121 protein-coding genes and 3 tRNA genes (1 of these 124 only partly in view) are annotated in these 106375 nt (G+C 69.6%); 70 read left to right on the forward strand and 54 right to left on the reverse strand.

Annotation, left to right across the window (positions count from 1 at the left end):
- Nucleotides 1-20 precede the first annotated feature (20 nt).
- From ABSL23_RS11975 to ABSL23_RS12010, 8 genes are all read left to right on the forward strand, one after another.
- Nucleotides 21-1397, forward strand: coding sequence for a CoA-binding protein (locus ABSL23_RS11975; RefSeq protein WP_353633885.1), 1377 nt, complete (start codon nucleotides 21-23; stop codon nucleotides 1395-1397).
- Nucleotides 1390-2091 carry an acetate--CoA ligase family protein gene (locus tag ABSL23_RS11980; RefSeq protein ID WP_353633886.1) on the forward strand — a complete coding sequence of 234 codons (702 nt, stop codon included), beginning with the start codon at nucleotides 1390-1392 and terminating at the stop codon, nucleotides 2089-2091. The genes ABSL23_RS11975 and ABSL23_RS11980 overlap by 8 nt, the downstream gene beginning before the upstream one ends.
- A 1-nt stretch (nucleotide 2092) precedes the next feature.
- A complete protein-coding gene (locus ABSL23_RS11985; protein ID WP_353635381.1) occupies nucleotides 2093-2500 on the forward strand; it encodes a thioesterase family protein in 408 nt (135 codons plus the stop codon).
- Between the two features lie 53 nt (nucleotides 2501-2553).
- Nucleotides 2554-2736 carry a hypothetical protein gene (locus ABSL23_RS11990; protein WP_059056865.1) on the forward strand — a complete coding sequence of 61 codons (183 nt, stop codon included), beginning with the start codon at nucleotides 2554-2556 and terminating at the stop codon, nucleotides 2734-2736.
- A gap of 65 nt (nucleotides 2737-2801) precedes the next feature.
- Nucleotides 2802-3881, forward strand: coding sequence for a cupin domain-containing protein (locus ABSL23_RS11995; protein WP_179204558.1), 1080 nt, complete (start codon nucleotides 2802-2804; stop codon nucleotides 3879-3881).
- 205 nt (nucleotides 3882-4086) lie between these two features.
- Complete coding sequence (locus ABSL23_RS12000) at nucleotides 4087-5271, forward strand: ABC transporter substrate-binding protein (RefSeq protein WP_059056866.1); 1185 nt, start codon at nucleotides 4087-4089, stop codon at nucleotides 5269-5271.
- 39 nt (nucleotides 5272-5310) lie between these two features.
- The gene (locus ABSL23_RS12005; protein ID WP_059056868.1) at nucleotides 5311-6192 is read left to right on the forward strand and encodes a branched-chain amino acid ABC transporter permease; all 882 of its coding nucleotides are present in this window, start codon (nucleotides 5311-5313) and stop codon (nucleotides 6190-6192) included.
- Nucleotides 6192-7289 (forward strand): branched-chain amino acid ABC transporter permease, encoded by a 1098-nt coding sequence (locus ABSL23_RS12010; protein ID WP_353633887.1) that lies wholly within the window; start codon nucleotides 6192-6194, stop codon nucleotides 7287-7289. The genes ABSL23_RS12005 and ABSL23_RS12010 overlap by 1 nt, the downstream gene beginning before the upstream one ends.
- Before the next feature lie 143 nt (nucleotides 7290-7432).
- On the opposite strand, the gene ABSL23_RS12015 is transcribed toward ABSL23_RS12010, so the two are convergent.
- A complete protein-coding gene (locus ABSL23_RS12015; RefSeq protein ID WP_353635382.1) occupies nucleotides 7433-8131 on the reverse strand; it encodes an ABC transporter ATP-binding protein in 699 nt (232 codons plus the stop codon).
- A gap of 86 nt (nucleotides 8132-8217) precedes the next feature.
- Nucleotides 8218-9093 (reverse strand): fumarylacetoacetate hydrolase family protein, encoded by an 876-nt coding sequence (locus ABSL23_RS12020; protein WP_353633888.1) that lies wholly within the window; start codon nucleotides 9091-9093, stop codon nucleotides 8218-8220.
- A 129-nt stretch (nucleotides 9094-9222) separates the two neighbouring features.
- Here ABSL23_RS12020 and ABSL23_RS12025 point away from each other — a divergent pair, with 129 nt between their 5' ends.
- Nucleotides 9223-10578 carry a methyl-accepting chemotaxis protein gene (locus ABSL23_RS12025; RefSeq protein WP_353633889.1) on the forward strand — a complete coding sequence of 452 codons (1356 nt, stop codon included), beginning with the start codon at nucleotides 9223-9225 and terminating at the stop codon, nucleotides 10576-10578.
- Between the two features lie 29 nt (nucleotides 10579-10607).
- Here ABSL23_RS12025 and ABSL23_RS12030 read toward each other — a convergent pair whose 3' ends face one another.
- A complete protein-coding gene (locus ABSL23_RS12030; protein ID WP_353633890.1) occupies nucleotides 10608-11072 on the reverse strand; it encodes a pyridoxamine 5'-phosphate oxidase family protein in 465 nt (154 codons plus the stop codon).
- A gap of 144 nt (nucleotides 11073-11216) precedes the next feature.
- On the opposite strand from ABSL23_RS12030, the gene ABSL23_RS12035 reads away from it, so the two are divergent.
- On the forward strand, nucleotides 11217-12455 hold the full coding sequence (locus tag ABSL23_RS12035; protein WP_353633891.1) for an FAD-dependent monooxygenase: 1239 nt from the start codon (nucleotides 11217-11219) through the stop codon (nucleotides 12453-12455).
- Between the two features lie 726 nt (nucleotides 12456-13181).
- Here ABSL23_RS12035 and rdfA read toward each other — a convergent pair.
- Together rdfA and ABSL23_RS12045 are read right to left on the reverse strand one after the other, a co-directional pair.
- Complete coding sequence (gene rdfA, locus ABSL23_RS12040; protein WP_353633892.1) at nucleotides 13182-13799, reverse strand: rod-determining factor RdfA; 618 nt, start codon at nucleotides 13797-13799, stop codon at nucleotides 13182-13184.
- A gap of 75 nt (nucleotides 13800-13874) precedes the next feature.
- Nucleotides 13875-14663: an SDR family oxidoreductase gene (locus ABSL23_RS12045; protein ID WP_353633893.1), complete on the reverse strand. Its 789-nt coding sequence runs from the start codon at nucleotides 14661-14663 to the stop codon at nucleotides 13875-13877.
- 114 nt (nucleotides 14664-14777) lie between these two features.
- On the opposite strand from ABSL23_RS12045, the gene ABSL23_RS12050 reads away from it, so the two are divergent.
- The gene (locus ABSL23_RS12050; protein ID WP_353633894.1) at nucleotides 14778-15938 is read left to right on the forward strand and encodes an acyl-CoA dehydrogenase family protein; all 1161 of its coding nucleotides are present in this window, start codon (nucleotides 14778-14780) and stop codon (nucleotides 15936-15938) included.
- 480 nt (nucleotides 15939-16418) lie between these two features.
- A complete protein-coding gene (locus ABSL23_RS12055) occupies nucleotides 16419-16967 on the forward strand; it encodes a DoxX family protein (RefSeq protein ID WP_059056885.1) in 549 nt (182 codons plus the stop codon).
- A gap of 19 nt (nucleotides 16968-16986) precedes the next feature.
- On the opposite strand, the gene ABSL23_RS12060 is transcribed toward ABSL23_RS12055, so the two are convergent.
- Genes ABSL23_RS12060 through acs form a run of 5 tightly spaced genes read right to left on the reverse strand, consistent with a single transcriptional unit; the run spans nucleotide 16987 to nucleotide 21814 of the window.
- Nucleotides 16987-17202: a hypothetical protein gene (locus ABSL23_RS12060; RefSeq protein ID WP_353633895.1), complete on the reverse strand. Its 216-nt coding sequence runs from the start codon at nucleotides 17200-17202 to the stop codon at nucleotides 16987-16989.
- Nucleotides 17199-17666: a universal stress protein gene (locus ABSL23_RS12065; RefSeq protein WP_059056889.1), complete on the reverse strand. Its 468-nt coding sequence runs from the start codon at nucleotides 17664-17666 to the stop codon at nucleotides 17199-17201. Before ABSL23_RS12065 ends, ABSL23_RS12060 begins: the two co-directional genes overlap by 4 nt.
- Nucleotides 17667-19361 (reverse strand): cation acetate symporter, encoded by a 1695-nt coding sequence (locus ABSL23_RS12070; RefSeq protein WP_353633896.1) that lies wholly within the window; start codon nucleotides 19359-19361, stop codon nucleotides 17667-17669.
- Nucleotides 19358-19765 (reverse strand): DUF4212 domain-containing protein, encoded by a 408-nt coding sequence (locus tag ABSL23_RS12075; RefSeq protein WP_059056891.1) that lies wholly within the window; start codon nucleotides 19763-19765, stop codon nucleotides 19358-19360. Before ABSL23_RS12075 ends, ABSL23_RS12070 begins: the two co-directional genes overlap by 4 nt.
- Nucleotides 19766-19825: 60 nt before the next feature.
- Nucleotides 19826-21814 carry an acetate--CoA ligase gene (acs, locus tag ABSL23_RS12080; protein WP_353633897.1) on the reverse strand — a complete coding sequence of 663 codons (1989 nt, stop codon included), beginning with the start codon at nucleotides 21812-21814 and terminating at the stop codon, nucleotides 19826-19828.
- A gap of 99 nt (nucleotides 21815-21913) precedes the next feature.
- Here acs and ABSL23_RS12085 point away from each other — a divergent pair, with 99 nt between their 5' ends.
- Both ABSL23_RS12085 and ABSL23_RS12090 read left to right on the forward strand, forming a co-directional pair.
- Complete coding sequence (locus ABSL23_RS12085) at nucleotides 21914-22591, forward strand: bacterio-opsin activator domain-containing protein (RefSeq protein ID WP_353633898.1); 678 nt, start codon at nucleotides 21914-21916, stop codon at nucleotides 22589-22591.
- Between the two features lie 104 nt (nucleotides 22592-22695).
- Nucleotides 22696-22863 (forward strand): hypothetical protein, encoded by a 168-nt coding sequence (locus ABSL23_RS12090; protein WP_353633899.1) that lies wholly within the window; start codon nucleotides 22696-22698, stop codon nucleotides 22861-22863.
- A 52-nt stretch (nucleotides 22864-22915) separates the two neighbouring features.
- Here ABSL23_RS12090 and ABSL23_RS12095 read toward each other — a convergent pair whose 3' ends face one another.
- Nucleotides 22916-24028 (reverse strand): alanine--glyoxylate aminotransferase family protein, encoded by a 1113-nt coding sequence (locus tag ABSL23_RS12095; RefSeq protein WP_353633900.1) that lies wholly within the window; start codon nucleotides 24026-24028, stop codon nucleotides 22916-22918.
- Between the two features lie 211 nt (nucleotides 24029-24239).
- Here ABSL23_RS12095 and ABSL23_RS12100 point away from each other — a divergent pair, with 211 nt between their 5' ends.
- Entirely contained in the window at nucleotides 24240-24800 is a 561-nt protein-coding gene (locus ABSL23_RS12100; protein WP_353633901.1) for a GNAT family N-acetyltransferase, read from the forward strand.
- Here ABSL23_RS12100 and ABSL23_RS12105 read toward each other — a convergent pair.
- From ABSL23_RS12105 to ABSL23_RS12115, 3 genes are read right to left on the reverse strand one after another with little or no spacing between them, the layout of a single operon-like run.
- A complete protein-coding gene (locus tag ABSL23_RS12105) occupies nucleotides 24797-25060 on the reverse strand; it encodes a hypothetical protein (protein ID WP_082687195.1) in 264 nt (87 codons plus the stop codon). The genes ABSL23_RS12100 and ABSL23_RS12105 overlap by 4 nt on opposite strands.
- The gene (locus ABSL23_RS12110) at nucleotides 25057-26058 is read right to left on the reverse strand and encodes a hypothetical protein (RefSeq protein ID WP_353633902.1); all 1002 of its coding nucleotides are present in this window, start codon (nucleotides 26056-26058) and stop codon (nucleotides 25057-25059) included. The genes ABSL23_RS12105 and ABSL23_RS12110 overlap by 4 nt, the downstream gene beginning before the upstream one ends.
- 42 nt (nucleotides 26059-26100) lie before the next feature.
- Nucleotides 26101-26478: a putative zinc-binding protein gene (locus tag ABSL23_RS12115; protein ID WP_353633903.1), complete on the reverse strand. Its 378-nt coding sequence runs from the start codon at nucleotides 26476-26478 to the stop codon at nucleotides 26101-26103.
- Between the two features lie 172 nt (nucleotides 26479-26650).
- Between ABSL23_RS12115 and ABSL23_RS12120 the strand changes: the two genes are divergently transcribed.
- Together ABSL23_RS12120 and ABSL23_RS12125 are read left to right on the forward strand one after the other, a co-directional pair.
- Entirely contained in the window at nucleotides 26651-26773 is a 123-nt protein-coding gene (locus ABSL23_RS12120; RefSeq protein ID WP_256943824.1) for a hypothetical protein, read from the forward strand.
- A 157-nt stretch (nucleotides 26774-26930) separates the two neighbouring features.
- Nucleotides 26931-27272: a hypothetical protein gene (locus ABSL23_RS12125; RefSeq protein ID WP_082687257.1), complete on the forward strand. Its 342-nt coding sequence runs from the start codon at nucleotides 26931-26933 to the stop codon at nucleotides 27270-27272.
- Here the strand turns inward: ABSL23_RS12125 and ABSL23_RS12130 are convergent.
- Entirely contained in the window at nucleotides 27269-28981 is a 1713-nt protein-coding gene (locus tag ABSL23_RS12130; RefSeq protein ID WP_353633904.1) for a hypothetical protein, read from the reverse strand. The two genes, ABSL23_RS12125 and ABSL23_RS12130, sit on opposite strands and share 4 nt — an antisense overlap.
- Before the next feature lie 66 nt (nucleotides 28982-29047).
- Entirely contained in the window at nucleotides 29048-29866 is an 819-nt protein-coding gene (locus tag ABSL23_RS12135) for a hypothetical protein (protein ID WP_353633905.1), read from the reverse strand.
- Between the two features lie 154 nt (nucleotides 29867-30020).
- Between ABSL23_RS12135 and ABSL23_RS12140 the strand changes: the two genes are divergently transcribed.
- Nucleotides 30021-30221 carry a hypothetical protein gene (locus ABSL23_RS12140; protein ID WP_059056912.1) on the forward strand — a complete coding sequence of 67 codons (201 nt, stop codon included), beginning with the start codon at nucleotides 30021-30023 and terminating at the stop codon, nucleotides 30219-30221.
- A 70-nt stretch (nucleotides 30222-30291) separates the two neighbouring features.
- On the opposite strand, the gene ABSL23_RS12145 is transcribed toward ABSL23_RS12140, so the two are convergent.
- Together ABSL23_RS12145 and ABSL23_RS12150 are read right to left on the reverse strand one after the other, a co-directional pair.
- On the reverse strand, nucleotides 30292-30918 hold the full coding sequence (locus ABSL23_RS12145; RefSeq protein ID WP_353633906.1) for a class II aldolase/adducin family protein: 627 nt from the start codon (nucleotides 30916-30918) through the stop codon (nucleotides 30292-30294).
- Complete coding sequence (locus tag ABSL23_RS12150; RefSeq protein WP_353633907.1) at nucleotides 30918-31616, reverse strand: HAD family hydrolase; 699 nt, start codon at nucleotides 31614-31616, stop codon at nucleotides 30918-30920. The genes ABSL23_RS12145 and ABSL23_RS12150 overlap by 1 nt, the downstream gene beginning before the upstream one ends.
- A 107-nt stretch (nucleotides 31617-31723) precedes the next feature.
- Here ABSL23_RS12150 and ABSL23_RS12155 point away from each other — a divergent pair, with 107 nt between their 5' ends.
- Nucleotides 31724-32347, forward strand: coding sequence for a sensor domain-containing protein (locus ABSL23_RS12155; protein WP_353633908.1), 624 nt, complete (start codon nucleotides 31724-31726; stop codon nucleotides 32345-32347).
- Between the two features lie 159 nt (nucleotides 32348-32506).
- Here ABSL23_RS12155 and ABSL23_RS12160 read toward each other — a convergent pair.
- Nucleotides 32507-32581 (reverse strand) — tRNA-Glu (locus tag ABSL23_RS12160).
- A gap of 56 nt (nucleotides 32582-32637) precedes the next feature.
- On the reverse strand, nucleotides 32638-34605 hold the full coding sequence (locus tag ABSL23_RS12165) for a 3-hydroxyacyl-CoA dehydrogenase/enoyl-CoA hydratase family protein (RefSeq protein WP_353633909.1): 1968 nt from the start codon (nucleotides 34603-34605) through the stop codon (nucleotides 32638-32640).
- 153 nt (nucleotides 34606-34758) lie between these two features.
- Between ABSL23_RS12165 and ABSL23_RS12170 the strand changes: the two genes are divergently transcribed.
- Together ABSL23_RS12170 and ABSL23_RS12175 are read left to right on the forward strand one after the other, a co-directional pair.
- Nucleotides 34759-35184, forward strand: coding sequence for a hypothetical protein (locus ABSL23_RS12170; protein ID WP_059056917.1), 426 nt, complete (start codon nucleotides 34759-34761; stop codon nucleotides 35182-35184).
- Between the two features lie 25 nt (nucleotides 35185-35209).
- Nucleotides 35210-35785: a DNA-3-methyladenine glycosylase gene (locus ABSL23_RS12175; RefSeq protein ID WP_353633910.1), complete on the forward strand. Its 576-nt coding sequence runs from the start codon at nucleotides 35210-35212 to the stop codon at nucleotides 35783-35785.
- On the opposite strand, the gene ABSL23_RS12180 is transcribed toward ABSL23_RS12175, so the two are convergent.
- The 3 genes from ABSL23_RS12180 to ABSL23_RS12190 form a co-directional block, all read right to left on the reverse strand.
- The gene (locus tag ABSL23_RS12180; protein WP_353633911.1) at nucleotides 35786-36874 is read right to left on the reverse strand and encodes a putative sulfate/molybdate transporter; all 1089 of its coding nucleotides are present in this window, start codon (nucleotides 36872-36874) and stop codon (nucleotides 35786-35788) included.
- A gap of 85 nt (nucleotides 36875-36959) precedes the next feature.
- Nucleotides 36960-38276 (reverse strand): RimK/LysX family protein, encoded by a 1317-nt coding sequence (locus ABSL23_RS12185; protein WP_353633912.1) that lies wholly within the window; start codon nucleotides 38274-38276, stop codon nucleotides 36960-36962.
- 57 nt (nucleotides 38277-38333) lie between these two features.
- Nucleotides 38334-38969, reverse strand: a complete 636-nt coding sequence (locus ABSL23_RS12190; protein WP_353633913.1) for an IS6 family transposase — start codon at nucleotides 38967-38969, stop codon at nucleotides 38334-38336.
- A 97-nt stretch (nucleotides 38970-39066) separates the two neighbouring features.
- Here ABSL23_RS12190 and ABSL23_RS12195 point away from each other — a divergent pair, with 97 nt between their 5' ends.
- The 6 genes from ABSL23_RS12195 (at nucleotide 39067) to ABSL23_RS12220 (ending at nucleotide 44827) form a co-directional block, all read left to right on the forward strand.
- Nucleotides 39067-40086 (forward strand): succinylglutamate desuccinylase/aspartoacylase family protein, encoded by a 1020-nt coding sequence (locus ABSL23_RS12195; RefSeq protein WP_353633914.1) that lies wholly within the window; start codon nucleotides 39067-39069, stop codon nucleotides 40084-40086.
- 166 nt (nucleotides 40087-40252) lie between these two features.
- On the forward strand, nucleotides 40253-41215 hold the full coding sequence (locus ABSL23_RS12200; RefSeq protein WP_059056922.1) for a hypothetical protein: 963 nt from the start codon (nucleotides 40253-40255) through the stop codon (nucleotides 41213-41215).
- A gap of 149 nt (nucleotides 41216-41364) precedes the next feature.
- On the forward strand, nucleotides 41365-41757 hold the full coding sequence (sdhC, locus tag ABSL23_RS12205) for a succinate dehydrogenase, cytochrome b556 subunit (protein ID WP_059056923.1): 393 nt from the start codon (nucleotides 41365-41367) through the stop codon (nucleotides 41755-41757).
- 2 nt (nucleotides 41758-41759) lie between these two features.
- Complete coding sequence (locus ABSL23_RS12210) at nucleotides 41760-42122, forward strand: succinate dehydrogenase hydrophobic membrane anchor subunit (protein ID WP_059056924.1); 363 nt, start codon at nucleotides 41760-41762, stop codon at nucleotides 42120-42122.
- Between the two features lies 1 nt (nucleotide 42123).
- Nucleotides 42124-42993: a succinate dehydrogenase/fumarate reductase iron-sulfur subunit gene (locus ABSL23_RS12215; RefSeq protein ID WP_059056925.1), complete on the forward strand. Its 870-nt coding sequence runs from the start codon at nucleotides 42124-42126 to the stop codon at nucleotides 42991-42993.
- A gap of 1 nt (nucleotide 42994) precedes the next feature.
- Nucleotides 42995-44827 carry an FAD-binding protein gene (locus ABSL23_RS12220; protein WP_353633915.1) on the forward strand — a complete coding sequence of 611 codons (1833 nt, stop codon included), beginning with the start codon at nucleotides 42995-42997 and terminating at the stop codon, nucleotides 44825-44827.
- A 60-nt stretch (nucleotides 44828-44887) separates the two neighbouring features.
- Here the strand turns inward: ABSL23_RS12220 and ABSL23_RS12225 are convergent, their stop codons facing one another.
- From ABSL23_RS12225 to ABSL23_RS12235, 3 genes are all read right to left on the reverse strand, one after another.
- Nucleotides 44888-45331 (reverse strand): hypothetical protein, encoded by a 444-nt coding sequence (locus ABSL23_RS12225; protein WP_353633916.1) that lies wholly within the window; start codon nucleotides 45329-45331, stop codon nucleotides 44888-44890.
- Nucleotides 45332-45398: 67 nt separating this feature from the next.
- On the reverse strand, nucleotides 45399-45593 hold the full coding sequence (locus tag ABSL23_RS12230) for a XapX domain-containing protein (protein WP_353633917.1): 195 nt from the start codon (nucleotides 45591-45593) through the stop codon (nucleotides 45399-45401).
- Nucleotides 45594-45638: 45 nt separating this feature from the next.
- Nucleotides 45639-46094, reverse strand: a complete 456-nt coding sequence (locus ABSL23_RS12235; RefSeq protein WP_353633918.1) for a ferritin-like domain-containing protein — start codon at nucleotides 46092-46094, stop codon at nucleotides 45639-45641.
- 155 nt (nucleotides 46095-46249) lie between these two features.
- Between ABSL23_RS12235 and ABSL23_RS12240 the strand changes: the two genes are divergently transcribed.
- The 3 genes from ABSL23_RS12240 to ABSL23_RS12250 all read left to right on the forward strand — a co-directional run bounded on the left by ABSL23_RS12240 (nucleotide 46250) and on the right by ABSL23_RS12250 (nucleotide 48894).
- Complete coding sequence (locus ABSL23_RS12240; RefSeq protein WP_353633919.1) at nucleotides 46250-47125, forward strand: mechanosensitive ion channel domain-containing protein; 876 nt, start codon at nucleotides 46250-46252, stop codon at nucleotides 47123-47125.
- Between the two features lie 157 nt (nucleotides 47126-47282).
- Entirely contained in the window at nucleotides 47283-48209 is a 927-nt protein-coding gene (locus tag ABSL23_RS12245; protein WP_353633920.1) for a YegS/Rv2252/BmrU family lipid kinase, read from the forward strand.
- Nucleotides 48210-48243: 34 nt separating this feature from the next.
- A complete protein-coding gene (locus ABSL23_RS12250) occupies nucleotides 48244-48894 on the forward strand; it encodes a PHP-associated domain-containing protein (RefSeq protein WP_353633921.1) in 651 nt (216 codons plus the stop codon).
- On the opposite strand, the gene ABSL23_RS12255 is transcribed toward ABSL23_RS12250, so the two are convergent.
- Nucleotides 48864-49253, reverse strand: coding sequence for a hypothetical protein (locus tag ABSL23_RS12255; RefSeq protein WP_353633922.1), 390 nt, complete (start codon nucleotides 49251-49253; stop codon nucleotides 48864-48866). The genes ABSL23_RS12250 and ABSL23_RS12255 overlap by 31 nt on opposite strands.
- Before the next feature lie 102 nt (nucleotides 49254-49355).
- Nucleotides 49356-49712: a hypothetical protein gene (locus tag ABSL23_RS12260; protein ID WP_353633923.1), complete on the reverse strand. Its 357-nt coding sequence runs from the start codon at nucleotides 49710-49712 to the stop codon at nucleotides 49356-49358.
- Between the two features lie 354 nt (nucleotides 49713-50066).
- Between ABSL23_RS12260 and ABSL23_RS12265 the strand changes: the two genes are divergently transcribed.
- The 6 genes from ABSL23_RS12265 (at nucleotide 50067) to ABSL23_RS12290 (ending at nucleotide 54143) form a co-directional block, all read left to right on the forward strand.
- A complete protein-coding gene (locus ABSL23_RS12265; RefSeq protein ID WP_353633924.1) occupies nucleotides 50067-50729 on the forward strand; it encodes a helix-turn-helix domain-containing protein in 663 nt (220 codons plus the stop codon).
- Between the two features lie 76 nt (nucleotides 50730-50805).
- On the forward strand, nucleotides 50806-51801 hold the full coding sequence (locus ABSL23_RS12270) for a potassium channel family protein (protein WP_353633925.1): 996 nt from the start codon (nucleotides 50806-50808) through the stop codon (nucleotides 51799-51801).
- Nucleotides 51798-52352 carry a YetF domain-containing protein gene (locus ABSL23_RS12275; RefSeq protein WP_353633926.1) on the forward strand — a complete coding sequence of 185 codons (555 nt, stop codon included), beginning with the start codon at nucleotides 51798-51800 and terminating at the stop codon, nucleotides 52350-52352. The genes ABSL23_RS12270 and ABSL23_RS12275 overlap by 4 nt, the downstream gene beginning before the upstream one ends.
- 117 nt (nucleotides 52353-52469) lie before the next feature.
- Nucleotides 52470-52811: a hypothetical protein gene (locus ABSL23_RS12280; RefSeq protein ID WP_353633927.1), complete on the forward strand. Its 342-nt coding sequence runs from the start codon at nucleotides 52470-52472 to the stop codon at nucleotides 52809-52811.
- Nucleotides 52812-52947: 136 nt separating this feature from the next.
- Nucleotides 52948-53532 (forward strand): hypothetical protein, encoded by a 585-nt coding sequence (locus tag ABSL23_RS12285; RefSeq protein WP_353633928.1) that lies wholly within the window; start codon nucleotides 52948-52950, stop codon nucleotides 53530-53532.
- Entirely contained in the window at nucleotides 53529-54143 is a 615-nt protein-coding gene (locus tag ABSL23_RS12290) for a hypothetical protein (protein ID WP_353633929.1), read from the forward strand. Before ABSL23_RS12285 ends, ABSL23_RS12290 begins: the two co-directional genes overlap by 4 nt.
- On the opposite strand, the gene purD is transcribed toward ABSL23_RS12290, so the two are convergent.
- Nucleotides 54144-55430, reverse strand: a complete 1287-nt coding sequence (purD, locus tag ABSL23_RS12295) for a phosphoribosylamine--glycine ligase (RefSeq protein ID WP_353633930.1) — start codon at nucleotides 55428-55430, stop codon at nucleotides 54144-54146.
- Between the two features lie 122 nt (nucleotides 55431-55552).
- On the opposite strand from purD, the gene ABSL23_RS12300 reads away from it, so the two are divergent.
- Nucleotides 55553-57718, forward strand: a complete 2166-nt coding sequence (locus tag ABSL23_RS12300) for a thioredoxin domain-containing protein (protein ID WP_353633931.1) — start codon at nucleotides 55553-55555, stop codon at nucleotides 57716-57718.
- Here the strand turns inward: ABSL23_RS12300 and ABSL23_RS12305 are convergent.
- Nucleotides 57715-58077, reverse strand: a complete 363-nt coding sequence (locus tag ABSL23_RS12305) for a thioredoxin family protein (protein WP_353633932.1) — start codon at nucleotides 58075-58077, stop codon at nucleotides 57715-57717. The two genes, ABSL23_RS12300 and ABSL23_RS12305, sit on opposite strands and share 4 nt — an antisense overlap.
- A 90-nt stretch (nucleotides 58078-58167) precedes the next feature.
- On the opposite strand from ABSL23_RS12305, the gene ABSL23_RS12310 reads away from it, so the two are divergent.
- The 3 genes from ABSL23_RS12310 to ABSL23_RS12320 all read left to right on the forward strand — a co-directional run bounded on the left by ABSL23_RS12310 (nucleotide 58168) and on the right by ABSL23_RS12320 (nucleotide 61409).
- A complete protein-coding gene (locus ABSL23_RS12310) occupies nucleotides 58168-58911 on the forward strand; it encodes an ABC transporter ATP-binding protein (RefSeq protein ID WP_353633933.1) in 744 nt (247 codons plus the stop codon).
- Nucleotides 58911-60335 carry a hypothetical protein gene (locus ABSL23_RS12315; protein ID WP_353633934.1) on the forward strand — a complete coding sequence of 475 codons (1425 nt, stop codon included), beginning with the start codon at nucleotides 58911-58913 and terminating at the stop codon, nucleotides 60333-60335. Before ABSL23_RS12310 ends, ABSL23_RS12315 begins: the two co-directional genes overlap by 1 nt.
- Before the next feature lie 72 nt (nucleotides 60336-60407).
- Nucleotides 60408-61409, forward strand: a complete 1002-nt coding sequence (locus tag ABSL23_RS12320) for a PLP-dependent cysteine synthase family protein (RefSeq protein WP_353633935.1) — start codon at nucleotides 60408-60410, stop codon at nucleotides 61407-61409.
- On the opposite strand, the gene ABSL23_RS12325 is transcribed toward ABSL23_RS12320, so the two are convergent.
- The 5 genes from ABSL23_RS12325 to ABSL23_RS12345 form a co-directional block, all read right to left on the reverse strand.
- Complete coding sequence (locus ABSL23_RS12325; protein WP_353633936.1) at nucleotides 61410-61862, reverse strand: DUF5804 family protein; 453 nt, start codon at nucleotides 61860-61862, stop codon at nucleotides 61410-61412. It lies immediately after the preceding gene.
- On the reverse strand, nucleotides 61859-63037 hold the full coding sequence (locus ABSL23_RS12330; protein ID WP_353633937.1) for a tRNA sulfurtransferase: 1179 nt from the start codon (nucleotides 63035-63037) through the stop codon (nucleotides 61859-61861). Before ABSL23_RS12330 ends, ABSL23_RS12325 begins: the two co-directional genes overlap by 4 nt.
- Nucleotides 63038-63219: 182 nt before the next feature.
- The gene (locus ABSL23_RS12335) at nucleotides 63220-63486 is read right to left on the reverse strand and encodes an elongation factor 1-beta (RefSeq protein ID WP_059056937.1); all 267 of its coding nucleotides are present in this window, start codon (nucleotides 63484-63486) and stop codon (nucleotides 63220-63222) included.
- 2 nt (nucleotides 63487-63488) lie between these two features.
- Nucleotides 63489-63674, reverse strand: a complete 186-nt coding sequence (locus ABSL23_RS12340) for an HVO_2753 family zinc finger protein (protein ID WP_059056938.1) — start codon at nucleotides 63672-63674, stop codon at nucleotides 63489-63491.
- A 59-nt stretch (nucleotides 63675-63733) separates the two neighbouring features.
- A complete protein-coding gene (locus ABSL23_RS12345; RefSeq protein ID WP_353633938.1) occupies nucleotides 63734-64303 on the reverse strand; it encodes a DUF2391 family protein in 570 nt (189 codons plus the stop codon).
- A gap of 98 nt (nucleotides 64304-64401) precedes the next feature.
- On the opposite strand from ABSL23_RS12345, the gene ABSL23_RS12350 reads away from it, so the two are divergent.
- From ABSL23_RS12350 to ABSL23_RS12370, 5 genes are all read left to right on the forward strand, one after another.
- Nucleotides 64402-65235 (forward strand): NOP5/NOP56 family protein, encoded by an 834-nt coding sequence (locus ABSL23_RS12350; protein ID WP_059056941.1) that lies wholly within the window; start codon nucleotides 64402-64404, stop codon nucleotides 65233-65235.
- Nucleotides 65232-65861 (forward strand): fibrillarin-like rRNA/tRNA 2'-O-methyltransferase, encoded by a 630-nt coding sequence (locus tag ABSL23_RS12355; protein ID WP_353633939.1) that lies wholly within the window; start codon nucleotides 65232-65234, stop codon nucleotides 65859-65861. Before ABSL23_RS12350 ends, ABSL23_RS12355 begins: the two co-directional genes overlap by 4 nt.
- A gap of 84 nt (nucleotides 65862-65945) precedes the next feature.
- On the forward strand, nucleotides 65946-67055 hold the full coding sequence (locus tag ABSL23_RS12360) for a glutamate--cysteine ligase (protein WP_353633940.1): 1110 nt from the start codon (nucleotides 65946-65948) through the stop codon (nucleotides 67053-67055).
- 75 nt (nucleotides 67056-67130) lie between these two features.
- Nucleotides 67131-67631 carry a winged helix-turn-helix domain-containing protein gene (locus ABSL23_RS12365; protein ID WP_059056944.1) on the forward strand — a complete coding sequence of 167 codons (501 nt, stop codon included), beginning with the start codon at nucleotides 67131-67133 and terminating at the stop codon, nucleotides 67629-67631.
- Between the two features lie 39 nt (nucleotides 67632-67670).
- Nucleotides 67671-68147 (forward strand): phosphopantetheine adenylyltransferase, encoded by a 477-nt coding sequence (locus ABSL23_RS12370; RefSeq protein ID WP_353633941.1) that lies wholly within the window; start codon nucleotides 67671-67673, stop codon nucleotides 68145-68147.
- Between the two features lie 4 nt (nucleotides 68148-68151).
- Here the strand turns inward: ABSL23_RS12370 and ABSL23_RS12375 are convergent, their stop codons facing one another.
- The gene (locus ABSL23_RS12375; RefSeq protein WP_059056946.1) at nucleotides 68152-68460 is read right to left on the reverse strand and encodes a hypothetical protein; all 309 of its coding nucleotides are present in this window, start codon (nucleotides 68458-68460) and stop codon (nucleotides 68152-68154) included.
- A 119-nt stretch (nucleotides 68461-68579) separates the two neighbouring features.
- Here ABSL23_RS12375 and ABSL23_RS12380 point away from each other — a divergent pair, with 119 nt between their 5' ends.
- The 11 genes from ABSL23_RS12380 (at nucleotide 68580) to ABSL23_RS12430 (ending at nucleotide 76843) form a co-directional block, all read left to right on the forward strand.
- Entirely contained in the window at nucleotides 68580-68990 is a 411-nt protein-coding gene (locus tag ABSL23_RS12380) for a hypothetical protein (RefSeq protein ID WP_353633942.1), read from the forward strand.
- A gap of 39 nt (nucleotides 68991-69029) precedes the next feature.
- A tRNA-Leu gene (locus ABSL23_RS12385) sits at nucleotides 69030-69113 on the forward strand.
- A gap of 485 nt (nucleotides 69114-69598) precedes the next feature.
- A complete protein-coding gene (locus tag ABSL23_RS12390; protein ID WP_353633943.1) occupies nucleotides 69599-69748 on the forward strand; it encodes a hypothetical protein in 150 nt (49 codons plus the stop codon).
- A gap of 85 nt (nucleotides 69749-69833) precedes the next feature.
- A complete protein-coding gene (locus ABSL23_RS12395; protein WP_353633944.1) occupies nucleotides 69834-70430 on the forward strand; it encodes a TetR/AcrR family transcriptional regulator in 597 nt (198 codons plus the stop codon).
- Entirely contained in the window at nucleotides 70430-71902 is a 1473-nt protein-coding gene (locus ABSL23_RS12400; protein WP_353633945.1) for an MATE family efflux transporter, read from the forward strand. The genes ABSL23_RS12395 and ABSL23_RS12400 overlap by 1 nt, the downstream gene beginning before the upstream one ends.
- A 40-nt stretch (nucleotides 71903-71942) precedes the next feature.
- On the forward strand, nucleotides 71943-72551 hold the full coding sequence (locus ABSL23_RS12405; RefSeq protein WP_353633946.1) for a hypothetical protein: 609 nt from the start codon (nucleotides 71943-71945) through the stop codon (nucleotides 72549-72551).
- Nucleotides 72548-73903, forward strand: coding sequence for a hypothetical protein (locus ABSL23_RS12410; protein ID WP_353633947.1), 1356 nt, complete (start codon nucleotides 72548-72550; stop codon nucleotides 73901-73903). The genes ABSL23_RS12405 and ABSL23_RS12410 overlap by 4 nt, the downstream gene beginning before the upstream one ends.
- Nucleotides 73904-74000: 97 nt before the next feature.
- Complete coding sequence (locus ABSL23_RS12415) at nucleotides 74001-74636, forward strand: IS6 family transposase (protein ID WP_353633913.1); 636 nt, start codon at nucleotides 74001-74003, stop codon at nucleotides 74634-74636.
- A gap of 56 nt (nucleotides 74637-74692) precedes the next feature.
- Nucleotides 74693-75505 (forward strand): diadenylate cyclase DacZ, encoded by an 813-nt coding sequence (dacZ, locus tag ABSL23_RS12420; RefSeq protein WP_353633948.1) that lies wholly within the window; start codon nucleotides 74693-74695, stop codon nucleotides 75503-75505.
- Between the two features lies 1 nt (nucleotide 75506).
- Nucleotides 75507-76283, forward strand: coding sequence for a mechanosensitive ion channel domain-containing protein (locus ABSL23_RS12425; protein WP_353633949.1), 777 nt, complete (start codon nucleotides 75507-75509; stop codon nucleotides 76281-76283).
- Nucleotides 76280-76843: a hypothetical protein gene (locus ABSL23_RS12430; protein ID WP_353633950.1), complete on the forward strand. Its 564-nt coding sequence runs from the start codon at nucleotides 76280-76282 to the stop codon at nucleotides 76841-76843. Before ABSL23_RS12425 ends, ABSL23_RS12430 begins: the two co-directional genes overlap by 4 nt.
- Here ABSL23_RS12430 and ABSL23_RS12435 read toward each other — a convergent pair.
- Nucleotides 76840-77355 carry an acyltransferase gene (locus ABSL23_RS12435; protein ID WP_353633951.1) on the reverse strand — a complete coding sequence of 172 codons (516 nt, stop codon included), beginning with the start codon at nucleotides 77353-77355 and terminating at the stop codon, nucleotides 76840-76842. The two genes, ABSL23_RS12430 and ABSL23_RS12435, sit on opposite strands and share 4 nt — an antisense overlap.
- An 88-nt stretch (nucleotides 77356-77443) precedes the next feature.
- Here ABSL23_RS12435 and ABSL23_RS12440 point away from each other — a divergent pair, with 88 nt between their 5' ends.
- Nucleotides 77444-77656, forward strand: a complete 213-nt coding sequence (locus ABSL23_RS12440; RefSeq protein WP_059056955.1) for a helix-turn-helix domain-containing protein — start codon at nucleotides 77444-77446, stop codon at nucleotides 77654-77656.
- On the opposite strand, the gene ABSL23_RS12445 is transcribed toward ABSL23_RS12440, so the two are convergent.
- Entirely contained in the window at nucleotides 77653-77820 is a 168-nt protein-coding gene (locus tag ABSL23_RS12445) for an HEWD family protein (protein ID WP_169793400.1), read from the reverse strand. The two genes, ABSL23_RS12440 and ABSL23_RS12445, sit on opposite strands and share 4 nt — an antisense overlap.
- Before the next feature lie 102 nt (nucleotides 77821-77922).
- Between ABSL23_RS12445 and ABSL23_RS12450 the strand changes: the two genes are divergently transcribed.
- Together ABSL23_RS12450 and ABSL23_RS12455 are read left to right on the forward strand one after the other, a co-directional pair.
- Nucleotides 77923-78888 (forward strand): Gfo/Idh/MocA family oxidoreductase, encoded by a 966-nt coding sequence (locus tag ABSL23_RS12450; RefSeq protein WP_353633952.1) that lies wholly within the window; start codon nucleotides 77923-77925, stop codon nucleotides 78886-78888.
- Nucleotides 78889-79010: 122 nt separating this feature from the next.
- Nucleotides 79011-79202 carry a hypothetical protein gene (locus tag ABSL23_RS12455; RefSeq protein ID WP_353633953.1) on the forward strand — a complete coding sequence of 64 codons (192 nt, stop codon included), beginning with the start codon at nucleotides 79011-79013 and terminating at the stop codon, nucleotides 79200-79202.
- 27 nt (nucleotides 79203-79229) lie between these two features.
- Here ABSL23_RS12455 and ABSL23_RS12460 read toward each other — a convergent pair whose 3' ends face one another.
- Nucleotides 79230-81626, reverse strand: a complete 2397-nt coding sequence (locus ABSL23_RS12460; protein ID WP_353633954.1) for an ATP-dependent DNA helicase — start codon at nucleotides 81624-81626, stop codon at nucleotides 79230-79232.
- Between the two features lie 94 nt (nucleotides 81627-81720).
- Between ABSL23_RS12460 and ABSL23_RS12465 the strand changes: the two genes are divergently transcribed.
- Genes ABSL23_RS12465 through ABSL23_RS12475 form a run of 3 tightly spaced genes read left to right on the forward strand, consistent with a single transcriptional unit; the run spans nucleotide 81721 to nucleotide 87479 of the window.
- Entirely contained in the window at nucleotides 81721-84996 is a 3276-nt protein-coding gene (locus ABSL23_RS12465; RefSeq protein ID WP_353633955.1) for a PAS domain S-box protein, read from the forward strand.
- Nucleotides 84989-85441: a response regulator gene (locus ABSL23_RS12470; RefSeq protein ID WP_353633956.1), complete on the forward strand. Its 453-nt coding sequence runs from the start codon at nucleotides 84989-84991 to the stop codon at nucleotides 85439-85441. Before ABSL23_RS12465 ends, ABSL23_RS12470 begins: the two co-directional genes overlap by 8 nt.
- 1 nt (nucleotide 85442) lies before the next feature.
- Nucleotides 85443-87479, forward strand: a complete 2037-nt coding sequence (locus tag ABSL23_RS12475) for a bacterio-opsin activator domain-containing protein (protein WP_353633957.1) — start codon at nucleotides 85443-85445, stop codon at nucleotides 87477-87479.
- On the opposite strand, the gene ABSL23_RS12480 is transcribed toward ABSL23_RS12475, so the two are convergent.
- Nucleotides 87476-88471, reverse strand: coding sequence for a DUF5784 family protein (locus ABSL23_RS12480; RefSeq protein WP_353633958.1), 996 nt, complete (start codon nucleotides 88469-88471; stop codon nucleotides 87476-87478). The genes ABSL23_RS12475 and ABSL23_RS12480 overlap by 4 nt on opposite strands.
- Before the next feature lie 55 nt (nucleotides 88472-88526).
- The gene (locus ABSL23_RS12485) at nucleotides 88527-88760 is read right to left on the reverse strand and encodes a hypothetical protein (protein WP_059056963.1); all 234 of its coding nucleotides are present in this window, start codon (nucleotides 88758-88760) and stop codon (nucleotides 88527-88529) included.
- Nucleotides 88761-88869: 109 nt separating this feature from the next.
- Between ABSL23_RS12485 and ABSL23_RS12490 the strand changes: the two genes are divergently transcribed.
- A complete protein-coding gene (locus ABSL23_RS12490; protein WP_059056964.1) occupies nucleotides 88870-89103 on the forward strand; it encodes a DUF2249 domain-containing protein in 234 nt (77 codons plus the stop codon).
- Between the two features lie 206 nt (nucleotides 89104-89309).
- Here the strand turns inward: ABSL23_RS12490 and ABSL23_RS12495 are convergent, their stop codons facing one another.
- The 3 genes from ABSL23_RS12495 to ABSL23_RS12505 all read right to left on the reverse strand — a co-directional run bounded on the left by ABSL23_RS12495 (nucleotide 89310) and on the right by ABSL23_RS12505 (nucleotide 91764).
- Entirely contained in the window at nucleotides 89310-89786 is a 477-nt protein-coding gene (locus ABSL23_RS12495; RefSeq protein ID WP_353633959.1) for a GNAT family N-acetyltransferase, read from the reverse strand.
- 37 nt (nucleotides 89787-89823) lie between these two features.
- Nucleotides 89824-91020, reverse strand: a complete 1197-nt coding sequence (pgk, locus tag ABSL23_RS12500) for a phosphoglycerate kinase (RefSeq protein ID WP_353633960.1) — start codon at nucleotides 91018-91020, stop codon at nucleotides 89824-89826.
- 198 nt (nucleotides 91021-91218) lie between these two features.
- Complete coding sequence (locus tag ABSL23_RS12505; RefSeq protein WP_353633961.1) at nucleotides 91219-91764, reverse strand: CBS domain-containing protein; 546 nt, start codon at nucleotides 91762-91764, stop codon at nucleotides 91219-91221.
- A gap of 252 nt (nucleotides 91765-92016) precedes the next feature.
- Here ABSL23_RS12505 and udk point away from each other — a divergent pair, with 252 nt between their 5' ends.
- Complete coding sequence (gene udk / locus ABSL23_RS12510; protein ID WP_353633962.1) at nucleotides 92017-92751, forward strand: uridine kinase; 735 nt, start codon at nucleotides 92017-92019, stop codon at nucleotides 92749-92751.
- Between the two features lie 64 nt (nucleotides 92752-92815).
- Here udk and ABSL23_RS12515 read toward each other — a convergent pair whose 3' ends face one another.
- Both ABSL23_RS12515 and ABSL23_RS12520 read right to left on the reverse strand, forming a co-directional pair.
- Nucleotides 92816-93142 (reverse strand): DUF5785 family protein, encoded by a 327-nt coding sequence (locus ABSL23_RS12515; RefSeq protein ID WP_082687196.1) that lies wholly within the window; start codon nucleotides 93140-93142, stop codon nucleotides 92816-92818.
- A 90-nt stretch (nucleotides 93143-93232) separates the two neighbouring features.
- Nucleotides 93233-93314, reverse strand: a tRNA-Ser gene (locus ABSL23_RS12520).
- Between the two features lie 397 nt (nucleotides 93315-93711).
- Here ABSL23_RS12520 and ABSL23_RS12525 point away from each other — a divergent pair.
- Nucleotides 93712-94896, forward strand: a complete 1185-nt coding sequence (locus ABSL23_RS12525) for an orc1/cdc6 family replication initiation protein (protein WP_059056969.1) — start codon at nucleotides 93712-93714, stop codon at nucleotides 94894-94896.
- 310 nt (nucleotides 94897-95206) lie between these two features.
- On the opposite strand, the gene ABSL23_RS12530 is transcribed toward ABSL23_RS12525, so the two are convergent.
- The 4 genes from ABSL23_RS12530 to aroC all read right to left on the reverse strand — a co-directional run bounded on the left by ABSL23_RS12530 (nucleotide 95207) and on the right by aroC (nucleotide 98367).
- Entirely contained in the window at nucleotides 95207-95971 is a 765-nt protein-coding gene (locus tag ABSL23_RS12530; protein ID WP_353633963.1) for a DUF2064 domain-containing protein, read from the reverse strand.
- Nucleotides 95972-96059: 88 nt separating this feature from the next.
- Nucleotides 96060-96692 carry a uracil-DNA glycosylase family protein gene (locus ABSL23_RS12535; protein WP_353633964.1) on the reverse strand — a complete coding sequence of 211 codons (633 nt, stop codon included), beginning with the start codon at nucleotides 96690-96692 and terminating at the stop codon, nucleotides 96060-96062.
- A gap of 54 nt (nucleotides 96693-96746) precedes the next feature.
- Complete coding sequence (locus ABSL23_RS12540; protein ID WP_353633965.1) at nucleotides 96747-97091, reverse strand: hypothetical protein; 345 nt, start codon at nucleotides 97089-97091, stop codon at nucleotides 96747-96749.
- Between the two features lie 124 nt (nucleotides 97092-97215).
- The gene (aroC, locus tag ABSL23_RS12545; protein ID WP_353633966.1) at nucleotides 97216-98367 is read right to left on the reverse strand and encodes a chorismate synthase; all 1152 of its coding nucleotides are present in this window, start codon (nucleotides 98365-98367) and stop codon (nucleotides 97216-97218) included.
- 132 nt (nucleotides 98368-98499) lie between these two features.
- On the opposite strand from aroC, the gene ABSL23_RS12550 reads away from it, so the two are divergent.
- The 3 genes from ABSL23_RS12550 (at nucleotide 98500) to ABSL23_RS12560 (ending at nucleotide 100602) form a co-directional block, all read left to right on the forward strand.
- The gene (locus ABSL23_RS12550) at nucleotides 98500-98979 is read left to right on the forward strand and encodes a metal-dependent transcriptional regulator (protein WP_353633967.1); all 480 of its coding nucleotides are present in this window, start codon (nucleotides 98500-98502) and stop codon (nucleotides 98977-98979) included.
- On the forward strand, nucleotides 98979-99476 hold the full coding sequence (locus ABSL23_RS12555) for a molybdopterin-dependent oxidoreductase (protein ID WP_353633968.1): 498 nt from the start codon (nucleotides 98979-98981) through the stop codon (nucleotides 99474-99476). The genes ABSL23_RS12550 and ABSL23_RS12555 overlap by 1 nt, the downstream gene beginning before the upstream one ends.
- Nucleotides 99477-99537: 61 nt before the next feature.
- Nucleotides 99538-100602: a DUF2249 domain-containing protein gene (locus tag ABSL23_RS12560; RefSeq protein WP_353633969.1), complete on the forward strand. Its 1065-nt coding sequence runs from the start codon at nucleotides 99538-99540 to the stop codon at nucleotides 100600-100602.
- A 9-nt stretch (nucleotides 100603-100611) separates the two neighbouring features.
- Here ABSL23_RS12560 and aroA read toward each other — a convergent pair whose 3' ends face one another.
- Nucleotides 100612-101895 carry a 3-phosphoshikimate 1-carboxyvinyltransferase gene (gene aroA, locus ABSL23_RS12565; RefSeq protein ID WP_353633970.1) on the reverse strand — a complete coding sequence of 428 codons (1284 nt, stop codon included), beginning with the start codon at nucleotides 101893-101895 and terminating at the stop codon, nucleotides 100612-100614.
- 342 nt (nucleotides 101896-102237) lie between these two features.
- On the opposite strand from aroA, the gene ABSL23_RS12570 reads away from it, so the two are divergent.
- Both ABSL23_RS12570 and ABSL23_RS12575 read left to right on the forward strand, forming a co-directional pair.
- Nucleotides 102238-102825, forward strand: a complete 588-nt coding sequence (locus ABSL23_RS12570; RefSeq protein WP_353633971.1) for a universal stress protein — start codon at nucleotides 102238-102240, stop codon at nucleotides 102823-102825.
- Nucleotides 102826-103099: 274 nt separating this feature from the next.
- Complete coding sequence (locus ABSL23_RS12575; protein WP_353633972.1) at nucleotides 103100-104275, forward strand: Xaa-Pro peptidase family protein; 1176 nt, start codon at nucleotides 103100-103102, stop codon at nucleotides 104273-104275.
- Nucleotide 104276: 1 nt separating this feature from the next.
- On the opposite strand, the gene ABSL23_RS12580 is transcribed toward ABSL23_RS12575, so the two are convergent.
- The 3 genes in view from ABSL23_RS12580 to ABSL23_RS12590 are tightly spaced (at most 54 nt apart) and all read right to left on the reverse strand, a layout consistent with a single transcriptional unit that may run on beyond the window.
- Complete coding sequence (locus ABSL23_RS12580) at nucleotides 104277-105236, reverse strand: PAS domain-containing protein (RefSeq protein ID WP_353633973.1); 960 nt, start codon at nucleotides 105234-105236, stop codon at nucleotides 104277-104279.
- A 36-nt stretch (nucleotides 105237-105272) separates the two neighbouring features.
- A complete protein-coding gene (locus ABSL23_RS12585) occupies nucleotides 105273-105857 on the reverse strand; it encodes a HalX domain-containing protein (RefSeq protein ID WP_353633974.1) in 585 nt (194 codons plus the stop codon).
- 54 nt (nucleotides 105858-105911) lie between these two features.
- Nucleotides 105912-106375: the 3' portion of an ATP-binding protein gene (locus ABSL23_RS12590; RefSeq protein ID WP_353633975.1), read on the reverse strand. Its footprint extends 904 nt past the window's final position; only the last 464 of its 1368 coding nucleotides appear in the window; its start codon lies beyond the right edge, outside the window — the gene reads right to left on this strand; the stop codon is at nucleotides 105912-105914.

Genomic DNA, 106375 nt, shown 5'->3' on the forward strand with positions numbered 1-106375 from the left:
CATTCGGTGTAGTGTGGGGCGTGAACTTACAGCGCCTGTTCCGTCCCGAGCGCATCGCGGTCGTCGGGGCGTCCGACACCGAGGGGAAGCTCGGCTACGAGGCGATGGCGAACGCCGTCGAGTTCGACGGTCGCGTCTACCCAGTGAACCCGTCCGGCGAGGGCGAGGTGTTCGGCGAGCCATTCGTGGAGTCCGTTACCGACATCGAGGAAACCATCGACCTCGCGCTGCTGGCGGTGCCCGCGCACGTCGTCCCGGACGTCGTCGCGGAGTGCGGCGAGGCCGGCGTCGGCGGCGCGGTCATCTACGCCGGCGGCTTCGCGGAAGCCGGTGGCGAGGGCGAGGAACTCCAGGAGGCGGTCGTCGCGGCCGCCGACGAACACGACGTCGCCCTGCTCGGCCCGAACACGAGCGGGTTCGTCGCGCCCGCGAGCAATCTGCTGGCGTCGTTCGCGGGCGGCGTCGAGCGCCTGCGGCCGGGCGGCGTGACGATTCTCGCGCAGAGCGGCGGGGTCGCCCACCAGCTCGCGTTCAGCGCGCACCGCGAGGGCCGCGGCATCGCGACGATGGTGGGGCTCGGGAACCGCGCGAACGTCGGCTTCGAGGAGGCCATCCCGTACTTCGACTCGGACCCGAACACGGACGCCATCGTCCTCCACGTCGAAGGCACCGACGACGGCCGCGCGCTCCTCGAAGCGTGCCGCGACTCGGACACGCCTGTGATCGCGTACAAGGTCGGGCAGGCCGACGTCGGGGACTTCGCGGAGTCCCACACGGGCGCGCTCACGGGCGACCACGCACTCTACACTGCGGGGTTCGCGCAGTACGGCGTCCCGACGGTCGAGTCCACGACGGAGCTGTTCGACGCCGGGCAGGCGCTGGCGAACTCCCCGGAGCCCGAGGGCGCGAACGTCGGAGTCGTCACTGCACAGGCCGGCCCGGGCATCATCATCGCGGACCGCCTGCAGCGAGCGGGCGCGACGCTCCCGGACCTCGCGGCGGACACCCAAGACGAGGTCGGCGAGATTCTCCCCGGTATCACGTACGCGGAGAACCCCGTGGACACGGGCCGCCCGATGCCGGAGTTCGGGGACGTGGTCGAAGCGGTCGCGGAGGACCACAACGTGGACGTGGTGCTCGTCTACGAGCTGTTCGAGGAGGCGCTGGGCTTCCCGCAGGAGACGCTGGACGGCCTCGCCGAGCGCGTCGAGAAGCCCGTGCTGTTCGCGACCGAGGGGCCGGCCGAGTCGATGGCCGACGACCTCGACGCGCTCCGGGAGGCCGACGTACCCGTGTTCACGTCGCCGGAGCGCGGGGCGGACGCGGCTGCGGCGCTCGCACGGTACGCGACGCTGGACGACGCCGCCGCGGACGAGGAGGTGAGCGCCGATGTCTGAGGACCCCATCGCGGCCGCGCAGGCGGACGGCCGCACGACGCTGACAGAGGCGGAGGCGAAGTCGCTGCTCACGGACGCGGGCATCGAGACGCCCGCGTTCTCCGTCGCCGCGGACGCCGAGGCGGCTGTGGCGGCCGCCGAGGAAATCGGCCTCCCGGTGGTCGTAAAGGTGTCCTCGCCGGCGGTCACGCACAAGAGCGAGTGGGCGGACGGCGCGGGCGTCGCGGTCGGCTTGGATTCGCCGGACGCGGTGCGGGAGGCCGCGGAGGCAATCTTCGACGCGGCGGACGCGCGCGGCATCGACGCGGACGTGCTCGTCGAGGAGGCGCGGGACGTGGACGCCGGCACCGAGGTCATCGTCGGAGGCCTCCGCGACCCGTCGTTCGGCCCGGTCGTGCTGACGGGACTGGGTGGCATCTTCACGGAAGTCTACGAGGACACCAGCCACCGCATCGTGCCCATCGACGCCGCGGAGGCCCGCGAGGCCATCGAGGAACTGACCGCCATCGAACTCTTGGAGGGGTACCGCGGCCGCGAGCCCGCGGACGTGGACGCGCTCGCGGAGGTCGTCGCGGCGGTCGGCGACCTCGTGGCCGAACACGAGGCCATCTCGGAAGTGGACGTGAACCCGGTGCTGGCGACGGAGGGCGGCGCGGTGGCGCTGGACGCGCTCGTCGTGCTGGGGGGTGACTGAGATGGCGGGCTACGAGCGCGAGTGGACGGTGCGGTTCTCGGACACGGACCCGTTCGGCATCGCGCACTACCCGCGTATCGTGGACGCGCTCCACGAGACCTCCGACATGTTCATGGAGGAACTGGGCTTCCCGTTCTGGGAGATTTCACAGGAGCACGGCTTCGGCCTGCCGCTCGTGGAGATGAACTTCGAGTTCGAGAACCCCGTGGAGGCCGGCGACGAGGTAACCATCGAACTCACGCCCGACCCGGGGACGCGGAGCGTGCGCTTCGAGTACGAGGCGCGCTGCGGCGGCGACGTGGCGTTCTCGGGGCACGAGCAGCGCGTCTGCGCGCACCACGGCGGCGGCGGGTCGATGGAGATTCCCGACGACTTGCGCGCGGCGTTCGATCAGTACGCCGAGGACTGAGAAGCGCTTCCGCCGACGGTACGCTTTTGCTGTTCGGTGCGCGACGTACTGGCATGGCCGAGTTCACGAACCCGTACGCGGAGGCCGACCCGTTCGTGGAAGCGCACTTCGACTGCCTGAACTGCGGCGGGAAGCTCTGGGAGTACGCGATTCAGCGGGCGATGGTCTGCGAGGACTGCCGGGCGCTGTTCCGCTCGGAGGACGTCTACGCCGACCAGGTCGCGGAGACGGCCTAACACGTTCGTCGCCGCTGGGCGCCGCGTCCAATACACTTATGAGATTTCTGTGCTAGTGTAACACTATGGCAACGGAAGACCCGGAGGACCTCTTAGAGATGAGTGCGGACACGAGGGGCCTCCTCGACGAGCACGACCTCGTGCCGCTGTGGGAGGTCGAAGACGAGATGGGGAGCCTCGTGGACGACATCGGCGCGAACATCTGGAAGTGGGAGGACATCCAGGCCGCCATCGACGGTATCGAGGCGGACGTGCCCATCGAGGACCTGCCGCCGGGCTTCCAGCGGCGGGTCGCCGTCCCAATCAACGCGCCCCACGCGATTTCGAACACCATCTACGTGGGCGTGCAGACGGTCTCGCCCGGCGAGACGGCGCCCGCGCACCGGCACGCCTCCAGCGCGCTCCGGTTCACCATCGACGGCCACGAGGACATGAAGACGGTCGTGGCCGGCGAGGAGTTCCCGATGCGGGACCACGACCTCATCACGACGCCGCAGTGGGAGTGGCACGACCACGTCAACGACTCCGACGAGACGGCGGCGTGGCTGGACATCCTCGATTTGCCGCTGTTCCTGGACACGCTGAACAACTCCCACGTCTTCGAGAACCACGAGCTGGAGCGCCAGCCGGTGACGAAGACGCAGGGCTACTGGGACTCCCAGTACGGCCGCGGCCGCCCGACCAACGGGGACGACGACGATTCCATCCCCGGTCCCTTCGAGGGCGACCGCGCGGCGACGCCGCCGTACCGCTTCGGCTGGGCGGAGATGGTGGAGGCGCTGCGCCAGCACGCGGACAACGACGACCCGGACCCCTACGACGGACACAGCATGGCGTACGTCAACCCGGCGACGGGCGAGCCGCCGGTGACGCCGACGATGTCGTTCCGCGCGCAGTTGCTCCAGGAGGCGACTGACGACCACTTCCACAACTCCACGGAGGTGTACTTCGTCATCGAGGGCGAGGGGGTCACCCACGTCGGCGACGAGGCCCTGGAGTGGGGCGAGAAGGACATCTTCGTGGTTCCCCCGGACGAGATTCACCACCACGAGCCCGAGGGCGAGGAGGCCATCCTGCTTGGCATCACCGACGAGCCGGTGCTGCGCGCGCTGAACTTCTACGCGGAAGCCGAGCCCTCCTCGTAACCGCAGCGGCAGTCGTATTCGTTTCCTTCCACGCTCCATCGTCGGGAAAGAGTGGCGTATCAGCCGACAAGTATCAGGACCTATAGGTTTACCGCATGTTTTATAATGTAAGTGGTGTAGGTGTGCGTATAGCATGGTGGATAGTGACAGGTCACACAGCAGGCGCACGTATCTCAAAACACTCGGTGCGGCGGGCACCGTCGGCATGTCCGGGCTCGCCGGCTGCACCCTCCTCGGCGGTGGCGGCGGGGGCGGCAGCGAGACGGTCACCATAGCGGCGACGGTGCCCGAGTCCGGGCAGTTCTCCTCGCTGGGCGAAGCCGTCAAGCGCGGCTACGAACTCGGCGTCGCCCGCATGGACGAGCAACTCGACGCGGACGTCGAGCTCATCATGCGGGACGACGAGAGCGACCCCGAACTCGTCCGGCAGAACCTCACCCAGATTACGAGCAACAACCAGGTGGACATGATCTGGGGGAGCTTCTCCAGCCTCCTCGTGACCGCGGGGTCGGCGTACGCGGAGAGCCAGGGCATCCCGTTCGTCGGCGCGTTCTTCGCCTACGAGGGCCCACACCGCAGCGAGGGCTACGAGTGGACGTACTCGCCGTTCCCGAAGTCCCGGGACGTCGCTCGCTCGACGCGCGGGCTGCTCGAACTCATCCCCGAGGGCGAGCGCCCGACCAACGTCGGCCTCTGGGAGCCCAACAGCGGCTGGGGCGAAGAGCAGGCCGACTACTGGGAGGAGACGCTCACGGACGCCGGCTACGACGTCGTGATGCGGGAGACGTTCTCGCTGGGCAACCAGGACTTCTCGACACTCATCTCCCAGTCCGAGAGCGCGAACGTCGAGGCGCTGCTCTCGACGCCGACGCCGCCCGGCGGCATCACCGCCGTCAACCAGATGCGGGAGAACAACTGGTCGCCGGACCTGCTGAAGTTCGTCCGCGCCGCGGACCCGACCGCGTGGTGGACCGGGCTCGAGGAGTCGGGCGCGTACGCCTGCATGTGTCCGGGCTGGGTGCCCGGCCTCACCGGCGGTGGCAACGAGGCGATGTGGTCGGCCTACGAGTCCGAGTACGGCCTCGACGACGGCGAACTCATCCGAACGCCCGTCGGCGGCGCGTACAACGTCGCCCAGACCGCGCTGCAGGCGATTCAGGGCGCCGAGTCCACGGACCCCGGGGCGCTCCAGGAGACGTTCCGCTCGGAGACGTTCGAGACCGTCATCGGGTCGTTCGGCTTCGAGGACAACGGGCTGCCCGCGGAGGGCGACCTCACCGCGCCGACCGGCCAGTGGTGGGAGGGCAACCAGCACACCGTCTACCCGGACACGGACGGGCGCGGCGCCATCGACTTCCAGTACCCGATTCCGGCGTGGAGCGAGCGGTAATCGCCCAGTATCCCACTCTCCCCGTACACACACTCACACATGGTAACGACCGATTTACTCGTTCAGTCGCTGCTCAACGGCCTCCTCCTCGGCGGAATCTACGCCGTCGCCGCGCTCGGGCTGTCGCTCGTGTTCGGCATCATGGACATCGTGAACCTCGCGCACGGCCACATGCTGATGGTCGGCGCGTACGTCGCCATCATCCTGTTCACGTCGCTGGGGCTCACGCCAATCGTCGGCATGGTCGTCGCGTTCGTCGTGTTGTTCGTCCTCGGGATGGCGCTCCAGCGCGTCGTCCTCGAACGCGTCGTCGGGGAAGGCATGGAACAACCAATCATCGTCCTGTTCGGGCTCGCGTTGATGCTCCAGAGCATCGGCCGCATCGCGTTCGGCGGGAACGCCCAGTCGACGGACATCGGCATCCCCGGGGACGCAATCGCGGTCGGCGCGGCGACGCTGTCGTTCCCGCGCGTGGTCACCTTCGTCTTCTCCATCGTGCTCATCCTCGGCACGTGGGCGTTCCTGAAGTACACGACCACCGGGCTCGCCATCCGCGCGACCGCGCAGAACAGCTCCGCCGCCCAGTACATGGGCGTCGACACGGACAACATCTACGTGCTCACGCTCGGCATCGGCACCGGGCTGGCGGGCGCCGCGGGCGCGCTCCTCTCGATGCTGTTCCCGTTCACGCCGTTCGTCGGCTGGACGTACCTCCTGAAGGCGTTCGCCGTGGTCGTCCTCGGCGGCGTCGGCAGCGTCGCCGGCACGCTCGTCGGCGGCCTCGTGCTCGGCGTCTCCGAGAACGTCGGCGTCCTCTACCTGGGCGGCGGCTTCCGGGACATCATCAGCTTCGGCATCTTCGTGCTGGTGTTGCTCGTGCGGCCGCACGGCCTGTTCGGCAGCTCCGGGGGTGGTGAGTGATGGTGTCGCTCACGAACCCCTTCGAGGAGCTGTTCGCCGACCGCCGCAGAGTCGCCGTCGCCGTCGTCGGCGTGCTCGCGCTCGCCGCGGTCCCCTACTCGACGACGGCGTTCGTCACGGACATCATCTTCACCGGGCTCGTCTTCGTGATGCTGGGCGTGTCGTGGAACCTCGTCGCGGGGTACGCCGGTCAGATTAGCCTCGGCCACCACGCGTTCTTCGGGCTGGGCGCGTTCGTCTCCGCGTGGCTGACCACGCCGACGCGCGCCGGCCTCCCCGAGTCGATTCAGTCACCGGCGCTGCTGGCTATCCTCGTCGGCGCGCTCGTCGCGGGCCTGCTGGCGCTCGTGCTCGGACCGCTGCTGTTCCGGCTGACCGGCCACTACTTCGCCATCGGCACGCTGGCGGTCGCCGCCATCATCCAACTGGTGTTGCTCGACCAGCGCCAGTTCAGCGGCGGGTCGTCGGGGTACCTGGTGGAGACCAGCCTCGAACCGGAGACGGTCTACCTGTTGATGCTGCTCGCGACCGTCGCGGCCATCCTCCTCACGTACGCCATCGTGAACAGCCGCTCCGGGCTCGGGATGCGCGCCGTCCACGACGACGAGGACGCCGCCAGCAGCCTCGGCGTCAACCCCCTGCGGTACAAGCTCATGTCGTTCGCCGTCGCCTCCGGGATGGCGGGGCTCGCGGGCGGGTTCTTCGCGCAGTTCTCGGGGTACATCAACGCGGACTCGACGCTGGGCGTCACCTACATGGTGGACACGCTCGTCGTGGTCGTCCTCGGCGGCATGGGGACGATGGCGGGGCCGCTGCTCGGCGCCGGCCTGTTCCTGACGCTGGACACGGTGCTCCGGCAGACGGCCGGCGAGTTCGCGACGACCATCGAGGGCGCGCTCATCATCGTCTTCGTCATCTTCGTGCCGGGCGGCCTCTACAAGCTCCTCTCGGAGCACTCGGTCGCGGACGTCCGGCGCGCGGTCACGGACCTCCGGAACGACGTCTCGGAGTTCCGCCGCGAGGTGCGCGAGGACGGCCTCCGCGAGGCGGTGTCGCGGCGGTTCGGCGACGACCGCAACCACGGCTCCGGGGAGTAATCGCACCTACTCGCCGCACCCGCTTCTGACCGCACCCGCTCGCTACACCTTCTTCTCGACCAACTGCCACGCGAACAGCGCCGAGCGGGTCGCTTCGCTGTCCGTTCGAACGGACAAGAGAGAATCGCGGCCGCGAGCCGCCGTCAGCCGCCGAGGTACGACGCCGCGACGCGGTCGTCGGTCGCCAGCTCCTCCGCGCTCCCCGAGAGATTCATCCGGCCGGATTCGAGGACGTAGCCGCGGTCGGCGATGCGGAGCGCGTTGTTCACGTCCTGTTCGACGAGCAGCACCGTCGTCCCCTCCTCGTTGATGCGCTCGATGGCGTCGAAGACGTCCTCGACGAGCACGGGCGCGAGCCCGAGGCTGGCCTCGTCGAGCAGGATGAGGTCCGGGTCGCTCATCAGCCCGCGGCCGATGGCCAGCATCTGCTGCTCGCCGCCCGACAGCGTCCCCGCCTTCTGTCCCTTCCGCTCTTCGAGGCGCGGGAATATCTCGTAGACGCGGTCGAGGCGCTCGCGCATCCCGTCACGGTTCGTGTACGCGCCCAAGCGGAGGTTCTCGCGGACGGTGCTGTCCGAGAAAATCTCGCGGCCCTCGGGGATGTGCGTGACGCCCTTGGGCACCACCTCGTCCTGCTGGAGGTGGCCGATGGACTCGCCCTTGAACGAGATGTCGCCCGCGCTGGGCGTGAGCGGGCCGCAGATGGTCTTCAGCACGGTCGTCTTCCCGGCGCCGTTCGCGCCCAGCAGCGCGACAGTCTCGCCCTCGGTCACGGAGAAGCTGACGTCCCAGACGACCTGCACGTCACCGTACGCGACGTCGATGCCGTCCACTTCGAGCAGGGTCATGCCCCACCGTACACGAGTCCTCCATAAAAGATTATCTCCGTCCGCGACCGGCCGTCGCGCGGCGGGCAGCGCCGCGGCGACTACTCCTGGCCGCCCTTCGTCACGTGGACGTCCTCGAAGCGCACGTCGCGCTCGGTGACGTCGACGACCATCCGGCCGACGTCCTCGATTTCGGCGTCGATGGTGTCGCCGTCAGAGAGCTCGCTGACGCCCTCGGGCGTGCCGGTGGTGATGACGTCGCCGGCCTCGATGGTCGCGCCCAGCGACGCGTACTCGACGATGTCCGCGCACGTGTACACCATGTCGCCGGTGTTCTCGTACTGCTTGCGGTCGCCGTTCAGCTCCAGTTCCATCTGGAGGTCCTGCGGGTCCTCGATCTCGTCGGCGGTGACGACCGCAGGCCCGATGACGGTGAACGTGTCGTAGGACTTCCGGTTCGAGCGGTCCTGGTCGCCGCGCACGGAGATGTCCAGCAGAATCGTGTACCCGAAGATGTGGTCCCACGCCTCGTCGGCGTCCACGTCTTTGACGTCGTCGCCCATCACGAACGCCAGTTCGATTTCGTGGTCGACGCGGCGGTCCGAGAACGGCAGTTCGACGCCGTGGTCGGGGCCGACGACGCTGGACGGCGCCTTCAGGAAGTAGCCCTTGTCCTCGATGCTGAACCACTCCTCGGTGGTGATGTCGCGGTCCGCCAGCGCCTCCTCGATGTGGTTCTCGTAGTTCAGCGGCGCCGCGATGACCTTCCCGGGGCGCTCGACGGGGGAGCCGAGTTCGACCTCCTCGCGGTCGTAGTCCGGCTCGGCGTCGGCGTACTCGCTGGCGTCGTAGTCGCCGTTGATGTACTCGACGAGCGGGTCGTCGGCGTCGATGTCGAGGCGGTCGGTGAGGTCGACGACGCCGTCGTCGTCGGTGAGCAAGCCCAGTCGGTCCTCGTTGAAGCGAACGAATCGCATGTGTCCTGATGGGGCGAGCACCCTCATAAATCATCGCGTTCGCCCAGCGCGCAGTCCGGGGCTGCCAGTTTCGCTGTCGATAATCGCGGTGAACGCTTATTACACATCATCACAGAGGAGTGACTAATCATGGCCTCACGACAGCGCGAACACGACGCGTCCGCCTCGCTGTACGACCCGCCGGACGACGCCAGCGAAGTCGAGCGGCTGCGCGACGAGCGGGACTTCTGGAAGCACCTCTTCGAGGACCTGACCGAGCGGTTCCCCGAGCCCGCGCTGGTCGTGGACGACGACGGCCGGGTCGCGCACTGGAACCGCGAGCAGGAGGACATCCAGAACACGCCCGCCGACGAGGTCCTCGGGGAGGTCGCTCACGACGTCATCGGCACCGACGACGTCACGGACACGCTCGCCGAGGAGGTCGTGCGCACCGAGGAAATCGTCAACGAGGACCGCGTGCGCTCCGGGACGAACGACGACGGCAGCCAGTGGCACGTCAGCGCCGCCGCGCTGCCGCTGTACGACCCCGACGGCGAGGTCGTCGGCTCCTTCGAGATGGTGTCTCGCGTGACCGACCTCGTGGAACAGCGCCGCGCCGTCGAGGACGCCCAAGAGCGAATCACCTCGGAGGTCGATTCGACGGTCGAGGAACTGCTGGACTCCTCGGAGGCGGTCGCACAGAACAGCCAGTTCATCGAGGAGACCGCCCGCGAGCAGGTGGAGTCGCTGGCGGAGGTCCGCAACGAGGTGGAGTCGCTGTCAGCGACCGTCGAGGAAATCGCCTCCCAGACGGACGAGGTCGACGAGCGCGCCGCGAACGTCGCGGAGAACGCGGCAGCCTCCGTGGACGCCACCGACGAGGCGCAGGCGCTCCTCGACGACGTCGAGGAGGCCGCGACGGACCTCGACGAGACGGCCGTCGAGTTGGACTCGCAGGTCGAGGAAATCGAGTCCGTGGTGGACGTCATCAGCGACATCGTCTCCCAGATTAATCTGCTCGCGCTGAACGCGAACATCGAGGCCGCGCGCACGAGCGGGAACAACGACGGGTTCGCGGTGGTCGCGGACGAAATCAAGGAGCTGGCCGACCAGTCGAAGGCCGAGGTGGACGCCATCGAGTCCACCATCGAGCGCGTGACCGACATCGTCGAGGAGACCACCGAGGGCGTCGAGCGCACGACGGAGGGCATCGAGGCGACCGTCGAGCGCGTGGAGACGATTCGCGAGCGACAGAGCGACATCCACACCGCCGCCGAGGAGACCGCCACGGGGATGGCCGAAATCGCGGAGGCGACCGACGAGCAGGCGGTCAGCGCCGAGGAGGTCACGACGATGCTCAACGACGCGCTGGACAGCCTCGGGGAGGTCGTGGACGAAATCGGGGAGCTGGCCGACGAGAACGACGAGCAGACGCAGTTGGCGCGCAGCGTCCGCGAGCGCGTCCACGACGTGGAAGCCGAACTGGACGCGACAATCGAGGACTAACGCCGAACTGGACGCGAAAAACCGCGGGGTCAGTCGTCGTGGCCCTGTCCCTTCTGGCCGGTCAGTTCCTCGGGGACGAGCCGGTAGCGCGGCTGGTCGGTAATCGGCTCGCCGTGGGGGAACAGGCTCGCGAACTGCGCGTTCTCGAACATCGTCTCGGTGACGTCGTCGGTGTCGTCGTCGGACACTTCCTCTAGGGGCCCGCGCGCGACGACGCTGCGCCAGTGGTGTTCGTCCTCGAAGTTGTACGTCGAGAACGTCGCGCGCTCAGTGGTGGCGGCGTAGTCGAGCTTCTCGCTGTCCTCCCCGAACTGGAGGAGGATGAAGTAGAGGTCGTCACCGTCCCACCCGAACGAGACGGGCATCCCGTAGGCGACGTTCTCGCTGGCCAGCGAGAGCACGCCGATGCCGCGCTGGCGGAGGAACTCGTCTCGCTCTGTCTCGTCCATGGCGACGCCCCGCAGGGTTCGTTCGCCGGTATCTGGTGCCTCCATGCGAACACGTTAGTCTACGGGCACAAAGAATCCCTGTGCGAATATGTTCGGGTTCTCCCCAGAGAGTCGATGGCTGTTCACTATTGGGTCGTCTCATCGAGCGGGGAAACATCTATACGCCAGTTCCACGTGGGTTGTAACACGATGAGCGGCTCAGAAGCTCAAGCAGACGTGCCCGTCGTCGTCGCCGGTGCGGGGCCGACCGGCATGACGGCCGCGCTCGCGTTGCACGCCCGAGGCGTCGACGTCACCATCCTCGAAGCCGACCCGAAGGACCGAGAGCGGCCCGGCAGCCGGGCCATCTACGTCCACAAGGACACGCTCCGCACGCTGGAGAACGCGTCCCCGGGGCTCGGCCACCGCCTCGTCGACAACGGGATGATCTGGTCGACGCGGCGGACGCTGTTCCGCGGGACGGAAGTGTTCGAGCGGACGTACTCGACGCCCGGCGGCGACGGCGATCTCCCGCACTTCACCAGCCTCCCGCAGGTCTGGACGGAGGAGTACATGCTCGACGCCGTCGAGGACGCCGGCATCGACGTCGTCTGGGGCGACGGCGTCGAGACCGTGGACGCCAGCGAGGACGTCGTGCGCGTGGAGACAGAGAGCGGCGAGGAGTATCACGCCGAGTACGTCGTCGGCGCGGACGGCGCCGGCTCGACGGTCCGCAAGGAGATCGGCGGCGAGTTCGACGGCACCGAGTCGGCGAACTCCTTCATCATCGCGGACATCGCGGAGTTCGAGGACGAGGACGAGCAGTTGTTCAAGGAGCGGGTGTTCCACTACGACCACCCGCGCGTGGACGGCCGGAACGTCCTGCTCGTGCCGTTCCAGGGCGGCTGGCGCGTGGACATCCAGTGCAAGGACAGCGACGACCCCCAGCGGCTCACCGAGGACGACGCCATCAGCGAGCTCGTCGCGGAGACGCTCGGGGAGGACTACCGCGACCGCGTGGAGTGGGTCTCCCAGTACAAGTTCAAGCAGGTCATCGCCGACCGGATGGTCGACGACCACGACCGCGTGCTGCTCGCGGGGGAGTCCGGCCACCTGTTCGCGCCGTTCGGCGCGCGCGGGATGAACTCCGGGGTGGCGGATGCCGAGGCCGCCGCCAGCGCCATCGCGGTCGCGCTGAACGCGGAGGTCGAGTCCGCGCGCGCCGCCGAGATCACGCAGTACGGCATCACGCGCCTCAAGGCCGCCGAGTACAACAAGAGCGCCGCCGGGCAGGCGCTGGAGTACCTGCAGGGCGACAGCTACGTCACGCGAGCGAAGAAGTACCTCGCGGCGAAGGCGGCGCCGTACTACGAGCCCGCCGGCGAGTGGCTCGACGACGCGCCGTACGGCCCCCACGGCGGGCCGCCGGTGACCATCGGGCAGTACTAGTCGAACCGACGCCGACGGCCACCACGCGCTCTCCCTCCGCGTAATCGTACGCCTGACGTCTTCTTCGTCGCTGTTCGCTGTAACTGAACGAATCTCGATTGTCGTGCCGGCGCCGGCCGGGCGACGAGACGGATACCCCAGATGAATCGCCGTACTCGCCGAGAGCAATCGGTAGCGGCTCAGTGAGGGTCGAGCCGAGCGCTTCAGTCGTCGTGCGAAGTCGATAATCATTTATCAGCCAGTTCGTTTCGTTCGCTCACGGAGAACGGAGTAGTAGCTGACTGTTTGTATCACGTGGTCAGATATAGCGGAATACTAGCTAACGAATTCAGCAAATTACCGTTCATTCGTGTACCAATTCTCCTGCTCCGTCGCCAAGCCCGGAACGCGGGGTGACTGCTCGCTCGTGAGACCGAACAACCGAAGCCTCGACCTTCGCGTGTATGGGACTCACTACCGCGGAACAGGCGCGAAAGATACGCCCCGGATGGAATCGAATAGAAAGACGAACTCGGTTCGTAGTTGTTCGCTATCACCGAACAGAAGTGGCTGTAACGCGAGAGAGTGAATTTGCCGCACAGTCTCAACTGAGACGATACACTAAGCCCGGAGTGTAATTCGACCGGCGGGCTGACGCGTGACGGGCGAAGTTCTGGCCTCGACCCGAAGGGGATAGCGGACGAGACAGCCGCAAGTGAAAATAACAACAGTAACAGTGTTATTTCTTCAGTCGTCGCAGTCACAGCCACCCGCGGTGAGTAGCTCCGAGACACCGTACTGGGACTGGCACTCGGTGCAGAGGATTTGGACGTCGACCATCACGCGGAACTCGCCGAGCGTCAGGCGGGACGTGTTCCGGAGGCCGTCGAGTTTCGTTTCGGTCACCGAGACCAGCCGCCCGCGGAGCTTCTGGACGGCGTCCGCGACGGTTTCCAGGCGGTCGCCGGTGTCGCGCTCGTACTCCGCGCCGCGGTAGTCCTTGAGGTAACTGCGCACCGCCTGATAGGTCACGAGGTCGCCGGTGAGGTCGTCGACGTCGATCCCCTCGCGTTCGAGGCGGCGCCGGAGCTGGGTCTGCTCGGCGGCACCGGTGTCGTCGCCAGTCAGCGAGCGAACGACGTCCGCCACCTCGGCCTCGGAGGGACGCATGCCGGCGTCGTAGAGGCGTTCCCGGACGAGTTCGCGATTGAACGTCGTCGCGAGGTCCCGTAGACTCCAGTGGTCGTCGCCCGTTGCCGTCCAGCGCGCCTCCAGCTCGGCGCCGACCCCGTCGAGGTCGTATTCGTCGAGGAGCCGCGCGACCTTGCTACGGCGGCCCGCGGTGTCGTGCTCTGCGTCGCCCATACCTGCGGTAGGAAACCCCGGACGGTTATACTTACGCCTGCGAGCCGGCCCCGACTTGTTCGGGCGGCGACCCCCTCAGAGGTTCGAGCCCGTGGAGCCGCCGTCGATCGGCACCGCGGCGCCGTTGACGTAGCCGGACTTCGGCGAGCTCAGGAACGCGACCGTGTTGCCGAGTTCCATCGGGTCACCGATGCGTTCGAGGGGGTTGTCCGCCCAGTCGGCCAGCCCTTCCTCGTAGCTGTCGTAGTCGCCGCGCTCGACCGCCTGGTCGACGAGTTCGCGGATGCGCGAGGTCTCGTGCGAGCCGGGAAGGACGGCGTTCGCGCGGACCTCTGGGGCGAACTCCTTCGAGAGCGTCTTTTCGAGGCCGATGACGCCCATACGGACGGAGTTCGACAGCACGAGGTCGTCGATGGCCTCCTTGACGCTGCGGGAGGTGATGGTGACGATGGTGCCGCCGTCGCCCTCGGTCAGGTACGGTTCGGCCTCGCGGGCGAGCCGGACGACGCTCATCACGAGCAGTTCGTACGCCTCGTACCAGTCCTCGTCGTCGGTGTCGAGGAACGCGCCCGACGGCGGGCCGCCGGCGCTGGTCACGAGGTGGTCGATGGTGCCGAACTCCTCGACGGTCGTCTCCACGAGCGCCTCGATGTCGTCTGCGTCCGTGAGGTCGCCGGGCTGGGCGACGACGTCGCCCTCCGCAACCTCGGCGATTTCGTCGCGCGCGTCCGCGAGTCGGTCCTCGTCGCGGCCGTTGACGACCACGTTCACGCCCTCGCGGGCGAGCGCCTTCGCGGAGGCCTTGCCGAGTCCACTCGAAGAGGCTGTCACGAGCGCCGCGTTGCCGTCGATTTCTAGGTCCATACGTCGTCCATCTGGAGCGGCGTCGGAAAGCGTTTTCCTACAGGCAAGCACCGACCCGGGAGGGCCGGCGTCCCAGTGGGGGGTTATTTGTCGGTGGAGTCGGTACCCCGGCGTATGCTGGACTACTTCGGCCTGGAAGCGGACCTCGGCGAGGAGGAGCGACTGCTCGTGGCGTCGGCGCGCGAGTTCGTCGACGGCGAAGTCGAGGACGTCGGCCAGCACTGGATCGACGGCACCTTCCCGACAGAGCTCATCCCGAAGATGGGCGAGATGGGGTTCTACGCGCCGAACCTCGACGGCTACGGCCTGCCGAACGTCAGCGAGAAGGCGTACGGCCTGCTGATGCAGGAGCTGGAGGCCTGCGACTCGGGACTGCGCTCGATGGCGAGCGTGCAGGGCGCGCTCGTGATGTACCCGATTCACGCGTTCGGCAGCGACGAGCAGAAGGAGGAGTGGCTGCCGAAACTCGGCACGGGCGAGGCCGTCGGCTGCTTCGGCCTCACTGAGCCCGAGCACGGCTCGAACCCCTCCGCGATGGAGACGCGCGCGGAGCGCGAGGGGGACGAGTACGTCTTGAACGGCTCGAAGACGTGGATTACGAACTCCCCGATTGCGGACGTCGCGGTCGTCTGGGCGAAAGACCACAGCGAAGACGGCGACCCCGTCCGGGGGTTCCTCGTGGAGACCGACCGGGACGGCGTCACGACGAACGAGATAGACGACAAGCTCAGCCTCCGCGCGTCCGTCACGGGCGAAATCAGCCTCCAGAACGTCCGAATCCCGAAGGAGAACCGGCTCCCGGGCGTGGAGGGGATGAAGGGGCCGCTGTCGTGTCTCACGCAGGCGCGGTTCGGCATCGCGTGGGGGGCGGTGGGGGCGGCCCGGGACTGCTTCGAGACCGCCCGCGAGTACGCCACCGAGCGCGAGCAGTTCGGGAAGCCAATCGGCGGCTTCCAGCTCCAGCAGGAGAAGCTCGCGGAGATGGCGACCCAGATTACGCTCGCACAGCTGCTCGCGCACCGCCTCGCGGACCTCAAGGAGCGCGGCGAGATGCGCCCCCAGCACGTCTCGATGGCCAAGCGCAACAACGTCCGGATGGCCCGCGAGCAGTCCCGGGTCGCCCGAGAGATGCTCGGCGGCAACGGCATCACCACCGACTACTCGCCGATGCGCCACCTGACCAACATGGAGACCGTCTACACGTACGAGGGCACGCACGACATCCACACGCTGATTCTCGGCGAAGACCTCACGGGCATCCCCGCGTACGAATGACGTAATTCTGGTGTTTCTCCGTTACTATATTTTATTCTATATATAGAAAGCGACGCGTTTCCGGGAGTTCATCGCGCCCGACGAGACCGACAGCCACAGATTTGGCCGCAACAGTTCAGCCGCGCGAATTGTACAATAGGTACCTGAGAAAGCTATTGCACTAATAAATACCCTCTACACGCCATTTCTATTTTCGGGAGCGTGGAAGTGAGCAGGTGCATTGGCGACGGGGACCGATAGCTGATAGCGGTAGCGAAGTGGCGTGAGACGAGCGAGTCTGCTCTGCACGCCGAATAACTACCATTTAGATAGGTAGTAAAGTAGAATGTTAATTCGTGCTGTGTGGTCGTGTTCCGTGAACGGACAGACGCGAACGGGTCCCTTGCTCCCTCGCAACCCCAATCTCGGCGTGAGAACTTCTATACCCCCGAGAACCAGCCATCGTTTTAATGAGGGTGGGTAGTGTGGCGGTCAGTAGGTATGTCCACCCAAGAACACCGCCTCGAAAGCACCGTCGCCGGCTTCACCGCAGTCGGGAAACTCCACTCGCTGAGCGTCTGGTTCATCCTCGCGTTGCGCCTGATGATGGGCGTCGCGTTCCTCTGGAGCGGCGCCGACAAGGTACTGTCCGGTAGTTTCAGCGCCGCCGGCTACCTCGTGAACGTCACGCCAGCCAGCCCGGCCTCAGAGCTGTTCGTCACGATGGGCGAGACCGCGTGGTTCGTCGACTTCGTGAACGTCGCCGTCCCGTGGGGCGAGGTCCTCATCGGCCTCGGCCTGCTCGTCGGCTGTCTCACGCGCCTCGCGGCGTTCTGGGGCGCGTTCATGATGCTGCTGTTCTACCTCGGGAACTGGGAGGTCAGCCACGGCTACATCAACGGCGACTTCGCGTACATGCTCGTGTTCCTCTCCGTGGCGGCGTTCGGCGCCGGCCGCATCCTCGGGCTGGACTCGTACATCGAGCAGTACGACGTCGGCGGCGAGGCGCTCGTCGAGCGCTACCCGTGGACGCGGTACTTCCTCGGCTAGAAAGAGCGGTTCGAGACCGCTACTGCGACTCTTTTGCGTGCTGCAGCGAGAAGACGAACCCGTAGTAGGCGACGACGCCGCTCGCGAGCGCGCCGTAGTACACCAGCTGTGGCGCGCCGAGCGCCTCGAACAGCAGCGTGACGACGATGACCCACGCGAACGCGAACGCGAGGTCGAACAGCATCCCGTCGTGGTGTTCGACGACGTGGTCGCGGACAGCGTCGAGCAGGCTCACGATTCGTCTTCCCCGTGGGCGTCGACGACCAACACCGGCAGCCGGGTGCGCCGGAGGACCTTCTCGGCGACACTGCCGAGCACGACCCGGGAGAGCCCGGAGCGGCCGTGGCTCCCCATCACGACGAGGTCGATGTCGTTGTCCTCGACGAACTTCCGGATGGCGCGTGCGGGCTCGCCGGCGGTGACGTGCTCCTCGACGGAGACGCCGTGTTCGGCGGCGACCTCGGCGACGTAGCCGGTGGCGTCGTCGGCTTCGGCTTTCACTTCGGGCATCTCGTCGAGTTTCCCGCGACGGATGCGTTCGACCTGTTCGGTGCCCAGCGCGAGGTTCGTCGCGTCGACGTCGAAGACGAACAACGCGTGGACGGTGGCGTCGTACTTCGCCGCGAGGTCGACCGCCTGGTCGACCGCCGCGCGCGACGTTTCGCTGCCGTCGGTCGGAACGAGGATGTTGTCGTACATTTAGTCGTCAGAGCTCACGACGTCTTCTGCGCTCTCCTGTTGGCTCATCGGCTCGGGGCTGTGGCACTGCCGGACGAGCTGCTTCGTTTCGAGGTCGGGCTCGGCGGTCACCATCGAGACGACGATGGTCACCGCGAACACGACCGGGACCGCGACGAGCGCGGAGCCGATGGCGGGCAGCCACTGCGCGAGCGTCGCGGAGACGATGCCGTCCGCGCCCGCGGCGCCGCTGAGCAGGCCGTAGTTCGGCCCGACCTCGTTTATCATCGGCACGATCCAGATGACGAGGCCGGTGGTCATGCCGGCGAGTGCGCCCTGACGGTTCGTGTTCTCCCACCAGAGCCCGAGGAAGAACATCGGGAACAGCACGGCGCCGGCCAGCGAGAACGCGTACGACACGAGCGCCGCGATAGGCGCGGCGGGGTCGAGCGCGGCCAGCGTCGTGATGACGCCGAGCGCGACGATGCTCAGCCGGCCGACCAGCACCTGCTGGCGCTGGGTCGCGTCCTCGTTGATGAGGTTCTTGTAGATGTCGTGGGAGATGGCCGACGACCCGGTGATGAACAGGCCGGCGGTGGTCGCGATGGCGGCCGCGATGCCGCCCGCGGCGACGAGGCCGACGAACCACGTCGGGAGGTTCGACAGCTGTGCGGCGAGCACGACGATGACGTCGCCCGCCGCGGTCGTCATGCCGGGGTCGCCGTAGACGGGACCGATGTTGTTCGCGTAGAGGTCGGTGCCGAACGCCGCGAACGCGGGCGACGCGAGGTACAGCAGGAGGATGAAGCCCAGCCCCCAGACCGTCGACCAGCGCGCGGTGCGCTCGCTCTCGACGGTGTAGAACCGCACGAGCACGTGCGGCAGGCCACACGTCCCCACGACGAGCGAGAACGCGGTGGCGATCCAGAGGTAGTAGCTCTCGTTGACGAACGGCTCGCTGAACTCCCTGCCGAGTTCCGCGAACAGCGCGCCGTACTCGACCTGCGGGAGAATCGTCGAGTAGCCGTTCGCGAACCCGACGACGTACAGGCCCGCGAGGAACGCGACGATGAGGATGACGTACTGGACGGCCATGTTCTTCGTCGCGCCGAGCATCCCCGACAGCGTCAGGTAGCCGACCGTGATGGTCATCATCAGCACGACCATCGACTGGTAGCCGGTGAGCCCGAGGATGCCGATGTCGCCGAAGATGTAGAGGCCGACCAGCCCCATGCCGCGGGCCTGTCCGATGGCGTACACGAACGCGATGAGGAAGGTAGTGAGCGCGGCGATGGCGCGGGCGGTGTCGGAGTTGAATCGGTCGCCGACGAAGTCGGGCGCCGTGTACTTCCCGAACCGCCGCATCTGCGCGGCCATGAAGATTAGCAGCACGAAGTAGCCGGTCGACCAGCCGACGATGAACGCCAGCCCGTAGAAGCCGGAGGTGGCGATGAGCGCGGCCATGCCGAGGTACGACGCGGCGGACATCCAGTTCGCGCCGATGGCCATGCCGTTCTCGACGTTCCCGATGGAGCGCCCGGCGACCCACATGCCCTCGGTGTCGGCGACCTTGAACACGAAGCCGATGACGAGGAACAACAGCAGCATCGCCGTCACGAGCACGGCGGGCAGCGCCTTGAACGAGACGTTCAGCCCCTCCGGGAGGAGGCCGGACTGGGCGACGGCGCTGTTCACGTACGGGAGCAGGGCGCTCATTCCGAGACCCCTCCGTCAGTCGCGTGGTCGATGCCGTACTTGTCGTCCAGGGCGTCGCGCTTTCGCGCGTACCAGAACGCCAGAATCAGCGCGCCGCCGGGCGCGCCGATGGAGACGAGGAAGTAGTGCAGCGGGAAGCCGATGACGGGCATCGTCGTCGTCATCACGTCCGGGGCGACCGCGGTCAGCGTCACCGGACCGAAGACGACGACCGCCCAGATGGCGAACCCCGTCCAGATGATGCGGAGGTGGTCCCGCATGAACGGCGTGCTCGGCCGCAGCAGGTTCACCTCCGAGGTGAGGTAGTCGGTGCTGTCCCCGGCTTGCGCGGCGCCGGCGACGGCGCCGCCGTCAGGTTCGGCGGGCGGTTCGTCCGTCGAATCGTGGGTGTCGTTGTCTGTCATAGTTAGTGGTCTGTGGTGTCGTTCCGTGGTGTGGCTGTGAAAAATCGGAGCGTGGCGTGGTTAGTCGTTCGAGACCTTCGATTGGATGTCCTCGACGACCTCCGGGTTCCGCAGCGTGGAGGTGTTGCCGAGGGTCTCGCCGTTGGCGATGTCTTCGAGGAGGCGGCGCATGATCTTCCCCGAGCGCGTCTTCGGGAGCTCGGTCGTGAACACGACTTCCTCCGGGCGCGCGATGGGGCCGATGGCGTCCTCGACACCGGCAATGATGCGCTCGCGGAGGTCCTCGTCTCCGTCGTAGCCGTCCTCGGTGATGACGTACGCGTAGACGGCTTCGCCTTTCAGCTCGTGGTCGCCGCCGACGACGGCGGCTTCCGCGACGCCCTCGACGCCGACGATGGCGGACTCGATTTCCATCGTACCGAGGCGGTGGCCGGAGACGTTGATGACGTCGTCCACGCGCCCCAGCAGCGTGACGTAGCCGTCCTCGTCCACGGTCGCGCCGTCCTCCGTGAAGTACGCCCAGTCGTACTCGGAGAGGTCCGGGTAGAGGGGGCGCTGCTCGGCGAACCAGCCGTCGTCCTCGACCATCGACAGCGGCATCCCCGGCCACGGGCTCGTGACGACGAGGTAGCCGGTCTCGCCCGGTTCCACGGGCTCGCCGTCGCCGTCCACGACCTTCGCGTCGATGCCCGGGAGCGGGCGGCCCGCAGAGCCCGGCTTCATGTCGTCGACGCCCGGGAGCGTAGTGACCATCATGCCGCCGGTCTCGGTCTGCCACCACGTGTCCACGACGGGGCACTCGCCGTTCCCGATGTGCTCGTGGTACCACTTCCACGCGCGCGGATTGATGGGTTCACCGACCGTCCCCAGCAGGCGCAGGCTGGAGAGGTCGTGGCTCGCGGGGTGTTCTTCCCCCCACTTCATGAACGCGCGAATCGCGGTCGGCGCGGTGTAGAAGACGTCCACCGCGTTGCGCTCGATGAGCTCCCAGACGCGGTCCTTCTCGGGGTGGTCGGGCGTCCCCTCGTAGAGCATCGTCGTCGAGCCGAGCGCGAGCGGGCCGTAGACGGTGTAGGAGTGGCCGGTAATCCAGCCGATGTCCGCCGAGCACCAGTGCGTGTCCTCCGGGCGGATGTCCAGCACGGCGTGGCTCGTCCACGCCGCGTGCGCGAGGTAGCCCCCCGTCGTGTGGCGGACGCCGGTGGGTTCGCCCGTGGTGCCGGACGTGTAGATGAGGAACAGCTGGTCGGTCGCGTCCCGCGGCACGGGCTCGACGGTCTCGCCGCGGTGGGCGGTGACGAGGTCGTCGTAGTCGTACTCGTCGGCGGCCAGCGGCGCGTCGTCGGCCGCGTCGGACGACTCGCCCCCGTCGCGGACGCCGAGGCGGTCCACGACGACGGTCGCCTCGATGCCGTCGTCGAGTGCGATGGCGGCGTTGTCGGCCTTGTTCTTCTGGTGGACGGGCGCGCCGCGGCGGTAGTAGCCGTCGCAGGTGACCAGATATTCGGAGTCGGCGTCGTCCATGCGCATCGCGAGCGCGTCCGCGGAGAACCCCGCGAACACGACGGAGTGCGGTGCGCCGATGCGCGCGCACGCCAGCATCGCGATGGGTAGTTCGGGGACGACGGGCATGTAGAGGGTGACGACGTCCTCCTCCTCGACGCCCAACTCCCGGAGCGCCGCGGCGAACTCGTTGACCTCCCGGTAGAGGTCCAGATACGAGTACGACCGGAACTCGCCGAGCCGCCCCTCCCACGTCAACGCCACCTGGTTCTTGCGCTCGTCGAGGTGGCGGTCCACGCAGTTGTAGCTCGCGTTCAGCGTCCCGCCGTCGAACCACCGGAACGGCGGGCCGTCCCCGCCGAGGACGGCGTCGTAGTCGTCGCTCCAGTCGAGGAGGTCGGCGGCACGCGACCAGCAGTCGGGCCACTCCCGCGCGAACTGCTCGCGGAGGTCGGGGTCGGTGACGTTCGCCTGCTCGGCGAACGACGCCGGCGGCTCGATGGCGTCACCGGTGACCGCGTGGTGCCACGACTCGTCGCCCGGCATCGGTTGGAACCTACGGCCTAGCGCGAATAAACGTTCGCCCTGCAGCAAGCCCGCGGGAGCGGCCTGTACACTTACCACGCCGGCGGCCGCAGGGCGCGTATGAGCATCGTCGCGGAAGTCACGGTGCCGGCTCGCTCCGTCGCGATGGCCGAGACCCTCGCCGCCGCCCCCGAGACAGTCGTGGAGATCGAGCGCGTCGTCGCGCACCCGGACGGCCGACTCACGCCGTACTTCTGGGTGCACGGCGACCTCGACGCCTTCGAGGCGGCGCTCGGCGACGACCCGACCGTCGACGAGGCGACGCGGCTGGACACCCACGAGTCGGAGGCGCTGTACCGCGCCGAGTGGCCGGTCGGCGTCGAGTCGGTGGCGAACGCGGTCGTCGAGACGGGCGGCACGCTCGTCTCCGCGACCGGCCAGCGGGGCAACTGGGAGCTCCACATCCGGTTCGAGGACCCCGGCCAGCTCCCGTCGTTCTCGACGTACTGTGAGCGCCACGACGTCGATTACGGCGTCCAGCGCGTCTATCGGTCGGAGGAGGCGGGCGCGCCCGACCGCTTCGGCGTCACCGAGAAGCAACGCGAGGCGCTGGTCGCCGCCCGCGACGCGGGGTTCTACGAGGTCCCGCCGGCGGCGACGATGGCGGAGGTCGCCGACGACCTCGGCATCAGCCAGCAGGCGCTCTCGAAGCGCCTGCGGCGCGGCCACGGCAACCTCGTCGGCGACGTCTTCGACGCGCCGGAACCGACCGAGGGCGAACCGACGACGAACTCGTGACCGCGCCAAATCAGGGACGCGCGACGGCCGACGGTACTTGAGTGGGTTGTATATACTAGGCGAGCGCTCATCGGTGGGAGCCGACTGCGTTCGGGTACGCGACGATGGACGACGACAGCGACACCGGCGGGTCACCCGACGTCATCGTAGGTTGTACGGACTGCAACAGCACGTACCCCGCACAGCGGGCCGGCGACGGCTTCCGCCCCATCGGCACGGACGGCACCTGCGACTGCGGGAACGACGAGTTCGAGCCTATCGACGCGGACTGAACGGCTCCCAGCTGGGAGCGCTCTTTTAGCGGCTCCCGAGAACGAGACCAGCCTAGAGGCCGGCGACGTCCTCGATGGCGTCGGTCAGCGCCTCGATGCTCTCGACGGTGTGCTCGCCCATGTGGCCGATGCGGAACGTCTCCCCGCCGAGCGTCGAGCCGTAGCCGTTCGAGAACGCCATGTCGTACTCCGCGGAGACCTCCTCGATGACCGCCGCGACGTCGAGGTTCTGGGTGTTCTCGATGCAGCTCACCGTCTGGGACTCGTAGCCCTCCTCGGGGAAGACATCGAAGTGCTCGTAGGCCCACTCGCGGGTGTACTCGGCCATCTCCCGGTGGCGCTGGTCGCGTGCGCGGTGGCCCTCGTCGAGCATGTGCTTCATCTGCTTGCGGTACGCGAGCATGACGGGAATCGCGGGCGTGGAGTGGGTCTGTCCCTTCCGGTCGTAGTAGTCCAGCGAGCGCTGGAAGCCGCCGTACCACGACGCCTCGTCTTTCTCCAGCTCGCGGTCGTAGGCGTCGTCGCTGACCACGCAGACCGCGAGTCCCGGCGGCATCGCGAACGCCTTCTGCGTGGACGCGAAGATGACGTCGATGTTGTGTTCGTCGATGTCCACGTAGTCGCCGCCCAGCGCGGAGACGGCGTCCACGACGAAGTACGTGTCCGGGTAGTCGGCGACGACGTCGCCGATTTCCTCGATGGGGTTGCGGACGCCCGTGGAACTCTCGTTCATCACGGTGGCGACGACGTCGTAGTGCTTGTCGCTGGACTCCAAGGCGTCCCGAATGTCGCCGGGCTTGACCGCCTCCCCCCAGTCGTACTCGAGGCGGTCGACGTCCTTCCCGAGCCGCTCGGCGACGTTCGCGTGGCGCTCGCTGAAGCTCCCGCAGGTCGGCACGAGGATGTTCTCGTCGACGAGGTTCAGCGTCGAGGCCTCCCAGAACTCCGTCCCGGAGGCGGTGAGGATGACGACGTCGTTGTCGGTGTCGAGGAACGTCTTCGTGTCCTCGACGATGGTCGTGTAGAGGTCGGTCATCCGGTCCATGCGGTGGCCGAACATCGGCTCGCACATCGCCTCCAGCACGTCGTCGCGGACTTCCGTCGGCCCCGGGATGTACAGCGTCTTGTCGTCGTAGTCGCCGGTGTACTCGCGTTTTTCGGTCATGGGAGCGGCTGAACAGCGACTCCTTCACAGCAACGCGGGATGTGTGTTTTGATAGAGTCGGTACTGGCCGGCGGTCGCCCCGCGAGCCACCGCAGTCCCGCGTTTCCCAGAAGGCTGGAATCGTACGCCCGTTTTCCGAGGGAGCCCGCCGTAGGGGGAAGTGAGGACGAACCACGCGAGACCACCCCGGACCCACCACGGACACCCCACTATGCCACCCAACACGACGCAGACGGCCGACGCCCCCACCGGTAGCATCGGCACCGAGCACCCGCCGCAGTCCGACGACCGGTTCCCCGTGCCGCCGGTGGAGTTCCGCGACGACGAGGACCGCCGCGTCTCGATTCACTCCGTCGGCGCCAGCGACTTCGACGTCTTGGCCGCGATGTACGACGACTTCGGGCCGGAGAGCCGCGCACAGCGCATCCCGCCCGCCGACGAGCGACGACGCCACGACTGGCTGGAGACGCTGCTCGCGGAGGGCTGGGACGTCGCCGCCTACCACGAGGGGCGGCCGGTCGGGCACGCGACGCTCGTCCCCATCGAGGGGTCGGCCGCCGAACTCGCCATCTTCGTCGCGCCCGGCTACCAGCTCGCCGGCATCGGCTCGCGGCTGCTGCGGACATTGCTGGGCTACGGGCGCGCGCACGGCGTCGAGCGCGTCTGGCTGACCGTCGACCGCACGAACCGCGTCGCGCTGAACCTCTACCGGTCGGTCGGGTTCGAGGCCGTCGGCGGCGGCGCGGAGCGCGAGATGGAAATCGAGCTCTAGGCGAGCTCGCGGACGACCAGCGAGATGCCGATGCCGGTCGCCAGCAGGACGAGCAGGTTGAACGCCGCGCGGAACAGCGAGCGGAACTCGGGGCCGATCCACTCGCCGATTGCGGCGTTCGCGCTCGTGTAGAACTGGAAGAGCGCGACGACCGCGAGCACGCTCAACACGAGCAGCGCTCCCCGGAGCAGGAGGTCGCGGACGTCGCGTCCGTCGGTGGCCGGTTCGTCGGTCGGCGCGGAGTCAGGTTCGTCGGTCATGAGCGTGTCCTCGAAGCGATGGCTGCGCCGATTGCGAGCGCGACGACCGCGAGCACGGGCCCGAACCCGGGGATGCCACCGCCGCTCGTCGCCCCGCCGTCGGCCGTCGGCTGTTGCTGGTCCCGTCCGCCCGTGCGCTCGAAGTCCTCGACGCGGAGGCCGACGTCGCGGACGGTCGTGTTGGCCTCGATGCGTTCCTGCGGGTCGAGGTTCGCCGCGCTGCGCGCCGCGTCCACGACGACGCCGCCCCGGCGCAGGACCGCGTCGAGGTAGTAGTTGTAGCCGGCCGGCACCGTGACCGTCGCGTTCGGGGCGACGGTCTCACCGGGCGCGAGTTCCGAGACCGAAATTGTCGTGCGTGCGGCGACGATGTTCGACTCGGCCTGCCGCACGATGAGTTCGACCGTGACCGGTCCGGTCGGCTCGGCGCCGCTGTTCGTGAGGTACGTCGAGACGTCCAGCGCCGTCCGGTTCGGGCCGGCGTCGGCGACCGCGTACTGAATCGACGGGAGCCCGGCGGCGAAGTCGTGGAACGCCGCGCGGCCGCCCGCCTGCACGGTGCCGACGCCGCGGACCGTCTTCGAGACCGTGCCGACCCGCTGGTCGTCGCTGTACAGCACCGTCTCGATGCGGTAGCCGCCCTCGCGGGCGACCGAGACGTTCACCTCGACGGGGACCTCCCGGTCGCCGGAGATTTCCTCGACGCCGACCTCCCGGGTGGCTTCGACGAGCCCGGAGTCGAGGTCGACCGCGCGCACGAGGACGGTGACGTTCTCGGAGGTGCCGCCGCGGTGCTGGAGGTACGACGTCACCCCGAGTGTGACCGTGCCGCCGGAGACGCCGTTGGTGGCAATCGTCACTTCCTGCACGTCGGCGTAGCCGGGGCGCGCGTCCTCGGGTTCGCCGTCGGCGAACACGCCGGGGACGGCGACCATCGCCGCTGTGGCGGCGACGAGTAACACGGCGATGCCGACGGCCAACACTCGCTCCCGACGCATAGCTGACAGTTTCACCCAACGCCGGCAAGGGCTTTGTGGTGGTTACGCGGTCGGCGCGAGCCCTTCGACTGCCTGCACGAGGTCGTCGTAGAGGTCCTCGGCCTGCTCGTCGTCGTAGTCGGTGTGGTACTCCTTGGGGACGCCGCGCTCGGCGAGGTTGACGTGGCGGTCCGGCGTGACGTCGTGCTGTTCGAGGCTCTTGCGCGCGCACTCCAGCGGACAGCCGTCGACGACGAGCATCGGCCGGCCGGAGGTCGCGGTGTTCACGAGCGGCGCGACGTCGCCGCCGACGCCCGCGATGCAGGACATCTCGGCGTGCTCTTCGCGGTCGAGCCTGACTGCGAGGTCGTTGGCCATCTGCGCGGCGCTCGAACAGCCCGAACACGAGTACACCAGCGGGAGGTCGTCGTAGTCGGTCATCACGCCCCCGTTCGCGGTTCCGCCCCGAAAGCCGTCCCCCGAAATTGTTCGCCTCCACCACGTCTGGGTGTGAGACGGCGAGACACACCGAGACAAAACTTATTGTACCGGCGCAAAATTGACGAATCGACAGCGGCTCGGAGCGGCCGAGTCCACACCGGGTGACACACCGATGATGACCACACTCCACGCACCGGACGCCCGCTCGAGTAGCGGGCCGTCCTGGGTCTCCGTGGGGTTCGTGGTCGCCGGCTACCGCCCGAACGCGCAGTCCGCGTCCACCCTCGCCGCGTGAAGCGGCACCGAACCCCCGGGGAGGACGCGGCTGCTGTGCCCGACTGCGACGGGACTGCGTCTTCTCCGCGGGTCGAGTGGTGAGCGCGGGCTGTCGCTCCCGACAGCCCGTGGACGCCGGCCTCGCCGGCGCCGAGTTCGACTCTCGGCGGGAGCCTATGGCAACTGCCAGCCAGCAGGTCCGCCTCGTCGCGGACCTCACGATGCACGTACCGCGCGACACCGCCGGCGACCTGGAGTGCGGCGCCGCGAGCGTCGTCGAAGGTGTCGATGCCGTCACCGGCGTCGAAGCGGTAGACGTCACCGACCTCCGGCCGCGCCTGAACGACCTCCAGATCGACGCGACGGTCACCGTCGCCGTGGAGACGCCCGCGGACGAGGACAGCGAAGCCGCGGCGCGAGCCGCGTTAGCAGACGGCTTCGGCGTCGATGCGGTCGAGCGCGTCCGCCTCGACCGCGCACAGGGCGGCGCGGAGACGCCCGTACTGGAGCACGGCTAACGGTAGTGCGGTTCGCTGTCCCGGCCCGGCACACCGGGGTCGTCGGCGAGCGCGTCCTCGCGTTCGTCCGGGAGGACGCCGGGGTCCGCGCTCCCGACCGCGCCCGGGTCCGTCTCCGTCAGCGAGTCGTGGAGCGTCGGGATGTCGTCGAGGCTCGGCCCCGCGTCCGGGTCCGGCCGAAGCACGGGCTGGGGGCGCGCGCCCCCCTCGCGGCTCTCCCCGCCGGTATCCTCGCCCGCGGCCTCGGCGTCGTCGAGTTTCGTCTCGATGCGGGCGACCGAGCGCTCGAACCCCACGGCCTCGTAGTGGTCGAGCGCGGCTTCGAGGTGCGCGAGGCGGTCGCCGTCGTCGTCGGCGACGATGGCGCGGCGCTCGTGGCGCTGGCCTTCGAGGTGGTCGCGCATCTCCGCGAACCGGTCGTCGGGCACGCCCTGCTCGCGGAGGTCGGCGAGCGCGTCGTCGAGGACTTCGACCGCGCGCTCGTGGTCGCCGGTCGTCGACAGCATATTCGACCGCACGACGGCGTGGCTGTACGTCGGCTCCCACGGGTCGAGGAACGAGTGTGACTCGGCGACCCCGCGGGCCGTCTCGAAGTGTTCGAGCGCGAGCGCGTGGTTGCGCTTGCTCCGGTGGCGGTGGGCGGCCGCGCGGGCGCGCTCGTAGTCGGCGTGGCCCGCGACCCACTCCAGGTCGATGGTGCGGGCGGCCGCGGCGGCGCCCTCGTGGAGGAGTTCGTCCGCGCGGGAGTCCGAGCGGCCGACCTCGCCCGTCCAGTAGAGCGCGTTCGCCAGCACGTACGCGAACGTCGGGAACGACTCGCTGGCGGCTGGGAGGACGGCGTCGCGCCACGCCGCGCCGCGGTCCCAGTAGTCGGCGCGCTCGGCGGCTGCCTTCGCGTCCGCGAAGTCGGCGTGGTCGGTGTTGGCGCCGCGGCGTGCGGCGGCTTGTTTCGCGTCGCGGACGCCGGCGGTGCGCGCGACCTGCGCGAGGTAGTGCGCGAGGAAGCGGCCGTCGCCGCGCTCGGCGAGCAGCGGCAGTTCGTAGCCGAGGTCCGCGAGGAACCGCTTCGTCTCGGCGGGCGTGTCGTGGGCGACGAACGTGGTGTCCGCGAGCGCGTCCAACACGTCCACGTCGCCGACGGCGTCCACCCCGTCCAGTCCCTCGACCAGCGCCTCGAACTCGTCGGCCGTCCCGACCGGCGGGCCGGCTGTGGTCGTCGCGGCGATGCGCACGAGGTCGTAGCGGGTCGCGTGGAGGTCGTCGGACGCTCCCTCACTCGCAGTGGCGAGTGTGTCCACGAGCGCGACGAACCCCTCGACGTCGAGGAACGGTCCACAGGCGAGCGCGAGCGCGACCGGGGAGTCAGCACCCGCGAGCAGGTCGTGGGCGGCCGCCGCGTCCCCGTCGATTGTGGCCGTGAGTCGGTCGTCGAACGTCGGGCCGGGGAGCCGGAGGGCCACGGTGGCGTCGCCGTTGCGGAGGCGGACTCGCGCGAGGCCGGCGCCGTCGGGGACGGTGACCCACAGGGTTCCGTCCTCCCACGCGGTGTCGCAATCGGACGCGTGGACGGTGGTGTCCGAGGCTGCCGGAACGGAGAGCGTGTAGCGCCGCTGGGGGTCGCCGTCGGCGAGTTCGTGGTCGCCGGCGACGCGCGTGACGGTCACGGTGCCGCCCGGAGCGGGGCGGGTCCAGCGGAAGCGCCGCGTCATTACGCCGCGGTAGGGGCCGGCGCGGCTTCAGGGCACGGATTCCACACCACACGTCCGCAATCCGAGTTACGCGTCCAGCAGTCGCCGGGCGCGGTCCGCGGCGGCCGACTCGAACGCGTCGCGGTCGATTGGCACGTCGTCGCCGTAGAGGCGCGCGTACTCCTCGCGTGCCAGCAGTTCCAGCACGCGCTCGACAGTTTCGTCGGCGCCGCCGGACGGGCTAGCGGCCTCGCGCGCTCGCCGGACGCGCTCGTCGGTGACGAACTGCTCGGCGAGGGTCGCGGGGTCGGCGTCGAACGCCACCGGTTCGGGCGGCGTCAGCGAGTCGGCGCGGAGGAGCGCGCGGTCGCCGGTCTTGTTCCGGACGAGCACGCCCGCCGCGGTGCCGTCGCGCCACGACGACGCGGGGACGGCGTAGTCCTCGGGGTCGAAGTCCGCACCCCGGACCTCTTTCGCGACGGCGGGCAGCGGCGTCAGTCCGAGGCGGTCGTAGAGTGTCTCTACCGCGTCCGGCGGCAGGAGTCGGTCGTCGCCGGCGTGGGAGACGTCGAAGCCGAGGAACCCCGGGAGCGACGCCCAGTCGTAGTCAAGGGGCTGTTGGCGGGTAGCGGTGCCGTAGAAGACGGCCGATTCGACGTCGTCGAGCGCCGCGCGGAGGGCGTCCCGGTCGAAGCGCTCGCGGACGTGCCGGACGGCGTGGCGGTAGCCCGGGGGCACGTCGTCGTGGTCGAAGACGCGGTCGGCGTCCCCGAAGCGGAGGAGGCCCGACTCGCGGAGCTGCACGCGGAGCGGGCCGCCACACGCCCACTCCTGAATCCAGAGGTGGCCGTCCAGCAGCGAGGGCGGGGCGTCCGCGACGGTCGGGAGCGACGGGAACGCGCGCATCTCGTGACGGTAGCGACTCCGCTGGCGTAAGCGTTCGGTCGGCGGCGTGGTATTCGTGGGGGACATTCGCACGACGTACGTCCACGGCCACCTAATCACTTAGGCATACATCCAAAGGGCGTACGGTAGCATTGTTGAGATGAGGTCTGGTCCGATGGCAAGCAAGAACGTCCAATCCGACGGCATCGTCGAACAGTGCGCCGAGTGCGGTCGCGAACAGCCACACGAGGTGTCCATCGACATCCTCACGGAGAGCGACGACGACCAGAACGCGGAGTTCTCCCGCGAGCCGTACCGGGTCGCGGAGTGCAAGGCCTGCGGGGCCACCAGCAAGACCCGGATGAACAACGCGTAACCGTGGCGTGCGCGACGCGAGCGGGGGCCGCCGCCCCGCCAGCCCGACTACTTTCGCCCGTCGGTGACCGTCACTGGCCGTAGGACCGGAACTTCTCCTCGACAGTCGCTAGCTGGTCCTCACTCAGTTCCGCGGGCGTCCCGTGCTGGCGCGCCTGCAAGTACACCCGGCAGAGGTTCTCCACGACGAACGTGTTCTCGACGGCAGAGGCGAGGTCGTCGCCGGTGACGACGAGGCCGTGATGAGCCAAGATGCAGGCCTTCGAGTCCGCGGCCTCCATCTCCTCGACGACCAGTTCCGCGAGGTCGTCGGTGCCGTACGGCGCGTAGTCCGCGACCGGCACCTTCCGCCCGACCGCCGTAATCATGTAGTGAATCGGCGGCAGCTCCTCGCCGAGCACCGCGAGCGTCGTCGCCCACGTCGAGTGCGTGTGGACGATGGCGCCCGCGTCCAGCCGCCGATAGATGCCGGTGTGCATCGGCACCTCGCTGGTCGGCTTCATGTCGCCGGCGACGACCTCGCCGTCCAGCGACACCACCGGGACGTCCGCGGGGTCGAACTCGTCGTAGGGGACGCCGGTCGGCGTCGCGGCGAACCGGTCGCCGCGGCGCACGCTCAGGTTCCCCGTGCGCCCGGGGGTCAGTTCCGCCAGCGTCGGTGCGTGGTCGACGACCGCGACGCGTTCGCGAGCGAGCATTACAGTACCACCTCTAAGACCTCGGCGAACGCATCAATCTGGTGGTCGGGCCGGCAGTGACCGGTCTCGTCGTCTGCCGTCTCGTTGAACAACACCGTCGTCAGCCCCACCGCGTTCCCGCCCTCCACGTCGGCTTCCACGTCGTCGCCCACCATCACGGTCTCGCTGGGCCGCCGGTCGAGTTTCGCGAGCGGCAGCGTGAACATGTCGCTGGCTGGCTTCTCGCGGCCCGTCTCCTCGGAGGTCAACACGAGGTCCACGTGCTCCTCGATGCCCAGCGCGTCGATTTTCTCCATCTGGATGCGCGTCGTGAGGTTGCTCACGATGGCGACGTCCACGCCCGCCGCCTGCAGTTCCGCGAGCGTCTCCCGCACGCCCTCGAACAGCTCCATCTCCTCGACGTACGTCTCCCAGTACGCGTCCCCGAGCGCGAGCGCGTCCCGCGAGCGGTGCGTACCGGTGTGAATCTCCAGCGCGCGCTTGAAGTAGAGGAACCGCTCGTGGGCCGACGCCGTCCCCGCGAGTTCGCGTTTCACCTCGCGGCGCCCCTCCATGTAGAGGTCGTCGAACGCCGCCCGCGAGAGGTCGTACCCCCGGTCGTTGGCGGCCTCCCACGCCGCCGCCTTCCCCGCCTCGTTGCACTCCGGATACGAGTACAGCGTGTCGTCGAGGTCGAAGAACACCGCCTCGTAGCTCATACCACCGCGTTCGCCCGAACCCGTGTTAGCAGTCACGGTCGCGGGGCCGCCGGCCGACAGCGAGAACGCGGCGGCCTTTTTGTGTCCACGGGCGGAAGCCACCTGCAATGAGTGCGACTCGCACGCCCGCCGACCGCCTCCGGTCGTTCGTCGGCGTGCTCGGCGACCGACGCACCTACCGGCGAGTGCTCTACTTGCTCGCCGCGATGCCGCTCGGCTTCCTCTACTACCTCCTGCTCACGTTCGGGTTCGTGTTCGGCGTCGCGCTCGCCGTGTTCGTCGTCGGCGTCCCCGTCCTGCTGGCGACGCTGCTGGTCGCGCGCGTGTTCGCCGACTGGGAGCGCCGCCTCGCGAACGCGCTCCTCGACACCGACATCCCGCCCCACGACGCCCTCCCGTCGCTCTCGGAAGACGGCGTGCTCGCGGCCGTCGGCGCGCTCGTCCGCTCGAACACCACGTGGCGCAGCGTCGCCTTCCTCGTCGTGAAGTCGCTGGTCGGCTTCCTCGCGTGGCTGTTCGTCCTCCTCGCCGGCGTCGGCGCGCTCGCGCTCCTCCTCGCCCCGCTCGGCGGCACCGCCACCGTCCTCGGGTGGACCATCGACACTCTCCCCGAGCGACTGCTCGCGCTCCCGCTCGGCGTGTTACTCGCGCTCACCACCGTCCACGTGCTCGTCGCTGCAGCCGACCAGACCGGGGACATCGCAACTGCGTTGCTCGGGAGCGAGGAGTGAGGGCAGGCGTGCTCGGTCAGGGATTTGAACCCGATGCCAGACCTCGCTGACTCACGGCTCCACCGTTCATCTTTCCAAGGTTGCTTCGCAACCTCGCACCGCTCGGTCTGCAGTGGTTCGAACCCTTCGCTGCGCGCTTTTCTCACTTCGTTCGAAAAGTGCTCGGTCAGGGATTTGAACCCTGGTCGTCGGCTCGAAAGGCCAACATGATTGGCCGGACTACACCAACCGAGCGACACTCGTTGGTACCCGGGAGAATTGTTTAAACGTGTCGTTCTGCCGTGGCCGTGTCAGTGGCCCTCGAAGTCGGGGTCGCGGTCGCCGGTGAACGCCGCGATGCCCTCCATGAGGTCCTGGGTGTTCATCAGCTGGCCGAACGCCTGCGCCTCGGCTTCGAGGCCGGCGTCCGTGGAGTCGCGGCCGGCGAGCATCGCGCGCTTCGTGTACTTCTGGGCGATGGGCGGGCCGGCGGCGAGGTCGCGGGCGAGCTCCCACGCGCGGTCGTCGAGTTCGTCGTTCGGGACGACCTCGTTGATGAACCCGTAGTCCTCCAGTTCCGCGGCCTCGTAGCGGTCCGCGGTGAAGATGATTTCCTTCGCGCGGCCCTCGCCGACGATGTTCTTGAGGCGCTGGGTGCCGCCCCAGCCCGGCAGGAGGCCGAGGTTGTGCTCGGGCTGGCCGAGTTCCGAGCGCTCGCTGGCGACGCGGAGGTCCGCGCACGTCGCCAGTTCCATCCCGCCGCCGAGACAGTAGCCGTCGATGCCCGCGACCACGGGCACGTCGGCGGCTTCGAGTTTGCCGAACGTCTGCTGGCCCTTCCGGGAGAGCTCCACGGCGTCGATGGGGTCTGCGCTGCCCGCCATCGAGGTGACGTCCGCGCCCGCGGAGAACGCCTTCTCGCCGGCGCCCGTGAGGAGGATGGCGCGCACGTCGTCGTCGCCGTCGAGGTCGTCGACGGCGTTCGCGAGGTCGTCGAGGAGGTCCTCGCTGATGGTGTTCATGCGGTGCGGGCGGTCAAGTTCCACGTGCGCGACGTTGTCCTCGACGGTCACGACGAGGTTCTCGTAGGACGCCGCTTCGTCCTCCGCTTCGGCGCCGTAGAACCCCTCGCCGGCGTCCGCGAGCCGCTGGAGTTCGTCGGCGGGCTCGTAGCGCGGTGCGCCGGTGTCCTCGTAGGCCGCTTCGAGCGCCTCGTGGAGGTGCGCGAGGCCGGCGTCGTCGGCCATCTTCGCGGGGCCCTCGGGGTAGCCGGCGCCGAGCTGGACGGCCTCGTCGATTTCCGCGGGGTCGGCGACGTCGTTGCCGACGAGCTTCGCGACCTCGTTGGCCATCACGGCGAGCAGGCGGTCGGCGACGTCGTCCCGAATCTGGTCGGTCGGAACGTCGGCACCACCTTCCTCGTAGTCGTAGAAGCCGCGGCCGGTCTTCTTCCCGAGGTCCTCGGCGTCTACCTTCTCGACGAGCAACGGGCACGGCTCGTAGGCCTCGCCGAGCACGCCCTGCATGTAGTCGAGGACGTCGTAGGAGACGTCGACGCCGACCTGGTCGGCGAGCTCGAACGCGCCCATCGGCAGGCCGAGGTCGTACTTCGTCGTGGAGTCGACCTCCTCGATGGTGGCGACGTCGTCGTGGACGAGCCACGCGGCCTCGTTCAGCAGCGGGACGAGCACGCGGTTGACGATGAAGCCCGGGGAGTCCTTGCGGACGCGAACCGGCGTCTTCCCCATCTCCTCGGCGAGGTTCTCGGTGAGGTCGAGCACGTCGTCGTCGCTGTGCTCGCCCGCGATGACCTCCACGAGCTGCATCCGCACGGGCGGATTGAAGAAGTGCATCCCGCAGAACCGCTCGGGGCGGTCGGTGACCTCCGACAGCTCCGTGATCGATAGGCTGGAGGTGTTCGTCGCGAACACCGCGTGGTCGGGCGCGTGCTGTTCGAGCTCCCGGTAGACGTTCTGTTTGATGTCCATCTTCTCCGGGACGGCCTCGACGACGAAGTCGGCGTCCTCGACGGCCGCCTCCAGGTCCACGATGGGAGTGACGCGGTCGAGGGCGGCGTCGGCCTCGTCGTCGCCAATCTGGTCGTTCTCCGCGAGCTTCCCCAGCGACCACTCGATCTGGTCGTAGCCGTTCTGCACGAACTCCTCTTTGATGTCGCGGAGGTTCACGTCGAAGCCCGCCAGCGCCGCCACTTCCGCGATGCCGTGGCCCATGTTTCCGGCGCCCAGCACCGCGATGGTCTCGATGTCATCAACGTCCATGGTAGTACACCCGCCGGGAGCCCCGTTGAAGCTTTCCCTCTCCGCGAGTGTGAACGTCTCACGGGTTTACACGCGTGGAAACTGACGGCTCTGAGTCTGGGTGCCGGCGGCGAGACGCAACGCACTTGTCGGCGTCCCGAAAACCGCTCCGGCGTGAACACCCAGCAACGCGCCGCCGCCCTCGGTCTCGTCGCCGGCGTCGTCCACACGCTGGTCGTACTGGTCGCCCTCGAATCGCTCACTGGCGGGTTCACCACCTCGACTGGACGGCTGTTCCTCCAGTCGTTGGCCTCCACGCTCGTGTCGCTGGCCGTGATTCCCGGCGTCCCGCTGTACGGCGCGTGGCGGATGCGCGTCCGCGAGTCGCCGACCCGACACGCCGCGCTCGTCGGCGTCGGCGCGGGCGTCGCGGTCGCCGTCAGCTATCCGCTGGTCACCGCGGCGAGCGTCGGCGCGCCGTTCGGCGAGGCGCTCGGGATTCGGCTCGTCGGCCCCTACCTCGTGAACGGGCTCTCGCCCGCGGTGTACAGCGGCGTCGCGGCGCTGGCGGGGTTCCTGCTCGCGGGTCGAAACGCGTAGATTCCCGCAGCGACTTCCCCACGATATGACCGACCCACACGACGTACTCCGCGACGACCCCGAGTTGGGGCCGCTCGTCGACGAGCACGGCGAACTCACACTCGACCCCGCCGACGACCCGTTCGAGCGCCTCGTCGTCTCCATCGTCCGCCAGCAGGTGTCGATGGACGCCGCCGCGGCCATCCGCGAGCGGCTCTTCGACGCCGTCGAGGTGACGCCCGAAGGCGTCGCCGGCGCCGACCCCGAGGTGCTTCGGGACGCCGGCCTCTCCAGTCAGAAGACCGACTACGTGCGGAACGTCGCCGACGCGTTCATCGAACGCGACTGGGAGCGCGAATCCTTCCAGCAGTTGAGCGACGATGAGGTGCGCGCACAACTCACGTCGATTACGGGTGTCGGCGACTGGACCGCGGAGATGTTCCTGATGTTCGGGATCGGCCGCGAGGACGTCTTCCCGGTCGGCGACCTCGGCATCCGGAAGGGGATGCAGGCGCTGTACGGCGAGGAGACGACGCGCGCGGAGATGCGCGAGGTCGCACAGCGCTGGCGACCGTACCGGTCGTACGCGTCGCTGTACGTCTGGCGCGCCTACGAGAGGTAGCTACGCGAGCCGGCGGTACGCGTGGTCGGCGAGCAGGCCGCCGACGAACGCGACGCCGACGCCCGCGAGGAGGCCGACGACGCCGACGCCGAGCGTGAGGGCGTACTGGTCGGTGTCGAGGCTGGTGTGCGCGAGCTGGGCGGCGACGGCGGCGAGCACGACGCCGAGCATCGCGACCGGGAACGCCGAGACGACGCCGACCGCGAACACGGCGATGAGCAGGTAGAGCGCGCCGAGGACGACGTTCGCGGCAGCAGTGCGCGCGCCGAACGCGTACTTGCCGGCGACGCCGCCGCTCCCGTGGCACATCGGAATCGCGCCCAGCGGGACCGCCAAGAGGTTCATCACGCCCATGCTGGTCGCGAGGTCGTCGGCCGTAGCGTCCGAGTCGAAGTACTCGCCGAGCAACAGCGCGGTCGCGACGGCGGCGTTCCCGACGGACATCGCGAGCTGTCCGACAGCGGCCTGTACGGTGCCGACGTCGAGGAGGACGGCGGGCGACGGGAGCGCGAGCGCGAACGCGGGCACCGCGGGGGAGACGCCCCCGGTTTCGGCGAGCGCGAGCGCGGCGCCAACAGCGACGACGGCGAGCGCGCTGGCGCGCACCGAGACGACCGCGACGACGGCGGCGACCGCGACCGCCGCGCCGGCGAGCGCGAGGTCCGTCGCGGCGAGGTCGAAGGCGGTCTCGAAGAGCACGAGCGCGACCGCGAGCTGGACGCCGCGGACGACCGGCTGGCCGACGAACCGGCTGACGCGCCCGAGCAGTCCGGTGGCGCCCGCGACCAGTAACGTCCCGCCCGCGAGCAGGCCGGCGGCCGCGAGCCCGCCGGCGGACAGCGACCCCGCGATTACCAGCGCCGCCAGCGCCTTCATCGGCTCGACGGAAACCGGGACGCCGTACCGCGCGCCCCACGCGACTTGGAAGACGCCGAACCAGACGAGCACGGGCGCCAGCGACACCTCCGAGAGCGCAGCGAGCGCGACGACGACGGGGACGACCGTAACCGAATCCCCTACCGCGCCCGTGAGGTCGCCGGGAATCTCGGCCGCGGTCGTCCGGGCGGCGAATCGCTCCGAGAATGCCATCGTGCACCGGGACGGTTGCCGCGGGCAAGAGTCTGACGCGTGCCCAGAAGCGGTTTTCTCGGTGGGCGAGAGTGATTGTTTTCGGTTACTCCTCGTCGGGGGCGTCGACGCGGCGCTTGACGTCGACCTGGTACTCCTGGAGGATGTCCCGCCCGAGCAACAGCGGGTAGTCCATGTGGCCGCGGTCCTCCAGCGACGCGGCGACGGTGTGGCGGTCGCCGCCGACGCCGACGACGATGTCCACGACCGGCCGCGACTTCCCGGACTTCACGCTCCCGGAGCGGACCTTCGTCATCGACTTGATGGGGCCGGCGCCGATTTGGGCGGCGAGGCGGGTGTCGATGCTGGTGCGCGCGGCGCCGGTGTCGGCCTTCGCGACGACGCGCTCGGTGCCGCTCGTCCCCGAGACCAGCACGTCCTCGGTGTAGCCGATGGTCGCGGACTCCTCGGCGGCGGGCCGGGGCTCGGTCGCCACCGAGTCGGGCTTGGAGTCGTCGAGCGTCTGAGCGAGCTCGGCGACCCGCTCGTCGTCGACCTCGCCGCCCGCCGTCTCGATGGCGAGCTTCGCGACGTACGGCGCGGGGCTGACGCCGGTCGCCTCGAACAGCCCCTTGAACCCGGCCGTGGGGTTGACTTCGAGGAGGTACCAGCCGTCGGTGCCCTCCACGAGGTCGACGCCGGCGTAGTCGAGGCCGATGGTGTCGGCCGCCGTCAGCGCCATCTCGGCAGCCTCCTCGGGCACGTCGTCGACGCCCTCGACGGAGCCGCCGAGCGCGACGTTCGTCCGCCAGTCGTTGTCGGGCGCGTACCGCCGCATCGTCGCGACGATGTCGCCGTCCACGACGTACACGCGGAGGTCGCGGTGGCGGTCGCTGTCCCGCTCGACGAGCTCCTGGAGGAACGCGTACCGGTCGCCCACCCGGGGGTTGACGCGCTCGTCCGCGCCGATTTTCCACGTGCCGCCGCCGTGCGTGCCGATGGCGGTCTTGTAGACGACCTCGTCGCCGTACTTCGCCTTCTCGTCGTTGAGCCGGTCGGCGTCCAGCGCGAGCGTCGCGTCCGGCAGTCGGACGTCGCCGTTCGCGAGCGTGGTCGCAGTCGCGAACTTGTGGAACGCCGTCAGGACGTTCCGCGGGCGGTTCAGCATCGGCCGGAGCTGGCTCAGCGACAGCGCCAGCCCCAGCAGTTCCGCGGGCTGTTCGGTCTTCGAGAGGAGCAGGCGGTTGGCGATGACGTCGACGTACGGGTCGAGCGTCGAGTCGTCGTCCGCGATGTCCACGCAGAGGTTGTCCTCGCGGAGCCACACGCCCGAGTGGCCGAGCGCTTCCACCGCGTTCAGTATCGCCTTCGTCTCCTTGCTGTTGTGGAGGCTGAGTACGCCGACAGAGACAGAGTCGTCCATCCCGTGAACTGACGGCGGGCAGCGACTAAACGGTGCCGACGGTTCGGACGGTAGTGTTCAGATTAGCTGATTCCATGCGAAGGCGAACGCTTGCAGCCAATTTTCGACAGTATCTGCTTCGGCGTGACTGAAACAGTTTGAGAACTGGTTGGTTCGGCGTTTTAGTTCTCGGAAAACACGTTCGATGCTGTTCCGATTACCGTGTTTTTCGTATCGGTAATCGAGGCCGTGTCGATGGAGTGCTGCTTGGAGCCACGGTGCAGAATCGACGAGAAAGACTGCGTCATCGACGAGATGTTTCTCGCGGAGTTCCGCAAGAAACATCTCGGTGATCGCTTGATTTCTCGTCGGAGCGAGCGTGACGTGCAGCAAGCGGTTGGTGTCGGGATTGACTGCGGCGTACAGCCAGAATCGTTCGTCGTTGAGTTGGATCACGGTCTCGTCGACCGCGACGTGATCCGGGTTCGCACCATTGAGGGGCTGTAGGTCGGCCTTCTGCACCCAGTTGTGAACGGTGGTTCGACAGCGTTCGACACCCAACCTATCGAGAATTGAAACGGTATCCGAAAGTGATAGTCCGGCCAGGTGGAGTCGGATACCGAGCTTCATCGCCGGCTCGGGTGTCGCCTCTCGCTCCAGAAAATCTAACTCGAAGCAGTCGCTACCACCGTCGAGGCGGGCGATTTCGAGCATAGACCACTCAAAAATCGTTCCGCCTCACTCTTCATCCTTATGTGAACACCGCCGTTCGGACGGCCCTGTTTTACGTGTCGCTCGCGAACCTTGGTCCATGACCGACGGGGCGTTCACGTACGACGGCGGCCGGGTGGACCCCGGGGAGCGCGCGGACATCCGGTACACCATCAGCGAGACGTACCTCGGGGACCCGGTCCGCATCCCCGTCTCCATCGTGAACGGCGAGCAGCCCGGCCCGACCGCCTTCCTCTCGGCGGCCTCCCACGGCGACGAACTCAACGGCATCGAAGTGGTGCGGGAGGTCTCCCACGAGTGGTCGCACGCCAACCTCCACGGGACGCTGGTCTGTCTGCCCGTGCTGAACGTCCCGGGGTTCGTCACCCAGCAGCGCTACCTCCCCGTCTACGACCGCGATCTGAACCGCTCGTTCCCCGGCAACGACGCCTCAACGAGCGCCAAGCGGATGGCCGACCAGATTTTCCGGAACTTCCTCGCGCCCTGCGACTTCGGGCTGGACTTCCACACCTCGACGCGCGGCCGCACGAACATGCTCCACGTCCGCGCGGACATGACCGACGACGACGTGGTTCGGCTCGCGCGGTCGTTCGGCTCGAACGTCGTCATCGACAGCGAGGGGTCGTCGGGGACGCTCCGCCGCGAGGCGACCGAGGCCGGCGTCCCGACCGTCACCGTGGAGATGGGGGAAGCCCACCGGTTCCAGCGCGGGCTCATCGACCGCGCGCTCGACGGCGTCCACAGCGTGCTCGCGGGGTACGGCGTCTATCCGACGGAGGCCGTGGACCTGCCGGCGTGGTGGACCGTCGTCACGACCGACCAGAAGACGTGGATTCGCGCGGACGACGGCGGCCTCGTGGACATGCACTACGAGCGCGGCGACCTCGTCCGCGAGGGCGACGCCATCTGCAGCATCTCGAACCCGTTCAAGACCGACGTCGAGGACGTGGAGGCGCCGTTCACGGGACTGCTCGTCGGGAAACTGGAGAACCCCGTCGTCTACCCGGGGAACCCGCTGGTCCACCTCGTGGAACTCGACGCCGCGACCCAGCGCGCCTACGAGCGCGCCCGCGAGGCGGGGTCCGGGCCGCCGGCCTGACGCGGCGCACGGCGAACGTGTTCGTTTCCGGTCCGAGAGGTGTAATATCCTCTAACTATTTACGGAAATAAAATGCTAGAACTTCCGATAAAGAGTCTAAAAGCATCTTAATCCGCGTTAACTGTTCGGGGTTTTTTACTACCCGGGGACGGACGTACGAACTGCGATGTCGGACCACTCGACTCACACCAGACGCAGCATCGTGAAGGCAGTCGGCGCGACCGCCGCGGCCGGCCTGTTCACCGGCGCGGCGAGCGCGGCGACCAGCGACGAGGGCGGACTCGAAGTCGTCGAGTCCCCCACCGCGAGCACGCTCTACGACGTCGAATCCACGACCGCGGGCGCGTTCGCGGTCGGCAGCGGCGGCGTGGTACTCGAGCGCACCGCCAACGGCTGGGAGAAGCTCCTCGACGGCGGCCCGACGGGGAACGGAAACAGCGTCTACGGCGCTGACGTGACCGACGACGGGAAGCGCCTGTGGTTCGTCGGCTCCTCGGGCGCCATCGGCGAGTACGACGTCGAAGCCGGCGTCCTCAACGACCACTCCGCGCCCATGGACGTCACGAACAACTTCAACGACGTCTCCGTCACCGGCGAGGCCGGCGAGGCGAACGTCTACGTCGCCGGCGACTCCGGGAAGATGTACTTCTCCTACGAGAACGGCGAGACCGGCTCGTGGGACTACACGACGCCCGGCTCGGGTGCCGCAATCAACGCCGTGGACTTCTTCGACGACCGCAGCGGCCACATCGTCGACGGCAACACCAGCGTGTTCTACACGCGCGACGGCGGCACGTGGGACAAGCTCGGCATCGCGAACGCCAACCACAACTTCTACGGCGTCGACTCGGACGGCTTCGACGACGTCTGGATCTCGGGCGGCGGCGGCACCGTCTACCACTGGAACGGCAGCGAGTGGGTGCGCTCGGACACCGGCGACGCCACCCTCCGCGACGTCGAAGTCGCCGACGGTAGCGGCGCCACGGTCGGCGGCGGCGGGAAGTTCTACGCCTACGACGGCAGCAAGTGGGCGGCCCAGAGCACGCCGACCGGCCAGAACCTGAAGGCGGTGCTGCGCGGCGACACCACCATCGCGGTCGGTGCCGGCGGCACCATCCTCGAAGGCTGACGCCCCGCAGGCGTCCCCGTCGAACGGCCCTCGACCGAACATATTCTCCCGCCGGGTTCGCGGGCGACGCGCGCCCGCCGCCCCGCGGTTCGTGCGACGCGCTCGTGTAGTAACTTCTATGTGCGGAGGGACCACACGCTCCGAATGGTATGAGTCAGTCGTACGACCGAGGCCTCATCGAGGACTTCGGCCGGTGGCGGGAGTTCACGGCCGGGATGTGGGCCTGGGTATTTCACAAGTTCACGGGGTGGGTGCTCATCGGCTACCTGTTCACCCACATCGCCGTCCTGAGCACGTCCATGCAGGGCGCCGAGACGTACAACCAGACGCTGTCCGGGCTGGAGGGGCTGGCGCTGGTCCGGCTGCTGGAGGTCGGCCTGCTGGCGGTCGCCGTCTTCCACATCCTCAACGGCATCCGCCTGCTGTTCGTCGACCTCGGCGTGGGACTGGAATCGCAAGACAAGAGCTTCTACGCGTCGCTCGTGCTGACCGGCGTCATCGTCGTCGCGAGCGTGCCGACGTTCGTCTCGGGGGCGTTCTAACAATGGCACAACGCTACTCCTCGTTCAGTTCGGGTTCGACCGCATGGCTACTCCAGCGCATCACGGCGGCGTTCCTCGTCGTCGTGCTGGCGTTCCACTTCTTCAACCTCCACTTCGTCACGCACGCCTACGAGATCGAGTTCGCGGGCAGTCAGGCGCGCATGCAGAACGTCGGCTACTTCGTGACGATGATACTGTTCCTGCTGACCGCGACGTTCCACGGCGTCAACGGCGTCTACAACGCGCTGGTCAACCAGGGCATCGACGGCGTCCAGAAGCGCATCGCGCAGGTCGTCCTCGGTGCCGCCGCGCTGTTGCTGGTCGTGCAGGGGATTCGCGTCGCAAACACCCTCGCGGGATTCTAACATGAGTACGCAGACACCCGACACCGACTCCGAGACGGAACAGCCCTCGTCCACGTCGCCGCAGGAGCGGCGGATGGCCGAGAAACAGGCGCGCAAGGAGCAACGCGAGGCCGACGAGGCCGCCGCCGCAAACGAGATTCAGGGCGAGACGGTGGAGCTGAAAGTGTTCCGCTACGACCCCGAGATCGAGGGCAAGGAGGAGCCGCGCTTCGACTCCTTTACCGTGCCCTTCGAGAAGGGGATGACCGTCCTCGACGCGCTCATCTACGCGCGCGACGAGTACGACTCCAGTCTCACCTTCCGGCACTCCTGCCGGCAGGCGGTCTGCGGGTCGGACGCGTTCTTCGTGAACGGCCGCCAGCGGCTCGGCTGTCAGACCCAGATTGCGGACCTCGACGGCCCGGTGCGCGTCGAGCCGCTCCCCCACCAGGAGGTCGTCAAAGACCTCGTGGTGGAGATGGACCACTTCTACGACCAGATGGAGTCCGTCGATCCGTTCTTCGACCCCGACGAGACGCCCGACGACGAACTCGAAGAGCAGCGCCAGGACCGCGAGAACCGCGAGAAGGTCAAGCTCTCGACGCGCTGCATCTGGTGTGGCGCGTGCATGTCCTCGTGCAATATCGCCGCGGGCGACAACAAGTACCTCGGCCCGGCGGCCATCAACAAGGCCTACCGCTTCTACATGGACGAGCGCGAGGGCGAGAACAAGCGGCAGGAACGCCTCGAAATCATCGAGGCCGAACACGGCGTCTGGCGGTGTCAGACCCAGTTCTCGTGTACGAACGTCTGTCCGAAGGACATCCCGCTCACCGAGCACATCCAAGAGCTGAAGCGCGAAGCCGTCAAGCAGAACCTCAAATTCTGGTAACATGTACGAGCACGACGTAATCGTAGTCGGCGGCGGCGGCGCGGGGCTCCGAGCCGCAATCGCCGCCCACGAGGAAGGCGCAGACGTAGCAATCGTCACGAAACTCCACCCGGTGCGCTCGCACACGGGCGCCGCGGAGGGCGGCATCAACGCCGCCCTGCAGGACGGCGACTCCTGGGAGGACCACGCGTACGACACGATGAAAGGGTCGGACTACCTCGGCGACGCCCCCGCAGTCGACACGTTCGCGCAGGACGCCCCCGAGGAGGTCATCCAGCTGGAACACTGGGGGATGCCGTTCTCCCGCGAGGAGGACGGCACGGTCAGCCAGCGGCCGTTCGGCGGCCTCTCCTTCCCGCGGACGACGTACGCGGGCGCCGAGACCGGCCACCACATGCTCCACACGCTGTACGAGCAGGTGGTCAAGCGAGGCATCGAGGTGTACGACGAGTGGTACGTCAGCCAGGTCGCGGTCACCGACGAGGACGACCCCAACGAGCGCGACTGCCACGGCGTCGTCGCGTGGGACGTCCAGAGCGGCGAAATCGCGGGCTTCCGCGCCCGCGACGGCGTGATTCTGGCGACCGGCGGCCTCGGGCAGGCGTTCGACCACACGACGAACGCCGTCGCCAACACCGGCGACGGCGTCGCCATCGCGTACCGCGCGGGCGTCCCGATGGAGGACATGGAGATGATTCAGTTCCACCCGACGACGCTCCCCTCGACGGGCGTCCTCATCAGCGAGGGCGTCCGCGGGGAGGGCGGCATCCTCTACAACTCCGAGGGCGAGCGCTTCATGTTCGAGTACGGGTACGCGACCAACGACGGCGAACTCGCGTCCCGCGACGTGGTGGCGCGCGCGGAACTCACGGAAGTGCAGGAGGGCCGCGGCGTCGAGGACGAGTACGTCTACCTCGACATGCGCCACCTCGGCGAGGAGCGCATCACCGACCGGCTGGAGAACATCCTCCACCTCGCGCGCGACTTCGAGGGCGTGGACGGCTTGGAGGAGCCGATGCCGGTCAAGCCCGGCCAGCACTACGCGATGGGCGGCATCGAGGTCAACGAGCACGGCGAGACGTGCATCGACGGCCTCTACGCGGCCGGCGAGTGCGCGTGCGTGAGCCTCCACGGCGGCAACCGCCTCGGCGGGAACGCGCTCCCCGAACTGCTCGTGTTCGGCGCTCGCGCGGGCCGCCACGCCGCGGGCGCGGACATGCCCGAGCCGAAAATCGAGACCGGCCCCGAGCCGGACGCCGAGCGCGAAGACCTCGGCGTGCCGGTCGGCGAGCCCGGCGCGAAGGAAGCCGCCGCCGACGGTGGCGCCGTCGAGAACCCCGACAGCGACCCGAAGGCGGTCGTCGAAGCGACCGCGGAGGCCGAGCGCGAGCGCATCGAGACGCTGCTGGAGCGCGAGGACGGCGTCAACCACGCCGACGTGCGCGCGGACCTCCAGGAGTCGATGACGGAGAACGTCAACGTGTTCCGGGAGGAGGAGAACCTCAAGCAGGCGCTCCGGGACATCCAGGACGCCCGCGAGCGCTACCAGGACGTCTACGTCGCGGACAAGTCCCGGACGTTCAACACCGACCTCCAGCACACCATCGAGACGCGGAACCTGCTGGACGTCGCGGAGGCCATCACGATGGGCGCGCTCGCCCGCGAGGAGTTCCGCGGCGCGCACTGGCGCAAGGAGCACCAGGAGCGCAAGGACGACGAGTACCTCAAGCACACGCTCGTCTCGTGGAACGACGGCGAGCCCGAACTGTGGTACCGCCCGGTCATCCTCGAGGGCGACGAGCAGACCTACGAGCCGAAGGTCCGCTCGTACTGACCGCGTTCTCCGTCTCTCGTTCCCGTTTCCGGCGACCGACAGCGGCGGCTCCGTCCCGCGTCAGCTGACTGCCTGCGACTCGAACAGCTGCCAGCACTGGTCGCGGAGCCAGCCCACCGTCCGCCGGCCGGGGTCGGTGAAGCAGAGCGCGCCGGCGAACGCTATCGAGAGCGCGCGAACGGCGACCTCCGTCCACGGCGACGCGGCGGAGACGACGGCAATTAACAGCAGGAGCTGGGCGGCGTTCTGGAGGAGGAAGTAGCCCACGCTGGCGCGCAGCGACGGCCGGAAGCCCGCGACCCACAGCGCGGCCACGACGACCGTCCCGAACACCAGCCCGGCGTTTATCGCCGCCGGCGGCGCGTCCACGGAGAGCGCTCCGTGGAGGTCGATGCCGAGGCCGACGAACGAGCCGCCGACGAGGAACCAGACGAGCAGGAGGTGGACCAGCGACGGCGCCTCGCGTGGGCCGTCGTGCTGCGTTCGGGTGGTGGAGGGACTCACGACCGTGGGTACTCGGAGCCCGGACAAGTATTTTGTCGCTGTCAGTTCCCGAGCGCCGGCGCAGAGTTCAGACGCCGAGCGCGTCCAGCAGGTCGAAGCCGAAGCCGAAGTGCTTGACGAGCCGGTAGCCCACCCAGATGCCGACGATGCCCATGACGCCCGCCAGCGACGGCGGCGCGGGAATCGGGATGCGGAGGGACGCGAACACCACGCCGACGGCGATGCCGGTCAGCGTCGCGGCGACGACGAAAGCGACGTTCATGGCCGTGGCTGAGGGCGGGCGGCGGCAAAAGCAGCGCGAAACGCGTCAGTCCGAGCGGTACTCCTTGCGGTAGCCGCGGAACTCCGTGCGGTGGGCTTCCTCGTCGGCGAGAATCGTCACCGCGAGGTCCTCCGTGACGGGGTCGTCGGCGTCCTCGGCGGCGTCGATGAGGTCGCGGTACGTGTCGATGGCGTCCTCCTCGGCGTCGAGCACGCCGTCGATGACCGACAGCACGTCGGTAGTGTCCTCGGGCGGCTGGAGGCTGTGCTGGTGGGCTTCGAACTCCGCGGACGCGGGCGGCTGCTCGTCCAGTTGCTTGAGCCGCTCGCCGAGCTGTTCGGCGTGGGAGAGCTCCTCCTGGATGTCCGTCTGGAGGGACTCCTTGATCTCCTCGGCGCGCACGCCGTCGAGGACGATGGAGTTGGTCATGTAGTTCATCACGGTCTCGATCTCGTCGCCGTACGCCTTCCGGAGGAGGCGCGTGACCTCTTCGCTGGTCATACGTATCCCACGAGAGCGAGACGTATAGAACTGTGTGCCGCTCGCAGCGCCGCTGCGACGCCCGACGGCCGCTACGCGGGGCCTACCCGCCGCAGATAGCCGTACGGCCCGCATAACATTGTGCGCGTGGCGGTTCGGAGACGGCAACGCGTCCAATGTCCGTCCCGACCGCCCTCCAGGAGACGACTGTGGAGAGCGGTCCGGAGGCGCTCGCCGAACTGTCGCCGCTGCTCGTGAGCGCGGCGTGGTTCCTGGCGGGCGTGCTCGGCGTCGCGGCCGTCGGCTGGCTGGTCGTCGGGCCGCTCGTCGACCGCGTGGTGCGCCGGCGGAACCGGGACAACCCGACGATACAGGACGCTATCGCGCGCTACGTCCGCCTGCTGGCCCTGCTCGTCGGCGTGGTCGTCGGGGTGTCTGTCGCCGGCTACGGCCAGTTCCTCAGTGACTCCGCGCTCGTCGTCGCCGCGGGGACGCTGGCGGTCGGCGTCGCCGCGCAGACGGTCATCGGGTCGCTGGTCAGCGGCCTCGTGCTCGTGTTCGACCCGGAGTTCAGCGTCGGCGACTACATCGAGTTCGGGGACCACGAGGGCGCCGTGCAGTCGATACAGCTGCGCGCGACCCGGCTGGAGACGGCGGACGGCGAACTGGTCACGGTGCCGAACACGGCGTTGACGAACGAGGTAGTCGTGCGGCCGTACGGCCGCCGACAGTACCGGCTGGTCGACCGGGTGTCCGTGGACTACGGCGACGACCTCGGCGACGCGGTGGCGGCGGTGACGGCGGCCGCCGCCAGCGTCGACGCCGTCCTGGACGACCCGGCGCCGCAGGCATACGTCGAGGAACTCGGTGACGACGCCGTGGTGGTGCGCGCCCACTACTGGATTCCGCGGCCGGACCCCGAGGAAGTGCTGGCGGCGCGGTCGGCGTACACGCGGGCCGTCGAGGCGGCGCTCGCCGCGGCGGACGTCACCGTCAGTCCCGCACAGCAGCACGAGCTCAGCGGCCGCGTCGGACTCGACGGCGGGGGGTGACGGCGTGGGCGTCCACACTCACGGGTACTGACTCCATAACAAACCGCGCACCGGGCGAGCCAACGGACGACTCGACGGGGCGCGGAGTCGAGGGCGCGGCCGCCACCTGCGCGTGGTCGCGCCCGCGGCGCCGTCCCGTGCCGGGTCGGAGTTACGCATGCCAGGGACAGACGTCGCGGAGACGGTGGTGGTCGCCAATCCGAACAGCGGGGACGGCGGCCACGTGGAGCAGGTGCGCGAACGAGCGTCGCTTCTGGGCTACGACCTCTGGGAGAGCGAGCGCGAGGGCGACCCGGTGGAACTGGCCCGGGAGGCGGCCGCCGGTGGCGCGTCGACGGTCGTCGCGGCCGGCGGCGACGGCACGGTCAACGAGGTGCTGCAGGGCATCGACCGGGCCGACGCCCTGGACAGCGTGGCGTTCGGCGTGGTGCCGGTGGGCACGGGCAACAACTTCGCGGAGAACGTCGGCGTGACCGGTGTCGCGGACGCGTTCGACGTCCTCGAGGGCGGCCGGCGCCGCCGCATCGACGTCGGGCGGACGGGCGACCGCGTGTTCGTGAACTCCTGTGTCGCCGGCCTGACCGCGGACGCCAGCGGGAACACCTCCGACAGCATGAAGCGCCGGCTGGGCGCGCTGGCGTACGTCGTGACGACGCTGCGGTCGCTGCCGGACTACCAGTCGCTTCCGGTCTCGGTGGACATCCAGGAGGACGGCCGCGAGACGACGGCGTGGGCGGGGGACGCGATGATGGTGCTGGTGGGGAACGCGCGCCGGTTCGTGTGGGGCGACCAGACGCAGGCCGACGTCGAGGACGGCCTGTTCGAGGTGACGGTCGTCGAGGAGCTGTCCGTGACTGACGCCGTCGGCGAGGCGGTGTTCGGCCGGCTGTTCGCCGGGGACTCCGAGCACGTCACGCGGTTCCGCGCGCCCGCGCTGTCGGTGCGCGTCCGCGACCCGACGGCGACCCGGTTCAGTCTGGACGGCGAGATACTGCGCCGGGAGTCGCTGTCGATGCACACCGACCCGGGCGCCGCGACGGTGGCCGTCGGGGACGCCTACGACCCCGACCCGGGGCTGCAATGAGCGCTCGCTGCGTCGCCGCCGCGGAGGTGCAGGCGTGTTCGACGTAGACCTGCACGCCCACACGCGGTTCTTCCACCGGTCGCCGGGCCGCCCGACGGCGTACGACCCGGTCGGCGCGGAGCTGTTGTCGCTCGCGAGCCGGTGGCGGGGGATGGACGCGGTCGCGCTCACGAACCACGACTACCACGAACCGCTCGGCGCGTCCGGTGCGCGCCCGCAGTTCCTCCCCGGCATCGAGGTGACGACGACGGACGGCCACCTGCTGGTCGTCGGGCCGGACCCGCCGTCGCGGACCGAACCGGGCGCGCTCACCCCACGCGAGGTCGTCTCGCGGGCCCACGACGCGGACTGCGCGGTCGTCCTCCCGCACCCGTTCCGGCACGGCAGCGTCCGCGACAGCGGCGCGGCGTTCGACGCCGTGGAAGTCAACGGGAAGCACCCGCGCCGCGCGGCGCGCGTCCACGACCTCGCGGCCGACCTCGGCGTCCCGGTGGTCGCGGGCAGCGACGCGCACTTTCCCTTCGAGGCCGCGCGGGCGTACACTCGCGTCGACGCCGACGAGCTGACGCCGTCGGCCGTCGTGGACGCCGTCCGCGACGGCCGCGTGGAACCGCGCGTCCGCTCCGGGCCGTCGCACCGACTGGTGCGGCGGGTCTACGAGCAGATACACCGCGCGAAGTGGTAGCGGGCGCCGCGACCGGTCGGCCCGGTCAGTCCTCCTGGACGTTCTCGATGTACTCCTTCGCGGCGTGACAGTCCGGACACGTCTCCGGGATGCCGTCCTCGAGTTCCCCCCATCGCGCCGCACTCCTCGCAGCGCCACATCAGGTATCCCTCGCCGAACTCCTTGCCCGGGAGGTCCTCGCTGTTCCGCTCGGCGGGCGCCGACGGGGTGGACGCGACGTCCGCGCCGGCGTCCACGACCGCGACGTCGAACCCGGCCTTGGACGCGTCCCGGACGATGCCGACGACGTGACCCTGGTCGTCGTACACCGTGTCCCCGTTCTCGATACTGACGTCCTCGCCCTCCACAGATTCCTCCATGGGTCGGGTAGGCAGCGGAGCGCGTTCAACACCGCGCTGGCAGGGGCAAGCCGTTTTTCACGTCTCGCGTCCGCCACTGCACGCGCACGGCGACGGCCGCGACTAGAAGGACTCGTCGTCGCCGTCGTCGCCCTCCTCGGGCGCCGACCCGCCGCGGTCGCTGTAGTCGTCGCGGCCCACCGCCTCGGAGCCCACGAGGGCGTAGATCGCCTGTCGAGCCGCCTCCGCGTCCGCGTACTCCGGGTCGTCCCCCTCGAGGAGCCCGAGAACCTCGTCGAGGCGCTGGCTGCCACCCGGCAGGTCGATCTCGTAGTCGCCGTACTCGGCGACCAGCGCGTCGGCGGTCGCCGGGTAGTCGTGGGCCGCCAGTTCGTCGTCGAGAGCCCCGAGCTCGACGCCCTGCTGGCGGCTCTCCTCGCTGCCGTCCCCGTCGGTCTCGCTCGCGTCGTCTGTCGCCATGCAGTCACCTACCACGTCCACCGGTAAGCCAATTAGGGGAGAATATGCGATACAGCCCCTATCTGGACTGTTTTTCCGGGGTGAGTGGTACATAATTGGTAGGCACACCGGAGAACAGGCGCGTTCGGAACCGCCGTCGCCCGAGCCCCGTCTCGCGGTACGCAGTGGTACGGCCGCCCAGCGTCGGCGCGTCGAGAGAGCCGGGCGACACCCGCGCGACCCGTCCCGTAAGGCCGCCCTTCGGCGAGTACCTCCGATATAACATTAGCCCGTTCGCGACTACGACAGCACCAGAGGACCACCCATGACAACGACAGGAACCCACGGACGGCTGCACCGCGAGGCGGATCGAACGTGACGTCCGTCGTCGAGGTCGCCGTCCCGGCCGCGGACCTCGCGCTCGCGGAGACGTTCCAGCGCACGCCGGGCGCGACCGTCGAGTCGATGCAGGCCGCCGCCGCGGACGGGGACGCGGCGCTCTCCGTGCTCACCGTCGAGGGTGGCGAGGACGTCGAACGCGCGGTGGACCGGGACGCCACCGTCGAGGCCGCGACGGCGCTCGCGACGCTGGACGAGGAGTGCGTGCTCCGGGTGGACTGGACCGCGCCGACCGCGGAGCTGCTCCGCGTCCTGCACCCGAACGACGGCGCCGTCCTGGAGGCGCGTGCGACCGACGGCACGTGGTGGTTCCGCGTGCTGTTCGGCGAGCGCGCGATGACGGAGGACTGGCACCGCGAGTGCCGCGACTCCGCCCTCCGCGTGAACGTCGAGTCGGTGTACGGCCCGACGACGACCGTCTGGTCCCGCGAGACCGGCCTCAGCGAGAAGCAGTACGCGGCCCTCGAGTCCGCGCTCCGGCGCGGCTTCTACGAGGTGCCGCGGCGGGTGACCCTCGAGGAGCTCGCCGCCGAGTTCGACGTCACCCACCAGGCGCTGTCCGAGCGCCTCTCTCGCGCGCACAGGGCCGCCATCTCGAACGTCGTCTCGGGTGCGTTCTTCGCCACCCGCGTAGAGTGACGGGCGGACGTCGCCGGCCCGCTCGACCGCGACCGGGCGCGCACCGCTTCGGACGCCGGACTACCGCCACCGCACCATGAACGTCGCGTACAGCCTGCTCGGCACCGCGATACTCGCAGTCGCAGTCGTGGACGTCCTCTGGACGACGCTGTGGGTAGACGGCGGCTCCGGGCCGCTGTCCTCGCGGCTGACCGCGGCGCTGTGGCGCGGCCTCCGGCGAGCGGGCGACGGTCGGTCGCGCGCGCTCAGCCTCGCCGGCCCGCTGATGCTCGTGGCGACGCTCGGCGCGTGGGTGGTCGCCATCTGGGGCGGCTGGACGCTCGTGTTCGCGGGCGCCGAGGGCGCGCTCGTGAACACCCGCGAGCCCGTCGCCGTCACGTGGCCCGGCCGCGTCTACTTCGTCGCGTACACGATGTTCACGATGGGGAACGGCGACTACTACCCGGCGACGGCCGGCTGGCAGGTGGCGACCGCGCTCACGACCGCCAGCGGGATGCTGTTCGTCACGATGGGTGTCTCGTACGTGCTGTCCGTGCTCGGCTGCGTCGCGGAGAAGCGCGCGTTCGCGAACGCGGTGACGGGGCTGGGCGAGCGCGGCGAGACCATCGTCGCTCGCGGCTACAGCGGCGACTTCGACGCGCTCCACCACTCGCTGTCGTCGCTGGCCGGCGACCTCGACCTGCTGGCCGAACAGCACCTCGCGTACCCCATCCTGAACTACTACCACTGCGAGCAGCCCGCGCAGGCGGCCGTCGTCGGCGTCGCCGTCCTCGACGACGCGCTGACGCTGCTGCGATTCGGCGTCCCCGAGGGCGACCGGCCGAACCGCGCGCTCCTCGAGGCGGCGCGCGCCGCGAACGCGAACTACCTCGCCTCCCTGAACGAGTCGCTGACCGAGGACGTGGACCGCCCGCTGCCGCCACCGGACCTCGACGCGCTGCGGGACGCGGGCGTCCCGACGGTCACGGACGGCGCGTTCGACGCGGCGGTCGCCGACCTCGACGACCACCGCACGACCGTCCGGGAGGTGGTCGTGGCGGACGCGTGGGCGTGGCCGCCCCTGGACCGATGACCGACCCAGTGTTCTTCTTCGGCGGCTGGCGGCCGCTGGCGCGCATCGTCGTCGTCGGCGTCGCGATGTACGTCGCGCTCGTCGTGTTCCTGCGCGCGTCGGGCAGCCGGACGCTCGCCGACCTGAACGCCTTCGACTTCGTCGTCACGGTCGCAATCGGGTCGGTGTTCGGCCGCGCGCTCACCGCGAAGGGGCTCTCGCTCTCCGAGGCGCTCGCGGCGGCCGCCCTCCTCGTCGTCCTCCAGTACGCCGTCACGAGCGTCCAGGTGGCGTGGCCGCCGTTCGGGCGGGCCGTGACGAACCCGCCCGTGCTGCTGTACTTCCGCGACGAGTACCTGCGCACGCCGATGCGCCGCGAGCGCGTGACGGCGTCCGAGCTCCGCGCCGCGGTCCGCAAGAAGCCGGTCGGCACGCTCGCCGACGTCGATGCCGTCGTCCTCGAGTCCAGCGGCGAGTTCTCAGTCGTCCAGTCGGTCCCCTCGGCCGCCGTCCCCGGTGACGTCTTCGGCGACGAGGTGGTGGACGACGACTGGACGCCTACTCCAGAATGAACGGCCCGCCGGCCACCGGGCGACCCCCACGTGGCGGCGGCCAGCCGCGGGTAAGGAACCCTTGCCGCCCCACGGCGGCGTATAACAATACGGCAGCCGCGCGTCGGCCGAACTGCAATGAGCAAACTACTGCCGTCAGTGACGGGCCGGGAGACGACCGCCGACGCGGAATCGCAGTTGCCGGCGACCGAAGGCGACGACGCCAGTGACGGGGCGGACGACACCGGTGGGTCCCGCTGGCGCCGGCGCGCGGTGTACGCGGCGGGCGGACTCGGCGCGGCCCTGGTCTACCGACGGCTGCGCGGGCGGGACGCGACGGCGGACACCGTCGACGCGGACGAGGGGTCGAAGACGGGTCGGTCACTGAAACGGCGGGTCGGCGGCCGCGCCGGACGGCTCGCGGCGGGGTTCGTCGCCGCGTCCGTCACGAAGCGGCTGCTCCGGCGGTGGCAGCGGTGAGCGACAGCCCGGTCGCCTACGGGAGGCGGTGACGCGATGGGCGTCCTCGTGGCCGTCGAGGCGGACGACGGGTAGGCCGCCGCGAGCGGGCGGTATCGGCTCCATACCTTTACGCCGCTCCGGCGTACCGCGACCCGTGTCAAGGTCTCAGCGGGAAGCGCGCAGCGTGCGGCGGAACGCCGTCGTCGGGTGGTCGCTGCTCGGCGCGGTTCTGGTCTCGGCGGCGTACAGCACCGCGACCGGCGACCGCCTCTGGGCGGTCTTCGAGGCGGCGTTCGTCGGCATCGCGGCGCTGCCCGCGCTCGCGTCCCGCGACTGGCGCGTGCTCGTCCCGTGGCCGCTGCTGGCCGTCGGCGCGCTCGCGGTCGTCGGTCAGACGCTCGGGTTCCACGAGGAACTGACGGCGTACACGGCCGTCGCCGCGTTCGCGCTCGTCGGCGTCGCCGAGCTCGAGGCGTACACGCGCGTCGAGATGAGCCGCCGGTTCACCATCGCGTTCGCCGCGATGGCGACGATGGCCGTGCAGGGCGTCTGGACGGTCGGGCGGTTCGCCGCCGACCGAACGCTCGGCACGGACTACGTCGCGAGCCAGGCCAGCGTCCAGTGGGACTTCCTGTTCGTGACGGTCGTCGCCGCGGTCGTCGGCGTCGCGTTCGAGCTGTACTTCGGGCGAGCGGACGGCGGCGGCAGCCAGGAGGAACCGGCGGTGAGCGACCCGTGAGCGGCGACCGCGCGGACGCCGCGGAACGCCTCGCCGTCCGCGCCATGCAGGCGGTGCTCGTCGCGCTGCTCGCGTTCACGCTCGTGCGCCTCCGAGTCACCCTCGCGCTCGGCGTCGCCGTCACCCTCGCCGTGACGCTGTTGCCGGCGCTGCTGCGCCGCGAGTACCACTACTCGATGGACCCGCTGCTCGCGTTCTGGCTCACCCTCTCGGTGTTCGTCCACACCGTCGGGTCGATGGGGCCCTACGAGTGGTTCGGCTGGTACGACAGCGTCGCCCACACGGCTTCGGCCGTCGTCATCGCCGGCGTGGGGTACGTCACCCTGCGAACGTTCGAACTCCACTCCGAGGAGATAGACGTCCCCGGCGAGTTCCGGGCGGTGTTCGTCGTCGTGTTCGTGCTCGCCGCGGGCGTCTTCTGGGAGCTTCTGGAGTTCGGGTCGGGCGCGCTGGCGCGCGCGGTCGGCGCGGACGCGCCGCTGGCGGTGGACGGCGTCGGCGACATCGTCAACGACCTCGTGTTCAACACCGTCGGCGCGGTCGTCGTCGCAGCGCTCGGGACCGACTACCTGCGCGGCGCCGTCTCCTTCGTGCAGCGGCGCCTCCGGTAGCTACGCGCCGCGGACGTCGTCCATGTGGTCGATGCGCTCCTGCAGCAGCGCGTCCGTGCCGATGTCGCGGCGCACGCGCAGTCCCTCGGGGAGGTCGCCGAGCGCGGCGCTGGCCTCGGCTTCGGCGTCGGGAATCGAGGAGCCGAACCCGACGACGGCGTACGACCGCGACGTGGTGGTGTAGATGCCGTCCTCGCGGGCGTCCACGCTCGCGTAGAACAGCTCGGCGTCGTCGAGGTCGGCGGCGTCGATGGTGACGCGGGTGCCGCCCTCGGGATTCGTCGGGTAGCCGTCGGGAACGACGTACTTGCAGACGGTGGCGACGTCCGCGAACTCGGGGTCCGGCAGCGGGTCGTCGTCGCGGGCCGCCGTGAGCACGTCGATGAGCGGCGTCTCCATCGTCGGGAGCGTGTTCAGGGCCTCGGGGTCGCCGAAGCGCGCGTTGAACTCCACGACCTTCGGGCCGTCGTCGGTGAGCATGAACTGGCCGTAGAGGACGCCGCGGTACTTCGGGAGCGCGTCCACGACGGCTTCCAGCGTGTCCACGCAGGCCTCGTACTCGTCGTCGGTGACGAACGGGAGCGTCCAGTCCGGGCCGGTGTAGCTGCCCATGCCGCCCGTGTTCGCGCCCTCGTCGCCTTCGAGCGCGCGGCCGTGGTCGTGGGCGACCGGCGTCGGGCGGACGTCGCGGTTCGCGACGAACGCCTGCACGGTGACCTCCTCGCCGACGAGGCGCTCCTCGACGACCCACTCGTCGTGCTCGGAGGAACGCACGTAGTCGGCCGCTTCCGCCTTGGACAGTTGGTCGCCGGTGACGCGGACGCCCTTCCCGCCCGTCAGGCCGGCGGGCTTGACGGCGACGTCGCCCTCGACGCTCTCGACGTAGTCGGCGGCCGCGTCCGAATCCTCGAACGTCTCGAACGCCGCTTGGCCGGGGACGTCGTGCTCGGCCATGAACTCCCGCTGGAACGTCTTGTCCGTCTCGATGCGGGCGTCGGCCTGCTTCGGGCCGAACGCGTAGACGTCCTCGTCGTCGAGCGCGTCCACGACGCCCGCGGCCAGCGGTCCCTCCGGACCGACGACGGCGAGCGTCGCGTCCACGTCTAGCGCGTAGTCGACGACCGCGTCGGGGTCCTCGGTGTCGAGTTCGCGGAAGCCGTCCGCGAGTTCGGCGATGCCCGGGTTGCGGTTGCCCGCGGCCGCGTACAGTTCGCAGTCGTCGGCGAGTTCGTCGGCGATGGCGTGCTCGCGGCCGCCGCCGCCGACCAGCAGGACTCGTTCGGTCATGTCCGGTGAGAGTGAGCAAGCAAGTGTAAATCTTCCCCTACTCCGCCAGCGTGTTGTACGCGTTCGTGTATCGGGCGTGCCGCGAGAGTGGGTTTTACCCGCCGCCGCGCCCTCGTTGGGGTATGTCCGACCCGACCGCGCGGAACCGGCTCGACGAGACCGCGAGCCCGTACCTCCGCCAGCACGCCGACAACCCCGTCAACTGGCAGCCGTGGGACGAGAAAGCGTTCGAGGCCGCCCGCGAGCGCGACGTCCCCATCTTCCTCTCCATCGGCTACTCGGCCTGTCACTGGTGTCACGTCATGGAGGAGGAGTCCTTTTCCGACCCCGAGGTCGCCGAGGTGCTGAACGAGCACTTCGTCCCCATCAAGGTCGACCGCGAGGAGCGCCCGGACGTCGACTCGCTGTACATGACCGTCTGTCAGGCCGTCCGGGGTGGCGGCGGCTGGCCGCTGTCGGCGTTCCTCACGCCCGAGAAGGAGCCGTTCTACGTCGGGACGTACTTCCCGAAGGAGGCCGAGCGAAACCAGCCCGGCTTCCTCCCGCTGACGAAGCGGGTCGCCAGAGAGTGGGACCAGAACCGCGACGAGCTGGAGGAGCGCGCGGACCAGTGGATGAGCACCGCGCGCGGCGAACTGGAGTCGCTGCCCGACCCCATCGAGGTCGGCGACGAGAGCCCGCTGCTCGCCGCCGCGGACGAACTCGCGCGCGCCGCGGACGGCGACCACGGCGGGTTCGGGCGCGCGCCGAAGTTCCCGCAGGCCGGCCGCGTGAGCGCGCTGCTACGCGCGCATCACCGAGAGCGAGGTGACGGCGAGATGGGGACGCGCTACGGCGACGCCGCCCGGCACGCGCTGGACGCGATGGCCGGCGGCGGCCTCTTCGACCACCTCGGCGGCGGCTTCCACCGCTACTGCACGGACGCCGACTGGACGGTGCCGCACTTCGAGAAGATGCTGTACGACCAGGCCGCGCTCGCCGAGTTGTACGTCGACGGCTACCGGCTGTTCGGCGACCAGCGGTACGCCGAGGTCGTCGACGAGACGCTGGCGTTCGTGGACCGCGAACTCGGCCACCCCGACGGCGGCTTCTACGCGACGCTTGACGCCCGCAGCGCGCCGCCCTCGAATCCCGATGGTGACCACGAGGAGGGCGCGTTCTACGTGTGGACGCCCGACGAGGTGGCAGACGCGATTGGCGAGTACGCCGACGAAGCGCCCAGCGACGAGTCCGACGACCTGCTCGCCGACGTCTTCTGCGCGCGCTACGGCGTGGACGCCGCGGGGAACTTCGAGGACGGGCAGACGGTGCTCACGGTGTCCGCGACCCTGTCCGAACTCGCGGACGACTTCGAGCGTTCCGAGGACGAGATTGCCAGCGCGCTCGACGCCGCAGCGGAGCGCCTGCGCGTGGCTCGCGAGGACCGGCCACGGCCCGCGCGCGACGAGAAGGTACTGGCGGGCTGGAACGGCCTGATGGCGCGAGCGTACGCGGAAGCCGGGCTCGCATTGGACGACTCGTACGCCGAGCGCGCCGCCGACGCGATCGAGTACGTCCGCGGGACGCTGTGGGACGGCGAGCGGCTCTCCCGGCGCGTGATAGACGGGGACGTCGCCGGCGTGGGCTACGCGGAGGACTACGCGTACCTCGCGGCGGGCGCGCTCGCGACCTACGAGGCGACCGGCGACCACGACCACCTCGGGTTCGCGCTGGACCTCGCGGACGCCCTGCTCGCGGAGTGCTACGACGCGGAGACCGGCGCGCTCTACGAGACGCCCGAATCCGTCGAGGACGTGGGCGTGCGCTCGCAGGACGTGGCCGACGGGCCGACGCCGTCCCCCGTCGGCGTCGCTGCCGAGACGCTGCTCGCGCTGGACGCGTTCGACCCCGACGCGGGCTACGGGGACGCCGCGGGCGCGATGCTCGAACGGTACGGCGGCCGGGCCGAAACCACGCCGACGAGCCACGCGACGCTCGCGCTCGCCGCGGACACCCGCGTCGAGGGCCTGCTGGAGGTCACGGTCGCCGCGGACGCGCTCCCCCGCGAGTGGCGCGAGACGATTGGGGCGTCGTACCTCCCGCACCGCCTACTGACCGTTCGGCCGCCCGCGGAGTCCGGGCTAGCGGCGTGGCTGGAGGACCTCGGACTCGGGGACGCGCCGCCGGTGTGGGCCGAGCGGAGCGCGGCAGACGGCGAGCCCGCGGCGTACGTCTGCCGGCGCGCGTGCTCGCCGCCCGTGACGACGACCGCAGAAATCGCGGAGTGGCTCGCTGAGTTCCGCGCCTAGAGCTGCTCGGCGAGGTAAACCGCCGGCGAGACGCTCTCCTCCTCGACGAAGCGCGCGAGCTCCTCGCCGTCCTCGCGCTCGATGATGATTGTCGGGATGAGTTCGATGCCGTACTCTTCGACCTTCGGGCCGTACTTCTCGCCGTCCTCGCGCTCGACGGGGTACTGCTCGACGTTCTCGACGCCCGCGGCGTCCAGCGCGGCCGCGAAGTCCGGGAGCTGGCTGCGGCAGTCGCCGCACCAGTCGGCGCCCCAGACGTGGACGGTCACGTCGTCGCCGAGGCTCTCGAACGCTTCCACGACCTCCGGGTAGGACTTCGCGTCCCACGCCGGGTTCGGCTCCATCGTGTTCAGGCTCATAGCTATCGGTTGGCGTGGCGCGGGCAAAAGGCTCGCGCTCGCGGCGACGGCCCCACAGACTCATTTGCGAGCGCGCCCCAGTCCGCGGTGATGAGTGTCATCGAGGCCGACTCCCTGCGGAAGGCCTACGGGGACGTGCGGGCCGTGGACGGACTCGACCTCGCGGTCGACCGCGGCGAAGTGTACGGGTTCCTCGGGCCGAACGGCGCCGGGAAGACGACGACCATCGAGATTCTGACCGGCCAGCTCCGCCCGGACGGCGGCCGCGCCGAGGTACTGGGGACGGACCCCGCGAACGAGCCCGTCGAGACGCGGCGCCGGGTCGGCGTCCTCCCCGAACAGCAGACGCCGCCGAGCTTCCTCACGCCCGCGGAGTTCTTCGAGTTCGTCGGGCGCGTGCGCGGCCTCGACGACGAGACGGTCGCCGAGCGCGTCGAGGAGTGGAGCCAGCGCCTCGGGTTCGCGGCGAAACTCGACACGCTGTGCGCGGACCTCTCGCGGGGCCAACAGCAGAAAGTGATGCTGACGCAGGTGTTCGTCCACGAGCCCGACGTGGTGGTCATCGACGAGCCGCTGGCGAACCTCGACCCAATCGTCCAAGAGCAGGTCAAGCGCTACCTCCAGTCGTACGCCGAGGACGGCAACGCGGTGTTCCTCTCGACGCACAACATCGACGTCGCCGAGGACGTCTGCTCGCGCGTCGGCATCGTGACGAACGGCCGCGTCGTCGCGGAGCGCGACGTCGCCGAAACCGAGACCGACCTGCTGGACGCGTTCCTCGACGCCGTGGAGGGCGCGGACCCGCGGGACACGCCGGCGGGCGGGGTGCAGTGATGGCGTCGACGACGTGGCTGGTGTTGCGTGCGATGGCCCGCGAGGAACACCGCCTGCACGCGGCGCTGTTCGGCGGCCAGCGCTTCGGCGCGCTCCCCGTCTTCGTGGCGGTCGCGAGCGCGGCGACCGTCGGCGCGCTCCAGTTCACCGGCACGGACGCGGCCGCAATCGCGGACGGCGCGCGCGTGCTCGCGCTCGCGTTCGGCCTCTACACGGGGACCGCCGGACTGGTCGGCGACGACCTCCTGGAGCGCGCGCTCGGCGAGACCGAGGTGCTGCTCTCGACGGCGGGCTACCTGCCGCTGTCGCGGCGCCGCCTGCTCGGCGCGTTCCTCGTGAAAGACGCCGCCTACTACGCGGTGTTGTTCCTGCTGCCGATTTGCGCGGGCTTCGCGCCGCTGGTCGCGACGGGCGCGCTCGCGCCGGCGGCGCTGGGCTCGCTGTGGGTGTCGCTTTTGGTCGCGTTCGTCGTCGGGATGGTCGCCACGTTCGCGGCCATCGCGGCCCGCACGCGCGGCGTCCCGTCGTGGGCGCTCGGTGTCGTCGTCGCCGGCGGCGCCGGAGCGGTCTGGGCGACGGGGAACGCGGCCGCCGCGTGGAACGCCGTCGTCGCGACCGGCTTCCTGCACGCGCTCGCGGTGCTGGCAGCCGCGCTCGCCGCCGGCGCCGCGGCGCTCGCCGTCTACGTCCCGACGCACCGCGACCCCGCCGAGACCCGACCGAACCAGTTCGGGCCGCTCGCGGACGCCATCGGCGACGAGAACGGCCTCGTCGCGCGCACGCTGTTGGACCTCGCGCGCTCCAGCGGCGGCCTCCTCAAGCCCGTCGTGTCGGCGGCGATTCTGCTCGCGCTCGCGGCGTTCCTCGTGGACGTCGCCGCGCGCATCGTCGGCGTCACCCCGAAGCCCGGCGTCTTCTTCGGGACCGTCCTCGCGCTGAGCGCGTTCACGACGTACAACTGGCTGACGCAGTTCGACAGCGTCGAGGAGTACCTCCTGTTGCCGGTGTCGGTGCCGGCGGTGTTCCGCGCGAAGCGCACGGCGTTCCTGCTGACCGGGCTCCCCACGTCGGTGGCCGCCTACGCGGTCGTACTCGCCGTCTACGACGTATCGCTGGTGGACGCCGCCGTCGGGCTGGCGCTGCTCGGCGGGCTCTCGGTGTACCTGTTCGGCGTGACGGTCGCGCTGGCGGGCTTCGACCCGAACGAGTTCCTCTTCGACGTCCGGCGGTTCGCGCTGTTCACGGCCGGCGTCGCCGTCCCCCTCGTCCCGGTGCTGCTGGCCGCGTTCGCCACCGCCTCCGGCCCGATTCCGGCGGCGTACGCCGGCGCGCTCGTCGCCGCCAGCGCCGCCCTCGCCGCGGTCGGGGTGGGCCTCTCGCGGCGCGCCGGGCCGCGCTGGGCGGCCGTCTACGCGGCCGGGTAGGCCGGTGTCGAAGGCGGCGAGGACTGACGGTGCCCGCCACACGTTTAGTGGGGGACTACCTAGACGTGGCTAATGAAGGACAGCATCCTCGAAGCCATCGGGTCGCCGCTGGTCCGCGTCCCCGCTCCCGAGGGCGCGACCGTCGCGGCGAAACTCGAGGCGTTCAACCCCGGGGGGTCCGCGAAGGACCGGCCCGCCCGAGAGATGGTGCTGGCCGCGGAGCGCGAGGGCCACGTCTCGCCGGGCGACCGCCTCGTGGAGGCCACCAGCGGGAACACGGGCATCGGCCTCGCCGTCGTCGCTGCCGCGCGCGGCTACGACCTCACCATCGTGATGCCGGCGTCGATGTCCGAGGAGCGACGCCGCCTCCTCCGCGCGTACGGCGCGGACCTCGAACTCGTCGAGGGCAGCATGGAGACCGCCAACGAGCGCGCCGACCGGATGGCCGCCGAGGACGGCGGATTCCGCGTCAGCCAGTTCGAGAACCCCGCGAACCCGCGGGCGCACTACCGGACGACCGCCGAGGAGATAATCGACCAAGTGGAGGGCCGCGAGATAGACGCGTTCGTCGCCGGCGTCGGCACCGGTGGGACCATCACGGGCACCGCGACCCGGCTCAAGGAGGAGTACCCCGACATGGAGGTCGTCGCGGTCGAACCCGAGGAGAACGCCGTGCTCTCGACCGGCGAGTCCGGCGACGACGACTTCCAGGGGATGGGACCGGGGTTCGTCAGCGACCTCCTCGACCGCGACCTCATCGACACCGTGGAGCGCGTCGCCGTCGAGGACGCCGAGGCGACCGTCCGCGAACTCGCGCGCGAGCAGGGCATCCTCGTCGGGCAGTCCAGCGGCGCCGCCTACGTCGCCGCCGAGCGCGTCGCCGAGCGCATCGCCGAACCCGGGCTGAACTGCCCGGAAGCCGACTTCGACGCCGCCGACCTCGCGGACGCCGGCCTCGACGAGGACGCCCTCGCCGACGGCGGCACGCCCGACTACGACGACTGCCCGCTCGTGGTCACGGTGTTCCCGGACTCCGGCGAGCGCTACCTCTCCGCGGGCGTCTTCGACGCCTGATTAGGCCTCGAACTCGGCTTCTGTCACGCGCACGACCACCGTCTCCTCGACGTCCCGGAGGTCGTAGTCGGGCCGCTCGCCCTGCACGCGCGTGACGTACATCGGCTCGACGAGTTCGCCGTCCTCCACGCCGTAGACCTTCAGCCGCGCGTCCGTCTCCGGCGCGCGCACGTCGCCGTCCCGGACGTCCGCCGCGAGGTCGCGGGAGAGCCACTCGTCGTCGGCCACGGACGGTTCGAGGACGAACGCCTCCTCGGCGAGCCGGACGAGATACCAGTTCAGGTCGTTTAGAAGCGACACCGCGGCGCCGAGGCTCACGGTGTCGACGGCGACCGTGTTCTCGTACGGCGACCGCACGTCGTAGGTCGCCAGCGCGCGCCGCGCGGTCTCGTAGGCGAACAGCTCCGTGCGGAGGTCCACCTCCGGCTTGCCGACGATGCAGACGCGGGTCACGCCGGCACCCCCTCCGAGACTTCGATGCCGTCGGCGACCGCGTCGGCCCACTCGAAGAGGTCGTCGGGTTCGTCCTTCCGGACGCTGTCCATCGAGGCGGCCGTCAACGGTTGATTAGGCGCGAGGCGCTCGCAGCCGACGTTCAGCGTGGAGTCGCGGTACGTGCCGATGCCGCGGGCGCGAGCGATTATCTCCTGCTTGTCGAGCGCGAACAGCGGCCGGTGGACCGGGAGGTCGGTGACGCGGTCCACGACCGCGAAGTTCGCGGCGGTCTGACTGGACTTCTGCCCCAGCGACTCGCCCGTGACGACGCCGACGGCGCCGACCTGTTCGGCGAACCGTTCGGCGACCCGGTACATGAACCGGCGGTAGGAGAGCATCCGCGTGCGACCGACCTCGTCGCCGAGGCGTTCGACCGCGTCGCCGGCGTCGGCCACGCGCAGCCGCAGGTCGAAGTTCGGCGCGTACGCCGCGAGGTTGCGCGCCGTCTCCTCGGCGCGGGCGCGGTGGTCGGGGCCGCCGTACGGCCCGAGGTCGAGGTACAGCGGGACGACCGGCGACCCGCGCTTCATCGCCTCCCACGCCGCGACCGGCGAGTCGATGCCGCCGGAGACGAGCGCGACCAGCGGCTTCTGCGTGCCCAACGGCATCCCGCCGGGGCCGTCGCGGTGCTCCACGAAGACGAACGCCTCCTCGTGGCGGACCTCCACGGAGAACGTGATGTCGGGGTCGTCGAGGTCCACTTCCGGGCGGACGTCCTGCTCGACGGCGTGCCAGACGGCGTCCCCGCCCTCGCGGTTGACGTCGTGGCTGCCGAAGTCGTGGTCGCCGACGCGGCGGGCGTCCACCGCGTACGCGCCGCCGTCGTAGCACTCGCGGGCGGTCAGCGCGAGCGCGCCGCGAATCGAGCGCAGCTCCGCGGGCACCGAGAGCGCGGGGCTCGCGGAGACGACGCCGAACGTGTCGGCGGCGGCCTCGGCGGCGGCGTCCGGGTCGGGCGTGCGGACGAGCAGGCGGCCCCACTCGCGTTCGACGTCGCCCGGAATCCCGCGGTCGTCGAGGATGGCTTGGAGGTTCTCGCGGAGCCGGCGCTCCATGTCCGACTGCACCGAACTCGACTTCACGCCGACGTCGCCGTGCCGGACGACGACGGCGTCCGCACCGGGCGGTAGCATGGTAGCAGGAAGCCGACCCGGCAGTAAACACCTATCGCCTGCCGGCGGAGAACACTCGCAGACCGGGGGGTCCACCGGGGCGACGCGCACCGAGAACGCGGTCGCCAGCGGCTCCGGACTCGGACGTGGTGAGCGGCGAAATTACGGAAGAACAGCGCGTTCGCCGAGCGAACTGCGAGCGCTTAGATGCGGCCGACTTCCTCGACGCCGACGCTCTCGACGTCGTCGACGTTCGAGAAGGCCTCCTCGACGGCTTCCGTGCCGCCCGCGTCGTCGGGCACGATGACCGTCGTGAGGAGCGCGGTGAGGCCGAACGCGACCTCCTCGGTCTCGACGCCGTTGATCTTCGCGCCCTCGGGAAGGGACTCCGAGAGGCGCTCCTCGAGGTCGTCGAGGTCGACGTCGGGGCTCTCCGGCATGACCTTGAGGACGGCGGCGACCTTCCCCATCGTTACGGCCCCCGGAACCCGCAGTCGGGACACTCGTAGAGGTTGCTCTGCTTGCGGCACTTCGCGCAGCGGTAGATCTGCTGGCCGCAGTCCGGGCACTTGAACGCGGCGGCGGTCGTGCCGGAGATGTTGATGCCACAGGACACGCACTTGCGCGCCCGTTTGGCTTCGGTTTCGGTTTCGCTCATACGTTGTTTTGCGCCCGGACGCGTTTTAACCGTTGTCTTTCGGCGTCGCCGACCGGTAGCTAGCTCCCGGGGAGGATGTCGCCGAGGGCGGCGCCGATGGCCATCGGGAGGAGCGCGACGGCGACCGTGGACGCGGCGAGCATCGGGTCCGTCCACGAGATGCGGCCCCACGCGGTCAACAACAGCGTCGCCGTGACCGTGGACGCGCCGAGGACGCCGACGAGGCGGCGCGGGATGACGCCGAGAATCGGGTCCGCGACGCGGACGTCCTGGAACTGCGCGACGTACAGCAGGCCGTAGACGATGACGACGGTGCTGGCGAGGCTCCCCACGAGCAACGGGAGGTGGCCGGCGAGGAACTCGCCGGCCTCGTTGGTGCCGCCCTCGACGGCCATCGGGATGCCGAACAGGAGGCTGCCCAGCAGGGCTTCCGCGAGGTCGTTGGCGTCGAAGCCGTAGATGACGCGGCCGAACGTCGCCTCGGGCTGCATGTCGGTGGCCATCTCCTTCACTTCGCGGAGCTGCTGGCGGGCTTCGTCGTCCTCGACGTGGTCGTCTAAGTCTTCGAGTTCGTCGAAGAGGTCCGAGAAGTCCCGCTGGCTCTCGGACGGTCCCGGTGGTGCGCTCATGTACGGGGACAGTGCCGTCCACCCACTTAAAACAGACAGCAGCCGGAGCTCCGAGTTACACGAGTGGGTTTAACCCCGCGCGGCCGGTACGCCTGCACATGACTGAACAGGGGTGGTTCGTCGGCGTCGAGCCCGGCGACGCCGCCGCGATGGGCGAAGCCGTCCGCGAAGGCGAGGCGGACGCACCCGCGGACTGGCCCGAGCGGGCCGTCGACGCGGGGTTCGCCGACGACGCCGACGAGTACTACGAGCTGCTGCGGGACGCGACGCTGGCGGGGACGCGGGCCGCCGTCCGCGAGCGCGAGGCCGCCGACGACCAGCAACTGATTCACGCGGTGCGCGCGGCCGCGGACCTCGCGGACGCCGCCAACGAGCTCGCCGAGCGCGGCACGGAGTGGGCGGGAAGCGTCTTCGCGGACGTTGACAGCGGCGTCGAGGGCGCGCGCGAGGTCGCGGAGCGCGAACCGGAGAACGCCACCGAGGAGCGCGCGGTCGCGCTCTGCGAGCGCGTCGCGGGCCTCGCCGACGAGCGCGACGACGTCCGCGAGTACGTCGAGCGGCAGGCGCCGACGGTCGCGCCGAACCTCTCGAACCTCGCGGGGCCGATGCTCGCCGCGCGCCTGATTGCGCTGGCGGGCGGCCTCGACGACCTCGCGAAACAGCCCAGCGGCACCGTGCAGGTGCTTGGCGCGGAGGACGCGCTGTTCGCGCACCTCCGCGGCCACGCGCCGTCGCCGAAGCACGGCGCCATCTACACGCACGACTACGTGCGCAACACCCACCCCGAGCACCGGGGGTCGGCGGCGCGCGCACTGGCCGGGAAGCTCTCTATCGCCGCGCGCATCGACCACTACTCGGGGGACCTGCGGCCCGAGTTGCGGGAGGAACTGGACGAGCGAATCGAGCGCATCCGCGCTCGTGATACGGAATGAGTCTCCCGGAGGGCGTCCAGCGCCGCGAGTTCGATGGCGAGGAAGTGCTCGCGACGCGCGGCGAGCCGGTGTACGGCGAGCCCGTCGTCGAGGGGTGGCGGCGCTGGGACGCGTCCCGCTCGAAGCTCGGCGCGACGTTCGCGCACGGCCTCGACACGGGCCTGTCCGGCGGTGACGGCGTGCTCTACTTGGGCGCGGCGAACGGGACGACCGTGAGCCACGTCGCGGACTTCGAGGGCCCAACGTACGCCGTCGAGTTCGCGCCGCGGCCCGTCCGCGACCTGCTCGGCGTCGCCGAGGACCGCGGGAACCTCTTCCCGCTGCTGAAGGACGCGCGCAAGCCCGAGACGTACGCCCACGTCGTCGAATCCGGGCTGGACGCCATCGTGCAGGACGTGGCGACGCGCGGGCAGGCGGACGTCGCGCTCGCGAACCGCCAGTTCCTCGCCGACGACGGCCGGTTCGTCGGCGCCATCAAGGCGCGCAGCGAGGACGTCACGCGCGAGCCCGAGGCCGTCTTCGAGGACGTCCTCGACCGGCTGCGCGAGGGGTACGAGGTGCTCTCGACCGACCGGCTGGAGCCACACCACGACGACCACCTCGCGGTCGTCGCGACGCCGAAGTAGCCGCGATAGGTCGAGGGGGAGACACCCGGTAGCTCCGCCGACTTCCAGAACTATTTACGGCCGCCACGGGTAACTCCCGCCAGCATGGACGTGGGTTCGCCGGAAGCGTTCGCGGAACTGGGGACGCTCGGCGTCGAGGAGGAGTTCTTCGTCGTCGGCGAGGACGGCGTCCCGACGGCCGGCACCGACCGGCTGGTCTACGAGGCCGAGCCGCCGGAGCTGCTGGAGGGACGCCTCGACCACGAGCTGTTCAAGTTCGTCGTGGAGACGCAGACGCCGAAGCTCGACGGCCCGGGCGACGCCGCCGACGCGGTACGGGACGTGCGGGCGGCGCTGGTCGCGCACGCCGAGGCCAACGGCTACCGCATCGCCGCCGCGGGCCTCCACCCGGGCGCTCGCTGGCGCGAACACGAGCACGCCGAGAAGCCTCGCTATCGCTCCCAGCTCGAACGCATCCAGTACCCACAGCACCGCAACACGACCGCCGGCCTGCACGTCCACGTCGGCGTGGACGACGCGGACAAGGCGGTGTGGGTGGCGAACCAGTTGCGCTGGCACGTCCCCGTGATGTTGGCGCTGTCGGCGAACTCGCCGTTCTGGAACGGCTTCGACACGGGGCTGGCGTCGGCGCGCGCGAAAATCTTCGAGGGGCTCCCGAACACCGGGATTCCCACCGAGTTCGACTCCTACGCGGACTTCGACCGCTTCGAGCGGCTGATGGTGGAGAACGGCGCCATCGAGGACCGCGGCGAACTCTGGTACGACGTGCGCCCGCACTCCGGGCACGGCACCGTCGAAGTCCGGGCGCCCGACGGGCAGGCCGACCCCGAGACGGTGCAGGCGTTCGTGGAGTACACGCACGCGCTCGTCGTGGACTACGCGAAGCGCTACGAGGACGCCGACGAACCCACGGTCACGGACGTCTTCGGGGACGGCGACCCGAGCGGCGCGCTCCGCCGCGAGGTCTTAGACGAGAACAAGTGGCGGGCGACCCGACACGGCCACGACGCGGCGTTCGTCCGGCGGGACGCCGGCGGCGAGGTGTCGCTCGGCGAGGTCGTCGAGCGCGAGTGCGAGCGCCTCGGCGTCTCCGGCATCCGGGATGTCTACGAGGCGGAGTCGGGCGCGAGCGCGCAGCGCCGGCTGCTCGCCGAAGCCGGGGAAGCGGCGCTGTACGAGTCGCTGGTCCTCTGAGCGGTACCGGGCGAGCCCGCGGGGGGCGAAGAGCTTTTCATCCACACGTCGCTTTTGACCCGAACGAGACGACGCATGTCCGAGGACACTACCGACGAGACAGCGGGGGAGGACCAGTCGCCGCGGGACCGACTCGGGGAGGAGAAAGAGCGCGCCGTCGCGGGCTTCGACCAGGGGGTCGTCGACATCCTCTCGTGGGTGCTCGACACGGAGACGCGGGCGCGCATCTTCGTCTACCTCCGCCAACACCCGTGGAGCACCAGCGAGGAGGTCGCCGACGGCACGGGGCTGTACCCCTCGACGGTCCGCGAGGCGCTCGCGGAGCTCGCCGAGGAGGACGTCGTCGAGCGCCGCAAGCGTCAGAGCGAGGGCGCCGGCAACAACCCCTACGAGTACACCGCCATCGCGCCCAGCGACCTCGTGGGCGGCGTCGTCGGCCGCGTGCAGGACGAACTCAACACCGTGTTCAACCTCGACGCGCACCTCGGCAGCGAGGACGCCGACGCCGCCGACGAACCCGTCCGCATCGAGGTCGAAGCCGCCGACGACGGCGACGAGGACGAACAGCGCTCCTGAACCCAAACTGGTAAACGCGGCGGGGTCTTCCGCCGGCGTATGAACGTCGCCCTCGGTGGGACGTTCGACCCGATTCACGACGGCCACCGCAAGCTCTTCGAGCGCGCGTTCGAACTCGGTGACGTCACCGTCGGGTTGACCAGCGACGAACTCGCCGCACAGACGCGCAGCGTCGACCGCGCGGTCCGGCCGTTCGAGGAACGCGAGCAGGACCTCCAGGACGAACTCGCCGACATCGCCGGGGACTACGGCAGCGAGTTCGAGGTGCGGAAGCTGGAGGAGCCCACCGGCATCGCCACGGAGCCCAAATTCGACGTGCTCGTGGTCTCGCCGGAGACGAAGGCGACGGGCGAGCGCATCAACGACATCCGCGAGGAGCGCGGCCACGACCCGCTGGACATCGAAGTCGTCGACCACGTCCGCGCCGAGGACGGCGACATCATCTCCTCGACGCGCATCGTGCAGGGAGAAATCGACGAACACGGCAACATCACGCCCGACCGCGACGGTCGCTAGTTCTCTACCACGTGGGCGCGTCGAACCCGGCTTCCTCCAGTAACTCCTTCCAGCGCTGCTGGATGGCGAGCCGGGAGACGTCCGCGGCCTCGGCGACCGCGGTCTGGGAGCGCTGGTCGCCCGCGATGAGCGCGCCCGCGTAGACGCTGGCCGCGACGACCGCGGGCTTCGACCGCTCCTCGCCCGGCGTCGCCGACAGGAAGAGGTCTTTCGCAGTCGTCTTCGCTTCCGCGTCCAGTTCCAGCTCGCCAGCGACGCTGTCGAGGTCGTCGAGCCACCGTTGTTGGTCGAACTCGTCGCCCGCCCGGTACATACCCCTCCCTTCGGCGCGCCGCATGTAAATCTTCGCCGGCGAACTCGGGGCAAATCGAGTGAATCCGGCGCGACGGTCTCGACGCTTGAAGGGCAGGCCGCTCGTCGTGGCGACCACCGATGACACCGCTCGCGCTCGCAGTCGCGTTCGTGGAACTGTTCGCCGGAACGCCCGCGCAGGCCGGCCCCATCGACGACTCCGTGGTGGTGTTCGCGGGCAGCCTGCTCGTCGGCGGCGTCGCCATCCACGTCGCCGCCAGCTACGTCGCCGGCGCCGGCGAGTACGGGGACGCCGTCCTCACCGCGCTGTTCGGCGCCATCGCGTGGGCGCTCCTCGACGGCGTCCCGCTGGTCGGCGGCCTGCTCGCGCTCGTCGCGTGGGTCGGCGTCATCAAGTGGCGCTACCCCGTCGGCTGGACGCGCGCGGCCATTATCGGCGTCGCCGCGTGGGCCGTCGCGACCGTCGTGCTCGCCGCGCTCACGCTCGTCGGCGTCGGGTCGCTGGACGCGCTCGGCGTCCCCGGGACGTAACGCAATTCTCATTTGCCTGCCTCGGATACGTCGGAGTGCGCGCGGGTAGCCAAGCCAGGAAAAGGCGTAGCGCTTAGGACGCTATCCCGTAGGGGTCCGCCGGTTCAAATCCGGTCCCGCGCATTTTCTGTTCGAGCGAAGCGAGAACGAAACTGCGGAGGATTTGAACCCTGCGAGGAACGCGCAGCGAACGCAGTGAGCGAGCATTTCTCGCAACGGTTCAAATCCGGTCCCGCGCACGTACCTTTTTGCGCCTCGGGTGTCCTCGCTCACTCCGCTCTCACGGCTCCCGCTGGTCGCCGTTCGAGCACTCCGAGGCCTCCCGTTGGTCGGCCTCGCGCTCGCTGCGGGCACCGCTCGGCGCAAAAATCTACGCTAAAAAGGCTGAACGCTCGGCTCCGCCTCGCGTTCAGTGAATCGCGCTCACTGCGTTCGCGCGAATGCTCGACAGCTAACTCTCACTCCTGAAGTGAGCGAGCATTTCTCGCAACGGTTCAAATCCGGTCCCGCGCCTCTGGAGCGTGAACGAGGGACACCGCTCCGATTCCACTTTCAGTCCGGTTGGGTCGCCTTTTTGCCGTGACGCGGCGTGTGCATAGAGTGAAGCTATGTCTACGGAATCCCAGTCGCTCGGCGCGTGCCCGGAGTGCGGGGCGGCCATCCCGCCGGGCGCGGTGCTCGTGGAGTACGAGCGCGACGACGGCCCGGTGGTGTACGCGGAGTGCCCGGAGTGCGTGGAGCCGGTTCACCCGAGTTAGTGGTTCTCACGCGCAGTTAGCGGCACGCGGCTTCGTGCTTCCGAACGCTTTTGACTGAATAGTCAGTAAGTCCGGTAAGACCAGTATGGCGGCGCAACCGACCGACGAGATTCTGGAGGCGACGTATCGCGCGCTCTGCGAGCACGGCTACGCGGACCTCACCGTGCAGGACATCGCAGATAACTCCGAGAAGAGCAAGGCGACGATTCACTACCACTACGACAGCAAGCACGACCTCTTCGAGGCGTTCCTGGAGGACCTCTACGACGACTACACCGACCACGTCGACGACGTGTCCGGGGAGACCCACCGCGAGCAGTTGCTCGCGCTCGTGGAGTTCTCGCTGGCGGAGGGCGGCGACGTCCCCGGCATCGACTTCCGGACGGCGATGCTGGAAATCAAGGCGCAGGCGCCCTACGACGAGGGGTTCCGGGAGCGACTCACTGACTTCGACGGCTACCTCGCCGACCGCATCGAGTCGGTCGTCGCGGCCGGCGTCGAGGCCGGCGAGTTCCGCGACGACGTGGACCCCGAGACGACCGCGGAGTTCCTCGTGACGACCATCAAGGGCGCGCACACGCGCCGCGTCTCCGTGAACCACCCGCTTGACCGGATTCGCGAGACGCTCGCGGAGTACGTCGAGACCCGTCTGGTCGCCGACGGCGCCGAGGTGACGGTCTGATGGGGCTGCGGAGCAGCCTCGCGGCCGCGTTCAAGGGGCCCGAGGAGTTCGACCTGACGTCGGGCGGCATCGGGAAGCCGCTGTTCTTCCTCGCGATGCCCATCGTCGTCACGAACCTCTTCCAGACGGCGTACAACCTCGCGGACACGTTCTGGCTCGGCCAGTACAACACCGACGCCCTCGCCGCCATCAGCTTCGCGTTCCCGATGGTGTTCCTGCTCATCTCGCTTGGCATGGGCATCTCGGTGGCCGGCAGCGTCCTCGTCGCCCAGTACACCGGCGCCGGCGAAGAGCGACAGGCCGAGTACGCCGCCTCTCAGACGGTCACGTTCGCCGTCCTCGCGTCGCTGCTGTTGGGCGGCGTCGGCTACTTCTTCGTCGGGGACTTCCTCTCGTTGATGGGCGCGTCCGCGGACGTCCTCCCGCTGGCGTCCAGTTACATGGAGGTCGTCGCGCTCGGGCTGGCGGCGATGTTCGGGTTCGCCGTGTTCATCGCGCTGATGCGCGGCTACGGGGACACCATCACGCCGATGCTGGTGATGTTCGGGTCGGTCGTGCTGAACATCGTCATCGACCCGTTCCTCATCTTCGGGTGGACCGTCGTGGAGAACGCGCCCGTCGTCGGCACGGTCGCGTTCCCCGAGATGGGGATTCAGGGCGCGGCGGTCGCGACGGTCTCCTCTCGCGCGCTCGCGCTCGTGGTCGGCCTCGCCATCATGTTCCGCGGCAACCGCGGCATCGAAATCAACCTCCGGGACATGGCGCCGGACTTCGGGTACCTCCGCCGGCTCGCCCGCATCGGCGTCCCCGCGTCCATCGAGGGGACGGGCCGGGCGCTCTCGATGAACCTCCTGCTGTTCATCGTCGCGACGTTCTCCGACCCCGTGGTGGCCGCGTACGGCATCGGCACGCGGGTGTTCTCGGTCATCGTGCTCCCGGCCATCGCCGTCGCCCGCGGCGTCGAGACCATGACCGGGCAGAACATCGGGTCCGGGAAGCCCGACCGCGCGGAGGCCGCCGCCGCCCTCGCCGCAAAAGTCCTGTTCGGCCTCCTCACGGTGGTCGGCGTCCTCGTGTTCGTGGCGCCCGAACCCATCGTCTCCGTGTTCGTCGGCGCCGGCCAGGAGAACGCCGACCAGGTGGTCTCCATCGGCGCGGAGTTCCTCCGGTACGTCGCGCTCACGTTCGGGTTCATCGGCATCATGCGGGCGTACACCGGGAGCTTCCGCGGCGCCGGGAAGACGCTGACCGCGGCCGCCATCTCCGTGCTGACCCTCGGCGTGATTCGCTTCCCGGTGGCGTGGGTCTCCGCGGAGTCGCTGGGCGAGACCGGCATCTGGCTGTCGTTCGCGGTCTCGAACGTCGTCGGCGCCGCCATCGCCTACCTGTGGTACCGGCGCGGCACGTGGCGCGACGTCGACCTCACGGACTCGGAGGTCGCCGACGCGGAGGCCGTCGCGACCGACGACTGACCTGTACTTCTTTTGGGGGCCCGCGACGAACGCGTAGTCGATGCCCGATTGGTCTCGCCGGCGCGCCCTCCACGCAGTCGGCACGGCGACCGCGGTAGCGCTCGCTGGGTGTAGCAGCAGCGACGACGACGGCTTCGAGGAGCCGCCCGGCGACGAGCGCGGCGACCGAGTGACCGACTACGACCTCCGGACCGTGCGCGCGTCCGCCGCCGAGCCCGTGTTCTGGAAGGGCGATCGACCCGCTGACGAGGAACCGGCGGTCGGCGGCTACGCGTACGTCGCCACCGAGGACGACCTCGCGGACGTCTCGTTCGGCGGCAGCGAACCGGCCGAGGAGCTGGCGGGGTTCGTGCGCGCGACCGACTACGGCTCGGAGTCCACGCTCCTCCAGCAGCGGTCGGTCCGGGAGTGCTACGACCTCCGCTTCCGCGGCGTGTGGCGGGAGGACGACGGCTTCCAGACGTCGTTCTGTTCGTACCTGCGACCCGCGGACGTGGCCTGTTCGAGCGGCGACAGGCAGACCGTCGCGGTCGCCATCCGGTTCCCGTTCGTCGAGGACGACGTCACGTCGATGGGGTCGAGCTGGAGCAGCAGCTGCGATAGACGCCCCGACCCGGTCGTCGCCGACAGCGGGGGTGACGAGTCGTGACCGAGCGGAGCCGGCGCGCGTTCCTCGCGGCCGCGGGGAGCGCCGCGCTCGCGGCGACGGCGGGGTGTTCGGACCTGCCGGTCGTCGGGGACGACGACGGGGGCGTTGAGTACGACACCGAGCGGTTGCAGTCCGTCGCCGAGCCGGACGCAGAGCCCGCGTCGCCGACGTACCCCGGTCCCGTCCCGGACGCGCTCGCGGCCGACCACTACGAGCGCGGCCGCGAACTGCTCGCCGCGGTGCCGGCGGAGCCGGAGATTCCGAACGAGGCCGTCGCGGAGGAAGTCGCGGCTGACCGCGCGGACGTCGCCGACGCGCTCGCGGACCCACCCGGGGACGTCGCCACGCTCGACGCGCTGGACGAGTGGCGCCGCGACCGCGCGAGGGCCGCCGAGGTCCGGGGTGCCTACGCGGCCGCGACCGGAACCATCGACCCCGAGGCGCTGCGGGAGCGCCGCGCGGCGGTGCGCGAAGACCTCCACGCGTTCCGCGGCGACTGGGCGTACCGCGCCCGGAGCGTCGTCGAAGCGGTCGTCGTCCACGAGCGGCTGGAGCTGCTCGCGCGGGACGCCGAGAACGCGTTGGTCGCCGAGCAGTCGTTCCCGGACGACCCGAAGCGCGCGGTCTCGACGGTGGGTTCGCTGGTCCGCGGCGTGGAGGCGGCAAGTGCAAACGTAGCCGACGCCGCCGCGCTGCGGGACGCCGACCGGGAGTCGTCGATGACCAGCTACCGGGACGCCGTCGCGACCGCCGCGTCGCGGTTGCAGGCGGTGACGCTGTCCACGCGGCGGCGCGTCGCGCCGTACGTCAGCGCCGACGCCGAACCGGCGGACTTCGACCGAGAAATCACTGACACGCCGGCCGAGCGGTTGTTCAGCCGGGCGGCGCTGGACGCACGGACCGCCGTGGAGACCACCGAGTCGGCGTTCGGCCGCGACGAGTACGCGCAAGCGGTGACCCGCACCGGCCGCGCGCTCGTCGCACTCGTGGCGCTCGAAGCCGTCGTCGAGGCCATCCGGGACGGCGAGTACGGGATGCCGTCCTCGACGGAGGGCGTCGTCGAAGCGCGCCAGCGGGCCGTGGACGCGCTCGAAGCGGTCGCCGCGGGGCCGCTGGCCGACCGCTTCGCGTGGCAGGCGCGACAGACGTTCGACGACGCCGACCACGAACTCGGCGGCTACCGCGACTACGAGTACGACGACGGCCGCCCGAACCGCAACGACGTCCGGGACGCCGTCGCGAACTACGCGCTCGTCGCGCACGCCGCCGACGCGGTCGCGCCCGTCGCCGAGCGCGTCCGCGACGAACTGCGGGCCGCGGCCGGCGAGGGCGGCGGCTCCGAGTCGGCGTGAGGCCGGCGAATCACGGCAGGCAACTGTCAGACGGCCGGCCGGTGGGCGGTGTTCACATAAGGATGAAGAGTGAGGCGGAACGATTTTTGAGTGGTCTATGCTCGAAATCGCCCGCCTCGACGGTGGTAGCGACTGCTTCGAGTTAGATTTTCTGGAGCGAGAGGCGACACCCGAGCCGGCGATGAAGCTCGGTATCCGACTCCACCTGGCCGGACTATCACTTTCGGATACCGTTTCAATTCTCGATAGGTTGGGTGTCGAACGCTGTCGAACCACCGTTCACAACTGGGTGCAGAAGGCCGACCTACAGCCCCTCAATGGTGCGAACCCGGATCACGTCGCGGTCGACGAGACCGTGATCCAACTCAACGACGAACGATTCTGGCTGTACGCCGCAGTCAATCCCGACACCAACCGCTTGCTGCACGTCACGCTCGCTCCGACGAGAAATCAAGCGATCACCGAGATGTTTCTTGCGGAACTCCGCGAGAAACATCTCGTCGATGACGCAGTCTTTCTCGTCGATTCTGCACCGTGGCTCCAAGCAGCACTCCATCGACACGGCCTCGATTACCGATACGAAAAACACGGTAATCGGAACAGCATCGAACGTGTTTTCCGAGAACTAAAACGCCGAACCAACCAGTTCTCAAACTGTTTCAGTCACGCCGAAGCAGATACTGTCGAAAATTGGCTGCAAGCGTTCGCCTTCGCATGGAATCAGCTAATCTGAACACTACCGCCGGTGGGCGCTAACCTTTTTGCGCGTGGGGCGGCTTCCTCCAGTAAATGGCCAGGCCACCGGAACTCCTCGAGGACGTGCTCGACGGCATCGACGCGTTGCTCGTGTTCTCGCCGAGCGGCGCGTACTACGACCGCGTGAAAGACGTCGAAGGTGCGGACGTGGTGGTCGTCGCCACGGAGAACGCCGTCGGCGCGGAGACGTTCGTGGAGCTGCCGCTGGCGTTCGACGACGTCAAAGAGCGCATCCGGTTCGGCATCGAGGGCGCGCTCTCGGAGGGCGTCGTCGAGGACGGCGACGCGCTCGGCTGTGCGGCGCCGCTGTTCGGCGACGACGTGGACATGGTCGCGCGCACGAAAGTCGACGAGTCCCGTCACTCCGGCATCTACGACCTGTTCGCGAACTCGCGGGCCGAGCCCGGCGTCATCCGGGACGTCTTCGAGGTCGCCATCGAACTCGGGAACAAGGGACAGAAGGGCGAGCCCGTCGGCGCGCTGTTCGTCGTCGGGGACGCCGGGAAGGTGATGAACAAGTCCCGGCCGCTCTCCTACAACCCCTTCGAGAAGAGCCACGTCCACGTCGGCGACCCCATCGTGAACGTGATGCTCAAGGAGTTCTCGCGGCTGGACGGTGCGTTCGTCATCAGCGACTCCGGGAAGATCGTGAGCGCGTACCGCTACCTCGAACCGGGCGCGGAGGGCACGGACATCCCGAAGGGACTGGGCGCGCGCCACATGGCCGCGGGCGCCATCACGCGGGACACGACCGCGGTCGCCATCGTGCTCTCGGAGTCCGACGGCCTCGTGCGGGCGTTCAAGGGTGGCGAACTCGTCCTCGAACTGGACCCCGAGGAGTACTGACATGCAAGTCGACTTCAGTCCGGTACTGGACCCCGACTTCCGGTACGTGCTCGCCGTCGCGGTGCTGTTCGCGGGACTGATTCTCGGCTACCTCGTCGGCCGCGTGAACGAGCGCCTGCTGTTGGCGCTGGGCGTCGACGACGCCGTCGAGGGGACGAGCATCGAGCGGATGGCCCACGACGTGGGGTTCTCGACGGTGTCGCTGCTCGCGCGGCTGACGTCGTGGATAATCTACGCGTTCGCGGTGCTGGTGGCGCTGGAGGTCGCGAAGCTCACCGTCCAGGACGCGGTCTGGTATCCGGTCGTCGGCTTCCTGCCGTCGGTCGTCATCGCGGTCGCGGTGCTGTTCTTCGGCGTCATCGCGGGCGACAAGGCGGAGCTGTTCGTCAGCGAGCGGCTGCGCAGCGTGAAGGTGCCGGAGATGTCGATTCTCCCGAAGGTAGTGAAGTACAGCGTGTTGTTCGTCGCGGCGCTGGTCGCGCTCTCGCAGGTCGGCGTCGCGATAGACGCGCTGCTGGTGTTGCTGGCGGCGTACGTCGGGGCGCTCGTCCTGTTCACCGCGGTCGCCACTCACAAGCTGTTGACGTCGGCGGCGTCGGGCGCGTACCTCCTGTTGCGCCAGCCGTACGGCATCGGCGACCGCGTCGCCATCGGCGAGCACGAGGGCATCGTGCAGGAGGTGAACGTGTTCGTGACGCGCGTGGAGGACGACGGCCGGGAGTACGTGCTCCCGAACCACCTCGTGTTCGACCGCGGCGTGGTCGTGGTCCGCGAATGAGTCTGGTGGCTTCGGCCGCGACGGTCGGGACGTGGGCCGTGCTGACGGCCGTCGGGTACGCCGCGGTCGCCGGCGACGACCGCCGCGAGTGGGCGCGCGAGCACGGGGCGCGGGCGGCGCTGTGGCTCGGCGCGCTCGCGAGCGTGCTGGTGGCCGTCGCCGCGGGCTCGTTCTCGGTGTACGAGCGGGCGGGCGTCTACGTGCTCGCGGTCGCGGGCGTGGTCGGCTACGGCGCGGGCGTGACGGCGGCCGCGGGCGCGGCCGGGCTGGCCGACGCGGCGGCCGGCGACCGGGCGACGCTCGCGCGCCGCCTGCGGGCGTTCTGGTACGCGTCGGCGGCCTACTTCCGGGAGGCGCGGGCGGCGTTCGTGCTGGCGTTCGTGGCGTTCGCGCTGGCGGCCGTCGTCGCGGGCGTCTCCGTGGACCCCGTGTTGCGCGCGGTCGGCTCGTTCTCGGTCGGCGGCGCGTTCGCGAGCCTCACCGCGCTCGCCGCGACCGGCGTGTTCGTCCCGGGGAGCTACGACGAGGAGGCGGCCGAGCGCGTCCGCGCGACTCACTAGCGGTCCAGCGGTTCCGCGGGGACGCCGGCGACGGTCTCGCCGTCGGGGACGTCTTCGACGACCAGCGAGTTCGCGGCGACCTGCGCGTCCTCGCCGATAGTGACGCCGGGGAGGACGACTGCACCGGCGCCGACCATCGCGCGGTCGCCGACGACGACCTCGCCGGTGCGGTACTCGTCCTGGAGGAACTCGTGGCACAGCAGCGTGGCGTCGTAGCCGACGACGGCGTCCTCGCCGACGGTGACCAGTTCCGGCCAGAAGACGTCGGGCGTGGATTCGAGCCCCCACGCGGCGCCGGTGCCGACGGTCACGCCGAGCCGGCGCAGCAGCCAGTTCTTCGCGCGGAGGCTCGGGCAGATGCGCGCGAGCACGACGACGACGTAGTTGAGCGCGACCCGCAGCGGGTGTTTGGCGTCCGGCCACTGCCACAGGGAGTTGCGGGGGCCGGGCGTCGGATTCCGGTCGAGGCGGTCGTGGCGCGACACGCTCGCGGGTTCGCGGGCAGTCGCCATGAACCTACGTGTTCCCCGCAGCGCCGCCGGTACGACTACTGTCGAAGGTAGGATTTATTATCGTCGAACTACAGTCGGCAAACGACGAATGTCTACTCGACAGCTGCCGACTGGGGTGGAGTCGCCGCGCGGGAAGCTGGTCTACCTCTACCTCTCGACGAACGAGAGCGCGACGCTGGACGAACTCCACGGCGAACTCGACGTGCCGCGCATCACGCTGTACAGCGTGCTCAAGACGCTGCGCAGCCGCGGCGTCGTCGAGCAGGACGGCGACAGCTACGTCGCGACCCGTCCGCTCTAGGACTCCTCGACGGGCGTGAACGTGCCCGTGACGTCCCACGAGTGGACGCAGTAGACGTCCCCGACCTCGTCGTCGACGCGCCAGTTCCCCGTCTCGTCGTCCCAGCGCTCCGAGCGCCCGCACTCCGTGCACGTGCGCTCTCTCGGGGCTCGAATCTCGGTCATCACGCGTACGCAGTCGGCCCGCCGGCTTGAGTGTTCTGTCCGCGACGATTTCGACAGCCGTCGGTCCAAACAGTTACGGCGTCGGCGACTCGCGTCTCCGGCATGCAGTTCGGCATTCTCTCCACGGCGAACATCGGCGACGAAGCGGTCGTCCCCGCGATTGCCGCCACTGACCACGAGGTGCGCGCAGTCGCGTCCCGGAGCGCGGACGCCGCGGCCGCGTACGCCGACCGCCACGGCATCCCCGAGACGTACGACTCCTACGACGCCCTGCTGGACGCGGACATCGACGCCGTCTACGTCCCGCTCCCGAACGGCCTCCACGCCGAGTGGACGAAGCGCGCCGCCGACGCCGGCCTCCACGTCCTCTGCGAGAAGCCGCTGGCGTCCGGCGCCGAGGAAGCGATCGACGTCGTCGAGCACTGCGCGGACGCCGGCGTCACCCTGATGGAGGCGTTCATGTACCGCTACCACCCGCGGACGGTGCGCGCCGTCGAGGTCGCCCGCGAGGAGCTCGGCGACCTCCGCCACGTCCACGCGGAGTTCAGCTTCCAGCTCGGGGACGGCCCGGACGTCCGCCTCGACCCCGACCTCGCGGGCGGCGCGCTGATGGACGTCGGCTGCTACCCCGTCAGCGCCGCGCGCACGTTCCTCGGCGAGCCCGCGCTCGTCTCCGGCCACACCCACGACCGCCGCGACGCGGGCGTGGACACCGAGGTCGCGGCGACCTTCGAGTTCGACGACGGCGCCACCGCCACCATCGAAGCCGGCTTCGAGACCGGGCTCCACCAGCGCTACCGCGTCGAGGGCACCGACGGCTGGCTGGAGACCGAGGGCGCGTTCAACCCCGGCCAGTCCGAGACGGTGCTGCGGTGGGGGACCGACGAGAAGACCGTCGAGGAGACGTTCGACCCGGCGGACGCCTACGTGCGCGAAGTCGAGCACTTCGCGGCCAGCGTGGACGCCGGCCGCGACCCGCTGACCGACGGCGAGGAAGCCGTCGCGAACATGCGCGCCATCGACGCCATCTACGAGTCGTCGGCGACCGGCGAGACGATTCCGCTGTAGTCGCGGCGTCGCCGTTCGCGACTGCCAGCGAGCCGGCGCGCGCGGCACGCAGGAGCGAACCCGAACGACTGCCGTTCACCGAACTCATGGACCGAGAAACTACGACGTCGGCCGTCTCGACGGTGGTGAAGTACGTGGGGATGTTCGCAGTGGCGAGACTCACGGCGGGCGTCGTGCTCGCCATCGTTCCCAAGTCGTATTTCCACCGGCCCACCGTGCTGTCCACGTTCGCGGAACTCGCGCTCGTCGTGGCCTCGCTATACGTGGGGCTGGTAGCCGTGAACAGAGTCGAAGCAGCCGTGTTCGAGGACTGAGTGCCTCCAGCGGCCGAGTCGTGGGGGTCAGGCGTGCTCGCTCCAGAACAGGTCTAACTGGTCGCCGAGGAACTCCGGGGTCATGCGCGTGAACTCCTCGCGCTCGCCGGGCCCGAGGTACTCGAAGACGGAGTGGCGCGCGCCCTCGACGTACCGCTGGCCGACGAACCCGCGCACGCCGACCTCTTCTGGGCCGCGAATCACGCGCCCGATGGCCTGCCGCGCGCGCCGCACCGCCGGCACCGTCAGCGCGTACTCGAAGGCGTGGTCCTCGCCGAACGCGTCCGCGTACGCCCGGCGGACCGCGCGGACTCTGGGCGACCCGACGTTCACCAGCGGGACGCCGACGACGGCGCACGCCGCGAGTTTGTCGCCGTCGTAGTCCACGCCCTCCGTGAGCGTGCCGCGGGTGCTGGTCACCATCACTTTGCCGTCACCGCGGAAGAACTGGCGCTTGAGCGCGTCCGTGTCCTCGTTGCTGGAGGACTCGTCGACGAGCACGGGCTTCTCGACGGCGTCTTCGAGGTAGTCGCCAGCCCACGCCGCTTCCCGGTAGTTCGGCATGCAGACGAGGACGTTCCCCGGCGAGCGCGCGACGGTGCGGAGGACGTAGCGGTACTGCTCGCGGGTCTGGTTGTCGTTCTCGCTGGTGGGGTCGCCGCGGTTGCGCGCGGTGAACGGCGTCGCGTCCACGGTGAAGCTCGCGCGGTTCTCCTCGGGGAATCGGAGATCGTAACGGCGCTCCACGACCGGCCGGGCTTCCGCGTCGCCCGCGCCGGCTTCGAGTCGGTCCAGTCCCGTCACCTCGCGGAAGACGTCCAGCGGCTCCAGCGTCGCACTCATCAGCACGCCGCCGCCCAGTCCCGCGAACGTCTCGCGGAGGGCGCGTGCCGGCATGCAGTTGTACGTCACGAGCGCGGGCGTGTACGCCTCCGCCCACGCCGCGCCGGCGCGCCCCGACTCTTTGGGCGCGTGCTCCAGTTCGATTTCCCGGAAGTACGTCGCGTGGTCGCGCTCCCACCACCGCTGGAGGGTGACGCCGACCGCGCCGCAGACCGCCGAGCGGTCGCCGTCGTCCTCCAGAATCGCCGCGACCGCGGTGCCGATGTCCGCCAGCGACCGCCACAGCCCGCCCGTGTAGCCGTGCTGTTCGGCCCACCGCGTGAGGTCGTCGGGCTCGTCGGTCTCGGGGTCCCGGAGCGGAATCTCGTGGTCGTACTCGGGGAGGTCGCGGGGCCGGTTCGGGTCGTGGCCCTCGTTGGCGAGGTACTCGGCCACCCGGTCGTCGAGCCACTCCGAGACGTCGTCGAGGAACTCCACGGCCTCCCGGACGGCGTCGATGGAGACCTCGTAGCTCTTCAGTTCGTCCCGGACCTGCTGGCGGTTCGACTCGCTCTGCTTGGCCGTCGTGAGCAGCTGCCGGAGGTCGTTGCGGGCGCGAGCGAGCGTGTGCCGGCCCACCCTATCGGAGAGCAGGTCGCGCACGCGCTCCTCCAGGCGGTGGGCTTCGTCCACCACGACGAACGTGCGCTCGTCGAGGAGGTGTTCGGTGAGCCCGCGCGTGCTCGGGTCGAAGAGGTGGTTGTAGTTCCCGATGACGACGTCCGCGTGGTCGAGCATGACCTGCTGGACGCGGTGCGGGCAGGTGCCGTACTCGACGGCCGCCGGCAGGAAGTCCTCGCTGGTGGCGACGTTGTAGTCGCCGACGTCGAAGCCGACCGGCGACCCCTTGTTCCGGCCGTACCAGTCGGCCTCGAACGGGCAGAACAGCGGCGGGTCGCCGTCGGCGAACTCGTCGGGCGCGCTCGGCTGGACCGGGACGTACGGCGAGTCCGCGCCGTCCGTCCGCAGGGGGTTCTCGGAGAGGTTGTGGTCGGCGTCCGCGCGGGCCGAGCGCGCGAGGTCGCGGGCCTTCGCGGGGTCCCACCACGGCTCGTCGAGCGCGTCCGCAGCGCGCAGTTCCGTCAGTTCCCGGGCGTCCTGCCCGTCGAAGCTCCCGCCACCCTCGTCGGCCTCCACGAGGCCCGCCGTGTTCTCCCGGAGGTCCTCGCAGCGGTCGTGGACGCTGGCGTCCGGCGGGAACACGTCTTCGCGGCCGTACGGGCAGAGGTCGCGCTTCCCGACGAGCGCGACGCCGTTCAGCGGTTCCTCCAGCCCCGAATTCATCTGCCGGAGGTCGGCGACGAACTGCTGGAGCTGCTGTTTCACGGGGGTGACGACGAACACGCGCTCGTAGTCGTCGGTGCCGCGCACGAGCTGGGCGGCCGCGGTCAGCGCGGCCATCGTCTTCCCGGTGCCGCAGGGCCCCTCCATCGCGAGGTAGCCGCCGCGCTCGCCGGCGTCGATGGCCGCGTCGATGGCGTCGGCCTGCTGGTCGTAGGGCTCGTCGAACCCGAAGAAGTCGCGCCAGTCGTCGTCGCCCATTCGGTAGACGGTGGGGCGTCACGCGGTATGAACGTACGGATTGCCGACCGCGGGGGCCGGTGGATTCTTCCGTGAAAGCGCGCTTCGGGTGCGTATGAGACAGGGGGAGGCGCCGGCCGACGGAGGCGTGTCGCGCCGGCGGTACGAGGCGCTGGCGGCCGCCGTGGACGGCGCCGTCCTCGACGTGGACGCGGACGGACGGGTCACCGGCGTCGGCGAGCAGTTCGTCGAACAGACGGGGTACGGGAGCGAGGAAGTCGTGGGCGAACCGCTCGCGGCGCTGTTCGGTGACGACGCCGGCCGCGTCGAGCGCGCGCTCGACGACCTCGGGAGTTCAGACGCGACGCTCACAGTCAGCGTCGAGTCCGCCGGCGGCGAGTCGGCGCCGTTCGAGTTGCAGTTGCGGCGGGTGAGGGCGGACGGCGGAGCCGGCGCCGTCGGCGTGCTCTCCCCGACCGACACCGACGAGCCCACGCACGGCCCGGCGGAGCGCCAGCGCGTCCTCCACGACGTCTACGACGTGACGACGGACGCCGACCGGTCGTTCGAGGAGCGGACGCGGGCGCTGCTGTCGGTCGTCCGGGAGACCGTCGGCACGGAGTACGCGTCGCTGTCGAGAGTCGAGGGCGGCGACTACGCCTTCGAACTGGTGGACGGCGAGGGAGCGCTGCCGGTCGAGTTCGGCGAGGAGTTCGCGCTCGAGGAGACGAACTGCGAGCGCGTCGTGGAGACCGAGGAGACCGTCGTCTTCCGGGACATCGCGGCGGACGCGCCGGGGTTCGAGGAGCGCGCGGCCAACGCCGACCTCGGGCTCTCGTGTTTCCTCGGCGCGCCGGTCGTCGTGGACGGCGACGTGCAGGCGACGTTCTGCTTTCTGGACTCGGCGCCGCGGCCGGAGGGGTTCTCCGAGTGGGAGGTCACGCTGGTCGGCCTCGCGGCCGAGTGGGTCGGCTACGAGCTCGCCCAGCGGCGTACCCGCGAGCGGCTGGAGCGGCGCAACGACGCGCTCGAAACGTCGCGGCGGCGCTACCGCACGCTCGCACAGAACTTTCCGAACGGCGGCGTCGGCGTCTTCGACGACGACCTCCGGTACACGCTCGTGGACGGGACGATGTGGGACGACCTCCCGCTGGACGCCGGCGACGTCGAGGGGGAGACCATCTGGGAGGCGCTCCCCGAGGACGCCGCCGCCGACCTCGAACCCGTGTTCCGCGGGGCGCTGGACGGCGAGACGGACAGCGCCGTCTCGACGCTCGGCGGACGCACCTACCGGGTGTGGGCGGTCCCGCTCCGGGACGCCGACGGCGAGGTCACGGCGGGGCAGAGCTTCGCGGTCGACGTCACCGACCAACAGGAGCGCGAGGCGGCGCTCGCGAACGCGAAAGAGCAGATGGAGGCCGCCGCGGAGGCGGGCGCGGTCGGCACGTGGGAGTGGCACGTCCCCGAGGACCGGTTCGTCGCCGACGCCGCGCTCGCGCGCCTGTTCGGCGTCGACCCCGAGCGCGCCCGCGAGGGCGTGCCGCTGTCCGAGCTCGTCGCCTCGATTCACGAGGACGACCGCGAGCGCGTCGCCGCCGCCATCGACGAGGCCGTCGAAACCTGCAGCGACTACGAGGAGGAGTACCGCGTCTACGACGCGGACGGCGACGTGCGCTGGGTGGTCGCGCGCGGGCACGTCGAGTGCGAGGACGGCGAGGCGGTGACGTTCCCGGGCGCGATTACGGACATCACCGAGCAGAAGCGCGCCGAGCGGGAAATCGAGCAGCACCGCGAGCAACTGGCGACGCTGTTCGAGGTGCTTCCTGTCGGAGTCATCGTCGCAGACGCCGACGGCGAACTCGTAGAAGCCAACGGCATCGCGAAACGCATCTGGGGTGGTGCGGACTTCGACGCCGAGTCAGTCGAGGAGTACGACCGGTACACGGCGTGGTGGGCCGATTCCGGCGAGCGCGTCGAATCCGACGAGTACGCGCTCGCTCGCGTGCTCGACGGCGAGCCGGTGGTCGAGCCCGACGTCTACGACATCGAGGCCGCCGACGGCTCCGAGCGCGTCATCGAAGTCCGCGGGATGCCGGTGTACGACGACGGCGACGTGGCCCGCGGCGTCATCACGATGACCGACGTCACCGAGCGCGCCGAGCGCGACCGCACGCTCGAACGCCGCGCGCACCAGCAACGGGTGGTCGCGGACCTCGGGCAGCGCGCGCTCGACGCCGACGACCTCGACGAACTGATGGCGCAGGCCGCCGAGCAGGTCGCCGACGCCCTCGACAACGACTACTGCAAGGTGTTGGACCTCGACGACGACGCGCGCGAACTGCTGTTGCGGCAGGGCGTCGGCTGGGACGACGGCATCGTCGGGAACGCGACCGTGGACGCCGACGAGAACTCGCAGGCGGGGTACACGCTGGTCTCCGAGGAGCCCGTGGTCGTGGACGACCTTGCCGCCGAGGACCGGTTCAGCGGCCCCGAACTGCTCACCGCCCACGGCGTCGAGAGCGGCGTCAGCACCATCATCGGGTCGCCCGAGGAGCCGTGGGGCATCCTCGGGACGCACGACACCAGCCGCAAGCAGTTCTCCGCGGAGGACGTCAACTTCGTGCAGAGCGTCGCGAACGTCCTCGCGGACGCCATCGAGCGCGAGCGCTACGACGCCGAGCGCGAGCAGCTCGTCGCGGACCTCGCGGAGTCCAACGAGCGCCTCGAACAGTTCGCGTACGCGGCCTCCCACGACCTCCAGGAGCCGCTGCGGATGGTCTCCAGCTACCTCTCGCTCATCGAGGACCGGTACGGCGACGAACTCGACGAGGACGGCCGGGAGTTCCTGGAGTACGCGGTCGACGGCGCCGACCGGATGCAGGAGATGATAGACGCGCTGCTGGAGTACTCCCGCGTGGACCGCGGCGACTCCTTCGGGCGCGTCGATCTCGACGCGGTGTTCGCGGACGTCTGCCGGGACTTCGAGGTGAAAATCGACGACAGCGACGCGACCGTCGTCGCGGAGTCGCTGCCGACGGTCGCCGGCGACGAGGACCAGCTCCGGCAGGTGCTGGGAAACCTCCTGAGCAACGCCATCGAGTACGGCGGCGAGGAGCCGACGGTCCGCGTGTCCGCCGAGCGCGGCGACGGCGAGTGGGTGGTCGCGGTCAGCGACGACGGCATCGGCATCGACCCGGAGCACGCCGACCGCATCTTCGAGGTGTTCCAGCGGCTGCACACGCACGACGAACACCCGGGGACCGGCGTCGGGCTGGCGCTCGTCCAGCGCATCGTCGAGCGCCACGGCGGCGACGTCCGCGTGGAGTCGACGCCCGGCGAGGGGGCAACGTTTTACTTCACCATCCCCGACAGGAACCAACGCGATGATTGAGCACCGCGACGGCGACCCCGTCGACATCCTGCTCGTCGAAGACAACCCCGGGGACGTGCGCCTCACCCGGGAGGCCTTCGCGGAAGCGCACATCAACAACGACCTCCACGACGTCAACGACGGCGAGGCCGCCCTCGACTTCCTCCACCAGCGCGGCGACCACGCCGACGCCCCGCGCCCCGACCTGATGTTGCTCGACCTGAACCTCCCGAAAGTCGACGGCCTCGACGTCCTCGAAGCGGTGAAGTCCGACGACGACCTGCGGACGATTCCGGTCGTCGTCCTCACCAGCTCCGAGGCCGAGGAGGACGTCGCGCGAAGCTACGAACAGCACACGAACGCGTACCTCACGAAGCCCATCGACCCCAACGAGTTCGTGGACGTGATTCGGTCCTTCGAGCGGTTCTGGTTGACGCTCGTGGAACTGCCGCCGACCCCGGAGTGACATGAGCGAGGACGCCCGCCCGAGAATCCTGCTGGTCGAGGACAACCCCGGAGACGCCCGCTACATCCGCGAGCTGCTCGACGACGCCGTCTCGCTGGAAGCCCGGTCGTTCGACGGCGACGCGCTCGTGGACCGGACCGACGGGGCGCGAGAGCCGCTCGTCCACGAGTCGCGCCTCGACGACGCCCTCGACTACCTCGACGACGCCGGAGCCGACGTCGTCCTCCTCGACCTCGGGCTCCCCGACAGCACGGGGCTGGAGACGCTCACGACGCTGCTGGACCACCACGCAGCGGTCCCGGTCGTCGTCCTGACCGGGCTCACCGACCGCGAGGTCGGGATGGAGGCGCTGCGCCGGGGCGCCGAGGAGTTCCTCGTGAAAGACGAGATCAACCCCGAGTTGCTCGTGCGCTCGATTCACCACGCCATCGAGCGGCGCGCGCACCGCCGCGAGCAGAAGCGCTACGAGACGCTCATCGAGGAGTCCACGGACGTCAACGCCATCGTCGACCCCGACGGCACCGTCCAGTACGTCACGCCCTCCGCCGAGTACGTGCTCGGGTACGACCCCGACGAGCTGGCCGGCGAGAACGCCTTCGAGTACGTCCACCCCGACGACCAGGTCGCGGTCCGCGAGGAGTTCGACCGGCTCGCGGGCGACCCCGACTACCGCGCGACGGTGGACTTCCGGCTCCGGTGTGCGGACGGCTCGTGGGTGTTCCTCGACGCGCGCGGCCGGAACCTCCGCGACGAACCCGCGATAGACGGGTTCGTCGTCTACACCCGCGACGTCACCGAGCAACGCGAGTACGAGCGCCGGCTGGAAGCCCAGCGCGAGCGCCTCGCCGCGCTGAACCAACTGAACGACGTCGTCAACGGGGTCGCGGGCGCGGTCGTCGACCAGTCCACGCGCGAGGAGATCGAGCGCATCGCCTGCGAGCGCCTCGCGGCGTCGCCGTCCTACGAGTTCGCGTGGGTCGGCGAGCCCGACCCCGAAACCCAGGAAGTGAACGTGCGCGCCAGCGCCGGTACGGACGGCTACCTCGACGACGTGTCGCTGTCCGTGGCGCCCGGCGACCCGGCCAGCGAGGGGCCGACCGGGCGCGCGCTCCGCACCGGCGAGATGCAGACCGTCCTCGACGTCGACGACGACAGCGACTACGAGCGGTGGCGCGACCTCGCCGACGAGTACGGCTTCCGGTCGTCGGCCGCCATCCCGATTCGCCACGAGGACACCACTTACGGCGTGCTGAACGTCTACGCCGACCGCTCGGACGCGTTCCGCGAGCAGGAGCGCACCGTCGTCGAGCACCTCGGGCACCTCGTCGGGCACGCCATCGCGGCCGCCGAGCGAAAGCAGGCGCTGATGAGCGACGCGGTCGTCGAACTGGAGTTCCGGGTCCGCGAAATCGCGGACGCAGTCGGTGCCGACACCGTCCCGGAGACGCCGATAGCGCTGGAGCGGACGGTCTCCGTCGACGACGGCGAGTTCCTCGTCTACGGCACCGTCGACGAGGACGGCGTCGACGACCTCCGGCGATTCACGGAGACTGTGTCGTTCTGGAAGTCGTTTGACGTCGTGGGGGAGGACGTCGACGGCGTGCGGTTCGAACTCCGGCTGTCGGACCCGCCGCTGATGTCGGAGGTGGCATCGCTGGGCGGGTCGGTCCGGCGGGTCGTCCTCGGCGAGGACCTCCGCTTGACCGCACAGTTCCCGCAGGACACCGACGTCCGGGAGGTCGTGAGCGCGATTCGGAACGCGTACGACTCCGCGGAGGCGGTGGCGCGCCGGCAGGTCACCGAGCGCGACCAGCGCGCCGACCACCTCGCGGACGTCTGGTCGGACACGCTCACCGAGCGCCAGCGCACCGTCGTCGAGACGGCGTACTACGCGGGCTTCTTCGAGTGGCCGCGCGCGACCAGCGGCGAGGACGTCGCCGAGTCGCTGGACATCTCCGGGCCGACGTTCTCACAGCACCTGCGCGCCGCCGAGAACAAGATTTTCGCGCGCCTCGTCGGCGACGACGCCGCGGATTAGAACTGCGGGAGCGAGAGCGGCACCGACCCCTTCGTGTAGCCGTCCACGGAGCCGTCCGGCCGCACGCGGAAGACGACCGCGGGCCGGTGGCCGACGTCGGGCCGTTCGCCGCGGACGCGGCGCCACTCGTCGTCGGGGAACGACGAGCAGTCCACGAACAGGACGGCGCCGCCGCCGTGGGCTTCCAGCTGGCCGCTGGTCTTCGTCTCCGCGGTCTCCTTGACGGCGCGAATCGGGGTGTCGGCGGCGCGGTCGTTCGTCGGCACCGGCCGCGTCACCTCCACGAGCACGCCGTGTTCGCCCTCGCGGTCCGCGCGGAAGTCCAGCGAGTGGCCCGTCGTCACCTCGATTTCGGGCGTAATCTCGTAGCCGGCCTCGTGGAGCAGCCACGCGGCGTGGAACTCGCTCATCGCGGCGCTCGCGCGCGCCAAGTCGAGGAACTCGGAGGTGCCGAGCTTCCCGGCCATCACGTGTCGCTCGTCGTCGAGGACGCCGGTGTCGAGGAACTCCTCGTAGAACGCCAGCGCGTCCGCGGGGTCGGCGTCCGGGAAGCCCGCGGCGTGCTCGCTGAAGAACGCGCGCGTCGTCTCGCGGCCGTCCTTCGACATAAACACGGGCAGGAAGAACCACGACAACGTGGGGTAGTCCGCGAGCCACGGCGACTGCTCGTGCAGCTCCGCGAGGAACTCGCGTTGCGCCCACTCGGAGACGTCCTCGGGGGCTTCGGCGAACGACTGCTTGTCCGTGCGCCACAGCGCTTCCGGCGTCTCGGTGTTGCCGAGCCACCAGCCGCCGTCGCGGTTCCAGCAGAACAGCGCGGTGTCGCCGTTGTCCACGTCGAAGCGCCGCGCGTCGTACCCCTCGGGGGGTTTGAACCACGGCGTCGAGCTACTCGCGCCGAGGTTGTCGTCGAGGTCCCGGTAGAGCAGGTCGCGGACGCGGTCGGCACTCCACGACTCGGTCGAGCGCCGGAACCGCAGCGGTTTCGCCACACTCGGCGTTGGTCGGCGGCAGTGATGAGTCTGTCGTCGGCGCGCGGGCCGGCGGTTAGACGAACTCCAGTTCCTCGGGCGCGTAGGTGACGGCGTCGCGGCCGTAGTCGTCGAAGCGGACGACGACGCGCGGCCCGTCGCTGCCCGGCCGGAGGTCGGTGACGACGCCGTCGTCGCCGAAGTGCTGGTGGCGGTCGTAGCCGTGAACCGCGAGCTTCGCCTTGTCGGCGGACTGCCGCGCGACGCGTACCGGTTGACCGAGGCGCAGGTCTGACGACGATTGTGTCATGTCACTACGTACCACAGTGTCTGTAATGAACGTTTCGGCCATTTCGGCGGTTCGAGCGAATATATTCGGGAGAACACGCTCCCGCGGCGACGGCCAACCCTCGACTGCGATGGCAGCCAAAACACTCGACCTGCGCGAGGTACCGCCGCCCGAGCGCCACCCCAAGATACACGACGCCTTCGAGGAGTTAGACAGCGGCGAGGCGCTGGAACTCGTCAACGACCACGAGCCCAAGCCGCTGTTCTACGAGATGCAGGCGGAAGTCGACTCCTTCGACGCGGACGCCTACGAGGTCGAACAGCGCGGCCCCAGCGAGTTCGTCGCGAAACTCCCGAAGGCCTGACCCGGAGACTGCCTCCTGCGTCGTACCCGCCTCACCCGCCGGCAACACGCCGGCACTCCCGACCCACCGCCGGCGCGCGGCGCCCGCGCGTCGGCACTCCCATCACCACGCTTCCCTCTCATCACCACACTTCCATCTCCTCACCACACTTTCCTCACCTCCGCTGCGCCACACTCGGCGCCACATTCGGCGCCGCGCACGGCCGGTCAGTCGGCGTCGTCGCGCTCGTCGCCGGCTGCTTTCTCCATCGTGACGCGGTGCGGGGCGTAGCCGCGGCGCTCGTAGAGGCGGCGCGCGGCCTCGTTGTCCCACAGCGCCTCGACGGCGAGCACGTCCGCGCCCGCGTCGCGAAGCTGCCGCTCGGCGTAGTCCAGCAGCGCCGAGCCGACGCCCTCGCCGCGGGCGTCCGCCACCACGTAGAGGTTGTCCACGACGCCGCGCGTGGCGTCCGTCTCGAAAAAGCCCGTCTCGACGTGGAACATCACGAACCCGACCGGCTGGCCGCCGCGCCGGACGACCGCGCAGTCGCCTGTGTGGACGTACTGCGCGACGAGGTCGCGGGCCTGCTCGCGGTTCTCCGCGGCGCGCAGGTGCGACCCGTGCGCGCGCTGCTCGCGGGCGAGAGCGATCCACAGTTCCGTGACGGCCGCGACGTCGTCCCCCGTTGCAGTCGTCACCTCCATCCGCGTCCCCCCACGGCCGGTGTCGTCGGCGCCGCCGTCATCGAAGCGCCTCCACCGCCGGGAGCGACTCGCCCGTGAGCAGTCGGAGTGCGGCGCCGCCGCCGGTGCTGACGTGCTCGAACCCCGAGAGGCCGAACTGCCGGATGGCCGCCGCCGTGTCGCCGCCGCCGACGATGGTGTAGTCCGCGCGCGTCGCCGCCTCGAAGACGCCGCGCGTGCCGTCCGCGAACGCCGCCTCCTCGAAGACGCCCGCCGGCCCGTTGAGAATCGCGGTGCCGGTCGATTCGAGGACGTCGGCGTACGCGGCGACCGTGTCGCTGCCGACGTCCTTGAGGGGTTCGTCGCGCCCCGGCGGGAGCTCCTCGACGCCGAGTTCGACGCGCTCCCCGTCGCGCTCGACGGCGACGTCCTCGGGCACGTGGATGTGGTTGCCGTACTCGTAGAGGAGCGCGTCCGCGCGCTCGATTGCGGCCTCGTAGCCGCGGTCCTGAATGAACTCCGTGCTCGCGCGGCCGACGTCGACGCCGGCCGCCGTGAGGAAGACGTTCCCGACGACGCCGGTGACCAGCACGTCGTCGGCGAGGTCGTTCGCGAGCGCGTGCTCGACGACCGTCACGGAGTCCGGGACTTTCGCGCCGCCGACGACGTACGTCCGCGGCGTCGGCGTCTCCTCGATGGCGCCGAGCACGTCCAGCTCGGTCTCCATCACGCGGCCCGCGTAGGACTCCAGTCGCTCGGGGAACCCGACCAGCGACGGCTGCGAGCGGTGCGCGGCCGCGAACGCGTCGTTGACGTACGCGTCCAGCACGGGGGAGAGCCGCGCGACGAGGAACGTCTCCGCGGCGCGCTCCGGTGAGAACTCCATGTACTCCTCGCTGTAGAAGCGCGTGTTCTCCAGCAGGACCGCGGTGCCCGCGTCGAGGGCGTCGACGGCGTCCCGCGCCTCCGCGGAGAACGTCGCGTCGCAGTACGAGACCGGGTTATCGAGCAGTTCGTCGAGCCGGTCGGCGTGGGCTTCGAGGCGCTCGAACTCGTCGCCGCCCGGCCGCCCCTGGTGGGCGAGAATCGCGACGCGCGCGCCGCGGTCGAGCAGTTCGTCGAGCGTGTCCACGTGCGCCCGGAGGCGGGCGTCGTCGGCGAGCGTTCCGTCCTCGGCCAGCGGGCTGTTGATGTCGACCCGCACCCCGACTGCGGCGTCCGCGGCGTCGAGGTCGTCGAGGGTCCGTATCGCCATGTGGTGGGACCGAGAGAAGCGGCGGGCATAGGCGTTTCTGTACGTCGCGGCCAGTCACGCGCCCGAATTCGGGTATTCGGACGCGAGTAAACGTCGGCGGCGTGCGCTCGGGGTCGGTTGTGGGATGGGACGTGGCGGCGAGTCCGTGGACGGCAGACGGACTGATACTCCGCTATCAGACCGGCTGACACGCCGGCGTCAGACCGGCTGGCACTCGGGACAGAGCAGTTGGCCGTTGACGTCCACGAGTTCGTGGGCGAGGCCGCCGCAGCTCTCGCAGACCCCCTGCTCGCTGTAGCTGTCCGCCGAGGGCGCTTGCTCGCTGCCCGTCGGCGGCGTGGACGGGGCCGCGGGCGCGCCGCGGAGCTGTTTCTCGACGGTCGGCGCGACGTCGCGGGCTTCCACGACCCCGTGGACGCCGTCGTCGTCGGTGACGAGCACGCGCGGGTCGCCCGTCCGCCCCATCAGGTCGGCAGCGTCCGCGACCGAGGCGTCCAGCGACAGCGACTCGGGCGGGCCGTCCATCACGTCCGCGGCGGTGACCGCGTTCGGGTCGTGGCCGTCCAGCAGCGCGTCCATCACGGACTCGGCGGTGACGACGCCGACCGGCTCGGTGCCCCGGAGGACGACCGCGCTGTTGGTGTTCTCCGCCCGCATCAGTTCCACCGCGTCGAGGAGTTCGTCGGACTCGCTGACGCCGACGAACTCCTGTGAGAGCACGTCCCTGAGCGCTAACTGCGTCATGTGAACACGTAGCACGCAGTCGGGCTAAAAGGTATCCCCACAACGCGTATGAGGGGCGGCAGCGAAGGTCTGTGGGACCGATGCGGCGCGCCAGCGGGATGGTCGTCGCGCGTCCGGTGGCCGCGTGACTGTCATCGTGGAGCCGTGACTGTCACCGCGGTCCCGTACCTGTCGCCGCGAGAGGAGGACGTGGCAGCGCTGACGGCGCCGAACCGCGGGATTCAACACCGCTGCCTCCCCTCGCGTGTAGCAATGACCATCCCGTCGTTCGCTATCGGCATCGCCGGGGGCACGGGCGCCGGCAAGACGACGGTAGCGCGCGAGATTACCGACAACGTCGAGGAGGCGGCCACCCTCATCCCGCTGGACAACTACTACAAGGACCTCAGCCACATGGACTTCGAGGAGCGGGCGACCGTCAACTACGACCACCCCTCGGCGTTCGAGTGGGACCTCCTGCAGGAACACCTCGACGCGCTGCTCTCCGGGCAGGCCGTCGAGATGCCCCAGTACGACTTCTCCGAGCACCTCCGAAAGGAGGAGCGAGTCACCGTCGAGCCCACCGACGTCATCGTGCTGGAGGGGATTCTCGCGCTCTACGACGAGGACGTCAACGACATGCTCGACCTCCACATCTACGTCGAGACCGACGCCGACGTCCGCATCCTCCGGCGCATCGAGCGCGACGTCGTCGAGCGCGGCCGCGAGCTGGAGGGCGTGATGGACCAGTACCTCTCGACGGTGAAGCCGATGCACGAGCAGTTCATCGAACCCACGAAGAAGGACGCCGACATCATCATCCCGGAGGGCGCCAACGCCGTCGCGGTCAACCTCCTCGAAGAGAAAGTGCAGGCCGAGAGCTCCGAGATGGCGGAGTGGGCGGTGCGCGGCGACGAGGAGCGCTACGAGCGCGAGTTCACGGACGGCGACGCCGACGACGACAACGAGGCGGAAACCGACGCGAGCGCGCCCGAGAACTCGGAGTAGCGCGGGAAGCGTGAGTGCGCGGTAGTTCTGTCGTCGGTACGGAGGAGAATCGACTGTCGCCGGCCTACCGCTCGGGCGGGTGGTAGTCCCAGACGTTCGCGCGGCGCAGGCCGTCGCCGACCGCCTTGTGGAAGTCCACCTTCGTCTCGAAGGTGTCCTCCTCGACGTGTTCGAAGATTTCCTCGACGGAGAGCACCTTCTCGTGGTTGACGCGGACCGGCCAGTCGCCGAACTCCTCGACGAACGCCGATTTCTCCAGCGGGAAGTCGTCTTCCTCGTCGGTCATCTTCGAGAGGACCGCCATGTCGTAGTTGCGGCCGCCCTCGCTGCCCTTCTCGCCGTCGGGGTCGTGGACCCAGTCCCGGCCCGAGGGGTCTTCCATCTCTGCCATACCCGTGACGTTCGCCGCCGGCCCCAAAACCGTTTCTCAATCCGCGCAGGGGTTTTCGACTGCTCGGGCGACGAGTCGCGGAGAAGTCAGCGGTGAGGCTGGGATTTGAACCCAGGAGGCTGACGCCACCGGTTTTCAAGACCGGCGCAATAGGCCGCTCTGCCACCTCACCACGCGAGCGGTCGTACGACGAGTGGACGGTTGAAACTGTCGTTGTCCGGCAGTCGGGGAGTCCCCCGCCCCCGGATTTCGAGTGTTCGATGGTGGAGCAGTGGGCGGCGATTGCACTCGGGGTGGTTTGTTGCGACGGGAACACGCCCACCCCGTTTTGCAAGTGTTCTCGCGAGAAATTCGGGGAGCGACGACGGCGCCGGACGGACGGCCGTTCGAAGCGATAGAGGAATTAGGCGATAGAGCGCTAATTACGCGCGGTTTATCGAGGTTATCGAGGCGCAGGATGTGGCAGGAGCCTCGGGGAGAAACGAGTGAAACAGACCGAACACGCGAAACTACCGAAACGATAGAACCGAGGGTATTATAGTGGACGGGCAGAAAGCGACTCGCAAGCGATGAAGACGCCGTTCCGCGACCGCGTCGAGCTGTTCACCAATAAGGACGTCCTCAAGGACCACTACGAGCCGGAGGAAATCCTCGAACGCGACGAGGAAATCGACCAGTACGCCAACGCCCTCCAGGACGTCGTGGACGGCTGGGAGCCGGACAACGTCTTCGTCTACGGGAAGACCGGCGTCGGGAAGACCGCGGTGACGCGGTACATGATGGACGCCCTCGAGTACGAGGCCGAGGAGCGCGAGGGCGTCGACGACGTGGTGAGCGTCGAAGTGAACTGTCACCACCACCCGTCGTCGTACCAGGCCGCCATCGCGCTCGTGAACGAACTCCGCGCGGACACCGACCGCGACCCGCTCACGACGGGGCTATCGACCTCGGACGTCCTGAACGCGCTGTTCGACGAAATCGAGGCGCGAGAGGGTACCGTGCTCATCGTGCTGGACGAAATCGACAACCTCGGCGACGACGACATGCTGCTCTACCAGCTGCCGCGCGCGAAGACGAACGGCAACATCTCGGACTCGCAGGTCGCGGTCGTCGGCATCTCGAACGACTACACGTTCCGCAACGACCTCTCGCCGAAAGTACAGGATACACTCTGCGAGCGCGAAATCAAGTTCCCGCCGTACGACGCCAACGAACTCGTCACGATTCTCACCGACCGCGCCGAGCGCGGCCTCCGCGGGGACGTTCTCGAAGACGGCGTTATTCCCCAATGCGCAGCCCTCGCTGCTCGCGACCGCGGGAGCGCGAGGCAGGCCATCGACCTCCTCCGCGAAGCCGTCAACGTCGCCGTCGAGGACGGCCGCGAGGTCGTCTCCGAGGAAGACGTGGACACCGCAGTCGAGCGCGTCGAGCGCGGCCGCATCAAGGACTCCATCAAGGACCTCACGACCCACGGCCAGTACGTCCTGCTCGCGGTCACGCAGATGTCTGTCAGCGGCGAGACGCCGGCTCGCGCGAAGGAACTCTACGAGGTCTACGAGGAGGTCGCTGCCGAGTACGCCGCCGAACCCCTGAGCCAGCGCAGCGTCCACGACCACCTCAACGACCTCTCGATGCTGGGGTTCCTCCGCCAGCACGACCGCAACTACGGCCGCGGCGGCGGGCAGTTCTTCGAGTACGAACTCGACGTCGACGCCGAGATGGTCCGCGAGGCGATGGCCGACGAAGCCGAGTAGCGGGTTCCGTCTTCTTCCTCCACTTCTCTCCACTTCCCATCTCCATCTCGCCTGTACTACTTATTCCACACCACCTATTCCACCTATTCCACCTACTCAATCGCTTTCCGCCGCATCCTCGCTGCTAGTTCTCTCTCGAACATTCGAAAACCGGGGTGGGGGAGACTCTCATCCCCTCGCTCTCGACGCTCCCCACTAGCTTCGCGCTGACTTCACTTGCAAAACGGGGTGGGGACCCTCGCCCGAAGACCCTCGTCGCTCTCGAACAACACTTGCAAACGGGGGTCCCCGGGGACGAGTCCCGGGAAGCTCACTCGCGGACGAGCACGCGCTCGCCGTCCTCCTCCTCGACGCGGAGGCCGAGGTCTTCGACGTACGCGGTCGTGAACGCGGGGACGACGCGGCCCGCGGCGCGGCGCGCGCGCAGTTCCGTGACCAGCGAGACGAGGTCGTCGCCAGTGCGGACGCGCGTCTGCTCGTGGAGGAAGTCGACGTCGTGGCCGGCGTCCACCGCGCGCGCGGTCACGTTCTCGATTTCTGGTGCGTCCCACGCGCCCTCGAAGTCGATGGGCTCGCGGAAGCCAGCGAAATAGAGGCTGCCGCCCCGGGCGGGGCCGACGACGACAGGGTTCCGACGGAGCTTCAGCGCCGCGCTGTCGACGTGTTTGCGCGCGACCAGCGGCGCGTCGGGTTCGAGGACGGCGACCGACGCCACGTCCTCGGCGTCCAGCAGGTGCGTGACCGTGTTCCCGACGCGGGCGTGCTTCGACGACCCGACCTGCACTTCGACGCGCGCGTCCGCCGCTTCGTCCTCGTCGAGCACGTCTTCGACGAGATTCCTGACCTCCCGCTCGGCGTCCGCCCCCTCGGGGACGTGTTCGTCGGGGAGCAGGTCGTCCGGCCGGTAGTTCACGAGGAGGTCCCCGCCGCTGTCGGTCACCGCGCGGAACGCGTCGGCGGCCATCGCCTCGTACAGCGAGACGGCTTCGCGCTCGGAGAGCGGCGACGTGGCTGCCAGTTCCGGGAGTACGAGTCCTTCCCGCGGCGGGTCGACGGGGACGGCGACGACAGTCATACGTGGTCCTCTGTCCGGGGGACGCTTGAACGCCGCGGTACGGCGGCCTCGTTCGCGCCGCCGACTAGCCGACGCGGGGCGCGCTCCGTCACCGCCCGCGTCGCCCCTTCGTCTGCCGGTAGTCGGTGTCGAGCAGGTCGAGGAAGAACTCGACGTACTCCTCGCGCTGGGCGTCGGTCTGGTCCGCGGGGTGAATCATCGGCGCGAGCTCGAACCCGCGCCCGCGAATCGTCGTCGCGTGGCACTCCTCGACGTCGAGGTCGTCGGCGGGCGTGGTGGTGTACTCTTTCCCGAGTTCCGTCAGCGCGCGCTGGCCGACCGGCACGAGCACCTCCGGATTGATAATCCGGATGTCGGCGTTCAGGTACGGCTCGCAGGTCGCGACCTCCTCGTCGCTGGGCGCGCGGGCGGGGTGGCGACACCGCGACAGGTACGTCAGGTAGGCGTTGTCCAGCTCGGGCTCGTCGCTGGACGGCAGCGAGTAGTTCAGGCCGACGCTCCCGAGGACGTGCTGGAAGCGCTCGCCCGCCTCGTCGCCCGTGAACGGGACGCCGGTCTGCTCGGCGCCCTCGCTGGGGGCTTCGCCGACGAACACGAAGTCCGCGCCGACGTCGCCGTAGCCGTGGACGACGCGCTCGCGGACGTCGCAGAGCCCGGGACAGTTCCGGCAGTCCTCGTCCATCCCGTAGGGGTTCTGCGGGCCGTCCTGGTGGGCGTCCATCTGGTCGGGAGTGAGGCCCGCGCGCAAAAAGCCGCTTCGCTCGGCCGCGAACACTTACTTCCGCGCTCGGTCGTCGCGAGGCGGGTCGTCGCGGAGCGCGTGGAGGTGTTCGTCGCAGACGGTGGCGGTGGCCTCCGTGACCTCGTAGGCGACGGTGGAGACGAGCGCGGCGTCGTCGCGCCGGCAGTCGGGCACCCACTGCGGGAGCGCGTAGAAGCCGTCCCGGTCGCAGAACGCGCAGCCGTCGACGCCCCGCCAGCGGCCGCGTTCGAGGCTGCGGCCGAACTCCGCGCGCTCGCAGTTCACGCAGAGCGCGCCGACGCGGACGCCGCCGACGGTGTCGACGACCGCGCGGTTGTAGCCCGCGGGTTCGCCGCACGCGATGCACCGGTGGCCCATCGCCGTGAGGACGCGCGGCCGCCGGCATAAGCCTGACTAAGAGGCCTATAGACCACTCTGTTCGGCGCTCCCGTCGGTGAGTTTCGCCCACCCGGAAAAACGGACTACCGAGTCGGTTGCCGAGCTACTCGTTGCGCGGGCTGCTCGGGTGGTAGTCGGTGTCGTACTCGCCGGGCCGGCCGTCCAGCCGGTCGGGGTTGATGCGGCCGCCCAGCAGCATGAAGTCCAGCATCGTCACGTTCAGCATCGCTTCGACGACCGGGACGCCGCGCGGCGGCAGCACGGGGTCGTGGCGGCCGACGACCTGAATCTCTTTGTCCTCGCCGGTCTCCCAGTCCACCGTCTGCTGTTTCTTCGGAATCGACGTGGGCGCGTGCAGGGTGACTTCGCCGTAAATCGGCTCGCCCGTCGTAATCCCGCCCTGCAGGCCACCGTGGTCGTTCTCGACGGGAACCGGCTCACCGTCCTCGTCGAACTCCCAGTCGTCGTTGTGCTCCTTCCCAGGAATCGTCCGGGCGTCGCGGCCGCGTCCGAACTCGAAGGCCGTGCTCGCGGGCACCGACAGCATCGCCTGCCCGAGTCGGGCCTCCACGGAGTCGAAGCGCGGCGCGCCGAGTCCGCGCGGTACGCCCCGAATCTCGAAGTAGATGGAGCCGCCGATGGAGTCGCCGCGCTCCTGGTAGTCCTCGACGAGCTCCTGCATCTCCTCGGCGGTCTCGGGGTGCGCACAGCGCACGTCGTTGTCCTCGGTGTGTTCGAGCATCTCCTCGAAGGACACCTCGGGCGCTTCAATATCGCCAATCTGGTTGACGTGGGCTTTCACCTGCACGCCCTCGTGCTCCAGCACTTTCTTGGCAATCGCCCCCGCCGCGACCCAGTTGACGGTCTCACGGGCCGACGAGCGCCCGCCGCCGCCCCAGTTGCGCGTGCCGAACTTCGCGGAGTACGTGAAGTCGCCGTGGGAGGGCCGGGGCGCGGTGACGAACGGCTCGTACTTCCCGGACTCGGCGTCCTTGTTCTGGATGGTCATGCCGATGGGCGTGCCCGTGGTGTAGCCGTCCTGAATCCCGGAGTTGATGGTCACCTCGTCGGGTTCGCCCCGCGACGTGGTAATCATCGACTGCCCGGGCTTGCGGCGGTCGAGCTCGCGCTGAATCGTCTCCTCGTCGAGTTCGAGGCCCGCCGGACAGCCCGAGACCACGACGCCCATGCCGGGGCCGTGGCTCTCGCCGTACGTCGTCACCTGGAACAGTCGCCCGAACCGATTGCCGTTCATTACCGGAGCATACGTCCCGAGGGGCTTATGGCTTGCAGTCCGCGCAACCGCTCCCGCCCCGACTGCCCCGCGCCGACCATGCGAACAGATTCGGGAGTCGGCTTTCCCGCGTGGGCGTGCTACATATTCACAATGGCTGCCACGACGCCGACAGCGACGCGGTGTGGGTGTGCGCGACCGCGCGACTGCGTGGACCGCCGCACCGGCAGGTACCTCACGGCGGTCTACTGGCTCGCCGCGGGCGAGGACCGCTCGCGGGTCAGCACGGGCGCGGTCAGCGACCGCCTCGGCGTGACGCCGGCGACGGTCACCGAGACGTTCGCCGAACTCGCCGCGGCCGACCTCCTCAACTACGAGAAGCACGCCGGCGTGCGGTTGACCGAGCGCGGCCGGGCGGTCGCCGGCGAACTCGCGTACCGCCAGTGCGTCGTCCGCACGTTCTTCGCGGCGGAACTGGGCGTCGAGTTCGGCGCCGACGAGGGCTACCAGTTCGGCTACGTGCTCCCGGAGAGCGGCGTCGAGACGCTACGCGCTCGCGTCGACCACGCGCCCGGCGACTGCCGCGACACTGCGACCGACACCGACTGCCTCTGCGAGGCGCGCGCGAACTGATGCCGGGCCTCGAAGTCCACGACGTTCCGGACGGCGTCGATCCCGACGCGTGGCACCTCGACGTCACCGGCGCCGTCGCGAGCGAGCTAACGTTCGACCGCGAGGACCTCCGAGCGCTCCCCGTAGAGACGTTCACGGCGGACTTCACGTGCGTCGAGGGGTGGGTCGCCGAGGACCTCTCGTGGCGGGGCGTCCGCGTCGGCGACGTGCTCGACCGCGTGGCCCCCACGGCGGCGGCCAGCCACGCGCTCGTGCACGCGATGGACGGCGAGTACGCCTGCTCGTTCCCCCTCGACGACCTCGCGGACGCCGTGCTCGCGCTGGAACTCGACGGCGCCGCGCTCCCGGTCGAACACGGCGGCCCCGCGCGCCTCGTCCCGACGGGCGAGGCGGACTGCTGGGAGAGCGTGAAGTGGGTCGCGGAGCTGACCGTCACCGAGTCCGCGCCCGAGGACGCCGACACCGCCGAGTCCATCGCGCTGTCGCGAGTCGGGTAGCCCGCCGACCGCGAACATATTCGACTCTGTTGCTATTCGGTCGCGGGCGCTGTGTCCGCGTATGCACTCGACTATCGACGTCACCGACACCGACCGCGAACAGCGCCGCGAGCGCGTCTTCGACCGCCTCGACGACGCCGAGGTGGGGGAGACGGTCGCGCTCATCGCCGACCGCGACGTCCACCCGACGCTCTCCCAGTACGCCATCGCGCGGGACGCCGCGCTCGACCGCTCCTACGAGCAGACGGGGCCGGAGTGGGAGGTCCGCGTCACGAAGCGACCGCCCGAGGAAGCCGACGACCCCTACGCGTTCGACGTGCGGAACCTCCCGCCGGCGCGCCGCCACGCCGTCCTCACGGACACGTTCGACCTGCTCGAACCCGGCGAGTCGTTCGTGCTCGTCAACGACCACGACCCCGAGCCGCTCTACCACGAGCTCTCCTCGACGCACGGCGACGTGGTCGGGTGGTCCTACGAGCAGGAGTCAGCCGGCGAGTGGCGCGTCGAAATCTCGAAGACCGGCGAGCCGGCGGCCGGCGCGGACGACGGCGCGACCGCGACGTTCGACGTCCGCGAGATTCCCAAGCCCGACCGCCACCCCACGATTCACCACCGGTTCGCGAACCTCGACGCCGGGGACGCCCTCGACGTCATCGCGCCCCACGAGCCGAACCCGCTGCGCCGGGAGTTCCGCCAGCAGTACGGCGACGGCTTCCAGTGGGAGGTCCGCGAGCGCGACCCCGGCGAGGTCCGCGTCCGCATCACGAAGACCGACGCGGACGGGGACCGGAGCGAACCGGACGACGCGAACGCGGACGAAAACGCCGACGCCGACACCGAGGACTTGACCGTCGTGCAGGAGTTGGACGTCCGCGACCGGCCGCCCGCCCAGCGCCACGAAGCCATCTTCGACGCGTACGCCGACCTCGACGCGGGCGAGGCGTTCGTGCTCGTCAACGACCACGACCCGAAGCCGCTGTACCACCAGTTCGAGGCCGAAGCCGGCCCCGAGTTCCGCTGGGAGTACCGCGCCCGCGACCCCGGCGAGTTCCGCGTGCTCGTCGGGCTCGCCGACGCCGCGGACCCGCAGTCGAGTCCGCCCGAGGACGTGGAAGCGCCGTTCTGACGCGCTCGCTTACCGCTCGACGGCCGCGCCGAGGTCGCCGAGCGCGTCGAAGAAGTCGGGGAAGGAGACGTCCACGTGCTCGCCGCCCTCGATGGTCGTCTCGCCGTCCGCGACGAGCGCGGCGACCGACAGCGCCATCACGATGCGGTGGTCGCCGCGGCCGTCAACGCGCGCCCCCGAGAGGTCGCTGTCGCCGCCGTGGACGACGAGTTCGTCCTGTCGCTCCTCGACGGCCGCCCCGAGTTTCGCGAGTTCTTCGGCCATCGCGGACACGCGGTCGGTCTCCTTGTAGCGGACGTGCTCGGCGTCCGTAATCGTGGTCGTGCCCTCGGCGGCCGCGCCCAGCACCGCGATGGTCGGCAGGAGGTCGGGGGTGTCAGCGACGCCCACCGTGATGCCGTCGAGGTCGCTGCGACCCACGACGATTTCGCCGTCGTCCTGCCGCCACTCGATGTCCGCGCCCATCTGCCGCAGGACGTCCACGATTGCGGCGTCGCCCTGCTCGCTGGGGTGGGCGCCCTCGACGACGACTTCCTCGCCGCCCGCGAGCGCGCCCGCCGCCAGCAGGTACGACGCCGACGAGAAGTCCCCGGGGACCGCGTACTCGCCGTCCGCGGGCTCGTAGGTCTGCCCGCCCGGCACCCGGTAGCCGTTCTCGCGCTCCTCGGCGGTCACGCCGAACGACTCCAGCACGTCCAGCGTGATGTCGACGTACGGCGCGGACTTCAGCTCGGTCGTCAACTCGATTTCGACGCCCTCGTCGGTGAGCGCGCCCGCCATCAGCAGCGACGTGACGAACTGCGAGGAGACGTCGCCCGGCATCTCCACGCGCCCGCCCTCAATGGGGCCGTCGACAATCAGGGGTGCCTGTCCGTTCCCGCGGGTCGAGCGCGCGCTCCCGCCGAGGTCCGCGATGGCGTCCAACAGCGGGCCCTGCGGCCGCGAGCGAAGTGACCGGTCGCCCGTGAGGACGGTCGTCCCGTCGGCGAGCGCGGCCGCACCGGAGACGAGTCGCATCGTCGTCCCGGAGTTCGCGCAGTCGATGACGTCCGCGGGGACGTCCGGCGCGCCACCGAACCCCGTAATCTCCCAGTCGGCCTGCACGCGCTCGGCGTCGCCGCCGAAGTGATCGACGGCGCGCGCGGTCGCCTTCGTGTCCGCGCTCACGAGCGGGTTCCGCACGAGCGCGCCCCCGGCGTACCCCGCCGCGAGGAGCGCGCGGTGCGTGTAGCTCTTCGACGGCGGGGCGCGAGCGGTGCCCGAGACTCGGGAGTTCCCGACAGTGACGTCCATGGGCGAGGCGACGGCGGCGGCCGCCATCAGGGTTCCGACGCCGGCGACTATGCACGGCAGTGAACGCCCACCACGACATCGACGTGACTTCCTGAAAGCCTCGGCGCTCACTCTGAACGGCCCCGCTATCCCGGTGACCACCGGAGCGGCGACTGATTCGCCGGCTGAAACTGGGTGGTAGGCGAATCCGTATCTGAACACCGCCGACGGCCCGGTGCAAACAGTTATAGTGGCGAGCGACAACTATCACTCGAACTGTCTATCGCTCGTTGCGGGCGACAAAAGCCGTCGCCGGATTTCGTCCGGCGAGTAATCAAATCCCGCAGTCGCAACCCACGCGCAATGCCAGAACTCCCCAACAAATCGCTGTCGGCCGCAGCCACTAGTGTTCAACCGAGCGACCCGAACGCCGGCGACACACCGCGACGCCGCCTCAAACGACCGGTTGGCTATACTAGCGACGTAATCGTTCGCCAAGAGTTCGGCCTCACTGACGTGGCGGGCCTCGAGGACGTGACAATCGAGCATTACGGCCCTGGAACGAATCGGGCGATAAACTCACTGCTCGTCCCGGTAGCAGGCGGCCCCAACAGCCGTGCGGCTGTGGCGCTGGCGAGTAGTATCGCTTCGGAGTGGGGCGCCTCGATTACACTTCTGACAGTCATCTCGGAGGACACCACAGACGACCAGAGACGAGACGCTGGCCGACGGCTGGATACGTACACCGACGTCGTGACCGGCAGTACCGTCGAGACGGCCCTCGTTCGCAGCGACGATGTTGTCCCGACGATAGCAGCGGAAAGCGACACACACGAACTCCTCGTGATTGGCGCGTCCGAGCGGTCACTGTTCGAGCGATTTTTCCGCGGGTCGGTTCCCAACGAGCTCAGGCAAGAAACACACGCACCGATATTCGTGGTCAGCCAATAGGGCCGTTCTGAGGGAGTCTCACTGCTCCCGAACCGCCGGTGCGTCCCGGACGCACTCACCACACCGAAGCGACGCCTCGGTCGGTAACTCGGGGTGAGAGACTCTCTCAGGGAGGATACGAGCCGATTGGGGCGCGGTGAGCTTCGCCGAGCCCCTCGCGATACCCAGTACGGGACGTTTCCCGGCAGTGTGTCGGTTCTCTGGTCTCTCGCTTTCCGGCCCGCGGATGGCCGGAGGCGGTAGGATTTTGCGGCGGCCGCGACGACTCCCCGGCATGGACCGCGACTTCGCGCGCCTCGACGAGTTCCTCGACGAGCAGGGACTGGACGGGTACGCCTTCCACGACGACGGCTCGAACAGCGACCTCTACTACGTCACCGGCTTCGACGCGCCGGACCCGTACTTCGCCGTCTACACGCCCGAGGAGACCGCCGTACTGGTCTCCTCGCTGGAGTACGGCCGCGCGAAACAGGAGAGCCGCGCGGACACGGTCAAGCGCCACGCCGACTACGACTACCGACAGAAGCACGCCGAGCACGGCGAGCGCGAGGCGGAGGCGCTGATGGCCGCGGAGTTCCTCGCGGACGTCGGCTGCGAGTCGCTGGCCGTCCAGGAGCGGTTCCCCGTGGGTGCCGCGGACCTGCTCCGCGAACAGGGCGTCTCCGTCGAGCCGGACGAGGACGGCGTCGTCACGGACGTGCGCGCGACCAAGACCGACGAGGAAATCGAGCACGTGCGGACCGCCCAGGAGGCCAACGAGGCCGCGATGGCGCGCGCGGAGGAACTCATCAGGGGCGCCGACGTCGGCGAGGACGGCGTCCTCCGCCACGACGGCGACGCGCTCACCAGCGAGTTCGTCAAGCAGGAAATCGAAATCGAGTTGCTGCGCCACGGCTGCGCGCTCGACGAGACAATCGTCGCCTGCGGCCGGGACGCCGCCGACCCCCACGACCGCGGGAGCGGGCCGCTGGAGGCGGGCGAGTTCGTCGTCGTGGACATCTTCCCGCGGGACAAGGCATCGAAGTACCACGCGGACATGACGCGGACGTTCCTCGTCGGCGACCCCACCGACACCCAGCAGGAGTGGTACGACGTCACCCACGAGGCGATGCGGGCCGCGCTCGACGCCGTCGAACCCGGCGCGACCGGCGAGGACGTCAATCAGGCGGTCGTGGACGTCTACACAGACCGCGGCTTCCCCACCGTCTACACGGACCCCGAGACCGAGACGGGGTTCATCCACTCGACGGGCCACGGCGTCGGCCTCGACGTCCACGAGCAGCCGTCGCTCTCGCAGGGCGGCGAGGAACTGCGCCCCGGCCACGTCATCACCATCGAACCCGGCCTCTACGACCCCGAGGTGGGCGGCGTGCGCATCGAGGACATCGTCGTCGTCACCGAGGACGGCTACGAGAATCTGACGGACTACGAGATTTCGCTCGCGGCGTGACCTACTCGCGCTCGCGCTCGCCGGGCGTCGGGCGCTCGCTGGCCAGCCGAATCGAGTAGTTCACCAGCGACTCCATGCGGTCCAGCGACTCCATCGCGGACACCAGCTCCGGGCTGTCACCGGCAGTCGCGCGCGCCGCCTCCAAGTCCTCCCGGAGCACGTCGATGGACTCCAGCAGGTCCGAGGACAGCAGGTTCGTCAGCTCGATGAGGTGGTCGCCGCGCTGGACGTCCTCGTCGTCGACGACCGTCCGGAAGTGCACGGAGAGCCCGTCTTCGGAGGGGAACGCCCGCACCTCGAAGGTCTTCTCGAGGGGGCGGAAGTGCTCGCGGAACGTCACCGGCTCCTGGGCGGCCATCGCGCGGTGGTACTCCGTGTAGAAGTCCGTGCCGACCGCGCCCGGGAACGCGTCCCAGACGTTCTCCCCGATGACGTCGTCGGCGTCTACCTCCAGAATCTCCTCGGCGGCGCTGTTGACGTACGTGAACCGCCAGTCGCGGTCGAGCGCGAAGAAGCCGTCCGTGATGCGCTCGTAGACGTTCCGCGCGAGGTCGTTCAGCATCGCGACGTCCTGCTCGGCCCGGTAGGACGCGGCGGCGTCGTGGCACGCCTCGGCCAGCGCACCCATCGGATCGTCCTCCTCGTCGTCGCGGACGTAGTCGGTGACGTCCAGCGAGATGGCGTCGCTGGCTATCGAGTCGGCGTCCGCCGTCTCGTAGACGACCACCGGGACCGCGGGGTCGGTGTCGCGCACGAGCCGCAGGAGCCGCAGGCCGTCCGTCCCGTCGGTCGCGTGTGCGACGGCGATGCAGTCGACGGCCTGCTCGGAGAGCACGTCGAGAGCGTCGGCCGCGGAGGAGAGCGCGGTCACTGTCAGCGGCGCGTGCTCGGGGAGCGCGCGCTCGGCCGCCGCGCGCGTCCGCTGGTGCGCGCTGACGAACAGGACGTTCAGTTCACCCATGACGGGGGTTCGTCGGCTTGTAGGGCCGCCCGCGGGTTAGTCACTTGTGGCTTCGTCGCGGGTCTGGAGGTCGTGGAACACCGCGAGGAAGTCCTCGTCGTCGAGGTCGGCGACGCGCTGGTCGAGCTCCGAGCGGAGCTCGCGGATGTCCTCGCAGAGCTTCTGGTAGCGGTCGTCGCCCGCGAGTTCGGCGTCGGTCTTGGTCGTCTCGATGGTCGCTCGCTTGGACGCCAGCGCGAAGTACCGCTGGACCTCCTCGTTGTACAGCGAGCGCGCGAGCAGCTGCTTGACGAGCGCTTCCAGCTCGTCGCGCTCGACGGGCTTGACGACGTACGAGTCGAAGCCGAGTTCGAGCGTGTCGAAGTCGGGGTCGACGGCGGTCACCATCGCGACCTGACAGTCGATGCCGCGCTCGCGGATGGTGTCGAGGACGTCGTCGCCGGAGCGCTCGGGGAGCCGGCGGTCCAGCAGGACGACGTCGACTGCCTCGTCGAGTTCGTCGAGCGCGTCCGCGGCGCTGTACGCCGTTCGCACGTCGTAGCTGTCCGCCAGCCAGTCGGCGAACAGGTCCGCGAGTTCGCGCTCGTCCTCGACGACGAGCACCGTCGCCGGTTCGGGCATCTCTGTCTGACCAAGTTCGTCGGTTCGGTTAACTCTTTCCCGCCGCGTCCCGGGTCAGTCCGCCGACGGCAGGCGGATGCAGACGGTGTTCTCGTCGGGCACGGCGACCGTGGCGCCGCAGTGGCGGGCGAGCCAGTAGACCGTCCACAGCCCGATGCCGGAGCCGTGCTGGAGGGATTCCTCGGTGACGCCGGCGAGCGCGCGGCGCTCGTGCTCGGGAATCCCGGGGCCGTTGTCGGACACCCGGACGTCCACGAGGTCGTCGCCGTCGGCCGCGAGCGTCACGCGGGGCGGGTCGCTGTCGTTGTGCTCGACGGCGTTCGTCAGGAGTTCGCGGACCGCCAGCCGGAGCCGGGCGTCGACCTCGGCGCTCGCGTCCACGGCGTCCTCGAAGACGGCCTCGGGGTGTTGGGAGCGGGCTCGCTGGAGTTCCGCGTCGAGGAGGTCGTCGAGGGGCGCGGTGTTCGCGTCGTCCTCGCCGAGCACGCGCTCGACGACGCGGGCCTTCTCGCTGACCG

Origin of the sequence: Halobacterium sp. NMX12-1, assembly GCF_040435975.1 — an archaeon.
GTDB lineage: Archaea > Halobacteriota > Halobacteria > Halobacteriales > Halobacteriaceae > Halobacterium > Halobacterium hubeiense.

What these genes read in the sequence shown, in the direction of transcription:
- ABSL23_RS12495 (WP_353633959.1), bottom strand. Translation starts at nt 89,786, where the DNA reads ATGGAGGTGACGACTGCAACGGGGGACGACGTCGCGGCCGTCACGGAA.
- ABSL23_RS12505 (WP_353633961.1), bottom strand. Translation starts at nt 91,764, where the DNA reads ATGACGCAGTTAGCGCTCAGGGACGTGCTCTCACAGGAGTTCGTCGGC.
- ABSL23_RS12530 (WP_353633963.1), bottom strand. Translation starts at nt 95,971, where the DNA reads ATGACTGTCGTCGCCGTCCCCGTCGACCCGCCGCGGGAAGGACTCGTA.
- ABSL23_RS12010 (WP_353633887.1), top strand. Translation starts at nt 6,192, where the DNA reads ATGGTGTCGCTCACGAACCCCTTCGAGGAGCTGTTCGCCGACCGCCGC.
- ABSL23_RS12435 (WP_353633951.1), bottom strand. Translation starts at nt 77,355, where the DNA reads ATGGCGACTGCCCGCGAACCCGCGAGCGTGTCGCGCCACGACCGCCTC.
- ABSL23_RS12130 (WP_353633904.1), bottom strand. Translation starts at nt 28,981, where the DNA reads ATGACGCGGCGCTTCCGCTGGACCCGCCCCGCTCCGGGCGGCACCGTG.
- ABSL23_RS12055 (WP_059056885.1), top strand. Translation starts at nt 16,419, where the DNA reads ATGTCCACCCAAGAACACCGCCTCGAAAGCACCGTCGCCGGCTTCACC.
- ABSL23_RS12555 (WP_353633968.1), top strand. Translation starts at nt 98,979, where the DNA reads ATGCCGGGCCTCGAAGTCCACGACGTTCCGGACGGCGTCGATCCCGAC.
- ABSL23_RS12145 (WP_353633906.1), bottom strand. Translation starts at nt 30,918, where the DNA reads ATGCTCGCTCGCGAACGCGTCGCGGTCGTCGACCACGCACCGACGCTG.
- ABSL23_RS12575 (WP_353633972.1), top strand. Translation starts at nt 103,100, where the DNA reads ATGGACCGCGACTTCGCGCGCCTCGACGAGTTCCTCGACGAGCAGGGA.
- ABSL23_RS12345 (WP_353633938.1), bottom strand. Translation starts at nt 64,303, where the DNA reads ATGAGCGCACCACCGGGACCGTCCGAGAGCCAGCGGGACTTCTCGGAC.
- ABSL23_RS12445 (WP_169793400.1), bottom strand. Translation starts at nt 77,820, where the DNA reads ATGACCGAGATTCGAGCCCCGAGAGAGCGCACGTGCACGGAGTGCGGG.
- ABSL23_RS12085 (WP_353633898.1), top strand. Translation starts at nt 21,914, where the DNA reads ATGAGCATCGTCGCGGAAGTCACGGTGCCGGCTCGCTCCGTCGCGATG.
- ABSL23_RS12400 (WP_353633945.1), top strand. Translation starts at nt 70,430, where the DNA reads ATGGGGCTGCGGAGCAGCCTCGCGGCCGCGTTCAAGGGGCCCGAGGAG.
- ABSL23_RS12135 (WP_353633905.1), bottom strand. Translation starts at nt 29,866, where the DNA reads ATGCGCGCGTTCCCGTCGCTCCCGACCGTCGCGGACGCCCCGCCCTCG.
- ABSL23_RS12020 (WP_353633888.1), bottom strand. Translation starts at nt 9,093, where the DNA reads ATGCGATTCGTTCGCTTCAACGAGGACCGACTGGGCTTGCTCACCGAC.
- sdhC (WP_059056923.1), top strand. Translation starts at nt 41,365, where the DNA reads ATGAGTCAGTCGTACGACCGAGGCCTCATCGAGGACTTCGGCCGGTGG.
- ABSL23_RS12305 (WP_353633932.1), bottom strand. Translation starts at nt 58,077, where the DNA reads ATGAGCCTGAACACGATGGAGCCGAACCCGGCGTGGGACGCGAAGTCC.
- ABSL23_RS12090 (WP_353633899.1), top strand. Translation starts at nt 22,696, where the DNA reads ATGGACGACGACAGCGACACCGGCGGGTCACCCGACGTCATCGTAGGT.
- ABSL23_RS12180 (WP_353633911.1), bottom strand. Translation starts at nt 36,874, where the DNA reads ATGGCATTCTCGGAGCGATTCGCCGCCCGGACGACCGCGGCCGAGATT.
- ABSL23_RS12140 (WP_059056912.1), top strand. Translation starts at nt 30,021, where the DNA reads ATGGCAAGCAAGAACGTCCAATCCGACGGCATCGTCGAACAGTGCGCC.
- aroC (WP_353633966.1), bottom strand. Translation starts at nt 98,367, where the DNA reads ATGAACGGCAATCGGTTCGGGCGACTGTTCCAGGTGACGACGTACGGC.
- ABSL23_RS12375 (WP_059056946.1), bottom strand. Translation starts at nt 68,460, where the DNA reads ATGTACCGGGCGGGCGACGAGTTCGACCAACAACGGTGGCTCGACGAC.
- ABSL23_RS11980 (WP_353633886.1), top strand. Translation starts at nt 1,390, where the DNA reads ATGTCTGAGGACCCCATCGCGGCCGCGCAGGCGGACGGCCGCACGACG.
- ABSL23_RS12315 (WP_353633934.1), top strand. Translation starts at nt 58,911, where the DNA reads ATGGCGTCGACGACGTGGCTGGTGTTGCGTGCGATGGCCCGCGAGGAA.
- ABSL23_RS12070 (WP_353633896.1), bottom strand. Translation starts at nt 19,361, where the DNA reads ATGAGCGCCCTGCTCCCGTACGTGAACAGCGCCGTCGCCCAGTCCGGC.
- ABSL23_RS12405 (WP_353633946.1), top strand. Translation starts at nt 71,943, where the DNA reads ATGCCCGATTGGTCTCGCCGGCGCGCCCTCCACGCAGTCGGCACGGCG.
- ABSL23_RS12465 (WP_353633955.1), top strand. Translation starts at nt 81,721, where the DNA reads ATGAGACAGGGGGAGGCGCCGGCCGACGGAGGCGTGTCGCGCCGGCGG.
- dacZ (WP_353633948.1), top strand. Translation starts at nt 74,693, where the DNA reads ATGGCCAGGCCACCGGAACTCCTCGAGGACGTGCTCGACGGCATCGAC.
- ABSL23_RS12355 (WP_353633939.1), top strand. Translation starts at nt 65,232, where the DNA reads ATGAGTCTCCCGGAGGGCGTCCAGCGCCGCGAGTTCGATGGCGAGGAA.
- ABSL23_RS12280 (WP_353633927.1), top strand. Translation starts at nt 52,470, where the DNA reads ATGAGCAAACTACTGCCGTCAGTGACGGGCCGGGAGACGACCGCCGAC.
- ABSL23_RS12215 (WP_059056925.1), top strand. Translation starts at nt 42,124, where the DNA reads ATGAGTACGCAGACACCCGACACCGACTCCGAGACGGAACAGCCCTCG.
- ABSL23_RS12335 (WP_059056937.1), bottom strand. Translation starts at nt 63,486, where the DNA reads ATGGGGAAGGTCGCCGCCGTCCTCAAGGTCATGCCGGAGAGCCCCGAC.
- ABSL23_RS12065 (WP_059056889.1), bottom strand. Translation starts at nt 17,666, where the DNA reads ATGTACGACAACATCCTCGTTCCGACCGACGGCAGCGAAACGTCGCGC.
- ABSL23_RS12125 (WP_082687257.1), top strand. Translation starts at nt 26,931, where the DNA reads ATGGCAACTGCCAGCCAGCAGGTCCGCCTCGTCGCGGACCTCACGATG.
- ABSL23_RS12470 (WP_353633956.1), top strand. Translation starts at nt 84,989, where the DNA reads ATGATTGAGCACCGCGACGGCGACCCCGTCGACATCCTGCTCGTCGAA.
- ABSL23_RS12100 (WP_353633901.1), top strand. Translation starts at nt 24,240, where the DNA reads ATGCCACCCAACACGACGCAGACGGCCGACGCCCCCACCGGTAGCATC.
- ABSL23_RS12535 (WP_353633964.1), bottom strand. Translation starts at nt 96,692, where the DNA reads ATGGACGCCCACCAGGACGGCCCGCAGAACCCCTACGGGATGGACGAG.
- ABSL23_RS12300 (WP_353633931.1), top strand. Translation starts at nt 55,553, where the DNA reads ATGTCCGACCCGACCGCGCGGAACCGGCTCGACGAGACCGCGAGCCCG.
- ABSL23_RS12430 (WP_353633950.1), top strand. Translation starts at nt 76,280, where the DNA reads ATGAGTCTGGTGGCTTCGGCCGCGACGGTCGGGACGTGGGCCGTGCTG.
- ABSL23_RS12000 (WP_059056866.1), top strand. Translation starts at nt 4,087, where the DNA reads ATGTCCGGGCTCGCCGGCTGCACCCTCCTCGGCGGTGGCGGCGGGGGC.
- ABSL23_RS12150 (WP_353633907.1), bottom strand. Translation starts at nt 31,616, where the DNA reads ATGAGCTACGAGGCGGTGTTCTTCGACCTCGACGACACGCTGTACTCG.
- ABSL23_RS12275 (WP_353633926.1), top strand. Translation starts at nt 51,798, where the DNA reads ATGACCGACCCAGTGTTCTTCTTCGGCGGCTGGCGGCCGCTGGCGCGC.
- ABSL23_RS12485 (WP_059056963.1), bottom strand. Translation starts at nt 88,760, where the DNA reads ATGACACAATCGTCGTCAGACCTGCGCCTCGGTCAACCGGTACGCGTC.
- ABSL23_RS12105 (WP_082687195.1), bottom strand. Translation starts at nt 25,060, where the DNA reads ATGACCGACGAACCTGACTCCGCGCCGACCGACGAACCGGCCACCGAC.
- ABSL23_RS12570 (WP_353633971.1), top strand. Translation starts at nt 102,238, where the DNA reads ATGCCAGAACTCCCCAACAAATCGCTGTCGGCCGCAGCCACTAGTGTT.
- ABSL23_RS12365 (WP_059056944.1), top strand. Translation starts at nt 67,131, where the DNA reads ATGTCCGAGGACACTACCGACGAGACAGCGGGGGAGGACCAGTCGCCG.
- ABSL23_RS12550 (WP_353633967.1), top strand. Translation starts at nt 98,500, where the DNA reads ATGGCTGCCACGACGCCGACAGCGACGCGGTGTGGGTGTGCGCGACCG.
- ABSL23_RS12235 (WP_353633918.1), bottom strand. Translation starts at nt 46,094, where the DNA reads ATGACCAGCGAAGAGGTCACGCGCCTCCTCCGGAAGGCGTACGGCGAC.
- ABSL23_RS12450 (WP_353633952.1), top strand. Translation starts at nt 77,923, where the DNA reads ATGCAGTTCGGCATTCTCTCCACGGCGAACATCGGCGACGAAGCGGTC.
- ABSL23_RS12120 (WP_256943824.1), top strand. Translation starts at nt 26,651, where the DNA reads ATGATGACCACACTCCACGCACCGGACGCCCGCTCGAGTAGCGGGCCG.
- ABSL23_RS12540 (WP_353633965.1), bottom strand. Translation starts at nt 97,091, where the DNA reads ATGGGCCACCGGTGCATCGCGTGCGGCGAACCCGCGGGCTACAACCGC.
- ABSL23_RS12310 (WP_353633933.1), top strand. Translation starts at nt 58,168, where the DNA reads ATGAGTGTCATCGAGGCCGACTCCCTGCGGAAGGCCTACGGGGACGTG.
- ABSL23_RS12425 (WP_353633949.1), top strand. Translation starts at nt 75,507, where the DNA reads ATGCAAGTCGACTTCAGTCCGGTACTGGACCCCGACTTCCGGTACGTG.
- ABSL23_RS12585 (WP_353633974.1), bottom strand. Translation starts at nt 105,857, where the DNA reads ATGCCCGAACCGGCGACGGTGCTCGTCGTCGAGGACGAGCGCGAACTC.
- ABSL23_RS12245 (WP_353633920.1), top strand. Translation starts at nt 47,283, where the DNA reads ATGCCAGGGACAGACGTCGCGGAGACGGTGGTGGTCGCCAATCCGAAC.
- ABSL23_RS12255 (WP_353633922.1), bottom strand. Translation starts at nt 49,253, where the DNA reads ATGGAGGAATCTGTGGAGGGCGAGGACGTCAGTATCGAGAACGGGGAC.
- ABSL23_RS12200 (WP_059056922.1), top strand. Translation starts at nt 40,253, where the DNA reads ATGTCGGACCACTCGACTCACACCAGACGCAGCATCGTGAAGGCAGTC.
- ABSL23_RS12190 (WP_353633913.1), bottom strand. Translation starts at nt 38,969, where the DNA reads ATGCTCGAAATCGCCCGCCTCGACGGTGGTAGCGACTGCTTCGAGTTA.
- ABSL23_RS12075 (WP_059056891.1), bottom strand. Translation starts at nt 19,765, where the DNA reads ATGACAGACAACGACACCCACGATTCGACGGACGAACCGCCCGCCGAA.
- ABSL23_RS12475 (WP_353633957.1), top strand. Translation starts at nt 85,443, where the DNA reads ATGAGCGAGGACGCCCGCCCGAGAATCCTGCTGGTCGAGGACAACCCC.
- ABSL23_RS12035 (WP_353633891.1), top strand. Translation starts at nt 11,217, where the DNA reads ATGAGCGGCTCAGAAGCTCAAGCAGACGTGCCCGTCGTCGTCGCCGGT.
- ABSL23_RS12560 (WP_353633969.1), top strand. Translation starts at nt 99,538, where the DNA reads ATGCACTCGACTATCGACGTCACCGACACCGACCGCGAACAGCGCCGC.
- ABSL23_RS12240 (WP_353633919.1), top strand. Translation starts at nt 46,250, where the DNA reads ATGTCCGTCCCGACCGCCCTCCAGGAGACGACTGTGGAGAGCGGTCCG.
- ABSL23_RS11985 (WP_353635381.1), top strand. Translation starts at nt 2,093, where the DNA reads ATGGCGGGCTACGAGCGCGAGTGGACGGTGCGGTTCTCGGACACGGAC.
- ABSL23_RS12025 (WP_353633889.1), top strand. Translation starts at nt 9,223, where the DNA reads ATGGCCTCACGACAGCGCGAACACGACGCGTCCGCCTCGCTGTACGAC.
- ABSL23_RS12045 (WP_353633893.1), bottom strand. Translation starts at nt 14,663, where the DNA reads ATGGACCTAGAAATCGACGGCAACGCGGCGCTCGTGACAGCCTCTTCG.
- ABSL23_RS12580 (WP_353633973.1), bottom strand. Translation starts at nt 105,236, where the DNA reads ATGGGTGAACTGAACGTCCTGTTCGTCAGCGCGCACCAGCGGACGCGC.
- ABSL23_RS12230 (WP_353633917.1), bottom strand. Translation starts at nt 45,593, where the DNA reads ATGAACGTCGCTTTCGTCGTCGCCGCGACGCTGACCGGCATCGCCGTC.
- ABSL23_RS12370 (WP_353633941.1), top strand. Translation starts at nt 67,671, where the DNA reads ATGAACGTCGCCCTCGGTGGGACGTTCGACCCGATTCACGACGGCCAC.
- ABSL23_RS12390 (WP_353633943.1), top strand. Translation starts at nt 69,599, where the DNA reads ATGTCTACGGAATCCCAGTCGCTCGGCGCGTGCCCGGAGTGCGGGGCG.
- ABSL23_RS12005 (WP_059056868.1), top strand. Translation starts at nt 5,311, where the DNA reads ATGGTAACGACCGATTTACTCGTTCAGTCGCTGCTCAACGGCCTCCTC.
- ABSL23_RS12525 (WP_059056969.1), top strand. Translation starts at nt 93,712, where the DNA reads ATGAAGACGCCGTTCCGCGACCGCGTCGAGCTGTTCACCAATAAGGAC.
- ABSL23_RS12440 (WP_059056955.1), top strand. Translation starts at nt 77,444, where the DNA reads ATGTCTACTCGACAGCTGCCGACTGGGGTGGAGTCGCCGCGCGGGAAG.
- ABSL23_RS12155 (WP_353633908.1), top strand. Translation starts at nt 31,724, where the DNA reads ATGAGTGCGACTCGCACGCCCGCCGACCGCCTCCGGTCGTTCGTCGGC.
- ABSL23_RS12195 (WP_353633914.1), top strand. Translation starts at nt 39,067, where the DNA reads ATGACCGACGGGGCGTTCACGTACGACGGCGGCCGGGTGGACCCCGGG.
- pgk (WP_353633960.1), bottom strand. Translation starts at nt 91,020, where the DNA reads ATGGCGATACGGACCCTCGACGACCTCGACGCCGCGGACGCCGCAGTC.
- ABSL23_RS12115 (WP_353633903.1), bottom strand. Translation starts at nt 26,478, where the DNA reads ATGACCGACTACGACGACCTCCCGCTGGTGTACTCGTGTTCGGGCTGT.
- ABSL23_RS12380 (WP_353633942.1), top strand. Translation starts at nt 68,580, where the DNA reads ATGACACCGCTCGCGCTCGCAGTCGCGTTCGTGGAACTGTTCGCCGGA.
- ABSL23_RS12395 (WP_353633944.1), top strand. Translation starts at nt 69,834, where the DNA reads ATGGCGGCGCAACCGACCGACGAGATTCTGGAGGCGACGTATCGCGCG.
- ABSL23_RS12360 (WP_353633940.1), top strand. Translation starts at nt 65,946, where the DNA reads ATGGACGTGGGTTCGCCGGAAGCGTTCGCGGAACTGGGGACGCTCGGC.
- acs (WP_353633897.1), bottom strand. Translation starts at nt 21,814, where the DNA reads ATGCCGGGCGACGAGTCGTGGCACCACGCGGTCACCGGTGACGCCATC.
- purD (WP_353633930.1), bottom strand. Translation starts at nt 55,430, where the DNA reads ATGACCGAACGAGTCCTGCTGGTCGGCGGCGGCGGCCGCGAGCACGCC.
- ABSL23_RS12330 (WP_353633937.1), bottom strand. Translation starts at nt 63,037, where the DNA reads ATGCTACCGCCCGGTGCGGACGCCGTCGTCGTCCGGCACGGCGACGTC.
- ABSL23_RS12210 (WP_059056924.1), top strand. Translation starts at nt 41,760, where the DNA reads ATGGCACAACGCTACTCCTCGTTCAGTTCGGGTTCGACCGCATGGCTA.
- ABSL23_RS12490 (WP_059056964.1), top strand. Translation starts at nt 88,870, where the DNA reads ATGGCAGCCAAAACACTCGACCTGCGCGAGGTACCGCCGCCCGAGCGC.
- ABSL23_RS12110 (WP_353633902.1), bottom strand. Translation starts at nt 26,058, where the DNA reads ATGCGTCGGGAGCGAGTGTTGGCCGTCGGCATCGCCGTGTTACTCGTC.
- ABSL23_RS12260 (WP_353633923.1), bottom strand. Translation starts at nt 49,712, where the DNA reads ATGGCGACAGACGACGCGAGCGAGACCGACGGGGACGGCAGCGAGGAG.
- ABSL23_RS12165 (WP_353633909.1), bottom strand. Translation starts at nt 34,605, where the DNA reads ATGGACGTTGATGACATCGAGACCATCGCGGTGCTGGGCGCCGGAAAC.
- aroA (WP_353633970.1), bottom strand. Translation starts at nt 101,895, where the DNA reads ATGGACGTCACTGTCGGGAACTCCCGAGTCTCGGGCACCGCTCGCGCC.
- udk (WP_353633962.1), top strand. Translation starts at nt 92,017, where the DNA reads ATGACCATCCCGTCGTTCGCTATCGGCATCGCCGGGGGCACGGGCGCC.
- ABSL23_RS12320 (WP_353633935.1), top strand. Translation starts at nt 60,408, where the DNA reads ATGAAGGACAGCATCCTCGAAGCCATCGGGTCGCCGCTGGTCCGCGTC.
- ABSL23_RS12030 (WP_353633890.1), bottom strand. Translation starts at nt 11,072, where the DNA reads ATGGAGGCACCAGATACCGGCGAACGAACCCTGCGGGGCGTCGCCATG.
- ABSL23_RS12050 (WP_353633894.1), top strand. Translation starts at nt 14,778, where the DNA reads ATGCTGGACTACTTCGGCCTGGAAGCGGACCTCGGCGAGGAGGAGCGA.
- ABSL23_RS12340 (WP_059056938.1), bottom strand. Translation starts at nt 63,674, where the DNA reads ATGAGCGAAACCGAAACCGAAGCCAAACGGGCGCGCAAGTGCGTGTCC.
- ABSL23_RS12460 (WP_353633954.1), bottom strand. Translation starts at nt 81,626, where the DNA reads ATGGGCGACGACGACTGGCGCGACTTCTTCGGGTTCGACGAGCCCTAC.
- ABSL23_RS12350 (WP_059056941.1), top strand. Translation starts at nt 64,402, where the DNA reads ATGACTGAACAGGGGTGGTTCGTCGGCGTCGAGCCCGGCGACGCCGCC.
- ABSL23_RS11995 (WP_179204558.1), top strand. Translation starts at nt 2,802, where the DNA reads ATGGCAACGGAAGACCCGGAGGACCTCTTAGAGATGAGTGCGGACACG.
- ABSL23_RS12515 (WP_082687196.1), bottom strand. Translation starts at nt 93,142, where the DNA reads ATGGCAGAGATGGAAGACCCCTCGGGCCGGGACTGGGTCCACGACCCC.
- rdfA (WP_353633892.1), bottom strand. Translation starts at nt 13,799, where the DNA reads ATGGGCGACGCAGAGCACGACACCGCGGGCCGCCGTAGCAAGGTCGCG.
- ABSL23_RS11990 (WP_059056865.1), top strand. Translation starts at nt 2,554, where the DNA reads ATGGCCGAGTTCACGAACCCGTACGCGGAGGCCGACCCGTTCGTGGAA.
- ABSL23_RS12415 (WP_353633913.1), top strand. Translation starts at nt 74,001, where the DNA reads ATGCTCGAAATCGCCCGCCTCGACGGTGGTAGCGACTGCTTCGAGTTA.
- ABSL23_RS12270 (WP_353633925.1), top strand. Translation starts at nt 50,806, where the DNA reads ATGAACGTCGCGTACAGCCTGCTCGGCACCGCGATACTCGCAGTCGCA.
- ABSL23_RS12175 (WP_353633910.1), top strand. Translation starts at nt 35,210, where the DNA reads ATGACCGACCCACACGACGTACTCCGCGACGACCCCGAGTTGGGGCCG.
- ABSL23_RS12220 (WP_353633915.1), top strand. Translation starts at nt 42,995, where the DNA reads ATGTACGAGCACGACGTAATCGTAGTCGGCGGCGGCGGCGCGGGGCTC.
- ABSL23_RS12185 (WP_353633912.1), bottom strand. Translation starts at nt 38,276, where the DNA reads ATGGACGACTCTGTCTCTGTCGGCGTACTCAGCCTCCACAACAGCAAG.
- ABSL23_RS12095 (WP_353633900.1), bottom strand. Translation starts at nt 24,028, where the DNA reads ATGACCGAAAAACGCGAGTACACCGGCGACTACGACGACAAGACGCTG.